Raw genomic sequence first — 115,343 nt, 5'->3', positions numbered from 1 at the left:
GAATTGAAGGTAATGAAAGTAGTAAAATGCAATTGCAATAAAGTCATTTCAAAAACTTCAACCACCTAAAACTAAAGAATAATTTAATAAGTTGAAATTAAAATTTTATTAGCCATCTGGATATATGGTCAATAGAAATAATTTGGAACAGATGTAGTTGCTAGTTGAGGAGGTATTTGTAACGAGAAAATATGATGAGCAAATATCCGTCTTGGATTTATTGAAATTGTCACCCTTGCGTATAAATAAGGGTTGAATCAAAAACACAGCCTCTCTATATTGATTTTCATGGGGCTTATAAGCGAAATAAAAATCGTATTCAGAGCCTTTTTGAGGAAAAATGAAACATAATATTTCTGTCAATTTTTGAAATCTTATTTTCTTTCACTTAATTAAATTTTAGATTTATCAAAAGTAAATTCAGCACAAATTTTTATTTGACTATTTATTGGGGTAAAGCATATAATAATTATCAGGGTAAAGTAAAAAATTTCGATCAATATCAGCAAGAAACCCTCTTTCCGTGAGAAAATCAATTAGATCCTCCTTAACTAATTGTATCCTGTAAAAAAGAAATAAACTTTCATCAGCACTTATTGACCCTTCTAAAACGGACAAATAATCCCCCATATTATTTGATCTTAGAAAGGTGATTATAGCCTCAAAAATCTTCAAATAACTATCTATGCCCCAAATTTTTTCATAATTATCAAAAATAAATTTTAGATGCTCTCTTTTCAAAAATTCTGGTTCAGCAATTTGCAGCTTAGGACCTTTTTGACCCGGATCTTTAATTATTATGAAAGGCTTAGTGTTTTTCGGCAATTCATTTGAATTTAAATAACAAATTCCGTATCGTAAGTACCTTCTTATATAGTAAGATAATGCATGGTCACCATATTCAGCTTTATGATTTCCTTCAGTATCGGGTTCCAATCTAGTCATGACCAAACTATTTTTAATTAGCGTGAGTCTATTTAAAAGCTCAAAAAAATATTGATTATTGATGGTTCTAGTATTAAACTGATTCTGATTTCTAATATCCTGCTGTTGAATAAGAATTTGTTGCTGTTGACCCAAAAAAGCTGCATACAAAAACAACACTCCAGAAATTGCTCCAAAAACTTGTGCTAAAGAAGTAACATAATCAGAGGCTGGATTTGGGAAAGTAAAATTATTGGTAGTCCATGGGTACCTCCAAGCAAAAAAGAAAACTGATAAGGAAAGAAATGCTAAAATAACTCCCGCAGTCAAGCAAATTCGAAGTATCACCAAATTGAATTTGAATTTTCTCTTCAGGTCAGCATCTAATTCTCTCATATTTCCTCTAGTTTTAGGCAACTTTAATTTAAACCCATAAATCTTCCTTCGACCAATTCGGTTTCATACCTAGTGCGTTTGGATCCACGCTTGGGTATTTTTCAAATAAATGAATCAATTTTTTGGTGAAATGGTTTCCCGGAACCACTACATTCAATAAATATTTCATTAGACAAAGATGGACATAAAGCTTGAGAAACTCATGTTGCTTTGGAACATCTTGAACCCAAGCATACGGTGGATTAGATAGCAACTTGGGAGCTCCAGGAAGGTTTTTGTTCCATAGTCTGGAATGATGGGCGCAATAGTTCCTGATTTGTGCAATGGACTGTAACCAGCTCGGCAGAAACGTATGGTTTACCGTACCATATTCTTCTGCGATGGTGTTTTTTGATTTAATGGTATTTTTGAGATTCCCGTATAATTTAGATAATGCCCCAAAACTTGTTTGCTCCAATGTTTTCCAGGCAGGAGGAAAACGTTTATCATCCTTATGCTTTTTAAAATGGTTTTTAAGGATTGGATCTTTTGACCTGCTTATCTCCTCCTCCAATCCTGAAAGTGTTTTAACTAAAGCTCTGCTATCTGTGAAAATTTCAAAATTCTGAAACCACCATGGATCGTATTCATGGCTTAAATGATATATTAGTTTGGTTCTTAAACTTATCTCCAATTTTTCAATCACATCAAATAAAAGAGACCTTAACTCCCTGTCAAAACAATACAATGCAATTACATCCGAAAATTTGCTGGTAGGCTTAAAAATATGCTTCTCTTTATCTTCTTGCATAGAATGCCAATATTCACCCAAGCGATAGTAGCTGATATGGGATAAATAGTGACTGGCATCAGATTCCGATTCAATCGTTAGTCCTCGGGATTTAAGAATTTCAATTTGTTCATCTATAGTAGTGGGGCTCTTATCAAACATGATCAAAAATTAAGATAAAACCCTTATAAAAGCAAAAGACACACCCTGGGACGCTGTTCTACGGGTAGCGTGGTGTGTACTGTTGTTACAAATGTATAGATAAAAATTCTATATTCCAATTCTATCGCAAATTGAAAGCTCTTTCGCACCTTACCCCACCCGTTTCATCATATCCAAAAAAAGCCGGGCATTTTCATCCCTATCCTTTGGTTTATTGATGTAGACCAAAAATGTACTTTCTTTGGTATGGCCTGTGATTCCCATTAAAATTGTTGTTGGGATAATTTTATAGTAATTGGTAGCAAAAGAGCGTCTACATGCATGAGAGGTAATCAATTCGTGCTTTGGGAAATTGCCCAGGACCTTCCGTTTACTACTTTTATCATATTTTTTACCCTTCACCAATTCATTCAATTTAGCCTCTTCGGCAATGTCTTTGATGTAATCATTGAAATTTTGATCTGCAATCCTATAAGGAAATCCTTCGTTTAAAACTTCCATGGCACGGTCATTTACAGGAATGGTTACATCTTTTTTAGTTTTATTCTGTTTGAGGTCAATAAAAGTTCCTTGAGCTGTTTTCCTCAGATTTGCTTCAGTAATTTTCAACAGATCCTCCACTCTTTGTCCAATCTCACAACCTAACAAAAGCCACTTTCTCGCATTAATTAGGGCTTCCCTCTTCAGGTCTGTATTTTTAATTTGATCTAATTCACCGAAGGTTAAAGTAATAATATACCTGTCTTCATTGGCCTCTGAAAAAGCTTCAATCTTGTTTACAAAAGGGTTTACAGAAACGCCATGTTTTTCTGCATCAATTGAAATAGATTTTATAAAGGCCAGAGATTTTCCAGAACTATTGACCGAATATTTCTGGTCATTGATAAGCCAATTTTTAAATCCTTCAATAAAATTAAAGTCAATATCCAAAAAGTGAATGGGTTTACCTAAATGCTTCTCATAGTTCAGGACTACTTTCAAGAAAGTATTGTAATTTTTTACTGTATTCTCAGATAATCCGATTTTATTTTTACCCTTAATTTTCCTGGTTGCTGCAGTCTCGATGATATGCTTAATATGGTTGCTAAGCATAGTTTTGTTTGTGGGCTTAACCCTGTTGAAGCATTCATCAACCTGTCTTTCAAAAAAACTTTTGTCAATATTGATTCCTTTGGCCTGCGCTTCATTCACCTTTTCCATTAAAAAGGATTCAAGTGATTTCAACCGTTCCATAAGTCGTTTATTTTCTTCGTCATTGGGTTTAGGAAACCCTTTAACTGAACTCCAGTTTTTAGGAAGAATATTGAATCCTGTTTTCATACGAAAAAAACTCCCTCTGCCCAGGGAAACATAAAAGTAAATGGGTACATGTCTATTCGCTTGGCTGCGAATCAAATATTTAATTGTTGCCATGGAACATTGTCTTTGTGTTTTTTCGAAGTTAGCCAATTTCCTACTTTTGGCAAACCATTGGCAAACATTTATTGGATTTAAATGGATTACATACTATTCTATGCTAGGGGTACATCAAGGTTAAAACCTTTAAAATAGTCCATTAAAGACTTAAATAGGGTATTTGTAGGAAATAGAGACAGAAAATAAAAAACACAAAACACATAGGGTTAGACTCCGGCCCTGGGTACACAAAACCCCTTTAGATGCAAATCTGAAGGGGTTTTTGCGTTTTTTGGCAAAGCATCCTATAACAAAATAGGTCAACAACACACCTTCTGGTTTACAGGAATACTTTCAAAAAGCCACCCCTTGTATTCGAAAGGAAATTCCATGTTCTCTAAATAAGCATAGTCAAATTCTCTGTGGACCTGACAAAGTAGAAAAACATTTGCCCAAATCTCTTTTTTAACAAAAACTGAATCTCTTATTTCGTAAGTCATTACTATCAATTCTCCTCTATCCTCCATATACTTAAAATTTAAGTATGCACTAAATAATTAAAACTGACGATCAAATAGAATGTATTAATTAAATTTTAGTTATCTATGAATTTTTAACACTTTTAATATTGACCTCATTTTAAAATGACTAGATATAATTTATAGGCAAAAAACGCCAATATTAACCGATAACCCTCCTGAATCCACAATAAACGCTATAACCCGGAATCTAACTTTCAATCATTCTAAATGAAAAAACACTGTACTAAATTACAATTACTTCTTTTTTCCTCAATTATCTTGCCATGAATCCCTTGCTTTCCTTTCAACCACATTCACCAACCGTTCTAGCTTCTAAAAATATAAATTTTTAGGGTGGCTGCTATTTTCCCAACCAGGTTCGAAAATGACCGGCATCCTTACTCAAAAGTAATTATTTGTGTTTTGTCAAACTGATCCAGTTCTTCTTTTACCTTAATGGTCATCAAGGTGTGTATATAATATCTTATTTGTTCAAGAGTACCAAATCAGTACAAGACTAAAAGGTATCGCCATTATTATGCTCCGCTTTGAGGATTATTTTTGAAGGCTAAGCAATGATTGAGCCATACAAACAATATCAATATTGAATTGACTTTGCTTAAATTCAATTCCTCAAATAGGTCAAAGCTCAATATAAATTTCGCCTTTTATCCTCCTAATAAAGAAGTTTGGAGCGTTTCCATTGGATAAAATTCACCTACTAATTACAAATAGATTTTTAGCTATTCGCATATGCCATTCTTTGGTCGTCCCCATAAAAAAATAAATGTCTTTATTTGCTAGAAAGTCGGCTTCATATCTCATTCTCACTTTTTCCTTGGCTATCTCTGGGTCACCATTAGCATCTCTTAGACAGTTCCAATACAGCTGTCCAATCTCCCAGTCTTCAATCATAAGCTTGGAAACTTTACCCTCATCATCTTCAAATTCATATTTGAATTTCCAGGGCACTTTGGGAAACATTTCTTTGGCCTCTTCATTCAGTTCGTTAAATAGATCCATCTGATCTTGTAGGGCTTTCCAAATAGGCTTCCAATCTGCCTCATCTTTTTCTATAATTAATCGTCTTATTTTAGTGGGTTTAAAAGTAGCTAAGGAAAGGTTTTTAGGAGCTTTAGATTCTTCTATCAACTGGTTTAGATTCGTATAGACATTTTTTAAACAAATGGCCTTTCTTTTAGCCCAATTAAGCTTTGAATCAAGCGAATCTCCGACTTTCAAGTCCTTAAACCCATAATCTGTAGGCGAATGGCTTTCCGGGCGAAAATCATCCGATCTTATGTCCAAATTCAGTTCTATCCAGGTATATTTTCTTGATTTTACTTTTCCTGTGCTTTTAAGTCCTTTGAGAAAACTCAAGGGCATAGGATAAACCCTGATCCAAGAGCCATCTTCTCGTAATCAAGCTGTGCACACTAGTTCATCATAGCTTTTAGAGGGAAGTGGATAGGTAGTGACTGTTAATAAAATCCGTTCCCTAGGCATGTCGAAAAATATTAAATATGAAAAAGATCAAAATCTACTTCAGGTCTCGCCATCACTGCATTTGCCAAGTGCAATCTATGGCATTGGCATATATCTGCCTCAAAACACGTTATTGCTACTCGTTGGTTTTTATGAATCAGATCAATTAAAAATTCTTGCTGATCAAACGTTTCTTGAATGACAGTTTGATTATATTCTTCAAAAAGAGCATCATAATCAGCCTGAACATGAAGTTCTTTTCGTTTTTCAGAATTAATACCAACCTCCGGAATATGTATAAACTGAATCCCCAACCCTTCACAAGCTGATTTTAATTGATTTTTGCTAAAACCAAACTTCATGCTTCTGGAATTTTTACGAACATCACAAAGCATCTTTACATCTTCAATCAAGAGTTTATTGAGGTATTCCTCCAAAGATATACCTTCATAACCGATAGTGAAAAGGCCCTTTATATTCGAAGTGGGTTTTAAGGAATTTACAATTGATACTTCATCAAGATTTAAGCGTGTCCCAGCTACTTGACTCTTGGTAGCGAAATAAGGAAAATTCAAATAAGTATAACGTATCAGTTCACTTGAGCTTTTACCTTCAAACTCTTTCTTTAATTTAAAAAGCTTTACATAATCTTCTTTTTTGAGTTCATTCAAATAACTTTTGGCAGACGTATTCTTCCAATTTCTCTCTGTTTCGGTGACCAACCCATATTTTTTCAAAGTGCCTAAATCGGCATTTGCTTGAAACGAAAAGCACCCAAACTTATAAGGGACGAAGTAATAACTTGGCTCATTTTGTTTTTGGGACAAAATAAATAGCAACTTTTGTAACTGAAGCTTCTCCAGTTGATCCCCAAATAGTTCGAGAATTGAAAGCACTATTTTTCTTCTATAATACATATTACAAAAATAAAGTCAAATATTAAGTCGTTAACACTTGGTTCATTTTATTAATTGCACCTTCCATATCGTCCCAAACATTTCTCACATCTTCCTTTTTCTTCCTTGTGCATCAAAAGGGGTGTAATCTAAATCATCCATTCCTAAATGAAAGCTGGAAGCAATATGGTCTTTTATTATTCATAGGCAAGCCAGATGTTCTTCTATAGTGTAGTGGGCCATTTGTTTCTTCTTACCGAAAATCACAACCGATGACCCATCAATTTTTAACCCCACATAAAGGATGTTTTGTAATTTTCTTCCAATATTGCAAAGGGAATGAATTCTTCCTCAATTAAATAAAAATCAAGCATGAAGCTACTAACGCAATTTTCCTTTCTTCTAATATTCTTTGCAACAATGGGTTGCAACGGTCCGATTGGGGTATCTTCAGAGCAATTGGAAAGTTTTGAATCCAAATTAACAGCATCAGATTTTTTCTGGCAAAGCAGGTATGGAAGCTATATTGATTTTCAATTCAAGCCGGACGGAATCGTAAACGCGCTTATCAATGGGAAAGCCGATTCTAAAGTGAGTGGGAAATGGTCATTTGACGTTGATAGCGGTGAATTACAAATTGCCTGGGAAGGAGGTAGGCAATACGCTTCCACAATAAAGCATATTGATGCCAACTGGGGTAAAATTACTTTTGCATCTAAAATTCACGAATTTGGAGACAAAACTTTAACAAGATTAAAGCTTTTGGATGACAGGTTTAATGCGGAAAAATGAAAGGCTATTTGAGTGGCTCATAGTCAAAAGCATTTCGTGTTGACTTCATTTCTAACATAGTCTAAAAAAAAGGAAGCCAAGTAAAGAAACCCCATTTATACAGGATCTTTTACTTGGCTTGCCAAAATACGATTAAGAGTAAATTACTTACGCTTATTCTCCAGCGCTATCCTGCGCAGCAAATACACGTTTCAATAATGCTGAAGTTCTTTCTGCAGGATTTTCACGTATGGCTTTTTCTTCCTGGGCTACAAGTTGGAAAAGACCATTTATCGCCATCTGCGTAACATAAGCATTCAAATCCGGGTCTAGCTTACGCGAAGTAGTTGGGAAAGAATTGTACCTACCTACCAGGTCACCATAATATTTAGTGGCACCCACCTGATTCAAGGACTCCTGAACGTGGGGTTGAAACAAGGCTGTTAATTTCTCGGTAGTTGTTCTTTGTAGGTATTGGGTTGCAGCATCATCCTGCCCCTTCAATATATTCCAGGCATCCGTAATGGTCATTTGCTTGATCGCTGCAATAAAAATAGGCTTAGCCTCTTTGGCTGCACTCTCTGCTCCCCTGTTTATGGTCATGATTACCTTATCTACTTCAGACCCTAGGCCAATATTTCTCAATGTAGACTCTACTCGCTGAACATCTTCAGGAAGTGCTATTCTTATCAAGTCATTTTTAAAAAAGCCATCTTCGGTTGACGCAAGATTTGCTCCCTCGGTCACTCCTTTGATCAAGGCTTCTTTGAGCCCATTTCCTACTTCATTTTCTGTAAGTGCCGATTCACTGGCCGCAGCCAAAAATTTATTCACATCTGCTGTAGTACATCCTACCAATGAAAAGATAACTAATGCAAAAAGTATATTGGATAAACGCTTCATTTTTGTTTTTTTAATTGAAAGTATTTTCAAGAATTCAGAAAGTCAATTACTATGCCAGATTTCCCCCATTTAAAACGTTAACGATAACTCTTGGAAACCTTTAAGCTAAACGTTATAAAGACCTTTTATTATTTAATCTGGTCCATTTTAACTTCAATCTCCTGAATTAAAATCTCTTGTCCCTTGAGACTTAAATGTCCATGATCAATATAATTGGACACATCCTTTGAAAATTCAGAAAATTCAGGCCTATTGAAATTATAAGTGCGCAATAAGTCACTCTTTTTCACATTTGTTCCAGACAAAATATCCTCCCAATAATGATCCATTTCATCACTGTGAGCTTGATAAATCGGATAGGGCACTGGATGAAAATAAATGAAAGTTTGAATATTATTGCTTTGCAGTAAAGTCAATAACTTCTTAAAATCCCTTCGATGATTGCTTCCGATTTTAAATTCATTTACCCTAACATTGTTCACTTCTTCGGCTATTCTTCCTGCCACATCCTCCACTCTAAAGAGCGTTTCAAACGCATTGCTCCCATTTGTTCTGTACTGATTTTTAGGGTATTTGCTGGGCCATAAGTCAAAATTTCTAATAAGCCCCAGTCCATAAACCCTAAGAAGATTAACGGATCCGTATGCTTTCCAGTAAGTGTCTGGATTCATAAAATCCGTCTCCTCGGGGCCCGTATCAGTCGTCACGTAAGGGTGGATACAAACGATTGCTTCTTTTATTGTCCCATTATTCTGTAATATATTTGTTGCCAAAGACAAAAGATTATTCATCCTTGCCCCCATAATACTGACATTAAAATAATTTTTATCAGGAATGGATTCCGGATTAAGATTGGCAGAAAGGGAAGGACCGAGAATCATCCCATCAAAATGCTGTGGGACATGGTTAAAAGTCATAAGGTATTTTGAAAACCGCTCTTCTCCGTAAACCCTAACCTTGTCTTTATCTCTGATTCCATACAAGCCAAAAACATCCAAGAAAATATTTAGAAAGCCAAAAACCAATAAGGCCCCGACACAACTAAGAAGTAAAATCAGAAGATATTTTTTGAATTGTTTTTCCATAGACTTAAAAATCAAAGTATAAAAAGTCATTTTTAACAATGGAATTAAGGTAAATCACATTGAGCAAAAACAACAAGACATTTAATATCAAATAGGTAACGGAAGGCTTAAGTCTTCTACCCATTTCAATGGCATTCGGCACAAAAAGCAACACTACACCCGCAATCCAAACTGGGAGGTCATAGTAATTGCTTACCAAATAAAAATCCTTCAAGCCAGGTACTTTACTAAACATTCTGTGCAGCATTTCTAAGGAACTGCCCCAGGAATCCGCCCTAAAAAACACCCAAGTAATGTTTACAAAAAAGAAGGTCAATAAGAGTGCAGGGATTTTCGGCAAAGCCAATCCCAATTTCGACCATTCCCGGTGAATCACAAGCGCAATACCATGTAAAAACCCCCAGAACATAAAAGTCCAACCGGCCCCATGCCATATCCCCCCAAGGAGAAATGTAGCCATAAGGTTTAAGCTGGTTCTAAAATTTCCTTTCTGATTTCCTCCCAATGGGATATAGACATAATCCCTAAGAAACCTGCTTAAGGTCATGTGCCAATTTCTCCAAAAATCCTTAATACTAAGGGATTTATAAGGAGAGTTGAAATTTTGGGGGAGTTTTATGTTGAATAAAAGTCCAAGCCCAATAGCCATGGCTGAATAACCACTAAAATCAAAATAAAGTTGTAATGAATAGGCCAGGGAGGAAGCCCAGGCTTCCACGGACCCCAATGAGGTAATATTGGCATATCCTTTGTTAGCTATTTGAGCAAAACTATCAGCTATTACTATTTTCTTAGCCAACCCCATCATGAAAATGAATATTCCTCTGGAAAGGTTGTCGTAATTTAAATAGGTCAGGCGAGGATTCCTGAACTGCCCCATCATTTCAGTATGATGAACAATGGGTCCAGCTATCAACTGAGGGAAAAAAGAAACGAATAAACCATAAGAAAATAGGTTTTTTTCCTTCTTGGTACCCTTATAACAATCTACCAAGTAAGCGATTTGCTGAAAAGTATAAAAAGAAATGCCTAGAGGTAATACCAAATTGAGGTAACCTAGAGAAAGGTCAGGGATAAAATTTAGGTTATAGATTAAAAAATCGGTGTATTTAAAGAATATTAATGCCAATAAATTTACAGAAATGCCAAATACAAGCGTTTTTTTACTTCCTGGGAAAATTCTTTTTGAAATTAAATAATTGAATGCTATGGAAATAAAAATTAAAACGAGGTAGGCTGGGTTCCACCAGCCATAAAAGAACAAGGAGCAAAGTAAAAGCCACAGACCTATAAAAGGTGATTTAAGCTTTGGACCGAAAAAATAAAAAACGAATATAGTTATAGGTAAAAATCCTAAAAGAAATTCAAAAGAGTTAAATAACATTTTATTTGAAGTTCAGCAAAAAAGTCTGGAAAATATTAAAACGTCGAACATTATCAATGTCAAGAAGTTAATAAAAGTCTTAACTTGAATAGGGATACTTAACCTTGAATAGAAGCCTTTTAGGGGTCAACCAAATTAATCTTGCCATTCAGTTCAATTTAACTGTTTCCATATGATCAAGCATTTTGACCATTAATTAACGATAGAAGTAAATCTAACTAAATGTGGTGATTTCTTGAAATAAAACAACCAAAAAAATAAATTCTCAGTTTTAAATTTTATTTCAATACAAATATAAACTATTTAATTCTAAATTGTAATAAAGATACTTATGCATCTCTCCTTTCAAAAAGCCTTCTATGCGCTTGCTTTTGTATTCCTTCTTTTATTTGCCATGGTTTTGGCAAAAAGTGTTTTAATATCTTTATGTTTTGCCCTTTTGCTTTCCTTTATTCTTCATCCATTGCATAACATGCTTATGCGTAAAGGAGTCCCCATCATAGTCGCTGCATTTCTGGTCTTAATCACTTTTTTTCTGGTAATAATTGGCGTATTTACCTTTTTCTCGGCAGAGATCATTTCACTCTCAGATGAATTGAGCAATTTCGGAGATAAATTGATGAATTTATTTACTGATTCAATAGGTTACCTAAATGAAAATGTAAGTTTTTTAGGTAATCTGGAAAAAGAAAAAATACTTAATGATGCCAAAGCTTGGGCAAAGGATGGCGCATCTGAAATGTTGGGCACCACTTTTAGTAGCACGACCAGTTTTTTCACAGGCCTTTTCACCACTATTATCTACACCTTTTTATTTCTGATTTACAAAGAAGGACTGGTATCTGCCTTTAAGCGTTTTGCACCCGAAAACCATAAATCAGAATACCTCAACATGCTCAAAAAGATCCAGTTGGTTGGTCAAAAGTATTTATCTGGCATGCTCACCTTGATTATTATCCTCGGGTTTGCCAATAGCACTGGCCTGTGGATCATAGGTCTTGATAATCCTTTCCTTTTTGGTTTTCTAGCTGCCTCACTCTCCATTATTCCATACGTAGGCACCACTATAGGAGCCAGTATTCCTGTATTGTATGCCTTTATGTCCAAAGATGAACTATGGGTCCCTCTTGCTGTAGCGATTATGTTTTGGCTTATTCAGGTTATTGAAAGTAACTTTCTAAGTCCAAAAGTAGTTGGGAACAGTGTTAATATTAATGCCTTGGCAGCTATTTTGAGCTTAATTATAGGGGCTTCAGTTTGGGGTGTGGCAGGTATGATCTTGTTTCTTCCTTTCGCAGCCATGCTCAAGGTAGTTTGCGATCATTATAAACCGCTCCAACCTTTGGGTATGTTATTGGGAGATGATCAATTCAACGATAAGAGCAATAAATCGCCTTCCTGGTTCTCAAAGATTAAGGATAAATTTTAATTCGCAGTTTTCTCCTTAATTTACTCCTCTTCAAAAAAAACCTTAAAATTTAACCCAATCAAAAGCCTGAAATTTTAGTCAGTTTTTCGATTGGGTTTATTTTGTTTTAGCTTATGGGTAAGCCTTATTTTTGTTCAGAAAGATAGGTAATCAAAGAAGCGAACTCTTCATAAGACAGGGCATTGGCCAATCCCACTGGCATCATAGAATTCTCAAGCTCCTTCCGCTCCTTAATATTCTCCGTTAAAATAGTGAACGCTTGCCCTGCAATATTTCGGATAACAATACGCGCTGCACTTTCTGCAGTTACGAAGCCTACATAAGATTTATCATCTTTGGTGGAAACCATTACCGTCGCAAATCCTTGAGAAATTGAAGCGTTGGGTTTTAAAATGGATTCAGCAATTTGCTCTCTGCTCATGATGCTACCAATTTGACCCATAAAGGGTCCTTTCATTTGCTCATCAGAAGAAATACTGTGACAAGCCTTGCAACCTTGTTGTTGAAATATTGCTTTTCCCTTAACCGCTTCTCCTTTCACTTCCTGCATCGCCAAAAGAATGTCTTCTATGGAAGAGGCTCCCACCTGACCTTTTTGATTTTTTATCTTTTCTAAATCAACGTCTGGTTCCTCTATAATTTCAGTGACAGCGAAATCACCTCCAAATTCAGTGATTCCCATTCTGTTTTTTTCGTTGAGCATTGCGATCAAATCTTTTTCACTTTGAGAACCATTGTCCCAAAGCTTCTTGAATAGTTCTTTGATTTGTGCCGATTCAGACCACAACACGGATTTGTAATAAGGGCCATGCGTATCAGGTCGGGTTCCCCACCACCAAGAGCCATTATAGGGTGCTTCTTTGGTATACAGTCTTGCCAAAGTGGTCAATATACCTTGCTTCAATTCAAGGTCCTCTGTACCTGCTCCATTGAATTTAGCAATCAAACCAGCCACAGCTGCTTTAGAATGCATATACCGCAAGGCCCATAGCCCCAATTTAGAATTCGCAGAACCTACAGCAGCTACGCTTTCCTCATCCGCATCCAATTTAACCAGTGCTCTTACGGCCAAATGAGGCAATATTATGTCAGCGTTGGGTGTTGCATGAGGCCCTTCTTCTCCATAGGTTGGCGCATGGAAGGAGTCAGGAACTTGGGTGGTTAACAATTGAGGAATGGCAGCCTTATCCCCAATGCGCCCCAAAGCAATTATAGCAGCGGCTTTTACTCTCACAGATGGATCATCCAATGCCTCTACAAATGGCGCTATGGTTAACTTTGCTATAAAATCTTTGCGATCAGTGATTGCTCGGATTACATATTCTTTAAGCTGAACATCATTCATTAAAGTCAACAACTGAGGTACCGCATCTACCCCTTTAATCTGGGTATAGGCATACATGGCCGCTACTCTGGAATAATCAGGAGCATCTTCATCAGTGGCCAGATCCCAAATCTCCTCTGTTTCTTTTTCAGTCCCTCTATTAATCAGTTCTTGTTGTGAATAAATCCTTATGGTGGCACTATTTTCTTTGAGCAAATCCACTAAATCATCAGTACCTAAAGAAGGAAGGTCAGGTACTTCACTGAATTCCAATACTTTTGGAACTACTCTGATCACATATCCTTTACTGTCATTTCCTGAATAACCAGCCCCATCCCAGGCAGCCATAAACATCCTTCCAGATCCATCAATGTCCAGGTCAGTAACTTGAGGTAGTTTGAAAAATGGTTCTTCCGCCTGTGTATAAGAAGGACCGTCTTCGGTCACTTTGTGAATAAACACCTGACTTCTACCCCAATCTGCCATCAGTGGGTTATTGTTGTATTTTGAAGGCCAGTGATCATCCTGCAGGTATAAGGCTCCCGTACCCGATCCACCTCCAACATCAATAAGTGCCGGAATGATCTCTTCTGTAAAGTTTTTAAACAAAACAGGGTAGCCATATTCACCTGACTGAATTTGATGAATAAAACGAATGTTCCATCCCCCTCCATCATTGGTATTACCCCGGGTAAACATATTCATGTAGGGATCGATGGCAACATCGTATATGTTCCTTAGTCCATGGGTATATACTTCCATTTCGGTACCATCAGGGCGAACCCTTAAAACACCACCACCAAGCATGGTTAATTCAGTCCCTTCTCTATCTACTGCCCCATGAAAACCGAAATCACCAACTGCTATATAAATCCATCCATCTATCCCAAGGCGAATTCCGTTGGTGGCATGATCTGTTCCTCTACTTTGTAGAAATTTAGGTGAGCTAATGTGCTGTATAATTGGCTTTGACGGACCATCTGCAATTCCGTCGCCATCTTTATCCTCAAACACTACCAAATCCATACCAGTAGCCAAACTGTCTTCCATTGAAAACACCGTATGAAGAACAAATAATTTATCTCCGAGAGAAATAATCCCCCTTGGATTGTCCACGGCTGCAAAAACGGTATGTGTATCTGCCTGCCCATCGTTGTCATTGTCGATTAATTTAACAATTCTTCCTTTGCCTGGCGTTTTCCCTAAGGAACCAATGGCATCCACCCCTACGTAGACTTCCCCATAAGGAGATACTGCGAGACAGGCGGGACTTGGCGTTATATCCGGACCTGAAAAAAACTGGATGGCTAAATCTTCAGGCCAATCTAAGGCTTGGCTCAGAGAGTCTAAGGATGGGGAAGTTTGTGATTCTATTATTTCAACCTTCTTTTCCGGCTTACAGGCCAAAAAAACTACCAGTAGGGAAAATAGGAATAGGGATTTTTTCATTGGGTTTAAGTTTTTTGTAAAACCAAAATTATACAAAAAGCAAAGCCCATCCAAAAGTTGGAATGGGCTTTGCTTTAAAAAACACATTTATTAATAGCACACAGAAGCGATTAAAGCTCCGATACTTATAGGTGAAGTCCACATTCAGTCTTCGGGCTGTTGTTCCATCGCCCACTTCTGTCTGCTCCCGGAACGGTACAATGCTTACACCCGATAGAGTGATATCCAAAAGCGATTAGGGGATGAAAGGGTAGTTCATGTTTCTTGATATAAGCATCTCTCTCTTCCTCGGTGACATCCAATAATGGATAAAACTTGAGAATCCCTCCTCGTTCTTCAAAGATATCCAACGTGGACCGGTGATCACTTTGCCAACTCATTAAACCTGAAACCCAGACTGAAAATCTACTTTTAATTAACTCAAGTGGTTTCACTTTATTGATAGAGCAGCACAATTCCGGATCAGTCTTCCAGGTGGTATTCTTACTCGTATATTCATGATCTTCTTTACCGGCACTGACAGATTCCACATTCAAACCGTACAACTCTGTCAATTTTTTCCGATACTCAAGTGTTTCAGGAAAGTGATAACCCGTATCAATGAAATAAATCTTTTGCTGTGAATTTCCTTTAGAAAACACGCTCAACAATAAAGCTGAAGTTGCCGCAAAAGAACTGGTTAGCATCACATCGCCTGCATCAAAGTCATTGTATAGCTGTTTCACACGCTCCTCTACCGATAATTCCCGGTACTTTTCATTGAGGACTTTTATCTCTTCTTTTGAATAAACTTTTTTTGAAATCAAGGATTCCTGCATGCCAGGTGTTTTTTATTATTCTACAAAACCTACCAACTTGGTATGGTATTAAATTTTTGTAAAAATAGCAATTAAATTCTAATATGCAATAGCCTAAATTTTAAATATGAGTGAATTCCGTCAGGCAGTTTTAGGAGTAAAACTTTTTTTACTTATATAAACCAAAATTGAAACCATCAAGCCTACCAAAGACATTAAAGCAAAGGAAGCCTTTAAACCCGTCCACTCGGCAATGAAACCAATCAGAGGTGGGCCTAACAAAAATCCAAAAAAGGAAATGGTAGAAACCATTGCTATGGCAATTCCAGTTGGTAAGGATGTAGAATTTGCGGCAAGGCTAAAACAAAGAGGTACGATGGCAGCTGTTCCTAGCCCAACCATCAAAAAGCCAATAATGACCGTATAGACATATGGATAGGCTATAGACAAAATTAAACCAGCAAAAATCAAGATTCCAGAACCTTGCAATACAACAATCATCCCAAAACGATGTGCCAATTTATCCGCAGCAAACCTACCGATGGCCATAGACCCCATGTAAGCAATGTACCCAGTAGGAACCAAATAGGCTGGGGCTAGTACTACCTTGTTCATATAGACGCCAGACCAGTCAAACATACACCCTTCACACATCATCCCACAAAACCCGACCATACCTAATTTAAGAAGTGTTTTATCAGGTTTTCTCCAAACTAGTCCCCTCACTGAATTTGTTTTGTCTTGAACTTCAGTTACAAACCCGTTTCGAAAGGTGAAGATTACAAAAATACCCACCAATGAAACAATTGAATAATGTTGAAAAGGGGATAATTGCAAATAGACCATTAGGCCACCGATCCCTGCTCCGGCAAAACCGGCCAAACTCCATAAACCGTGTAAGGAACCTAAAATATTTCTACCATAATCCTTTTCTAAGTTTAGTGCTTGGGTATTTAATGAAATATTCATCATATTCCCTATCATACCAAAAATGAACACCATCACAGTCAGGAAAAAGGCATCCATTGAAAACCCAATTCCAACCAGTACCAAAATATACAAGGACAAGCCGACCATCACCACCGACCTGCTACCAAATTTCACTACCGCCCAGGTAGCAAGAGGCAAGGCAAGTAAGGAACCAAGTGGAAGGCCCAATAGAACAGAACCAAGTTGTCCTTCACTCAAAGAAAATTTTTGCTGAAAATCGGGAATCCTGGACGCCCAGGATGAAAAACACAAACCTGTAAGGAAAAAGAAAGCGCCTGCTGATATCCTTCTTGTTTTTAATTGCACCATGAATCTTAAATAATTCACAAAGGTAATAGAGAAAACCAATGAATAGCAAAGGTCAATTTTAACTTTTTGTGAACCTTTAAATAAACCATAATTGCTACTTTAGAGTTACTTAATTAGTTAATCGGTTATTAATTGAATTCCTGAGACTTTTCTCACTCATTTCAATGGCTACCACATCATTTACCAAAGAACCAAAATCCATAATGGAATTCGTAATTGCAGGCACCACCATCGCTCTAGCCATAATCTTAATAAGAATCATTATTAAAAAAGTTTTTGATTGATACGTATGGATATGCAATACCGCATGATTATACTTGTAGTAATTAATACAGTATCGAATTAATTCGACCTCTATGCCATGAATGCATCAAAGGAAATCGTTTCCATTACTTTTTTTCAATATCCAAAAAAAAATCGCTGGTGGGCATTTAATCAAATGCAATTGGCCCTCTCTCCATTAAAAAAAGCCAAGGGTAAAAAATTCTTCAAACTAATGGGAACAGGTGGTGGTTATGGATTTTCGCTAAAGCCAGACCTTTCAACCTATGCTTTACTGATGGTATGGGAAGACCTGGAGGCAGCGAAAAACTTCAGCTTGTCCGAAAGTTACCTAAGATTTAACCAACAATGTGTAAGTAATTTCACTTATTGGATGCGTTGCATTCAAAGCCATGGCACCTGGCAAGGATCAAATCCATTTACTCCCTCAAATGAAAAAATAGATGGGGCCATGATGGTGATAACCAGGGCTCGGGTTAGAATCCAGAAAGTATTTCGATTCTTAAAGTCTGTCCCTAAAACAAGTCTCGCTATTGAAAAAGCCAAAGGTTTGATCTACACAAAGGGTATAGGAGAATGGCCGATAATAGAACAGGCCACTTTCAGTTATTGGAACAGTCGTGAGCAAATGGAAAATTACGCCTACAACTCCGATCATAGAGAGGTTGTTAAAAAAGTAAAAGAGGAAGGCTGGTATAAAGAAGAACTATTTGCGAGATTTATCCCTATTAAATTAAACGAAACCCCTGAATAAGGATCTAATGGATTTCAATAAAACCAGATTGGCTCCTACCCCTAGTGGTTATCTTCATTTGGGAAATGTCATTTCTTTTATCATTACAGTAAGCCTGGCCAAAAAGCATGGGGCAAAAATACTACTTCGGATTGATGACTTAGATCAGAAAAGGGTTAAATCGGAGTACATACAAGATATTTTTGACACCATCGATTTTTTAGAAATATCTTATGATGAGGGGCCACGAAATATAAAGGAATTTAAACAAGACTATTCTCAAGTTCATAGACAGGAATTGTACAGCGCCGTTATCGAAGAATTAAAGGAGGAGAACTTGGTTTTTGCCTGTGATTGTTCCCGAAAAACCTTGTTAAAAAAACACCCAAAGAGATGGTGTACAGGAAGCTGTCTTCACCGCAACTTACCCTTTTGGAATAACCAAACTTCACTAAGATTGGTTACCCAAAAGGAAGTACCAATTCCTATAAACCTTTATTCAAAAGGACAGACGATTTATCAACTACCTGGTGCACTGGAATTTTTTATGCTTCAAAAAAAAGACCGCTTCGCAAGCTATCAATTGGCCTCCATGACCGATGATTTAAGCTATGGAGTGGATCTTATTGTCCGGGGGATGGATCTTTTGCCATCTACTATAGCACAGGTATACCTCTCCAATCAGTTAAAAAACAAGCGTTTCAGTGCCAATTCATTTTATCATCACCAGTTATTTAAAGAAGAAGGAAAAAAACTATCAAAATCCAATGGCAGCTATTCCATTCAGCAAATGCGTAAAGCAGGAATGAATAAAGAAGCCATTTACCAATTGGCAGGAAAACACCTGGGATTGGAATATCCGGTTACAAATATTGAGGAGTTTTCAAGTCATTTCCTTCTCCCTATCAATCAATCATCAAAGTCGGGAATCGTTAATAATTCTCCACCATTCAAAGAGGATTGATGGGCAACAATTCCAGGAACAGTATAGGCAAGCGCTTCATAAATATTCACTTTAGGCATCCTTTCCTCGACTATTGATTGGATAAATTCATGGGTAATAAAAGTATGGGATCCATCATGCCCACTATTATGCCTCATCGATTCTGGTAGCATATCCGTTTTCCACCATTCAGGGATCTCGTAAGGTTCAACTTTATTTCTCGTATGTTCAAAGCCAGCATCATCTTTTCCCATTTCTGATGCATTGGTCACTAAAGTCGGCTCATTAGAATGTCCTGTAGGAAGATAGAAACTCATTTTCTCACCCCGCCATTCTCCTCTTTCAGCATTTCTTAATGCCCCTTTCCAGTTGACTTCTACCCTAAAAGGATGCCCCTGATCTGTTTGAAAAAAAGCTGTTTCATTCCAAAATGGATTGTTGTAAGGATTACCTTTCAACAAACCATCCCCTTTGCCATACCCTAGGCAGCTTACTTTTTTTAGCCTTTCCCCTGTAACACTGATTAGCAAAGCCGTGCAATGCGTGGGATAATTCATTGGAGCCAGACCATGCCTCCATGTGGGTTTCCCATCCTCAAACCAAAGCACTTCTAAACCTGGATGGTTGTATTCTGCTGCTGCGCTAAAGATCTCACCAAAACGGCCCTCTTCATAAAACTTCCTGGCTGAGATTGTCCCCTGCATGTAGACACTGGTTTCTGCCATCATAAAGTTTTTACCAGTTTTCAATACTGTTTCCTTTATTTCCTGACATTCCTCAATTGACATACCCAGTGGAACGGCACACAATACATGTTTCCCCGCTTTCAAGCTTGCGATGGTATGCCTTGCATGGTCCGGGGCAGGTGTTGCCAGAAAAACGGCATCTATTTTCGGATCTTTTAATAACTCGTCAAGGGAATTATAGCTTTTTTCACATTTGTAGGTTTTCATAAGGTGATTTCTCCGGTCCTCCCTAAGGTCACTAACGGCCTCTACGATACAGTTAGGCTGCTCATGAAAAAAGAACGAAGCACCGAATCTTCCACCGATTATTCCTATTCGTACTTTTTTAGTAGCTAAAAAATCATTAGAAAAAGCATGAATTGGTGCGATTCCGGCCAATCCCGTGATAACACCTGCTTGTTGAATAAATTTTCTTCTTTTCACAGTGAAATGGGTAAAATGATAATTGATTAAAACATGGCTCTCTAATTCAAGAAACCGAATATTTACTTTAAATATAAACTTTTTATAAAGGCTGCAACCTTCTTGATCAGCAGAAATCAATCCGAAATAGGCGAAATATAAACCCTAATGGGATAAAATTACTTCCTGAAAAAGCTCAGGCTAGGCTATTGCGAACCCAATGTATAATGCGACTTTAAAAATAACAAAGACAATTGAAAACCAAACAACGTTTTGTGTAAGTGGTAAACCAACTTCAAAAAAATTACTTTAATTATTGGGTAAATAATGTAATTTTCTTTTTATTAAAAGATTATAATTAACAATAGACAATCCCACTTCAATAATGATAGCCAAAAATCTCCAAATAAAATCATTAGGGCTGATTCTGTTCCTCATATTGGGGATTTCCTGTAAGGAAAACAAAAAAGAACCAGAATCAGTGACCGCTTTTGATCAGTTATCAGAAGAAGAAAAACGAAATCCTGAGAATGCACTGCTGGGCATTACAGTGAACGAAAAATTACAGGCCTCCCTGTTTGCTGCTGAACCTACACTTACGAACCCTACAAATATTGACATTGACCATAAAGGTCGGGTGTGGGTTTGTGAGGCGTACAATTACAGGCCGGCACTAACAGGAAATGAAACCAAACCAGAAGGGGATCGAATATTGATCTTGGAAGATACTGATGGAGACGGCACTTCAGACAAAAGCACTGTTTTCTACCAATCACCCGATTTAAACGCCCCTTTAGGCATCTGGGTCATGGGAAATCAGGTGATAGTCTCTCAAAGTCCATATGTATGGCTACTCACTGATACGGACGGGGATGACAAAGCAGATAAAAAGGAAGTGATTTTTAAGGGGATTGGAGGCGAACAACATGACCATGGCATGCATGCATTTGTATTTGGTCCAGACGGAAAATTTTACTTTAATTTTGGCAATGCGGGAGGAACTATCACTGACAAAAATGGTGACGTTTTAAAAGACAAGAAGGGCAAGGCCATAAATACTGAGAATTATAAACAAGGACTTGTCTTCAGGAGTAACCCTGATTTTTCAGAAATAGAAGTTCTTGGACAGAATTTCAGGAATAATTTTGAAGTAGCAGTGGACTCTTATGGCACCATGTGGCAGTCAGACAACGATGATGATGGCAATAAAGGTGTACGGATCAATTACGTAATGGAATATGGAAATTACGGCTATAAGGATGAGATGACCAATGCAGGCTGGCAAGCAAATAGAACCAATATGGAAAAAGAAATCCCATTGCAGCATTGGCATTTAAATGACCCTGGTGTAGTGCCAAACCTTTTACAAACTGGTGCAGGTTCCCCTACAGGTATGGTTGTTTATGAAGGCAGGACTTTACCAGAGGTGTTTTGGGACCAAATGATCCATACTGATGCAGGGCCTAATGTAGTAAGGGCCTACCCTGTGCAAAATGATGGCGCCGGATACAAAGCCAGTATAGAAAATATCATGGAAGGTGACAAGGACCAATGGTTTAGACCTTCAGATGTTTGTGTTGCCCCCGATGGATCAATAATGGTATCGGATTGGTATGACCCGGGAGTTGGAGGACATCAGGCGGGTGATTTAAACAGGGGTAGAATATTTAGAATCTCCAGTCCTGGAGAGGCTTATATAGTACCTACTAATGATCTCACTACATTAGAGGGAGCCATCGAAGCACTTTTAAACCCCAACCTTTCCATGCGTTATCAAGGTTGGAAAAACTTAAAAGCCATGGGTAATGACGCTTCACCAGCCTTAGAGAAAGTATTCAATGAGAACCAAAATCCAAGATTCAAGGCCAGAGCCTTATGGTTGCTTTCTAAATTAGAGGGTACCAATATGAAGTACATAGAAAAAGCCTTGGAAAGTGAAAACCCAAACCTTAGAATTACAGCATTCAGAGCAGCTAGGCAAACTAGTATTGACCTTGGGCCTATAATGCAAAAATTAGTGACTGATAAAGATCCACAAGTAAGAAGAGAGGTCGCCATTGCTTTGAGAGATTATGATACTGATCAGGCAGCCGAATTGTGGACAACCTTAGCCTTGCAACATGATGGTAAAGACCGGTGGTACTTAGAAGCTTTAGGAATAGGTGCTTCAGGCAATTGGGATAAATGCTATACAACCTGGCTAAATAAAGCTGGAAAGGAATTAATTAATAGTAAAAACGGGCAAGACATCATTTGGAGGTCCAGAACTGGAGAAGCCATTCCTGAACTTGCCATTTTGGCTTCAGATGCCAAAACACCACTGGAAGACAGGTTGAGGTACTTTAGGGCTTTTGACTTTAATCCTGACCAAAAAAGAAAATCAAGTGCTTTATTAAAAATGCTTGAAAAAGATCAATTGGCTAAAGAAGGTCAGGAGACGAACAAGGAGCTAATAAAGCTTGTCCTGACCCATCTTTCCCCTTCCTATTTGCAAGGATCCCTTCTTGCTCAAGAAGCCCTAACAAACGTCTTAAATGAAACCTATGGCACAGAGGATTACCTGGAATTGGTTCAAAAATTCCACGTCTCTTCAGAGAATCCACGTATTTTGGAAATGGCAATCCTGGAAAATGATAATAATACAGGAAAAACGGCTGCGACCTTATTACTTGGCCAAGGTGGAAAAAAAATAATTCTTAAGGAGCTTTATAGCGGAGATGAAAAGAGGATTTATCCGACATTGACGGCTTTAAGCGGAATCGGAAACAATGAATCAATTGCTATTATAGAAGAAATTACATTTAATTCTGATTTACCCATTGTCGTAAGAAAAGAAGCTGTTTCTGCTATTGGAGGAAGCTATGGCGGGGAAGATCGAGTACTGGAATTGCTAAAAGGGGGAGAAATCCCAGAAAATCTTATTGCATCGGCTGTTTCGGGAGTAAGCCGTGCATGGAGAAGAAACATCAGATCGGAAGCAGCAAGTTATCTGGACAACTCAAAAGATGAGGACAACCCGCTTCCTTCAATGAGTGAGTTGATGGCCATGAAAGGTAGTGTAGAAAAAGGATTAGTTGTTTTCAAAAAGAATTGTGCTGTTTGTCACCAGGTTGGCAAAACAGGAATGGATTTCGGTCCAAAACTTTCAGAAATTGGTAGTAAACTCTCTAAGGAGGCTCAATTTATTTCTATCCTCCATCCTGATGCTGGAATTAGTTTTGGCTATGAGGGATACCTTATCCACATGAAAGACGGAAGCACTTTAGGGGGTATCATTACCAGTCAAACCGAAACTGATATCGATTTAAAATTACCTGGAGGCAACACCATGTCCATTAAAACAAGTGATATGTCTTCGATGAAACAAATGGAAAACTCAATGATGCCATCTGGATTAGAGAAATCGATGAATCCACAGGAACTGGTAGACTTGGTAGCCTATTTAATGTCCTTAAAAAAAGAAAGCTAAGGAGTAAAATAAACCCTGAATAAAAAAGGGAGCAATTGTACAAAGACAACCCTAACCAAAAGAACTAAGGTTGTTTATTCTTAAAAAGATCAAAAAAATGAAAAATCTAAACAATAGACGAAAAGTGTTGAAAAAAATTGCCGGAACAGGGCTAGCAAGTATGCTTGTACCTTCATTGTCACACAGGCTATCAGCAGCTGAATCGAACCTCCCTATAGGCTTAAAAGGTAAAGTTAATCATTCGGTATGCAGATGGTGTTACAATGACATTGAATTTGAAGACTTGTGCAAGGGTGCAGTGGAGATTGGTTTGAAGTCCATTGAACTGGCAGGACCTGAAGAATGGCCAATTCTATCCAAATATGGTCTTTATTGTGCAATGCCATGGGGGGCAGGATTAGGCATAGAGAAAGGATGGAATAATCCGGAACTACATGATGAATTGATCAAAAGTTACACAGAAGTAATTCCAAAAGTTGCCGCTGCTGGTTACAAGCAAATTATTTGTTTTTCAGGCAATAGAAATGGTTTGGATGATGATATAGGCATAACCAACTGCGCAATGGGGTTGAAAAAGATTATGCCTATAGCAGAGGAGCATGGTATCATAATGAGTATGGAACTGCTCAACAGTAAAGTAAATCATAAAGATTACCAGGCTGATCACACTGCTTGGGGCGTGGCATTATGTAAGGAAGTCGGGTCTGACAACATGAAATTATTATATGACATCTACCATATGCAAATTATGGAAGGCGATGTAATAGCAACAATAAATGAATACCATCCCTATATCTCCCATTACCATACAGGAGGAGTACCAGGTCGAAATGAAATAGATGAAACCCAGGAATTATATTATCCAGCTATTGTCAAGGCGATTATGGACACCGGTTATAATGGCTACATTGGACAGGAATTTATTCCCAAAAGACCGGATAAATTGGCTTCTTTAAAACAAGGTGTAGAGATCTGTGATATTTAATTCCGAAATAATCCTTATAATCGAAAAGATCTCAAGTTCGGCAAGCAGAATGGTATGCAAAAAAAAGAGGCGTTGTGAATACAACGCCTCTTTTTTATACTATCGAAAAACAGAAACAATTCCAGATTATGCAATGGCTTCTTTATTGCATAATCTGGACTCAATTCATATTGATTTGGTTGTTGGAAAACATATTCTTTGCAATAGAAGGTTTTCTTTTGCTTTGCCGTCTTTTGACCCTATTTGCATTTTTACCAGAAACTGAAGGGGAATTTTTACAATTGATTTTGACTTTCTCCAAGGTCTTCCTATCCATCCAAATACCGAGCACAGTGGCAATAATTGCGAGGGTAGGCAGCAAAACATGATCACTTAGCGAGTATCCGAAGAACACGATGGAAATAAACATTAATTTGACAACCACCAACACCAAGGATACCTGGTCATGCTGTAAACCCATTCTGATTAGAAAGTGATGCACATGACTTTTATCTGGCTTAAGGGGTGATTTGCCATTCATTGTCCTTTTAATAAATATTCTAACGGTGTCATATATGGGAACGATTAAAAAAGCAAGCCCTGCAGAAAAGGGAGCATTTAATTTTAACCCTTCCCAGGGAGCCATAAGACCGGTTTTATCAACAAATAAGATTACTAAAACGGAAAGACTAAATCCTACGCTAAGGGATCCAGTATCTCCCATAAATATTTTAGCCGGATGCCAATTAAATACTAAAAAAGCTAAAATTCCACCGACCAATGTAAAAGAAATAAGGCTATATGAAATCATCCCTGCTGTATAAAACCAAAAACCAAGGATACTCAAGGTAGCCAAACTTAAGGAACCAGCTAAGCCATCTGCGCCATCTATAAGATTAAATGAATTGGTAAGCACTAATATTGCAAAGAAAGTAATCGCAACACTAATAAAATAAGGAATTTCATAAATCCCCATAAAACCATACAGACTTGAGATCCTTATATCAGCCATTACAATAACGAAAAAAGCTGGAATTGACTGTCCAACCAACTTTTGTATGGCCGTCAATTCGATAAGGTCATCTCTTACACCAACTGAAAACATGATCGCAAGACCGACTAAGAAATAGCGTGTTTCAACTATTTGATCAAAACTAAGCCAAGCAAATAACCCAACGAAGGTTGCGAAAACAATCGCAATCCCCCCCATTGACGGGATACTACCTGCATGGATCCTCCTTCCTCCTGGTGCTTCGGTAAATTTGATTTTTTTAAGAATCAAAATCAACACTGGCGTTATTAAAAAACCAAAGAAAAATGAAGTAACTGTTGCCAGAAAAATATTCATAGGAAAAGAATTTTGACAAAAATACAAATAAGGATCTTACAATATTAAAATTTTGTGAAAAAATTTCATAAACTCTGTAAAATCTTAAACTTTATAATAGCTTCTATACCATTCTATAAATTGCCCAACGCCATAACTTAATGGCGTATTCGGCTTATAACCAAGCTCTTCTTCGAGAGGAGATGTGTCTGCGTAAGTAGCAGGCACATCTCCTGGCTGCATTGGAAGCATATTAAGATTGGCCTTCAACCCCAAACAATCCTCTATTTCCTTAATAAAATCCATTAAGCGGACAGGATTGGAGTTACCAATATTATAAACTGCATAAGGGGCTTTAGATTTACTAACATCACCTGTTTCTAAAGTCCAATTCAAATTTGGCTTTGGAGGATTGTCCAATACCTTCACTACTCCTTCTACTATGTCTCCAACGTAGGTGAAGTCCCTTTTCATCTCTCCATAATTAAAAACCTGAATGGGTTTCCCTTCAATTATAGCTTTAGTAAACAGAAATAGTGCCATATCTGGCCTTCCCCAAGGACCATATACCGTGAAAAAACGTAACCCGGTGGTAGCCAGACCAAAAAGATGACTATAAGTATGACCCATTAGCTCATTTGACTTCTTGGATGCTGCATAAACAGATACCGGGTGGTCTACATTTTGGCTGGTAGAAAAAGGCATTTCAGTATTCAGTCCATATACTGAACTGGAGGAGGCATAGGTAAGGTGCTCGACCTCATGATGCCTGCAAGCTTCTAAAATATTCCCAAAGCCGACTATATTGGATTGAATGTAAACGTCTGGGTTTGTCAAAGAATACCTCACACCAGCCTGTGCCGCTAAATTGACTACCCTATCAATTTTACGATCTTTAAATAGCTTGAATAAGCCTTCTTTATCTTCAAGTTTTAGTTGAACAAAAGTATAATTTGGATATTTTATACTTATAAGAGGTTTACCATAACTCATATTGTTTGGCTCTATACCAGTCTCTCTTAACCGATCGTTTTTTAGCCCAACATGGTAATAATCATTAATACTATCTATTCCTACAACCTCGTCACCCCTCTCCAAAAGCTTTTTCGCCAAATGCATGCCTATAAAACCTGCAGTGCCAGTAACCAAAATTCTCATATACTTCTCTTTATTAAAATTAAGAAAAGGATGTTTACTTATTAACACCCATTAAATATACCAAATTAATTGTTCCATGAAAAGACAACAAGTCTTTTCCTATTGGAAATGAAGCAGTACTTGCGGGATCGCTTTGCCACTGGTAATTTGTCCCGTTCACAAATTGAAACTGGGACCCTACTAAAAAGTTCTTCCATTGCCTGTTTGCCACCACTCCGGCAGTAAGATCTACCCAGGGTAACATTTTTTCATCCTGCCCAAATGCCCTGTAATAAAAATCCTGATGGTTGGCGATCCGTTCTACCATAATACCCAATTTGTTGAAACCTTCAACAACAGCAACTTCAAAAGTCTGGCTGTTACTTCCTGTACCGATACCTGATCCCAGCGCTTTCCCTCTGTTGGTAAAACCTCTCACTTGGTAATGTGTCGCCCAAGACGTTCTCCCTCCCAGTTCTTCATAACGAATATATCTGTTTACGGATTCCTGTTGATGGAGAATTTCACTTCGAATTTGGAGGTAGGTATTTTTCTTCGCTAAAGGAATTAGTTTTTGAAAACCCATTAAATAGGCCCGAGAATGCTCTGGATTTAAAATTGCATCCCGCCAATTCAAGGCATGGTCTCTTCTTCCGTATTCTGCATAAATTTCGAACTTTGCTTTTTTATTAAGAAACCTAAGAAAAAGCGTAGCCTGCTGGTCTCTTGCTTCACTATCAAATGCCACTGAGTTTCCGTCTTCGAAATACTCTATTTTCTGAAAAGCATCAAAAATGGGTAAATAATCTCTGAACTGAGTTCCTCTTTTCGCACTGTATTGCTGAAAAGTTCGAATAAAACCTAAATATAAACCAGGGACCCACTTGGGTTGATAATTTATGGTAATGGCATTTAGATACCTCCAATCCTCATCCAAGGGAAGAAAATATTTTTCATTGAGGGCATCATTTTGAGAGGCATTCATCCCTGAACTTTCTAGTCTACCTACAATCAGTTGGCCTTCAAAATGTCCCAAAAAAGTTTTTAATGGACGATGAGAGTTTAATGTAAGATGGGGAAAGCTTTCTGCATTTCCTGAGAAAGTCAGGGAGTTCCACTGACCAGGCCCCCACCAGATGGTGCGCGTAGAAACGCCTGTTTCAAAACCTCCAAACTTGGCTGTAAGACTCGATTGTCCCCACCAAACCCTACTGGAATTACCATTCCCAAGCAATTCAGGTCTATCATTATTATTCCAATAGTGAAACCTGTCTTCTAAAACCTTATTGGAGTAATCACTCCCAAAACCTTGGTAACTTTTGTTTTGAGCAAAAACATATTCTGGCTGAAGTTGTATATGAAGAAAACCCACACGCCCATATATCCCAGTGCTAAGGTATTGCTCGTATCCTCTTCCATTGTGCATGCCATAACCTCCATAGCCATATGGTCTTTTGCTATTGTAGCCCATATTAAATTGCACAGGTAAAAGCGATATTTCATAGCTCTTTTTTGAGCTATCATCAGGGTTAGCAAATAAGCTTTTGACAGAGAGATCTGGCCTTAAGCCTGCTTGTTTCAAGGAATCAATGTCATTAGAAAGCAATTGTTTCCTTCTTCCAAATTCCTCCAGTACAGGGCTCCCAGGTGCTAAATTCTGGGAGAAAGAATGCTCTATGCCCAAAAACATAAACACGAAAATCAGCCCGAAAGAGTATTGGTATTTCATTGTCATTTATTAATCCTGGATTAATTAGTTTTCAAGTTCCCCTAGACTAAACAACATAATTTCCCTGGTTTTATCAAAATCATGTTTTTCAAAAGAAATTAATGCTGTTTCAGTAACTTTTTTAATTGCTTCAGCCAATAAAGAGAAATCAGTCACTGTTATAGCGTATCCATGAGACCCCATATATTCAGCTATATCCAATTGATGGTTATCAATCCTTTCAGTATTAGGAACAATAATAACTTTCTTCCTGATTTCCAGCAACTTATAAATGGTCCCCGCCCCGGCATGACATATCACAATATCACTCTCATTATAATGCTTATCGATGTCTGGCACAAAAGTAAAAAATGGGAAATTTATAGGTTCATATTTTCCATCAGCTATTTGAAAAGTGAATTCAATACCTGAGGCCGAAAATGTTTCATCCATATACTTAATTAAGGAATCAAACCTCGTCGTCCCTACTGTGACCAATACTTTCATAACAATCCTGAATAAATCGCGTTAGGATAAAATTTTACTAAAGATTTATTTTGAATATAGAATTTATCAGCTATCCTATACATTACTTTTCCTGCATAAGATTGTGTTTCAAACCGAGACCAGGTTTCAATAAATATAATTTTTGAATTTTCCCTCTTAAATAACATCGAAAATGGAATAGCCAGCCCGGGTCCGGTAGAGATGACGGAAAGCACATTGTATTTCTTCCTGATTTTAAGAAAACAGGAAATGAAATTATAGTACTTTTTAGGTAATCTTACCAGGTTCATTAAAGAAAAGTATTTATTTCTAAATGGTGGTTGCTCAAAGGATTCTATAATCTTGGAATTATTTATGGATACACCACTTTCTGTAATTCCGATAAACTTAACATTTAAATCCAAATCTTCCATAGAAATGCTACCTAAAAACTTCTCCATTTGAGTCCTATGCCCTCCTGAACCGTAAATCAATAGTATCACTTTAGGTTTCATTATTTACCCATAATTTTATAAAAAAACCTATTTTTGAAATATTTAATGGCCAAAGGATCTTCTATTCTATCGATTTTTTGCTTCGCTGAGTCATTGTATCCATTGATATATTGTCTGGCATCCTCTTTTTTACCTGAAAGGTACATTCTTGCTGCCCCTGCCAATACATAAAAGTAAGGTACATGCCTCATGTAAGCAGACTTTCCATAGTACTCATAGCCAAATTTTGCTCCACGTTGCCTTAAACTCACTTCCAATTCTCTAAAAGATTGCACCTTCCAACCCATCATTATTGCTTTTGCTGCAGATACTGAATCCTGGGAAACAGAAATTGTATAGTCTGTTTGATCTAAACATGCTCTTCGCCATACCCTAAATCCACTGGGTGCAAAACTTTTATTGACATAACTTGTGATGATTTCAGTACCATAATCCTCCAACTGTTTAGCAGCTGAGGCGATACCTAATTTGGGATTTTCCTGAAATTTATCAAGAATGGTTTTGTAGTAGGCAAGTTCTGGAACAACATCACTATCCAGTATTCCTATATAATCGAATTTCTCCTCTTTTTCATGTTGATAAATCTTGTTTAGGCCGAATTTAATAATTCTACTGTACTTGGGGCCAAGTGCATAGGACTTGTCCTCGTCCTCATAATCTACCAAGAGAATTTCCGTATCAACAAAGTCTGTTTCATACTTTAGCCTTTCTTCTTTGAAAACTCGGACAGTATCATCGGTACTCCCATCATTAATAAATACCCAAAGATCAGGTTTTCTGGTTTGTCCGGCCATTCCTTTTACCAAATTGGGGATATTTTTGGCTTCATTCTTTGCCGGCGTCACTATTGCAAGTTTACTTTTCATTTTAATCTAACACTTTTGATTCCTTCAGCTTATCTTCTTTGTGCATTATGGCAATAATAGACAATAATAACCACCATAGTGTATTTAGGGTAACAATATTACCAACAATCATACCTAAAAATATAGCTGCCAAGGCAGCATAAATGGCATAATAGGCAGATGAATTCTGTTTTAAAGCATTTTTTCTCAGCTTATACAAGGCATAATACATGGAATTTAAAAACAGAATAAATCCAAACAAGCCAAACTCTAATAGTATTCTTAAATAATCGTTGTGAGGCTCTCTAATACTACTTTCCAAAAAATAAGGACTAACCAAGGAGGCATACTCTAAGCCCATTCCAGTGTAAAGGCCATCTTTTTCTAAAAGCTCATCATACATTAACTTCCAGGTCACAATCCTCCACACCAATGAACTGCCTCCTCCAGCTTGATTCTCTGCCAATCTTTCTGAAATGGCTGTTACATCCGTTAATTCTTTTACCCTATTTTGCATTAAAAACCCAGCTCCAGCGATAAAAATAGGAAACATGAATATGGCCATTAACTTTTGCCACCGTTTGGCATAATGAGATAAATATAGAAAGAGTACCAATAGTAAACTTATAACCCCTCCCATTCCTCCCAAGAAAGCAGATAAAAGAAAAACAAAGAATGCTGGCAGGTACTTTTTATAGACAATCAGTAAAATAGAAAAGTAAGGGACTAGAAAATAACTGAAATGATTTGAGTTGATAAATGTCCCACTCGGTCTTTCCATTCCCAAAAACAAAAATTGGATTACTGCCAGAGCCGTCTGAATTAATACAATCAGCGTATAGAGTATGAAAATTTGCTTAAAAGAAATCTTACTGTAGTAGGCCAATATAAAAACTGCGAAGTAAGAAAAATACCGAATTAATCCTCGGATTGTAAAAAATGGTTCACCATGTAAGACGACTGCGTTTACAAATGCATATCCGATCAAAAGAAAAAATAGAGATGAATATAATAATAGGTATTTAGGTAGCTTGAGCTTAAAAACAAAAAGAAAGAAAAACCCTCCAAGTAAGGCAATGCCCACGATGGCACCCAGCCCGGACCTGTCAATAAGAACCCTCATAAAAAGCAGTACTATTAAAAGCACAGAAAAGAAATCCCATTGTTGGATTTCTTTCAATTGGATTTTATCAGGAAGAGAAAATTTCAATAGGTTGCCAATTAATCGTATTTACCTTTGCTTGCCAATCGGTAAAGCTGCTTGGCTATACTGGACGGAAGGATTGAAAATAACGTTATTATTACTCCTTTTTTGGTCAGGAATTTCCATTTTACCTTGCCCCACAAAGACTCTGGTTGCTGTCCAACTCTTAAAGTTTGCAACCACCTACTAACCACCCTGGCATTCAAAAACTGAAATAAAAGTTTGACAACTTTCTTGTCTTTAGACATTTCAGCTAGCATCTGTACGGTCGTGAATTCACAACCTAATTCAAATCCCTGAATTTTGGTGACCATATTCACAGAATCTCGATGATAGACTACGGTTAATGCTGGTGACCAAATCGCCAGTTTCCCAAAGAATACAGCTCTCAACCAGGTATCTACATCACCTCCTCTTTTACACCTTCCTTCAGGAAACCCTTCAATCTCCCGGAGAAGTTCCGTACGAAATCCTACTGCTCCTGTCCAAAATGGTGGTGCTCCGTTAATGCTGTTTTTCAAAAAACCAGTGAGTTCTATTTGGTGAATTCCTTTTGCATTGTGCTTTTTATGATAAGCATTTGGGAAAAACCTATCTTCCTTTTTGTCTTCAAAATTATCTGTCCACGAAGTAGAAACGATTTTAGCAGCAGGCTGTATACCAATCAATTCCACAAAGGTTGATAAATGATTGTCCATCCATTCATCATCCGCATCCAAGAAAGCAACCCACTCGTATTTCGCTTTTTCAATGCCCAAATTTCTAGCAGCATAACCTCCCGGTCCGGCTTCCTTTCTTTGAAACACCTGTATTCTTTTATCTGAATAGGATTTCGCCTTTTCATAGCTACCATCAGTGGACCCATCATCAACCAATATGAGCTCCCATTCTCCAAATTTTTGATTCAAAACTGAAGTTATGGACCGATCTAAATGAGGGAATTTATTGTAAATAGGGATTATAACACTAAACATGCGAAAAATGGATTACTAGCATTCTTAATACCAAAAGCCCAAAAAAGAACAAAACACCAATGATCCCACCTAAAATAATAAAGACGATGCTTAGTAATAAAAACTTAGGTTCACTTGGAGTCGTTGGTAATTGAGGTTTTTGGAAAACTGTCATTAAAGGTGTAGCATTTTGCACTTTAATCCTTGATTGCTCCATTTGCTGCGCCAAGGAATTATAAAGACTAAACTCCAGGTTAAAATCTGCCAAAAGCCTGTCTTCTTCTGTCTTTAACAACTGAGAATTTATCCCTCTATTGCCATCCCTGAAATTCGCTAATTTTTTCTGAGTTTGTTCAACCCTATTTTTTGCTTCCTGGGTCCTTTCTTCTATGAACTCAAAATTCTTAACATCCTTATCCAATATTATTTTAGTTAAATATTCTTTAAGGAATCGACTTAAAATTTCATTAAGCTGAGCACTAGCCAATGGTTCGGGCATCTTTGTTTTAATAACCAATAAGCGCTCTTCTTTTTCTACCTCAATCCTTTGCTTAAGTTGTGCTATGGTTTTTCTTTCCCTCTTATCAAATGCTAAAATAGCTTCATCTTCCTGAGAAATTGGCTTATCAATATTTTCAACTTCTACTTGGGTATTGGAGGAAAAAATCGATTTCAATTTGCTTGGAAACCTTACCAAGTGATAGTAAAAATTATGTTTTTCATATTCGTTAACGAAATGAACCAAGGAAATGCTGTCATTTACCTCTTCCAGGTAAACTTTTTCATACAGAAGCTGTTTTAAAAAGTCACTTTCCATCACAAGCTCTGGGATCAAATCAGGAGGCAAAGCTTCAGTATTCTGATTTCCTATTCCCAGATTTCCCAAACCAGTTATAGAAGCCAACCCTCCCAGTGCTTTAGAATTTATCCCATTTGACTGCTCCATTAACAATTTGGAAGTTGTTGTATATTCATCCGAGGAGGTCAGGATATAAATCAAACCTAAAGAGAACACAGACAAGGCCACAACAATAATCCACTTTTTAAAAGCAATGATTTCATTGATCAAATCCTTTAATAGGATTTCTTCTTCATGGAGAGACTTCTTGATAAATCGGTCCATGTGGGAAATATTTTTTTTCATTAGACGCAATTATGATTGGTTTTAGTTTTTTTATCCTCCCACTGCAATTCAATTAAATGTTTGACCCCTACCAATTCCACATACCATCGAATCATCAGCACCTGAAAATAATCTGAAGTAGATTCAAACTTAATATAACTTATCCTAAATATAGGAGGCATTAATCGTTTTAAAATCACAAGCAACTGCTTTTCATATTTCAATTTTGAATAGGTTTCTTTGTAATAGCCTGTAATTGTTCTCTTCTTCTTACTTGAAATCATAGCAATACTATCTCTTGAGGGGTGATTGATAATAGCCAATTCGGCAAAACCAATTTTCTCTCCTCTCTCACTCACCTTCAAATTCCAGAAAAAATCTCCTCCAGACATTAATCCTTCATCAAAACTTCCATATTTATCAAAAAGATACTTTTTAGCAAAAAAATTACCCGTTACTGATTTCTTAAACACCTTGACATTTCGCTCCTGCTGGAAAGCAAAATATTTCTCATAAATAAATGCTGATTTGCTTCCTTTCTTTGGTTGAAACAAATCTATTTTGCCTCCAACTCTAGAAAAACCTGTACTTTCCAATTTCCGAACCCCCTCTAGAAGCCAATCTTGATCTGGTATACAATCAGAGTCTGTAAAAGCAAGAATACTGCCTTTCGCCTTCATTATACCTGCATTTCTTGCAGCATAGGACCCTGGTTTACTTTCTACTATAATTTCATAACCATTGATATCCAGATCACCTGGTACGAAATCATTAGGGTCATTATTTACGATTATAACCTCAAAGTTGTTCGAAGGAAAACTTTGTTTTTCCAGTGCTTTCAAACAAAGACGCAACCTATCCCAGTCCCTGAAAGTGGGGATAATTACTGAAACTAGTATTTCGTGACCTACACTTTCTTCTAAAACTCCGCCTATCATCTTTCTTTCCTACTCTGTTTAAAAAATAATTTTTTAAGAAACAATGAACTGAGAAGAATGGAAGATTTCAGAAAAAACTCAACCGATTTTTTTCTATAGAAGGACACAATAAGGTGGGAAATTAATTCCCTATAAGCATTAAAAATCAAGCCAGCATATTGTGGCCCAGCATTTTTGGATAGTTTACTATAAAATAAATAAGAGGACTTTTTTTGTTCTAAATCTGAAAGTTCTTCATGCTGGTTTTTAATCGAAGAATCATGAATTCTTCTAAGGGACAAAACATCATTGATCGCCAAATATTCCGGACCGGTAAGCATTATTCTTGTATAAAACTCACGTTCTTGTCTTCTATCAAGACTTGTGTCAAATTTTAATTCAAAACCATCCAGAAATTCCTTACGAAACAATGGTCCAGGCGTAAGGAAAAAAATCCTATACCTCATAAAATTCCAAAGATTATCCTTTGGCAATTTTAAATTATACTCAGGAGTTGGTAAACTTCCAGTACTATTGAATTCTCCCATTTTTGCTACTACAAAGGTAGCTTCCTTGTTTTCTTCGAGAACACGAACTTTTCGTTGAAGCATATCGCTCAACATCAAATCATCAGAGTCAAAAAACTGTATGTATTCTCCTATTGACAAACTAACCCCATAATTCCTGCAGGTGGGCGCTCCTTTTTTTAATGTTTCAGGTCTGGAATAAACCTTTATTCGTGGATCTGAAGAAGCGATAGATTTAATGATATGGAGACTATTATCCGTAGATCCATCATCCACCAAGATGCATTCCCAATCACGAAAAGTCTGATTTAATATACTCTCCAGAGTTTCAATTATCAGTTTTTCTCTATTAAAAACTGGGATAATGATGGAAACCTTAGGCATCATTTAGTGGGCTTTAAATAAAAAGGTTGTACTTCCATCGGTTTTTAATTCTCCTAATCAAGTGGTGTATTAATAATTAGTGATCCTTTACACTCATTGGTAAAGATCAGCATGTATCTACTCGATTTTGTTGCGCTCCAAATTGAAATTAACGGGAAAGTCTATCTATCAAAATACCCAATGTAGCGAGACTTGAGGCGATCCCTATCCAGGCTTGTACAGACATGGGCTCTCGTTTAGGCTTTTGCGGAACAATGATTTCTGCTCCAGGTTCTATTTTCGGGAAAAAGTTAAAAAACAAAAACTTGTTTGTCCGGTGAACATCTCCATTTGCATAGACAACATAGGACCGGGATTTTCTAGCTTGCTCTGTAAATCCTCCTGACCTTGAAATGTAATTTCTAAAACCTCTAGATACATCAAATCTTGCTGTTGTAGGATACAAGACTTCACCTCTCATCCTTACCGTTTGTAGCTCCTTAGGTATACTAATAACATCCCCATCTTGAAGTATCAAATCATACTTAGAACCAGGTTGTGAAAGAATTTTTCCCAATTCTATACCTATCAATTCTTTGTCTCTCGTGGCTACCTCCATTACAGTGCTGTCTGCCTCCTCAAGAAACTGGTACCGATCTTCAGAAAAACTTTCCGCTTTAGTGGCGTTTTCATTCCTCTTCATTTCCTCTTGATTAAGCAATTTCATCCTATCATCAAGTCTTTCCAAAAGCTTGCCTTCTGCTTCCGCATTTTCAATTTCGCCCTCTCGGATTGTGTTTTTATACAATGACTCTAGCTGGTCAAGTTTTATATTTTCTTCCGTTTTGGTTTTATAAAACTCCGTTCGTCTAATCAAAGTCGCTCCTTTCGGATAAGCATAATTGTTTAAACCTCCAGCTCTTTTAAGCACATCTGAAATTCTCTCATCTCTTTTTTCAAGTGTAAACCCTCCAGGATAAAAAACCTCTCCCTCAACATATGCAACTTTTTCCTGCTGAAATCCGGGACTTTTCCTTACGAATACATGATCAAATGGCGCTAAAATAATTTCTTTTTCCTCCTCACTTATTCTCAGATTTTCATCAATAGAAATGGTTAAAATTTCAGCAATTTGACCCCCTACTTCGCCCTTTACTCTTCTAGCTATTTCTATATTGGCGTTGGATGCAGATTCTTTAAACCCTTTGGCCTTGGTAATCAAATCAGCCACGGTCATATTTCTGGCAAACTGAAAAACTCCAGTTCTATTTACTTCACCAGATACCTGTACATAATATTCCTCTTTGAGGTCGTATTTACTGGGAACATTAAGAATGTCTTCTCGCATCAGCACTACGTCTTCCGCCTGCCCAGAAAGAATAGCTCCCAAATCAAGAGTAAGCACTTCCATTGTGAAATCTGGATTGGTTCTATACAAGGTTACCCTTTCAGAAAAAGCATCTCCTCTTAATCCTCCTGCTATTTCAACAAGTGCCTTAACAGTCATCCCCTCAGAAATAGCGAATTCCCCAGGCCTGAAGACAGCACCTGAAACTTGAGCACGATTGTCATAACGCTCAAGAATCCCTCCTACCACGAATAGATCTCCATCTTTAACGGCGAAAGTTTCAAAATCCTTGCTATAAACATTGTCTACTCTTAAGTCTCTATCTGTAGTTCTCTTTACAACCAAAAGTTCCTTGTAAGCATCGCTTTTAAAACCTCCCGCAAAACTGATAAGGTCCTGAATACTCTCATTGCTTTTTATTTCAAATAGACCAGGTCGGCGTACGGAACCTTCGAGTTCCACCCTGACTTGAACAGGTGGAACTATCACCACGTCATTATCTTGCAAAATAATATTGCCTTTTTCATTTCCTCTAGTTAAGAATTCGTAAATATCGGCTTGTCCTACCAATTTACTCTCTCTATATACCTGGATGTTTCTAAAAGAGCCTGTTTCGTTGGGCCCTCCTGCCAAATAAAGTGCGTTAAATACGTTCGCAAAAGAGGGTAAAGTATAGGTACCTGGCTGGTTCAATTCTCCAGCCATCGTAACCTGGATACTCCGAATATTACCCACCCTCAACTGCAAAAATGTGTTAGGGTTTGAACCATTTAATCCAGAATATATTTGCCCTAATGCTGATTTAATCCTAGATCTGGCACTTTCAACAGTAGCCCCACCGATATTTACTGGACCTACATTGGGCACCAAAACCTTACCTTCAGGAGAAACTGTCAAATCAAATGCTGCTTGAGAAGCACCATAAACGTCTACCAAGACCTGATCACCTGTACCCAAAACATAACTTTCCGGAGTGGGGAGATTTAAATTTGGATTAAAATTTAATTCACGGTTATGAAACAAGGTATACCCATATATTTTCTTTTGCTGTGGACTGAGATTATAGTAGGGGTCTGAATTCCTTAAGCTGTCAAAAACATCACTTTGCATCCTTTCACCTACAACTTCCCTCTGGTTCATTCTACCTGTGCCATTCTTACCAGCCTCCTCACTGTTTCCTGATTTCAAGGCCGCAATTCGTAATCTCAACTTATTGATTTCTGAGGCAGGCATGCCCTTTTCTCTAGCCATGGCTTCCAGTTGAAGTTCATTCATACCGGAGGACTCTGCTCGCGTAATCAATTGCTCGATTTGAGCATCAGACAGTTCATCTACTTTGAGGTTTTGAATATTTTGAATGGACTGGCTGAAACCTATTGAACCAATAAAAAAGCAAAATACTATTGGTGCAAATTTTAAATTTTGGATGAATTTTCTGATCATCTTTCGGATTCTTTTTTTTAAAAACGAGGTGTTTAGCTGAAAATACTAGTGGTAATTATTACTAAAAATCTACAGCTTCGCCACCTCAGTTACATGTAGTAATAGAGCATTCAATCAATGACATTGCCTGGTTGAACAATAATTAGGCATATTCAATTTATACCACAAAAGTAAGCAATACCTATGGAATTAACATAACAAGCAATTTTTAAATCAATAGTCGCATAAACTGAATATAAACCATGAATTTTGACCTGTACTTTAAAAAAACATAACGCTAAGAATGCAATATCTCACTACCTATTCTGCTCTATTTTAACGCTGAGAGCACTTTTATTTGGATCGATACTGGCTAGATTCGAGCCTTTCTCCTAAAGACCAAGCATCATGAAATAAGATGCCAATTTCGGATTCATGGATAGTTGATAAACTACACTACTGAAATTTCAAAAAAAATGAGCAAAACAATAAATGCTTTGCTCATTAAAATTCAAATAAATTCAGTGCGGTATAAGACTATTCAGCTTGATTCAATACTTTATGACCACCTTTCATTAGGTGAAGATCTCTCTTGAATAAGCCAACATCTGAAAGCACCATGTCTTCCACCAACATTTTCAAGTCATACTTTGGTTTCCAGTTTAGTTTTGTCATTGCTTTGTTGGGATCGCCAATTAGCAAATCCACCTCAGTAGGTCTAAAGTAAGCAGGATCAACATTAACTATAACATCACCTATTTTCACTTTAAAATCTGAAGTACCTAAAACATCAAAAGCTTTTTCTTTATCGATAGACTCCAAAATTCCTTTTTCTTCTATACCTTCTCCCTGAAACTTTAAGGTAAAACCTACTAGGTCGAAAGCCATTTTTATAAAATCCCTCACTTTGGTAGTTACACCAGTAGCAATCACATAATCTTCTGGCTCCTCTTGTTGGAGAATTCTCCACATGGCATCAACATAATCTTTGGCATGCCCCCAATCCCTTTTAGCATCTAAATTCCCCATGAATAGGTCTTTCTGAAAACCTAGTGCTATTTTAGCTACTGCTCTTGTGATTTTTCTAGTAACAAAAGTTTCTCCTCTTAGAGGGGATTCATGATTAAAAAGAATGCCATTACAAGCATACATGCCATAAGCCTCTCTGTAGTTTACTGTAATCCAATAGCCATACAATTTCGCTACTGCGTAAGGCGATCTTGGATAGAATGGTGTCGTCTCGGATTGAGGAACCGCCTGCACCAAACCATAAAGCTCAGACGTAGAAGCCTGATAGATTTTGGTGGTTTTTTCCATCCCTAATAGTCTCACAGCTTCCAAAATCCTTAAAGTACCAATCCCATCGGCATTTGCGGTATATTCCGGAGTGTCAAAACTTACCTTTACGTGACTCATCGCCGCCAAATTATATATTTCGTCAGGCTTGGTTTCCTGTATAATCCTTGTCAAATTCATCGAATCTGTCAGGTCGCCATAGTGAAGAAATAAACGTTTGTTTTCTTCATGAGGATCTTGATACAAGTGATCAATCCTAGCGGTGTTGAATAAAGAGGCTCTCCTTTTTATTCCGTGAACAATATACCCTTTTGACAATAATAGTTCCGCAAGATAAGCTCCATCTTGTCCTGTAATACCTGTAATTAACGCCGTTTTCATAGCCATCTAAATTAATTAGCTGTTAAAAATAAAATTTCATAGTTATAGTTTGACCTGTTTGTACTGGCCAATATTCTTTAAAAACCATTCATAGGTTTCCCTGATACCTTCTTCGAGTCCAATTTTAGCCTGCCAACCTGCGGTGGCCATCTTACTTACGTCCATAAGTTTACGAGGCGTTCCATCAGGCTTGTCGCTATCCCAATTAATCTCACCTTTATGACCAGTGATTTTTTGGATCAATTCCGCAAGGGATTTGATGGTCATATCTTTTCCTGTACCCACATTGTACAGGTTATCTTTAAAACTGTTCTCGACTGCAAAAACTACAGCTTCCGCCATATCATTTACATGTAAAAACTCTCGCATTGGAGAACCAGTACCCCAAAGGGTAACTGGGGCATTCCCATTCTCTTTGGCTTCATGAAATTTCCTGATCATTGCAGGCATTACATGAGAAGTCTCCAAGTCAAAGTTATCAGATGGCCCATAAAGATTGGTAGGCATAAGACTAATGAAATCCTTACCAAATTGCTTTCTGATAGCATCACAGGCTTTTACACCAGTAATTTTAGCCAAGGCATACCATTCATTTGTAGGCTCTAAGGATGAGGTAAGCAAGCTTTCTTCTTTTAATGGCTGGGGTGCGAGCTTAGGATAAATACAAGAACTTCCCAAGAAAATAAATTTCTCAACACCAAATTGATGCGAATAATTAATTAGATTGTTCTGAATCAACATATTGTCCATAAGAAATGTATATGGATAATCATTATTGGCCAAAATACCACCTACCCTAGCTGCTGCATCAATTACAATTTGAGGTTTTTCCTTTTCAAAAAATTCCTTTACAGATAACTGATTGGTTAAATCCAAATCCTTGCTACTGTAACCTATCAAATTTTTATAGCCTTTGCTTTCAAGAGACCTTTGGATAGCAGAACCTACCATACCTCGGTGGCCAGCAATATAAATTTTAGCATTCTTATCAACCATATTCTTAATTAAGTAAGCTTGGATTTTCTTTTTCTAATCGTTCATAAACCTTTTTAACGTCCTGGGCATTACTCCGGTTCAATACGAGAATAGCATCTTTGGTTTCTACCAAGACAACATCTTCCATTCCTATGAATTCAACGTGTTTATCAGAACCCAAAACCAGGTTTTCTCCTACCCTCTCTTTACTCCCTATGGGATAATAATCAAATAGTGCTTCAAAAGAACCCATATCTGACCATGAAAAACTTGAAGGTACAACTTTAATCTTGTCAGAACGCTCCATCACAGCATAATCTACACTTATAGAAGGTATTTCCATACTTAAATCAAGTGGTAGAAAGCCATTTTCAGCATGCTCCACTGCCGCCTTCGAAGCTTTCAGAACATCCGGTTCATATTTTTCCAATTCACTTAAGTAGGTTCCTGCTGAAAAGCAAAACATCCCACTGTTCCATAGAAAATTACCTTGTGCTAAATATGCTTGGGCTTGCTCCAATTCAGGTTTTTCTCTGAAGCCAAGCACATTATTTCCTTCATGCTCTATATAGCCAAAACCTGTTTCAGGCTTACTTGGAATTAAACCGAATGTTACCAAAAATCCATTTTTAGCCATATTCACAGCCTGCCTAAGCGAATCATTGTATTTTTCTTGATCTCCAATTAGATGATCCGAAGGCGTTACCAACATGATTGCATCTTTAGGAAGAGACAAGGCTGCAAAAGCAATTGCTGCTGCCGTATTTCTAGGAGCAGCTTCCACAAGCTCAATAAAATCGGAAATACCAGCCTTTTTTAAAATTTCTCGAGAAAGCTGATAATTGTCTACTCCTCCTACAACCATTACCTGATTACAAACATCTGAATTTCTAACAACAGTTTTCTCAAAAAGGGATTGCCCTTCAAAAATTGGTAAATACTGCTTTGGTCTACTTTTTCGGGATAGCGGCCATAACCTACTGCCTACTCCTCCTGATAAAACCACATTAACGACTTTCATGTATATGTATTTATTGCTGTTATTGGCAGGACATGACCTATTCCTATGTCAGACCACAAAATATAATCAATTAAAACTTATATATAGGTGCTTAAATATTTTTCAAAAATAGATGGCAACAATAAAAAAAACCAATATAACTGGTTGCTCTTTAATTTGTTAACCTACAAAACAATATACTTTTAAAGTATGCCACAAAAGTAAATAAAAAAATCAACAGTGTAAAGAATATTTTAAAATACATTTTTTAATATTCAAAAATCATTTTAAAGAATTTAAAATTTATACCCTTGTTGTTTTTTTCAAAAATCGATATTTTTATAATCGTATATTTGAACTATGCCCGATAATTTCGGTACTTTCGAATTTTAACCCTCAAAGTATGACCGAAAAGCTTAATTGGTATGTTATGTATACCGCCCCTAGAGCAGAAAAAAAAGTTGCGCTCAGGCTCAAAGAAAATGGTACCGAAGTATACCTGCCCCTGATTGAGGAGATCAGGCAATGGAGTGATAGAAAGAAAAAAATCCAAAGACCCTTATTTAATGGCTATATTTTTGTACACACCAGTAAAGAAAGATTGTGGGAATCCTTACAAGTAACAGGGGCGGTAAAGTTCATCAACTTTTCAGGAGAACATTCCTTCATTCATCAGGAGGAAATTGAAACCATTCAGCGAATTATTGAAACTGGCGTTTCGGTGGAAGTCGACACTGATACTATTGAGAAGGGTGAAATGGTAAAAATACTTGGGGGTCCTTTACAAGGTTTTAAGGGAGAATGTATAAAAAAGTCCAATCAGGATTATTTTATCATCCGCATTCCAAGCATAAATCAAAGTGTGCTCGTAAATGTCCCAAGGAAATATTTAGAAATCATCTAACAATATATTACCACATCATTAAAAAAAACACATTATTTTTAATAACTTAGCCCGTCTAACGGGGTTTTTGATTTCATTTTGTTAAAAATTCGTTAACCCGATCATTTTAAAACATACCGCATTTTTATGGAAAAGCATACATACGGCACCGGACTTATTGGCAATTGCAGTTACATCGCCCATATTGAAAAAAACACGAATATAAGCTGGCTGTGCATGCCCAGGTTTGACAGTGATTTTTTGTTTGGTAGTATGCTCGATAAAAAGCGAGGAGGAGAATTCACGGTATTGCCCCCTCATGAAAACTATACCTCAAGACAGGAATACCAAGAGAATTCAAATGTACTGGACACTTATATAGAGACTGCTGAAGGGGAAGCTTACAAAGTCACTGATTTTGCCCCTCGGTTTTTTAACTATGACAGGTACTTCAAACCTTCAATGTTAATCAGGAAAATTCAACCCCTGAAGGGAGAGCCTAAAATAAAAATCAATTGCCAACCCGTATCCGATTATGGTAAAAATAAATTAAAAGCCATCCCGGAAAGCAATCACATACAATTTTCAGGAAGAGATCAAGACATAAGACTTACCTCAAACTGCTCCATAACTTATATTATGGAGGAACAGGCTTTTCACTTACAAAAAACAATCTATTTGGTACTTACCTACGGGAGCCCCTTGGAAGCACCTATAGAGAGCACCGTAGAAAACTTTTTAATCTCCACCCTTAAATATTGGAGAAACTGGGTTAAATCCACCAGTATTCCAAATTTCCACCAGAGATTGGTCGTCCGCTCTTCATTGGTTTTGAAAATCCATCAGTATGAAGACACGGGAGGAATCATAGCCTCCTCAACCTCCAGCCTCCCAGAGTCTCCCGGTTCAACAAGGAACTGGGATTACAGGTATTGCTGGATGAGAGATGCTTATTACACCCTGAATGTATTTAATCATCTTGGACACTTTGAGGAATTGGAAAGGTATTTTGAATACTTACAAAATCTCCCAACGGACAAAAGGGGAAGGTACCAACCATTGTATGCCATCTCAGGTTCAGCCAAACTTATTGAGGTTATTTCTGACCTTGATGGATATAGAGGAGAAAAGCCTGTCCGATTTGGCAACGATGCCTATACCCATATTCAGAATGATTTATATGGTCAAGTCTTGGTGAGCCTACTTCCACTTTATGCCGACAAAAGATTTGTTGAATCCGAAAAAAGCCATTCCAAACCATTTATCCATAACCTCCTTAGCAAAATAGAGGAAACAATGGATGAAAAAGATGCTGGATTATGGGAATTTAGAAATTTGAAGCAGGAGCATTGCTACACTTTTCTATTTCACTGGGCAGGATCTTGTGCCGCCATCAAGATAGCAGAGAGAATGGGTGACACAGAAATGAAAGAAAAAGCATTGGTGCTAAAAAATAAAGCCATTCAAAAAATCGAGGCCTGTTACATTCCTGAAAGAAAAGCATACGCACAAGCTATAGGGACCACCCATATGGACGCCAGTACTTTACAACTGATTACTATGGGTTACTTCGGTGATGATATTGAAAAGGCAAACAACCACCTCAAAGCTTTAGAAGAAGATTTATTGGCAAAAAACTTCTTATTTTACAGGTACAAGCATCAGGATGATTTTGGTGAACCAGAGACAACTTTCTTGATTTGTGCATTCTGGTATATAGAAGCATTGGCTTGTGTCAATAGACTTGACGAGGCAATGGAAGGCTTTGAAACATTAAGCAAATATTGCAACCATTTACAACTCTTTTCAGAGGATGTAGACCAGCATACCGGTAGTCAATGGGGCAATTTTCCTCAAACGTACAGTCACGTAGGCCTACTTAATGCAGCCTACAGAATAGACAAAAAATTGGACAAACCGAATTTTATCCTTTGATAAAATTCGGTTTGTCCAAAGGGTCACTTTTTAATCTTACCACCAAAATTACATCTTGATCTAATTTCAAATAACCATAATCATAGCAATAAATATAAACGTTCCCTTTTTTATTGGTATAGGAATGTGTTCCGTACTTAAATAAAAATCCGCTTCCCAAAAGTTTCTCTCTTGAAACTTTTGCAGTATCGTCCTCTTTATTGAGAATGCCTGCAAGTATATTCCTATTTTTTTTCAAGGCATTGTTAATGTTGCGAATCAGGTTGTTACTACCTGACTTCATTTTATTATTGTAATGATTCCGACAATAATCATCGCAAAAGCGCTTGTCTGATCGCCCACTTAGTGGTGCTCCACAGTCAAGGCAATTCTGGTTTTGGTTAGACATCCTTTTTAAATATGCTTAAACAAGTATAATATAAGTATAAAAAGGATTAAAAAAAACGTTTGTAATCATTTACAAACGTTTACAAACGGATATAAACGAATACCATCGGACTAAATTTAAACGCATTCCTCAAATTTGTACTGTTCCAAAACGGAATATATTTTATCTATAACGCTAAATAATAAAATCATGAACAGTATTAGAAACAACGTACAATTGATTGGTAGATTAGGTGCAAAAGCAGACTACAAAACAGTAAAAGGAGACACCCCAATGGTGAAATTAAATCTTGCGACCAATGAGGTATATAAAAACAGTAAAGGAGAAAAAATTGAAGACACCTATTGGCACAACTTAGTGGCTTTCGGAAAACCTGCTGAAATCATCCATAAATACACCGACAAGGGGTCAGAAATATGCATACAGGGCAAACTCGTCCACCGCTCCTATGAGGACAAAGAAGGCCAAAAAAAATACATTACAGAAGTACAGATCAATGATGTATTATTAATGGGGGACAAACCCCAATCCTGAAAAGTTATTAAACCCCAAATTTGCATTAAACCTTCTAATGTAAATTTGGGGTTTCATTATTTGATTGGATTATTAAAGTTGAATACAAGAATTCTTTTCTTGTATTCAACTTTACCATTGCGCATGAACCTCAGACCTGAGGTACATGTCATAAATTGCTTTTACTCCCTCCATTTCCTTCAGCGTGAATTCTGGTAAAGCAGGAGCCGAAACATTTGACCTGACTTGATCTATCCTTGATGCCCCAGGAATAACGGTGGAAATGGCATCGAACATTAAAATCCACCTTATGGCCAATGACGCTAAATTCCTATTGGCTCCTAATAGCGCCCTTAATTCCTCAACGACTTCAAGACCTTTGTGTAATGGAACACCGGAAAAGGTCTCCCCTTTATCAAAAGCCTCTCCAGCTCTGTTAAAAGTCCTATGATCTTGCGGGTGAAACACCGTATCGGAAGTAATTTTTCCTGACAATAAACCACTTGCCAAAGGCACCCTTGCGATAATCCCACAATTTCTTTGAAGGGCCAGGTCAAATAATTCTTCAGCGGGTTTTAACCTAAACATATTAAAGATTACTTGTATTGTTGCTACATTGGAATATTCCATTGCTTTTATGGCTTCAGCAACCTTTTCTACGCTTACTCCAAAGTGCTTTATTTTTCCTTCCGTTTTCAAGTCCTCAAAAAGACCGAAAATTTCTGGCCTCTCAAAAACCATTGTAGGTGGGCAGTGCAATTGGATCAGGTCAAGACCCTCTAATTCCAGATTTCGTAAGCTTGTCTCTACAAATGTTCTTAAAACTTCTGGAGTATAACCCTCATTGGTGTGGGGTTGAATTTGACGTCCACATTTTGTTGCTACAAAAACATTCTCAGTTCTTTCTTTCACCACCTTCCCTACCGCCTGTTCACTTAGACCGCCATCATATACATCCGCAGTATCTATGAAATTAACCCCTTGGTCAATTGCCTCATTGAGAATTTTATACGCCTGATTATGATCAAATCGACCACCCCATCCCCCACCTACCTGCCAGGTTCCAAGTGAAACTTCAGACACTTCCATTTCTGTTTTACCAAGTTTTCTGTATTTCATAATTCCTCAGTTGCTGTATTTTTTAAACTTATATATTTATCTTTATTAATATTATTGAAGGTCATGAATAATCGCATGTAACTATCTTGAAATCAATGAAATATTTACATCTAGCTTCATGACCTTGTACAACCCTTTACAAACAAAAAAAATATTATGATTGTACACCAAGTATATTTCTGGCTACACCAGCCAGAAAAAGATTTGAATGCGGTAATAGACGGCTGCAAAAAAATAGCGCTAACCCAAAGTGTAAAAAGCCATTTGATAGGCAAACCTGCAGCCACAGAGAAGCGTGAAGTAATAGATGACAGTTACCATATCGCCTTAATGGTTAATTTTGATACCATTGAAGACCATGATCTTTACCAAGTGGATCCTATCCATCTCCAATTCATCGAGGATCACAAAGACAAATGGGCATCTGTTAAAATCTACGATTTCGAAGTCTAAAAGAAGGGAGGATTTCTTTATTTTAGAAGACCTCCCATTTTTTTTAATTTGTCACTTTTTCAATCACCAAATTGTGGTTGGTGTAAATACAAATATCAGCAGCTATTGTTAAGCTTTCCTTAACCATTTCCTCTGCTGTTAAATTTGGCGCAAATTTCTTTAATGCCCTTGCTGATGACTGTGCATACATGCTTCCTGATCCGATTGTAGCTATTCCCATATCCGGTTCTAAAACATCTCCTGTACCTGAAATGATAAGGATATCCTCAGCATCTGCCACAATCATCATGGCTTCCAATTTGCTTAGCATTCTATCGGTACGCCATTCCTTAGCCAACTCCACAGCAGCTCTTTTCATATTATTACTGTATGCGCCTAACTTTTCTTCAAACTTTTCTAACAAGGTAAATGCATCTGCAGTAGATCCAGCAAATCCAGTGACAATTTTGCCTCCCTGTAATTTCCTGATTTTATTGACACTGCTCTTTGCAATTGTGTTCCCCATCGTGGCTTGACCGTCAGCTCCTATAGCCACTTTACCATTGTGCTTTATTGCGACCACCGTGGTCGATTTTATATTTCCCATTTTAGTTTTTAAAGTATTTCTCAATAACCGTACTAAAAACAAAAAGTCCTATTTCTAGGACTTTTTGACATATTTTATTACTCAGAAATGTCAGATTAACAATCTAACTGGCTCTTCAAGTAAACTTTTTAACGTTTTGAGGAAAGAAGATCCAACAACACCATCCACAACTCTGTGATCACACGAAAGGGTAACTTTCATCACATTGCCTATTTTGATTTCACCGTCTTTCACTATTGGAGTTTGTTTGATTCCTCCAATTGCTAAAATACATGCATCAGGTGGATTAATAATGGCAGTAAACTCCTCTATTCCAAACATACCGAGATTAGAAACGGTAAAGGTATTACCTTCCCAATCCTTAGGTTGCAGTTCTTTGTTCTTGGCTTTTCCAGCCAAGGATTTGGCCTCTGTTGAAATCTGAGAAAGCGATTTGCTGTCTGTAAAGCGAATTACTGGAACCAATAATCCATCATCTATTGCAACAGCCATACCAATATGAACATGATCATTGTACCTGATCTTGTCTCCCATCCATGCAGAATTCACAGCAGGATGTTGTTTGAGTGACGCTGCCGCTGCTTTTATAACCATATCATTGAATGAAATTTTGACCGGAGCCACTTCATTCATGCTTTTCCTAGCCTCAATTGCACTGTCCATGTTGATTTCCATGGTCAAGTAGAAATGCGGTGCAGTAAATTTACTTTCAGCAAGCCTCTTAGCAATAACCTTTCTCATTTGAGAGACTTTCACATCTGTGTAAGACTCTTGGCCAATGGCCACTCCACTACCTGCATCACTACCTGAAGCAGTTGCAGGGATCGCTTTTGAAGGATCAAAATTCTCTATATCCTTTTTAATGATTCTTCCACTATCACCTGATCCTTGAACCAGTGAAATATCTATACCCTTTTCGCTCGCCATCTTTTTAGCAAGTGGCGAAGCTTTTATTCTGCCATTCTCGGTAGAATGAGCATTTGTATTAGCCGAAGCACCTTCTTTCTTTACTTCTTCTACTTTTGGTGCAGCTTTGTCTTCTTTAGATGCATCAGATGCTTCTGCTACTTCACTAGGAGCTGATTTTTGTTGATGGGCTTTCAGTAATGTTTCATAATCAGCATCTTTTTCGCCAATTATGGCGATTACGCCATTCACCTCAACGGCATCTCCTTCAGCAACACCTATATAAAGTAACGTACCATCGTCATAGGACTCTAATTCCATGGTGGCTTTATCGGTTTCAACCTCGGCCAATACATCTCCAGATTTAACCACATCCCCAACTTTCTTCAACCAGCTGGAGATAGTACCTTCCTGCATGGTATCACTCATTTTAGGCATAGTGATTACGGTAGCAGCAATTCCTGAAACGTCTATATCAACTTCAGCATCTTTAGGTTTCTCTTCGGACTTAGCCTTGGTTTCCCCTTTGGATTCATCCTCATTTTTTTCATTTGGAGCACTTTCCGCACCTCCACTTGAGTCTATATCCTTTATAAGCGCATCTATATTTTCGCCTTCTTCACCCAATATAGCAATGACTCCATTGACAGGTACGGCATCTTTCTCCTTAACGCCTATAAAGAGCAAGGTACCTTCATCGTAAGATTCTAGTTCCATGGTCGCCTTATCAGTCTCCACTTCCGCTAGAATATCTCCTGGTTTCACTTTATCACCTACCTTTTTCAACCATTGTGCGATTACCCCTTCTTCCATGGTATCGCTCATTTTGGGCATTCGTATTATTTCGGCCATAAGTTAAATTATTCGAATTCATATTTTCAGCAATCCAAAAATAGTTCTTAAAATATGTTTATTCAAATTTAATAATAGTATTTTCACGTAAGATAGATTTTTGAATCGAGTAAAACCTTATAATGCCAGTAGTTAAAACATCAAATTACGTCCGTAACCAGCTCCTTTTCAATGGTCATCTACAAACCATTTACCCAGCCATCTTTAGAAAAAAAGTTGATTTACCGTTTGAAAGAGAAAGAATTAAAACTCCAGACGGCGACTTTTTGGATCTTGACTGGCTTAAACAGAACAGCAAAAGTTTAGTCATCATAAGTCATGGACTGGAAGGCAATAGCAAAAGGCCCTATATGACAGGGATGGCAAAAGTTTTTTTTGATTCAGGATATGATGTCCTTAATTGGAACTTTAGGGGCTGTAGTGAATCCATGAACACAAAGCCTATTTTTTATCATTCAGGAGCCACGTATGATTTAGACCTTGTCATTTCTCACGCATCTGAATTGTATGCTTCTATTCACCTTGTGGGATTTAGCCTGGGAGCCAATATTATGCTGAAATACATGGGTGAGCCATTTTGGAAAAGTAAAAAAAATATTAAAAAAGCAATAGCAATTTCCGTACCTATGGACTTAGGTGGATCATCTGACAAGATAGATGGAATAAGCAATAAATTGTACGCCCTTAACTTCCTACTTTCCTTAAAGCAAAAAATAAAACAAAAAGCGTTGGTTTTTCCTGATAAATTTTCCACTGATAAACTTTCTCATATTAAGACAATCAGGGCTTTCGACAATGAGTTTACAGCTCCACTACACGGTTTTGTAGATGCAGACGACTATTATAGTCAATGCTCATCCCTTCAATTTTTATCAGATATTAGCCACCCTACCTTGGTTTTGAACGCTCAAAATGACCCATTTTTGAGCAATTCTTGTTTCCCTATAATTAAGGAAGAGAATTCAAAATACCTATTTATGGAATACCCGAAACATGGCGGGCACGTAGGTTTTAGCCCGAGGTCAGGGAAAGATAGGTTCTGGTCCGAAACCAGAGCATTAGAGTTTATCCAAAGTAAAAATATAAATTAAGATTTTGAAATAATTATTATGTGTGGAAGATATTCGCTCGCAAAATCAAAAATCGAACTTGAAGACAGATTTCAGGCAGAAATGCTGGAAGAATTCAAGCCAAGGTACAATATAGCCCCTTCACAACTAGTGCCGGTAATTACTTCAGATAGCCCGAAAGGTTTTTCTCATTTCTATTGGGGAATAACACCGGCTTTTGCAAAAAACAAACCGGTTGCTGGCAAACTCATTAATGCTCGATCAGAAAGTATAACAGAAAAAATATCCTTCAAAAATGCTTTCAAAAGGCATCGATGCCTAGTGCCTGCAGACGGCTTCTATGAATGGAAAAAGGTGGGTAAAAAAACCAAGGTCCCCTACAGATTTGTCTTTCTCAATGAGTCATTGTTTTCATTTGCTGGGATTTGGGAAGAATTTGAAACTGAAAAAGGAGAAATAGCGCACACCTTTACCATACTAACGACGCGTCCTAATCTTTTGACTTCTGAAATACACGATAGAATGCCAGTGATACTTGCCAAAGAAAATGAGGAAAAATGGCTAAATCTAAACAGCAGTGAAGAGGAACTTTTGAGCATGCTCTTACCGTATCCCGACGATCAAATGACCAAATACACCGTCTCCCCAATGGTTAACCAAGTGAGTAATGACAGTCCTTTTGTCATCAGAAAAACTTTACCTATGGATCAATTTGGCAACTATACTCTTTTTGGATAATGTATTCTATTGAAATTATTGACTTGAAGTTTCAGCAAGCTGAAAAAACAATTGCAAGCTTTCTTATCAGAGGAAAAGGGAAACCAGTTTTGATAGAAACAGGTCCTCACAGTACCTGGGATAAATTAAAAGATAGCCTGGATAAATTTGGCATCAAGCCTGGTGATCTAGGTGCAGTGCTTCTTACCCATATACATTTTGACCATGCTGGTGCAGCCTGGGAATTTGCTAAAGAAGGCGTGAAAATCTATCTCCACCCCATGGGACAACCTCATTTGGCGAACCCAGAAAGGCTCTGGAAATCAGCAGCTAAAATATACGGGGATGACCAAATGGACAAACTATGGGGACCAATGGAAACGATTGAGGAAGGCTTGCTGGTTCCTGTTGGTGATGCGGAGGCAGTAAAAATTGGGGACTTGACTTTTACAGCCATACATAGTCCAGGCCATGCGATTCATCACATTGCCTGGCAATTGGGAGAAACTATATTTACTGGTGACGTGGGTGGCGTTAAAATAGACAATGGGCCTGTTGTTCCTCCTTGCCCACCTCCAGACATCAACATAGAGGCCTGGAAATCCTCCATTAAAAAAATTTTAGACTATCATCCAAAGGAATTGTACCTAACTCATTTTGGTAAAATCACCAATCCAAAGGAACATTTAGCTCAACTTATTGATATACTTGATGATTGGGCAAATTGGATGAAGGTGCAATTTGATAATGGCAGGAATGCTACAGAAATTACCCCTGATTTCATGCATTATACCAAACAACTGATGAACCATCAAGGTGCACATAAAGAGCTCCAATCGCTATATGAATACGCTAACCCTAGCTGGATGTCAGTAAGCGGTTTGATGAGGTATTGGAAATTAAAATCTGAGAGTAGGATTTAGTTTCAAATAGATACCCTCCAATAACTCCCATTAAAAAAAGAGAAAGCCTTATATTTTTTCTCAAAATAAAGCTACTGGTTAGGCAAGGAGTAACCAATACGCTCATTCGAAAATATCAGGTCTATTTTCAAAAACTTAATCAATGAGAAAGGCAGAATGATTTTTACAGCTGCATGCATTTTACTAAAAGCGCAGAAATAACCGATTTCCCCAACTGCCCATGGTCTGCTATCTCAAATTTAATGCATCCCGATATTTCAAAAGTTAAATTACATCCATCCAGTAATGTTTTAGCGAATTTAACATATTCAATGCCCTGTACTATTCGCTGTCCCATAAAATCACCCAGATCCGAAGACCTTAACAATCAATATAAATTCGCTAACCGGCATCGTGATTTTGTCAAAATTGATAAAGAAAAATGGAAACTTTAACGTCAAAAATTGAGTCCCATATTTTTTCTCAATTAAAGGGTTAAGACCTTATGGCTATTGATTTATGAGCGAATTAAACTAATTCTATAAGACAAATTCACGATTCTTTATTCCCTATTGTATAAGGAAGGATAAAATCACTTGATTTTCAAACCTTTGAAGACTGAAGCCTAGTACCGCAATGATGATGAAAAAAAGCAGAGATAAGGTATTTTATAGTATTTTTATCACGCAATATATTTTCAATTACATATTTTAGAATAATTATATTAAAAATAAACACAAAAACGATATCAGAATTTTGATAATTTATATATGTGAAATCATTGAGACCCTAGTAAGTTATGTTTTTTTATAGATAAGGAAATTTTCAAGCATAAATATTTTATGAAATTCAAAAATTTTGATTCAAAATTGATTTTAATGTATTTTACTTGTTTTCGTGTTTTTAATTTTATAATTTTAAAGAGCCTAATTTTACTGTACAAACCCTGTCAAATTCTTCTTGTATGAGGATAATTTTATGATGTTATACATAAGATTATCCATAATAAAAATATTTAGATCTATTCCACAGCATGGTTCTACTAACGCTTTAACAGATTTTGTATTAATGGAACGAATACCTTTCTCACCTCCCAGAATCAAACCTATATTAACCAATAATAGACCTCTTTGGTCGGTAATGATTCCTGTTTTTAATTGTTCTGAATACATGGTGGAAGCTTTGCGAAGTGTGTTGATGCAGGATATGGGTGAAGAAAAAATGCAAATTGAGGTAATTGATGATTGTAGTACGGATGCGGATGTAGAAGCAATTGTCAAAGAAATAGGGGGCGGTAGGGTTAAATATTACAGACAACAAAAAAATGTGGGAAGCTTGAGGAATTTTGAAACCTGCCTCAACAAATCAAAAGGGCAATTGATACACCTTCTTCATGGCGATGACCGGGTTAAAGAAGGATTTTATAATAAATTCTCAAAATTGTTTCAAACCTATCCACAAGCCGGAGCTTCTTTTTCTCGCTATCATTTTATTGATGAAACCAGTAATATAAAAAAGGAGGGCAAATTCAACAATAATCATGAAGGAATATTAAAAGATGGATTATACATAATGGCCGCTGAACAACCTACCCAATATGTAGCAACTGTTGTAAAACGTGAAGTTTACGAAAGATTAGGTGGTTTCTATGGGGTTGTTTTTGGGGAGGATTGGGAAATGTGGGTCAGGATCGCAAAAAATTATCCAATAGCCTATACGCCTGATCTGTTGGCAGAATACAGAATACACAAAGGATCTATTTCCTGTCCTGAAATGGAAACGGGACAAAATGCAAGGGATCTTGCATCCACCATTATCAATATTGAAAAGCACCTTCCTGAAAACATGAAACACATTATGGAGGAGCAAAAAATAGCCTCTAGGAAAAAATTCATTAAAAGTGCTAACATTATATGGCAGCAAATGAACGATAGAAAAAAAGCGGAGAAATTGATTAAAATTGCCTTAAGCATAAAAACCAATGATCCTCATTTTTATTATTTGTTGATGAAATTTTATGTCAAGGTTATTTTCAACATAAAAACTACCCGCCTGAATTTCTTTGGATATCCACTAGGGAAATTGCCCCCCCCTCCCAATAAAACAGCTTAATTATCGAACTAATTTTAGAATATTCTAACCAAAAAAGCAATACACCAATAGAAGCATAAGCAGCAATGAAAAAATGGACATTAATTATAAAACCTAAAACTTCATGGTTTGATCTCCATCTAAATGACATATGGACTTACAGGGATTTATTATTGATGTTTGTAAAAAGGGATTTCATTGCAGTCTATAAGCAGACGATTCTTGGTCCACTATGGTTTGTCATTCAACCCTTACTTACCACCTTAATGTTCATACTGGTCTTTGATAAGGTAGCTAATATCCCGACAGACAGTGCGCCCCCAGCTTTGTTTTATTTATCTGGCCTGGTAATCTGGAACTATTTCTCTACTTGCTTAAATAAAACTTCCGTAACCTTTACCGCCAATGCTGGAATATTCGGAAAGGTTTATTTCCCAAGATTGATTTTACCTTTATCCAATGTCGTTTCTGCTTTAATTGGATTTGGAATTCAATTAATGCTTCTTCTATTACTCATTGGTTATTTTAATTTGTTTTTAGATAGTAATATTCAAATGAATGCCTATCTAATTTTCATTCCATTTTTGTTGTTATTGGTGGCTGCCTTGGGATTGGGTTTTGGAATTATCATATCTTCTTTGACCACTAAATACAGGGACATGGTTCATCTCGTCACTTTTGGGACTCAACTATTAATGTATGCTACTCCAGTCATCTATCCCCTTTCTTTTTTTGAAGGAAAATACAGGCTATTTATACTGGCCAATCCATTAACGCCAATTATTGAAGTATTTCGTTATTCACTGTTGGGTGTCGGTGAGTTAAACCTCTGGTATTTCCTTTATAGCGCTGTATTTACCGTTCTATCTCTTTTTGTAGGGGTTTTAGTGTTTAACAGGGTTGAAAAAAGTTTTATGGATGTCGTTTAAGTCAATTGTATGTCGGAAACAGTAATAAGTGTTGAAGGTTTAGGCAAAAAATACAGACTGGGAGTAATCGGAACAGGAAGATTAAGCCAGGATTTAACCCAATGGTGGGCAAAAATGAGGGGAAAAGAAGATCCTTTTAAAACCGTAGAACAGGATGATTTCAAGCCTACGAAGTATGGGGATTTTTGGGCATTGCAGGATTTGAATTTTACCGTAAAAGAGGGAGAAGTTCTCGGGATAATCGGTAAAAATGGGGCTGGGAAATCCACGCTGCTTAAGATTCTTTCCAGGGTAACCAACCCCACTTCAGGAATGGTAAAGGTAAGGGGTAGAATAGCCAGTTTATTGGAGGTAGGAACAGGTTTTCATCCGGAACTAACTGGTAGGGAAAATATATTCCTCAATGGGGCAATATTGGGAATGACTAAAGCAGAAATCAGAAAAAAAATCGATGAGATTATTAGCTTTTCTGGAGTTGAAAAACACATTGACACCCCTGTCAAACGCTATAGCAGTGGAATGTATGTTCGTTTAGCATTTGCCGTTGCAGCCCATTTGGAACCTGAAATTCTGATTGTGGATGAAGTATTGGCGGTTGGGGATGCAGAGTTTCAGAAAAAGTGTTTGGGAAAGTTAGGCCAGGTAAGCAGGGAAGGAAGAACCATCCTCTTCGTCAGCCATAATATGGGAGCGGTACAAGCGCTATGCAATAGGGCCATTTTATTGCAAGCAGGAAAATTATTCACAGATGGCCCCACGAATGAAACCATCTCGGCTTACAGTAAAATGGCCTTTAATAAATCTAAGGCAGAGTTACTATGTGGGTATAAGGATGGACAGACTGAAAAATATGGTGTCAAAATAACAGCGGTGAGGGTTTTGGATCAATTTTACGAGGTTTGTAATATTTTGAATGATAACGATGACTTTTATATTGAAATAGAATTTCAGACCAATCAAAGAGGAAATCAACTAACCAGTAATATTCAGCTGTATACCGAAAGTGGCATTTTGATTTTGTCCACAGGAAACTGGCCATCAACCACAATCAATAGCGATTTTTATTCAGATATTCAGCTTGAAGTAGGAACGTACCGATCTAGGGTCAAGTTTCCGCGATTTTTTTTAAACGAAGGAGGTTATTTCATCAATGCATTGATCAATCGGGAAGCATCCACCAGTATTGCCTTTATTGAGGACGCAGTTACTTTCACTATTGTGGATTCAGGAAATATGAGAAAAGAATATACCGATTATATAGGAGGTGTGGTTCGGCCCAAATTCGAATGGAACACAGAAGCAATAGGCCCAATTAAAATCAATAGGTATTAAACTGATATAAAAGATGTTAACTGGAGAAACCCAAGAATTGGAGAGGGATAGTGAGGAACTTGTAAATGGCTCCAAAAAGGTATCTGTGATTACCTGTTTTTTAAATGAAGAGAAATATCTGGCCGAAGCTATAGAAAGTGTTTTAAGACAAAAATATACTCATTGGGAATTGATTTTAATTGACGATGGGTCATCTGATAAAAGCACAGAAATAGCGAAATCATTTGCTTCGAAAAATTCAAACATTAAATATTTTGACCATAATAAACATGCTAATAAAGGCTTAAGTGCGAGCAGAAATTTAGGGATTGGCCTTGCCGAGGGGGAAATTATCGCTTTTTTGGATGGTGATGATGTTTGGTTACCTGATTTTTTGGCCACTGGTATTTATACCATGTCAAATCATTCATCTCCTATGTATTGCGAATCCACCTTTTACTGGAACAGTTGGAATGATTTAGAGGCTGAAGATTATGTGATTTCTATAGGGACCGATTATGATCAATTACATGAGCATCCAAATTTGATTTTTAAATTGTACCCTTTGGGAGCAAGACCTGCTCCTTGTCTGTGTGGGGTATTGGTAGATAAAAAAACATTACAAAAACATGGTTGTTTCGATGAAGAATTTAAAGGAATGTATGAGGACCAGGTGTTTTTGTGCAAGTTTTACCTAAATGAAACCATATATATATCTTCAAACTGCAACAACTTATACCGCCAAAGAGAAGGCTCTTTGGTACATACTTCCCATGCTCAAGGATCCTATAATAAGGACAGGAGATCTTTTTTGGAATGGATGGATAGGTACCTAAAGTTAAATGCAATTGAAAATAAAGAATTAAGGGTTTTAATGAGACGCGCTCAATTCCCATTAAAGTATCCCACTTTTCACAGTATAAAAAGTCATTACCGCAATCTTAAAAGAAGGACATCCAAATTTTTTAATAAAACTGGTTAAGAAAACTCTAGTAAAAGCCGTACAAAAGTACGATAGCCTAGAATTGCTTTTAACTAATTTCAACATGGATATAAATGACCACTTCTCGGATTTGAACTCTGCACTTGTTTCCATCATTATTCCGTGCTTTAATCATGGGAAATACCTTGCAGAGGCAATTGAAAGCGGGTTAAACCAAACCTATTCAGCTATAGAAATAATAATTGTAGATGATGGATCTACCGACATTACACATGAGGTAGCGAAACGTTTTCCTGAAGTAACGTACATTTATCAGAAGAATCAAGGCTTGTCTTCTGCCAGAAATACTGGAATTAGGCACTGTAAAGGAGCGTATTTGGTATTTTTGGATGCAGATGATTTATTATTTGAAGATGCCATTGCCTATAATATTGGACAAATGATCAAAGAGCCTGATTTAGCCTTTATTTCAGGAGCTCATCAGGTGAGTACCATTGACAACATCAAGATAAAAGTGGTAAAGGAATTTGTAAATTCGAATCATTTTTTAACACTTTTAAAAAGGAACTACATTGGGATGCATGCTACTGTAATGTTCAGAAAAAATATTTTTGATGATTTATTGTTTGATACCTCACTAAAAGCCTGCGAGGACTATGATATTTATCTGAAAATAGCCCGAAGGCACCCAATAGCTCATCACACGAAGATTTTAACAGTCTATAGAATGCATGGTGAGAACATGTCCAATGATATTCCTAAGATGTTGTCAACGGTTTTGAAAGTTTTGGACAGACAAAAAAACAACTTGTCTTCTAAGGAGGAGGTATTGGCCTTGAAAGAAGGGAAGGAGAATTTTAAAAAATATTATACCAAGCTACTTTACCATCAACTAAAAAATTCGCCTAAGCCTTCAATGGTTATTTTGGGTTTTTCGAATCCTCATTTCTACAAATTAGTATATAAAAAATTCAATAAGAAATTTATGTTTAAGATTAAAAACTCAAAGTACTTAAAAAAAATAATTCCTCCTTCAGTAAGGCGATTATTATTTAATTTGGGGCTTCTAAAGGGATTTCTCCCTCCTATAAAACATGTCAATTCAGGTGATTTTAAACGCTTAACCCCCTTTAGCAAAAACTTTGGCTATGAGAGAGGTGGGCCAATCGATCGCTATTATATTGCGATTTTTTTAGATGAAGCCTCAGATAGTATCCATGGGAGAACTCTAGAAATTGGAGACAATGAATACACCCTTCGCTATGGTAAAGGAAAGGTTACAGTCAGTGAAATCCTTCATGTGAATGACAATAACCCAATGGCTACTATTATTGGAGACCTAAGCAATGCCCCTCACATCTTGGACAATAGTTTTGATTGTATCATATTAACACAAACCCTCCATTTGGTGTACGATTATCAGGCTGTGATCGAAACCTGTTATAGAATATTAAAACCTGGAGGAACCTTATTGTTGACTGTTCCGGGAATCACTCCAATAGATTATGGCGAATGGGGTAACACTTGGTATTGGTCTTTTACAGGCCTGGCCATGGGGAAATTGATGGCTGAGCATTTCCCACAAGAACTTTCTGAAATTAAAACATATGGGAATGTGTATGTGGCTTCTGCTTTTCTTTATGGCATGGGCCTTCCTGAGATCAAAAAGGAAATGTTAGATTTTAATGATCCAAAAATGCAGGTGATCGTATCTGTGAAGGCCCAAAAAAGAGAATAACTATGAATATTAAAAGATGGATAAGAAAGCAATGGAAAAACATTAATCCAACCCCTCCCATCTTGGTTCTAATGTACCATAGAGTGATCGATTCAACATTAGACCCTTGGGAATTAGCTGTAAGTCCTCAAAATTTTGAGCAACATTTAAAAATTCTAAAATCCAGCCAATTGGTTGTACCCTTGTCTCAAATTAAGGAAACGGTACAAAAAAAGAAGCATTTAAAGCCTTCAATTTTAATTACTTTTGATGATGGCTATAGGGATAATTTCCTATATGCCAAGCCAATTTTGGAAGCCTTTGATTTACAAGCAACATTTTTTATTTCCACCAAACATATTGGCACCAAGAAAGCATTCTGGTGGGATGAACTTGGTCAAATAGTATTGGAAAGCCCTATCCTTCCCAAAATATTGGTCTTGCAAATTACTGGTTCGGTTTTTTCTTTTGACTTGAAAAATGAAATCGCCCTGACTGACAAAATTAGGCAATTACATACGATTTGGAATGCTTCCATGACCCCTCCCAGCCTGAGGGCTCAGCTATATTTGGAACTTTGGCAAATCTTGGGTGATAAAAATTACATGGAACAACAGGCTTTATTGTCAACACTGCGAGATTGGGCTGGAATTAACACAGGCCATTGGAACGAAAAAGACATTTCCATGTCCAGATCCCAACTTCAATCACTATCAGCCAGTCCTTTATTTACCATCGGCGGTCATACAGTAAGTCATCCTCAATTGTCCTCATTGCCTAAGGAGGAACAAAGAATTGAAATTTATGAAAACAAACAATACCTGGAATCAATTGTAAAGTATCCAATTGATACATTTGCCTACCCTTCTGGGAAATTCAATAATATCACAAAGGATGAACTGAAATCACAAGGCTTTAATTTAGCATTTACCACTAACCAAAAACCTATTGAACCAGGCATGAATCCATTTCAAATAGGAAGGTTTCAGATTAAAAATTGGACAGGTCAGGAATTCAAACATAAATTGGCCGAATGGATGGGTTGATTCCATCTGATTAGGAACAATGAATTAATTTTTATAATCCTTGAAATAAAAAAATAAACCAGCTACGGCACCGTTGATTTCGATCCAAACAGATTTAAAACCTCTCCCAAAACTTTTCCAATTTTTAATGACCTTATTTAAATAATACCGAGGCAATTTATAGTAAATGTATTTTGTATAACCGGCTTTTCTATTTTGTTTTTGTTGGACAAAGGCAGCTACTACATGTCCTTTCATGTACTGAAATATTTGCGATCTTAATTCATGCATATTATGGCGGTGCTTGTGATGCACAACAGCCTGGGGACAGTATGCCATTTCATAATGTTGGTTTAAAATTCTAAACCACATTTCGGAATCTTCGCTACAACCAGAAGCACCGGCTCCCAATTTAACATCAAAAAGACCTATCAATTCAAAAACTTCTTTTCTAAAGGCCATATTTGCACCCGCTCCAATTTGCCAAACTGGAGGACCTATTGAAAGGTTTTTTTTCCAATAGACAGCATCATATTCTATATTTTTATACCCTCTGTTAAAGGTCCATAATTTTTCAAAAAGCACTTGAGCAGGTGTTTTAAGCTCTATAGGCAGGACGAGGCCAGTGACGGCGAATAAATTTTTATTGGATCCAAACGACTCCCAAATTCTATATGCCCAATGGCTATGCACTTCAACATCATCATCGGTAAATGAAATTATTGATTGAGTACTTTCCAATACTCCTCGGTTCCGCGCATAAGACAAACCGGGACTATTTTCTTTAAAATATTTTACTTTTTCATAGTTTTTGACTAGCTCTGCGGTACTTTCATCCTTTGGCGCGTTATCAATGACAATGATTTCTGCTGGAAGGCTAGCCATTTTCATAATAGAATCCAGACATCGCTTTAGATCATTTGATCTGTTTCGGGTACAGATTACTACAGAAATCGGAACCTCATCTGGAAATACCACATTGGTCCATGAAGCAAAAACCTTTTCAAAATAAACCTTCCATTCATCGATTCTTCCTTCTAGGATAAATGATCTCCAGTCATCGGTATTTAGTGAAATTTGATTCTTTAAATAAAATTCAAGGGTGGTTTTGATGGATTCAATTATCCCTTTGTTAAAATCAATTTCGGAAACTTGGGATTTTGGTTCGAATACCCCGTGACCTAATGGTATATCCTTCCACCAAATCATGAGATAGATACCCTGATTTTCCGTATTAGACAGAATGTTAGTATTAGTAAAAAAGTTATCAAGGGACAGATGTTTGACCTCGTATAGAAATTGTTCATTCATCTTGATATTTTTTAACACCTGAATTTCCATCCAGAATTTTTTCATTCATTTGCCCCAAGGATTCATACTTTATTCTGATTTTCAGGTACATTCTTTTGAGTGTATAACCTGAACAGTTCTTTGTTCAATTCACTTAAAGGAACGGTGAGGTGTTTCTCACATTGTTTGAAATTGTGTTCAACTATCTGTAAGTCATAAATAAATGATTTCGGATCTTGATCCGCAGTATAAAATTTATAAGGTTCATAACAGGCTGATTTAGATTCTACTATAGGAATGGCCCCACAAAGCATCGCCTCAAAAAACCGATAGGTCCATGGACAGCCCACATCACCCGAAGGGCATATGATAAACTCTGCCTGGGCATGCATTCGAAAATATTCATCATCCCAGGCTTTTCCGGGAAACTCCCTTCCCCTTCGGGAATTGGCAACTATAAGTCGGTCAAAATTTCTAAAAACCTTGCTTAATACCTTGAAAACCTGATAATCGATTAAAACCTTCCCTGAAAGGCCCATATACCCCTTAACCTTAGAAGTTAAAAAAGATTGCATCCATATTTTCCTAGCTTTGGTAATTTTACCTACAAATGCATATCTGTATTTTCTTTTTTCCGGCCACAGTTTTTTGCAATAGGCAAGCATACCATGTGGAAAAATCAACGGTCTTGAAAGTTCTCCAATTCTGGTTGTAGGCGTAACCGTCCGGTGGGCAATTTGAATATCTGAAATTTCAGTAACGGTATCCCCTGGTTGAATCAGTTCATATTTGCAGGGGAAATATTCTTTAAGGCGCTGAAGCCGAATATCCTGTTCTGGCCGAATACATAGGGTATAGTCAGACTCCATTACTGCCTGGGCCATTCTAATTTCCTGCAGGTATTCATAAGTCAAGTCGAAAGAAATTTTTTTCATAACAATAATTGAATTAAGGCGCCATCTTAGTGGATGCTGGTTTGACTTTTTTTTAAAAATAGAAATGCAGTTATTCTTCTGACATGTAATGGGTCAACATTAAGTGGGGCTCAGTACTGCTTTAAATATAAACTGCTACAATCATCCTAATAACAAATAATATTTAAATATTGAATTAAACCTTATTGAGAAAATTTCCAAATGAAGTTTATTGGTTCTTAAATTATTTAAAAAAAACCCTGCCAAGGAATTTTCGTGCTTAAACCAACCCCTTAACTTTTCTTTCAGAAAAGAGGAGGCGGATCAATTGTCGAAATTCTGAAGTTGTACCATTTTTTTAAAATTTGGAGACTGATTCGTGAGGGATGCAAAATCGCCATGATTTAGGATCTGTCCATCTTTGAGCAGGTAAATTATGTCTGCATTTTTGATGGTTGAGAGCCTGTGAGCGATGACGATGATGGTATATTTCCCTCTGAGCTGGTCAAAATATTCCTGTATTTCCTTTTCTGTCTCTGAATCCAAGGCCGAAGTAGCCTCATCCAGGACGAGCAGGTCTACCTCCTTATAAAGTTCCCTTGCTATAGCGATCCGTTGCTTCTGCCCACCTGAAATGAGCACCCCTGCATTGCCAAGCGGAGCGTCCTCCTTTTCTGGAAGGTCTTCCAGAAACTGTAATAGGGAGGCCTTTTTAAGTGCTTTTCTAAATTTTTCGAGGTTTTCCGGGTTCTTTTCGGCCCAGGAAGTCACGTTATTGAACAGGGTATCGTTAAAGATAACAGGCTCCTGTGTGATGTATCCGATTTTGGATTGGTAACGGCCGATATTAATTTCACTTAGATCGATCCCATTAATCTGAAAGGTTCCCTTCTCTATTGGCAATAGTCCGGTAATGATATTGATCAGTGTCGTCTTTCCGCTTCCACTTGGACCAACCAGGGCCACAGTTTTGTTTTTTGGAATTTCCAAGTTGATATGCCTGAGTAGTGGGCTATCTCCGTAGGAAAATCCTACTTCCCGGAGCTGTACCCGCTCGATGTTTTCTATAACCAGTCCGGTATTGTATTCTGCCCTATTGCTGTTCATGTCATTAAGGAATCCCTGGAAATTCTCCAAAGAACCGGACACGTTCAAAAAGGTGTTCCAGTAATTTTGGTAGACAATAATGGCATTCAGCGCCCTGTAAAAGAAGAGTAGACTGAGGATAATGGGGCCTATATTGGTGCTGAAATAGAAAATCTGGATGAAAATAATGGCCACCACCACAAATATAGACATGGGCTCTTTGGTGGCGATCAGCAAGGAGTTGAAGAAGCCAATACGCCTGTTTCCATTGGCTAGGGTGATGATCGTCTGTTTGAGTTTCTCCCCATACTTTGCTGCCTGTCCGGTGGCACGGAGGTATTTAAAATTGTTGATCTGTTGCATGACTAAGCCATGGAAGATGTGGCCGTCCGCGGTGATTTTCCGGGAAGTCTGCTTGGTTTTTTTGTAGAGTTTGGTATAAAAGAAGTTTGAAACACCTCCTCCGATTCCAACCAGAAGTGCAAACTGAGGATTGGAGAGAAAAGCCAGGGTAATGTAAACAGATATCGTCATAAGCGCTTGCACACCGGCCATATAGTTTCTGTAGGCCCAGGTGACCCGGTCGACTTCCCCGCTCAGTGTATTCTGGATCTTACCAGAATCTACTTTCACGAAATACTTGTAATTGACACTTGATATGCTTTCCACTCCTGCAAACCTGATTTTCTTGATAAAGGTGGTCATCAGGATGACACCAAAATAGGATTCTGCAAAACGAAACAAACCTTTCATGCCGAAGAAAAAGAGGATCATCAGCAAAACAGTGGTCAGGTTAAGTGGCAGCCCCACGGAATTGAAGGCATCAAGCAGGTATTTAAGATTGCCGATGCTCTGTTCATCAGGTTGAAATGCGGTGGTCCCATCCACCATCTGCAGAAGGGGGATAAACATGGCCAGCCCAAGACCATCCATCAGCCCCACAGTGAAGCTAAGTATCAGGGCGATGAAAATCCTGTTTCCCAGATAGGAATGGAAAAAACGGAAATCAGAAAACGACTTGTTAAAGTAACTCTTTACCTTCGTGGCGATCATCATTTGTACTGTTTTAAACGTAAATCAAAGAATAAACAAAGTTGATTTTGGGCATGAAGCATTTAAAGTCAAATAAATCAAGGTCATGGGTTAGAATTATAGCGCAATCAGTTAAGACATATAAAATTTTAATTTGTAAGAGCATTATTGCATCCTATTCATTCTTAAAGTGATGCTTGCCATCCCTGGAATAATATAGTCTCCTTCAATCCTATAATTTCGGAATAATCATTTTTTATTATATTTTAGATTAGGCATACAAGCCCTTGTACAAATAACACCTACCTCTAGGTCCGTAAATCACTTGGTTTTGCCATCTCATATTTATTTCTCTAAAAAGTGAATTTATGGGTTTTGGAACTGAATAAGGTCAGGAAGATAATTTTCACATCCAACCAAAAAGACCAATTTTCCAAGTACCAAAGGTCGTGTTTTGTTCTTTCATTTTTCTGCTCGGAAGTTTCTAACGGACCCCTCCATCCATTTACCTGAGCCCAGCCAGTGATGCCAGGTTTATAATAATGCCTCACCATGTATTTATCTTCACTTTCCTGCATCATCTGGTTCAGACGAATTCTATGTGGTCTAGGCCCTACAACACTCATGTCTCCGATGAGAACATTGATAAATTGAGGCAATTCATCAAGGCTATATTTCCTTAGGATTTTTCCTATTCGCGTTATTCTTGGATCATTTACTGTAGTCGATTTGGTGCCGTTCTTAGGATCATCACAGGTATTCATAGTTCTGAATTTATGCAAACGGAAGGGTTTACTATTTTTACCGATTCTTTCAGGCAAATAAAACACAGGACCTGGAGAATCCAGTTTAACTAAAATACCTATAATCAGAAAAAGCGGGCTCAGCACAATCAAGATCCCCATGGAAAAAACTATGTCGAAGAAATTTTTCAAAAAACTATAGTAGAGATTATCCAAAGGCAATTGTCTGGTATTTACAACTTCAAGATTACCGATTTGAAATGTCTTGTAATTTTCACCGAACACATCTTTGTAATCAGGTATGAAACGCACCCTTGCTCCATGATAATCAGCAATTTTCACAATAGATTTGATGGAATTTACCTCCTGGAAAGGAAGAGCTATAATGATTTCTCTTACGTAATTATCACTTAAATAAGAATTTAGGTTGTCAATATTTGTTACAGCCTTATCCGATTGGTTTCCTTCAGTCATAACCGGGTTACAGTCAATAAATCCTTGTAAGGAATACTTGGTAATTGTATTGGACGCCAGAAAGGATTCTGCTTTTTTAGCCTGATTTCCAAAACCGGCTACCAAAACAGAATTTACCCTACCTTTCCTATCCTGATTCATTCTAAAGCCACGGATTAGTAAAAGGTTGGTGAAAATGCCCAAAGTAGGGATACCTAGTAAAATAGATAAATAAAGATTTCTCACATCCACTGGGAAGGAGAATATAAGGAAAATAAGGCCAACAAACCCAGTAAGAAACAGATAGGTTTTCAGATAATTCCCAATTCTAACGTTTAAAAACTGGCCATTGTCCCAGTTTGCATAGAGTTTATTGTAATTTCCGAATACCATCCACAATAAAACCAGGGTTGGTAAAATAAATAATTGCATTTCCTGAAAAAAAGCATCATTAATCTCTACGTAATATAGAGATATGAAAAAGGCCAATGATAAATTAACTAAGTCACCAAAAACTAAAATGGGGACATTTGTTTTTTGAAAGTGTGTCATTGCTTAAAAGGGTATAACTATTATAAAATAACACTGTAATAAATGAAGAAAAAGGAAGTCTCGCCATCGCTTGACATTCCTAAACAATAATCAATCTGTATTAAATTTTGGTAGAATTTTTGAAAGATTAGAGATGTTTTTTTGGTAGATTTTTGGTAGATTTTTTCATTTCTTTTTTCCTAGTTAGGGTTTTAGGGTTATAGGGTTTTTATTAAACCATAAACAACAAACTTACAGGACGCTAATTAAACCCAATGTAAATAAATGGAATTCAATAAAAAAATAAAATGCAGTAAAAATATATTAAAAAACATAAAAGTGCTTGTAAAAGTGTTTTTTTTTGAAAAATTCCTAGGTTTTTATTTTTAATTTGGTTTTGTTAATTCCGGAGAAAGTCTCAACCTTTTCGAAAGCACTGGCATTAAAACTGTCTTAGAGAAATACTTTGACCCTACTGTAATTAAAGAAAAATAACCAAAAAAATGAATAGTATTGGTACTACCAAAATCTGGTTTCCAAATAGGATAATTTTAATATTCCTAATAGTTTAGGATTTATTAAAAGGAATTTAGTGATTTAAGGATAGACCTTCCTTCATGGCTGTAAATAAAGTTTCCATAGCACCTGAACAAAGAGTACTATAAATAACAATGCTATTTGGCGCCTTATTCATGCATCAATCAATAGTATTTTCTTAGCATAATTATATCTTTAAGCGACAACATTTTTATCTTTATTAGTCAACAATAGCATTGCATGACTATAAATGCCATCCATAGTCATGTAATTCTTTAAGCGCCGGTAAAAACATCTTTCTCCAAAGAAAAAAATCACAAGCAGAAAAAATTTAGTTGCTGATAAATCAAGCGTTTGTATAGATAGGTTTTACGCCAGTAGATATTGGGGACATCTTTCGCTGTCCGACTCGCAGCACTTGTCACAATCCTAATCATACCGCACCACCGTCCTTTGGTCAACGCCGATCAAATCATCCTTATCTATATAGACCTTCCATTTCATAGGTCATTTCCACTATTCCATCTTGCTAGGGCCCAATATAACCTGTACAGCCAGAAAGCTTTACACATTACTTCTCCCTTAAATCTCTCTCCAGTGCCAACAATCATGTTTTTTCTAGTGGAGAAGCAGAGGACAAAATAGGGGCTCCTCAAATACAGATTTTACATGGGTAAAAAGACATCTCTGAACAATGGTTTTAAAGCGATCACTCTTCTTTCAGAGTCTAACTGCTTTCCCAATAACAAGTAAAATGTAAACTTAGGTTACCTTTATCGACCATATTTCATCCTATCTCTTCGGGAATGACAGGAAATGGATACAGCTATTCCATTGCCATGCTCGAAATTAAAAAAATATCGTGTTATGTAGGAATAGAAAAACCAATCTTAGTATTTAGAAGCGCTCCCCAAAATTAATATCCGCGTGTAACTTAAACTAAGAAAGTACCCCACTGAAAATTTAGCAAATTCTAAAATAACTGTTAACACCCAAATGCTTTTACCTTTTTAATGGCTGCGAACGCATATTAAGAGTGAAAACGATAAAGGAAATCAACCTTTACTCCTTAATGGAATATTATTAAAAAAATAGTTATAATAGAAAAATTACCTACTGGATTAGATTTCAAAACGAGCTAAATATAAAGGAGAAAATAAATGCTTTAGATTTTTATTCGCAAATGAGTTAAATACACTGCCATTGTCTGTACCCAAAGTATCTAACACTATTATAAAGAACGTCCAATGCAGAGAACATAATAATCTCCCGCTTTAGTATACAATTTCATCTGCCTTACCGAATTAAATCATCATTAGTTAATAAAATAGAAAAATCGATAATTTTAACTTCAAACAAATCTTTGTTTTAATAGCCAATTGAAATTTTCAATAGACTGAAATCATCAAAGAAAAATAGGACTATTACTATTTAAAAACCTTCAATTATACATAAAACCAATATTATATATAGCGAAATATTTAAATTTTATCGAATAAGTAAATAAATGCGAGAATTGAATAATTTATCTAATAAACCTAATACTCCAACCCAATGGGACCTAATTATTTTTTAATAGTTAATCGAACGAAGGGTATTCAATTTGCTTTTTAAAGGACATATTGAATTCACAAAGTTAATCAAAAATCAGGGATAAAGGGGGGATTTTAATCATGAAGTTCTAAACTAACAGGGTATTGATTTGAAATTCAATAAAAAATACACCAAATACGTTTTATTATTTATAAAATGCTTTATCTTAGTCTTTCATTTACAAATGAGCCCATAGCGCCTGGCATTCGAAAGGCTAAGATTTTATCTTCGTTTTAGAAATGGCTCAGCGAGAAAGTTATAATAGTATTTTTGACACTTGTCTAAATTAACTTTATTTAAAGAAGGCATTGTGCATTAAACAGCATCAGGAACAAAAAACACGATTATGAAATCCGTCCAAAATAATAACGAAATTTTATACATGGAAGAAAAGAATCAATCTGATCCAATCAAGTTCATTAAAAAGGTTCTTAAATTTTGGCCATTTATATTGGCATTCATGATTTTAACCATCGGATTGGCCATTTACTACAACAAGTCTACCCCCCCGGTATACCAAGTAGCAGGAAAATTCATGATTACGGACTATAAGAACTCTAATTTAATAGATCTTACAGGCATGCCTCAGGGACCTGGTTATCAACCTCCGGGACAGTCCATTTCCAATCAATCCATCTTGATAAAATCCAAGCCTGTGGCGGAGAAAGTTCTGGAGGTCATGGATTTGAGTGTGGATTACTTCGAACCTGGTATGCTGGTGGATAAGGAGTTGTATAAAGACTCCCCGATTTTTGTTCAAGTAGATTGGAACCATCCTCAGATTCTTGGAGATAAAATAAAGATTTCATGGACGAATCAAGAATCTTATTCTATAGATTTTCCAGGAGAATCCTACTATAAGTTCCTTCCAGACTTGTCCAGCGAAAAAATCGACCTAACAAATTATAAAACCAAGCAATTTAAATTTGGTGAATGGATTGATTTCCCATTGGCTAAAATTCAGGTTGGATTAATTCAAAATGCCCCCGAAGGAGAGATTCTAATTCGATTGAACACTAAAAGCAGCCTTCTGGGACGCTATACAGGTGACAACTTACAAATATGGCCAATAGACCAAACCTCTTCTATATTAGGCCTAACTTTAAATACTTCTCATCCTGTAAAAGATGCCGAGTACCTTAATAATTTAATGGAGGTATACATGGAGATGGAATTGGAAGAGAAAAACAGGGTTTCAAAAAACACTGTTGACTTTATTGATAAACAAATTTCAGGTGTGGCGGATTCTTTAAATTATTTTGAATCCAGTTTAGAATCTTTCAGAAGCAAAAACAAAACCTATAATATTGAAGAGGAAGGGAGTTCTGTCTATAATGAAATCACAGATTTAGAAAAACAACTTTCCCAGGAAAAATGGAAGAGACAGTATTTTTTGAATTTACAAACCTACCTGGTCAGAGAGAGCTATGATCAGATCATAATTCCTTCAGGAATTGGGATTGAAGACATGGTCTTGAATGGCCTTATCCAAAAACTAATCACTTTACAAACAGAAAGGTCCTATTACCTGAATACCTCGACTGAAGCTTCACCATTGGTTAAGGAAGTTACTCGAAAAATTGAAGCTACCAACGCTTTGTTATTGGAAGCATTGAGGAATGCCAATAACAACACTCAAAATTTGATTGAAGACCTGGAAAATAGGATCAAGACGGTGGAAAATCAATTCACCCGCTTGCCAACTACACAACAGGATTTAATAAAGATTGAAAGAGCTTTTACCTTAAATGAGAGCATTTATACCTTCTTACTACAAAGAAGGGCTGAATCAGCTCTTGCTATGGCATCAAATACTTCATCAAGCAGAATCGTAGAGTATTCCCAACCATCTGATAAACCCATAAAAGTAAAAGAAATAGCTGTTTATATAGTGGCCTTGTTCATAGGTTTTGCATTCCCTGTAGCGTTTTTCAGTACCATAGTCTTTATGGAGAAAAAAATAAAAGATCCTGTTGAGCTAGAAGAGGATTTGGCCGTGCCGCTTTTAGGTAAAATAGGTAAAAGCAAGCTAAAGACTCCCTTAGTGGTATTAAAACAACCTCGATCAGTGGTTTCAGAAACTTTCAGATCTTTGAAAACCAATATCAGTTTTGTTATTCCTAAGGACAATCAAATGACCATGGCCATTTCATCCACCTTATCTGATGAAGGAAAAACTTTTACAGCAATTAATCTGGCATCAATTTATTCGCTAAACCATAAAAACACAATTTTGGTAAGCTGTGATATGTTCAAGCCAAGTACACTTAAGGATTTTGAGTTAAAAAGTAAAATTGGTCTTTCAAATTTTCTGAGTGAACAAGTGAATAACGTTTCTGATATCGTTCAGACGACCAAATTCCCACTATTAAGTATTATTACTTCAGGGGAAACCCCTCCTAATCCATCCGACCTATTGGCTTCAGAAAGATTTGGAATCATGATGCAGGAATTAAAAGAAAATTATGACGTCATCATTCTTGATACTCCCCCGGTAGGATTGATAAGTCAATCCTTTGAATTATTGAAACACGTGGATTTGACCCTATATGTATTAAGGTATAATTTTAGTAAAAAAGAATTTATCGACAATGTCAATGAAATTAAAATGAAAAAAGGGGTCAAGAATGTTTTTGCAGTTCTTAATGATGTAGCCGCTTCAGAATTGACATATAAAGGATTGAATTATGGTTATTATGACGAGCCAGGAGGAAAAAAATCTGGCATTAAAGGGATATTTGGAAGGAATAAAGCCGCATTGTAAATATTTACATTTTGGTTGAATCTGGTGTTTTTTATTGATTGGAATTTCAGATGCTCATCTTTATGAAAAAGAACCATCAAAATTTTGTTAGCCGATGAAAATTTTCTTTCTTTTAATTGAACTTTCCATTCCTCTTTTTTTGGGCTTCATTATATGGAAGAAAGGTCAGCTTTCTATTCTTTATATGCCTGTTATATTTTTTTGCTATGCATTAATAGAAAGGAGCTTGTCTGCCGCTATCAGTTATTCGATATTCCTCTTTATAATTGGTTTTTATTCGATAAACAACCTTTCCTTTATTAAACGCAATGTATTTGCTATCCTTTTGATACCGTATTTTCTTTTTTTACTGCCCTATTCAAGGAATTTAGTTGAAATCAGGCCGATTTTTTTTGGGGCCATATTATTGTTCTTTTTTATCCCACTACTATCTGAAATTTCAAGAAATTATTCCAGGCATCAACTTTTTGAGGAACTAAGTAAATCAGCCTTAATCATATTGGTTATTTTTATTATTAACGTCATTTTATCCACCCTTTTCAAACACATGCCTACGGGCACAGGTTATTATGGTACTACTTCAGGTCTTCTTTATGGAGCTCTTTCATTGGACAGTCTTAATATTTTGCCTTTTGCCATCTATATCGTTGTAAGAAAAGGGATTAAAGACAAAAACTTAATATACCTATTGGTCTTTTTAGTAGCTGCCTTTTTAATTCTTCTTACATTTAGGAGAACAGTGATGGTTTTAACGGTATTGGCTCCAATGATTGTAATGGTGGAGTTATTGAATTTCCGTCAAATTTTTGATTTCATGAAATATGGATTCATCATTGCTTTGGTAAGTATAGTGGTTGTTTATCAAACGGGGTTTTTAAATGCTTTTTGGGATGGGTATGAAAACCGAAAACTAGATGAAAGAGGACTGGAAAATGAACCCCGGCTCAGGGAATTTCAAATGATTTATAATGACATGTTCCTTTATTACGATTATAGTCCATGGTTTGGGTATGAGCTTTTTGCTTATGCGGGGAATTATGGCAAAGGTAAATTGGGTCAGCGAAGTCTGCACACTGATTTTGGAACACTCTTGCATTCCAGTGGAATATTAGGATTTTCCTTGTATATGTTAATGGTTTTTGTGGCATTTTTATCAGCATGGAAAAAAACTGAATCCAGGGAGGACTATCTTCGTTTTTTATTTATAGCCTTGGCATTTGTAGTTTTTTTTATGTCAGGAAGGTGGCATACCATTTCATCAATGGCCCTCATGTATAGTTTACTATTTATTTCTTTGGGTAATAAAACCAAAAAACCACCTGGTAATAAAAAACTTTTTAAAACACTGCCCTTAAGTTTAGCGCCTGAAAAAAATGTACTTGTTCAATGACAATGGCATGAATTATAATTGATTTATTTGATCTATATTTTAATAAACCCAAATTTAACTTTTCTAAATTATTAATAGATTATACAATATTTATATGAAACCCATTATTTTGCTCGGAATGCCTAGAAGTGGAACAAAACTTTTGCGTTCCTTTTTAAATCAACATCCCAAAGTCAATATTCCTGGAAATGAAAGTTATTTGATTCATAATTCCATAAGAAAATTCGGTGAGGGCTATGATTTCAGCGTATTAAATAATAGGGTTAAATACTTTGAATTTTTATCTTCAACTAAATTTTACAGAAAATGTAAAGCTGATGGTGTTAATTTTTCTTTTGAAGAATTTGATAGTTTACTGACTGTATATGACTGGCAACATGTTTTTAAACTGCTTTTTAATTTTTACGGGCCAAAAGGGGTAAAGCATCCGTTTTTATGGGGTGATAAATCTCCGGGGGCCTTTTCACAACTGAAGTATATTCACCTAATATTCCCTGATGCTTATATTGTCCACATCGTAAGAGATCCAAGAGATTATTGCTTGTCTGCAAAAAAAGCTTGGGGAAAAAATATTTTCAGGTCAATGCATAGATGGAATCTTGAAATCAAATACTATTCAAATTTAGTTCGTGAAACTCCATTTAATTATATCAACATTAAATACGAAAATCTTATTGATTCCCCAATCCAACAACTAAAAAACATTTGTTTATTTCTAAACATAGAATATCCACCCGGTTTGGAAAAGCTCAACAAAAATGTGGAAAATTTGGGATCAGCAAAAGGTGAATCGACCGTTCTCAAGAACAATAAAGAAAAATATCTTCAAGCTTTTGACAAAAAGGCAATCAGCAAACTAGAAGCTATAGGTAAAGAAGGAATGACCTTGATGGACTATCCCATAAGCTATCAAGGCCGAAATAAAAAATTGAGCCCATTTTACCTTATATACGTCTCAATAATGGATGGATTGCATTCCCTTCAATTTCATATTCGAAACAAGGGTATTGTAAAGGGTGCGTCCTATTTTAGGAAACTGTATCTCAATAAAAGATGAATTTTGTGTTTTAATAAATTAAATTTTACTTTTTATTTTATAAAGGCTTACTATTTAAATGACCATTATGAATATTTTAATTGATATCAAACATCCCGCTCAGCTCAATTTATTTAAGGGTTTGGCAAAGGAGCTTGTTGTCTTAGGGTGGAAAGTAATTATCTGTTACCTTGATCGCGGCAAACTACCTAAAATTATTGACAAAGAATATTCTGAATTTACCCGTATAAAAGTGGGCAGTAGTAAAGGAACAAAATGGTCCATATTTTGGAATGGGAATGTGATGAGAACAACCTCATTTATACAAATTATTAAAAAAGAAAAAATTGACATCTGCGTAGCTGCTAGTAGTGCCCCATTGGCCTTGGCATGTAGACTTTCAGGAGTTCCGATCCTTCAATTTTATGATGACCCGGAAAGGAAACGGATTAATAGGATCAATGCCAAACTTTCTACAAAAATATTTTTCCCTCCAATCGTAAAGCCTGGTAAGGAGGTAGAGATTTTTAATTGTCTCAAGGAGTGGAGTTACCTAAGTCCAGCCTATTTTAAACCAGATAAAGCTATTTTAAAAAATTACGGGCTAAAGCCAAATGAATATGTATTTGTCAGAGAGGTAAGTAATAAATCATTTAACTATTATGATCAGGCAGACGCCATCATTTGCAGTTTTTCCAATCAAATTGATAAAAGTATTCCAGTTCTACTGTCATTGGAGGACAAAGCCATAAAGGATAAGTTCCCCGATAATTGGACCATATTAGAAGAACCAATTGCTGACATCCATTCTCTAATCTATTTTTCTAAATTGATGGTTTCTTCCGGAGACAGCATGGCAAGAGAAGGAGCAATGCTGGGGGTCCCGAGTATCTATTGCGGTATCAGGGAAATGAAGGCCAATGAATTGTTAATTGACAAAGGTATTCTGGAGCATAGGCCTGGAAACATGGCTGTGGAACCATTTAATAAGTACATTACAGCAGAATTTCATCAACTAAAGCAAATACAAACCAGAGAAAATCTGCTGAAGGAATGGGATGATATGAATCAGTTCATGATCACTCAAATTTTAAAATATAAAAAATAATAAATATGAAAATTTCAGTTTTCGGATTGGGCTATGTAGGATGCGTTAGCCTCGGTTGTCTGGCAAAAAATGGACATGAAGTAGTTGGCGTGGATATAAACCCTTTAAAGGTAGAACTGATTAATAGTGGTTTACCCACTATTGTTGAAAAGGACATCGATCAAATCATCAGGGAAGAATTTAATAAGGGCAAAATTTCTGCCACGGTCACCGCCTTTGATGCAGTCAAATCTACCTCATTAAGTATTATCTGCGTGGGTACGCCATCTTCCCCACACGGTCATCTTAACCTTAATTACATCTATAAAACGGCGGAACAAATTGGAGAAGCTTTAAAGGAAAAAGATGACTTTCATGTGATTGTAATCAGAAGTACCGTTTTGCCTGGGACAAACCGTAAAATAGGAGAAATAATTGAATCCTTTTCAGGTAAAAAGAGAGGAGAAAGTTTTTCAGTTGTGTCAAATCCCGAATTTTTAAGGGAAGGGTCTGCAGTGAAAGATTATTATGCTCCTGCGGTGACAGTCATTGGAGGTGACCATCCGGAAGCAATTGAAATGGTTTCCTCTTTGTATAAAGAACTGGGTGGACCAATAGAAATAACAGGTATAGAAGAAGCAGAGATAATCAAATACGTAAATAATTCTTTCCATGCGTTGAAAATCTCTTTCGCCAATGAAGTGGGAAACATCTGCAAATCTTTGAAAATTGATTCTCATAAAGTAATGGACATCTTTTGTAAGGATACCCACCTCAATATTTCCCCTGTATACTTCAAGCCTGGATTCGCCTATGGTGGTTCCTGTTTACCTAAAGACCTAAAAGGCATCGTAACCCTAGCCCATGATCAATACCTTTCTACACCGGTACTTAATGCCATTCATGAATCCAATGAAAATCAAAAGAGAATTGCATTTGAATTGATAAACAGGACAGGTAAAAGAAATATTGCGCTGATGGGATTATCCTTTAAAGAAGGTACCGATGATTTAAGGTACAGCCCTTCGGTAGATATTTCAGAAAAATTGATTGGGAAAGGATTTAATCTTTCTATCTATGATAAAAATGTACATATTTCAAAATTGGTAGGTGCCAACAAACAGTTTATTGACCAACACCTTCCACACTTATCGGATCTGATCACCAGCGATCCCAAAGTAGCCTTGGAAAATGCAGATATCGTCCTATTAAACCACAAAAACTTTGACCCAAAACCTTATATGGATTTGCTTTCTAAAAAAGAAGTCTTGATTGATTTGGTGAGAATTCCAGAATTGGAAAATTTGCCCAATTATGTCGGTTTGTGTTGGTAAATGGAATGGGAGATTGCAATAAATCTCCCATCCTATTTAATTTATTTGTTACTTAAGTAATATACGCAACACCTCTTAGCACAAAAAAATATTATAAGTTATAGTATTAATTCAAAATAAAGCCTACGCAAGAGAAGACAGATAAATTTCTTTTAATTTTTCTGCAACCAAGGGAATATCTAATTTAAGGTCGATAAGCCTGTCCCTTCCATTACAGTTATTCATGGCTATCACTTTTCTGATATTTTCAGCTAGTTCCTTAGAATCAAATCCAGTTATCGCATATCCTTCTGTATCTTCAAGAAGATACTTTACATCACCTACATCAGTAAATACACCTTTACAATTACAAGCCATCCCTTCTTTCACAACATTGGGTGACCCCTCTTCATAAGAGCACATCACTAGAACATCGACTGAATTGAGGTATTCAAAGACCTGATGATGGGGAATGGGATAAGGAGCAATTATTTCAATATTTGAACTTGCCAAATCTTGCCTCGTTTTATCCAATAATTGATAATTTTTTCTAGGATCATTATGATTTCCCAAAAACAATGCATACTTCTTGTCTTCACTCAAACCAAGTCTTTTCCTAAAGTTTCTCTCAACGGGATAAAATTTCTTAAAATCTACTCCATTTGGTAGCACATTGGATTTCTTTTTTTGCCAAACAAATTTTTCGATATTCGGAGATTTAGAAAGGATTTTTTTTGCAAAGGGCTGAATCAATAAGGTTAATAGGGTAAAGTAATTTAGATAAAGCCGATTTTTTTTATAACTATGGATCCTTCCGTAGGCATCGGTACCCATCAAAGATAAAATTATTGGGATTCCTGGAAAGGATAGTACAGCTACCCAGGCAGATAGGGTGAAATGGGCATGAATTAAATCAAAATTGGAATCCTTTAAAAATTGCTTAAGTGGACCTATATTGGAAATATATCCTTTCAATCCCTTACCCGATATTTTAAAATATTCAACCTCAACATCTTCGTTGTATAAAGAATCTCCCTGTACTTTGATAAAAGGCGCAACATCAAAATTTTTGAGGTTACCTGAGGAAACAAACAATACTTTTAGTTTTTTGTCCAGAGTCGAATTTTTATTTTTTGACAATACCATTCTTTATAGGGTTCAAATAACACACATATCGTTAGAAATAATATTATATATATTATAAATAACTTATAATAAATATAATACTATATCGTTAAAGTGTGCTTTTATTTCTACTATATTTAACCTTTAATTTCATGGTATACTGTTGCGCTATGAAATGTATCAATAAAAAAACAATTCCAAAAGGGAGCTTATTTAGTGTTAAAATTCTCAGTTTGAATATTTTATAATCCAGTTATTAACCATTCAATATTAACAGACCAAATTATTGCTTTAATACACTTGTATAAATGGATCTTAACCTTTTGGCTATTTGGTTTGAATCCAAGCCCAATTCTTTAATTTTTTCCCTTCCGTCACAGTGATCCATGGCCAATACTCTATAAATTGCTTCTTCTAATTCTTTAGCATCCGCATTTATAATGGCATATCCTCTGGTACCACTAACAATTTCTCTAACATCACCAGCATCGGTAAAAACACCTTTACAATTGGATGCCATAGCTTCTTTTACCACATTTGGAGACCCTTCTTTGAAAGAACACATCACTAAAACGTCAACTGTTGATAGTAATTTCTTTACTCTAGTATGACTAATTGGATAAGGGTTGATGATTTCAATTCCTGACTTTTTCAACTTTTCTTTTAAACCTTCTAAAAGTTGAAAATTCTTATTAACATCGATGGGATTACCTAAAAACAAAACGTTTTTTTTGTTGGTGTTTAACCCCAGTTCCTTAGCAAAACTAACCCTCTTGCCATCAATTTTTTCCAGGTCCACGCCATTGGGCAGCACTGTACTTTTATTTTTTAGCCAAACATGGCGATCAATATTATGGGATTTTGATATAATAAATGAAACAAATGGCTGGATCAACATGGTCATTAAAGTAAGGTATCTATTATAAAATCTAATCTTACTGTATTTCTTCAGCCTACCAAAAGCATCCGTCCCCATAATTGATAAAACCAAAGGTAGTTTTGGAAAGGACAAGACAACTACCCAAGCAGAGAGAGTAAAATGTACATGAATAAGGTCAAATTTTTTGTTATGTAGAAAATTTCGAAATTCTGAAATGCTGGTTAAATACCCTAAAACACCTTTACCTCTAATTTTAAAATAGGTAACTTTAATATTTTCTGATTCCAAAGAATCTCCTTGCATTCTAATACATGGAGCAATATCAAAACTTTTCATGTTCCCGGAAGACACAAAAAGCACCTTAAGAGTCTTCTTTTTGTTGCCGAAATTACTGGTATTATGGATTTTTTCGATTACAGGAAAATCGATTTGAACACCAAGATCTTGTGAAAATTGTTCCATTAGGATAATATATTATTTACCGTTCAACAATTGTTTTTCTTCACCTACCAACACTAAGGTTTAATACTCCTATTTTGAATTCAAATTTACCTCTACTAATTATTCGTATTGAACAGCTATAAATTTGGGGTACATAGAATAATGAAGGAGGGAATATTGATTGCATATTATCTCTCATCTCTTTTAGGAAAAAGACCAATAGCATTTCTATACTCCAGTTATGGCTCAGCCCACTACATCTCAAGCCTTAATTACAGGTGATAACATAAAACCCCATAAGAATCGGGTATTTACAATATTCCAAATGGATATGAGCAGTTGGGGATTAAGTTCGACCGCATTTGTAATATTGTTATGATAAATTCATAAATTACTTAAACCTAGTGAGTTTCGCCACACTTAACTCAAAACAAACATTATTCCAATTTATATCTGCTTTTAATTATTAAATGCTCCATCGATTGCAAACCTTTCAAATATTTGAATATTTAGAATCTCTTGAACTTTTACTCAATAAGTTCTAATCCAAATAACCATATATTCCTATTCATATCCTTGGAAAAGACGATATTTATTTAAAAATTTTTTCTGACTTCAATTTACACACCATGATTCATGTGAGGACATGGGAGAAATTAATGTAAAATTTCAGCAAATGAACCCTTATTATAGTATACAATCCAATATTTATGCGTTCTTGCCTTCAATTGGATTATAATCAAATTGCAAAACACAGCAGGTATTTTATTTTAAGAGTTAATCCCTTTATTTTCTGAAAGTTCTACAAGTGCTTTTATGGACCCCCCCCACTGTAAGAAAAATTGGGCGGTAATTACCATCTTGTGGAAAATTACCGCAATGCAAATAAAAAGGGGCTGTCACAGAACATTTAAGATAGCAGGAAAAATAGAGGAGATCAGTGCTAATTCCCAAAATAAGCTAAGGGAAAGAAATAAACACATTCACCTAACCTACTGAAGGATCTCACTTGTTATAAAATTATTTAAAAACTCCTGAAACATTTTCCCTTCTCACATATTCGATTTACCCTAAAATATGCAATAGAAAATCTAATACCTGCTGAAAACGCTTCAAAATACCCAATCGTTACTGTTTTAAATTTTACCTGACGGTAGCCAGGTTCACCATAGCGGTGCTATGCTAAAATATCCAAACAGACTGACTTTCTTTCGATTACAACACTTCCCGTAAGCACGGGAAATCCTATTACATAATGCGGGTTTAATCTTTCCATTACAAAAAAGAAAACCAAAAAAAACTAGTCAACTCCACGCAATTGGTTGTAATATGTCTTTATTATTTTATTTTTCAGGTTGAATAATTTCACACGAATTCGAATGAAACGATATGCGGCTGAATGCGATGGGACGTTTGAATTTTCGATTTCTTGGGATGATATCAACCCAATTGATGCTATAAAATTTATAGTGGATTAGTATTGAAAGCGATAGGTAGGATAAAGTAAAAGCAGTTTCCTATTGCAAAGGGAAAGTGGTTTGACCCTTACAAGAACAGGTTTCTATATATTAATCTAAAACAGCTTATAGGTATTTTTATGCCAGACCCCTACCAGTCGGCAAATGTTTTCTGCATTTGAAGCTCCTTCTAAAATGCCAATCCTTGGTAATTCAAATTTTGATTTAAGTGCGTGAGGATTTATATAATTTGGCTTATTGGTAAACCCAAATTGAAAACCTTCCTTTTTTAATGCATTTATTTCCCGAATACCAAAATCTCCATTGGGATACGCAAAGGTGTCAATTGAATAGTCAATCCAATCTTTCAATTTTCTTTTATTCAAAGAAATTTCTGATTTCAATTCTTCTGCACTGCAATTTGGTAAAATCGGATGGCTATGGCTATGTCCACCAAATGTAATCCACCGGGATTGGGCGATTTCCTGAATTTCTGAAACAGTCATCGCTTCTCTTGGTAAATTTATTTTTCTTTCAATTTCCGATAAAATGACCCTCCTCTCCTCGTTCGGGACCTTTTTTAATGCTTCGGAAGTAGGATAATCCATCCCTAATCTACTGGCTTTCTTTGCATAATTAAACCAATAATTACCCATTTCGATTGACTCAGAAGGAACAAATATGGTGAGGGGAATTTTATTTTGAATAGCAACTTCTGCTAAATTAGCAACATTGGAGGCCCAGGCATCATCTGCGGTAATTAAAACTGCTCCTTTTGGAAATGACTGATCCCCAGTCACTATCTTTTTAAGGTCTTCCATACCTATAAATTTGAAGCCATTTTTGGTAAACCAATTAATGGTGAATTCAAATTCTTTTTTTGACGGATTATGACAATATATTGACAAAATATGATCACCGTTTAAAGCCTTCTTTTTTGCACGATTGACCAAGCCCATCAAAATGAAAGTTTGCGCTACAAAATAGGACACAATATTTCTTGCATTAAATTTCATATACCAGCAATTATAATAAAACTATTTTATATGTTACGACTTAGGTGTTTTTTTAACATTTTCTGCTGCGAAGAAAACTGAATTTGAATTGGTAATGGCACATTGATTTTTTTCAAAACCGTATTTAATAATCCATGGATTTCCTGAAGAAAGGTGACTTGGTAATAGGAAAAAGCTAGGGTATTGTATTCAAAGTTATTTTTTTTCGATGTAGTAGGCTCTCCTGAATTCACTTCGGTAGGAATGTACCAGAGAACGGCACATAAGGAATTTTCTGCCATTAGACAATAGAAGTGATGCCCTGTTTCAATTCTTTTCATACAATCAAATAGAAATTCTTTTCTGGAAATAATCCCCACTGATTCATCAAAACACATTAAATCATTTATTCTATTTCCCCGAACCTGAAATCGATTGGGAAGCTCATCCCTTTCTATAGCGTTGATGGTAATATAGGTTTTAAGCTGATTGGAAAATATTTTATTGATCCCATCATAGTTAAAGACATCCAGACCTTTTTCCAAAAGTAAAGATGATTTTTTCTTAAAGTATTGAATTCGATTGACTACCACACTGGGCTGAACATTGTATTTCGGCAAACCATCGAAAGCATCTTTAATTATAATTTTCAAAATCTCTTTATTTTTTTCTATAAGACTTTTAAATGGTGTAGAAACTTTAAGTTCATAAGCTTCCTGAAAGGTATTGGCCAACATTTCTTTATATCCTTTTGCTCCCCCAGGAGTTAGGTCAAAAAATTCTTTTTCAGTGTTTTTCAGTTCGATTCCTAGCATAAGGAAATGTAGTATTCCTGGAGAGTATTTGGCATAAAATGGTGAATGTGAATTAATACCTTGTAAATGCACCATTTTAACCCCGACAATACCTGCATTGGAGGCAATAATTTCCTCATTCAATTTTAGTATACTTACATGTAGTAGTCCCAATTCGAATAAACGAATCATAAAATCTTTCCTATGAGCTTCTTGTTTAAAAGCTACTTTGTCATACATCGCCCCTTTCCTGAAATCACTTTGAATAATCAGTTCATCTATAATATTTCTAAAAGACTCAATTTTGGAAATAACTTCAAATTTAAGGTCCCCCTTTCTTTTAAGTCTATTGATTTTTTCTTTGCGGTTTTTCTTTTTTAACTCATGGATCAACAATTGCTCATTGCTGGCCATCAATGGTTGCAGATGGGATTTTAAAAATACATGATTTCCCCATCTATCCTTTCTTCCAAAATTTTTGACGGGGGTATTTGGAGGTAAATATTTCAAAATGATCGTTTTCCCGAGAAAAAATGACTTCAAAAGTCCAATCGAATCCTCTATAAAGGCATTGCTTTCATCCGCGGTTGAAAGCCAAACCTGATACTCTGCCAGATTGGTCCCTGCAGCTGTAATTGTCCCCTTTCTATCAATGGTAAGTGTAAATATTCCTTTAAGATTTTGTCCGTCCCAATCCGCTAAAATTATAGGAATGAATTCCGTATAAATTCCATACCATGCCAAAACAAAATCTTTACCTTGAAAAACAGTAGCCCAGGGGCAAAGCCTAAAAAGTTGATCCCAGGCATCTAAAAATTTTTCATCCTTCAACAAATTTATTGCTTCCTCTTTTTGAAAAATTTTCATTCTCAATTAAATTTTATTTTCAAGATTTTAGATAATTTGATTTCAGTCCAGTAATCACCTCACATTAAGTTTTTCCAATCCAAAACATGCCTCCTTTTAAAGGAACAATTATAGTTGAGGGACAATAACTGTTATTTATAACAATGGCAAGATAGATGAAAGGTCTTTATGCCAAAATAAAATGAATCATCATTCGTATAAAGGTCCTAAGATTGATGAGGCAGTTTCCATTAATTTATCTTTCATAAAATGTGCACTTGGGTGAATATAGGCTTCGTCCTTAACAACAATGGACTGGTCTTCCACTTCACCGGATTCCATTTTATTTTCTTGAAACCAAAGACAAAACATAAGCCTATGTTCGTCAGCCCAAGAAAGAAAAACCTCTCCATCCTCTACTCGTTTAAAGGCATCAGAAAGATAATCCCATCGAGAAATGCCCAAGTCATCATCATATGCCAATAAATGCCTGATATTATTTTTCTCTATCTGAAATGATACCATCGGATTTTCTAATGGTTTCACTTTGGAGTGGGTAATCCTATTTTTTAAGTAATGAAATTTAGATTTGAGTAAGTGCTTTGAGCGTTGAACTTTAACATTGAAAGTCATGGATCGGATACCCTTTGATAATAAAAAAGCATGGAATTTTTTCCGAGCTTCTATTTTAAGTTTAAAAATTGGATCCTGACTCACGGTTAGTTCATATACTTCATCGGCATTTGATGCAAATCTTTCTTTGTAACCATCATCACCTGGAGAAAGATCGAAATAAGCAAAACCCTGCTCTCCCAAATATTGTCCCAACATATATAAATGTACAAGTCCTGGTGAATGTTTGGAATAAAAGGGAGAATAGGTAACCATACCTGACAAATGCATCCATAATTTAGATTTCATACCTATAATGCATGAAGTGATCTCATCATCCAATTTCAATACAGATACATGAAGTATATTTTGTTCAAAAAGAGAAATAAAAAGGGGGCGCCTTAGTGGATTTGCAGCTGAAGGAATTTTATTAAACAAAGCCCCTTGCCTGAAATCATACATAATCATTACCGAATCATACACTTCAGTAAATCGGTTGATTTCTGTTATTTCTTCAAAGTCCATTTTCCCAGCCCTTACAAATCGATTGTACTTTGCCTTTAAATGCCTTTTTTTAAACACCTTCCTATAGTTGGGATGCGACATCTGCATTAAAGGTCTATGGAAAGGCTGTATCACACTGTTTTTTTTCCATTTTGGATTTTGGTCTAACCAAGCTATACTTTTTGAAGAAGGAATAAACCGAAAGACAAGTTTACAATTGGGATGTTTCCGAAAGATAAGAGTGAATGCCTTGGACAAAAAACGTTCTTCATTCCCTTCCCTTACCAGCCAGGTTTGGTACTCTGCATCGTATTCCCCCAAACCGATAATCTTAGCCTGGTTCTTTTTAATTTGACCATTAGATTCTCTTTTAATCGCTAAAAAAACTGCCGCATTTAGGCCATTCTCAAAATAATCAGTTGCGATAAGTGGAACATATTCAGAAATCTTAATTTGGCACCATGTTTTAATGAATACAGGATTTTGGAAAATAGTTGTCCCTGCGCTTTCCTCATATAACTTATTCAAGCTTTCAAAAAAACTAGGGTCTTCTAATAATTGTAAAACCGCTTCCCCCTCAACAAGTCTGATATTTTCTTGATTCATTATCTAGATTTAGGGCATTAAGGAAAATTGATATCCATGATTTCACGTAATAGATTTATAATCTCCATTTTTCACGTTGTAAACACCTCTGATTTAGTGAATTATTTCATCATTTGAAATTAACTAATAAATTTTTTCCTGGTTTTGATGAAAAGCAGTTGTAGGGCTACCTAAAACATCCCCGTATAGTTTTATGAAATGTTCTCCCATTTTTTTAATGGTAAAATTTTGCTCAATAAGTTGTTTACCGGCACTACCAAATTTTAGTTTTGATTCCGGTTGATCCAATAATTCAGAAATAATTTGGGCTATTTCATCATTGGTTTCTTCAGTAATCAACCTACCGTTTTCTCCTGGCTTAATTAATTCCCTTGTTCCACCTGCATCATTAGCAATTACGGGTAATCCCAAAGCCATATATTCCAATATTGCATTGGAAATACCTTCCCCATGAACCTTTTCATTGGAAATCAATACCCCAATATCACAAGCATTCACTAAGGCTTCAACGTCATAGATTAACCCAGTCATAATTAAATTTGGATGACCATTTGTGATCTCTAAACACTTTTGATAGAGAGAGTTTTTTCCCTTATGAAAGTGGCCTACGCCTAAAAAGCTAACGTCCTGTCGGATAGATAAAACTTTTTTTGCTATTTTAAAAAACCTTATATAATCTTTATTTTTTGAAAAGGTAGCCACCATCACTACCGCAAACGGAGTATTGATTTGGTATTTTTCTTTTATAGCTGATTGACTCGCTAAATTTTCAAAACGACCCAAGTTTACCCCATTATAAATCACTCTGTATTTTTCTTTTGGTGGCTTGTACGCTTGTATCCCAGCAAAAGAATTGGATAAAATAATATCTGATTTCTGAAAGTTTAATTTGTCGATGAATCTATTTCTAAAGGAGATGTTTGGCGAGGCATTGGTGATTTGACCGTTGATTAAAGGGATGTTTTTTAATAACTTGGTAGGCAATACATATAAGGTTTGCATACGCCCCCAGGTATGTATTATGTCGGGTTTAAATTCACTTGTAATACGAAAAAAAGAATAAGGAACGCTACTGCTTCCAAAATACCTGTTCTTTTTTATGATTTTTAGTGGTATTTCAAGTTGGTTAAAAATTGGGAAATCAACAACCTTACCAGTTGTGACAATCATCATTTCAAATTCACCTGTGTTTTTCATAAAAGAAAGAAGTTCCATAAACCTTCTTTCCTTTCCCCCTGCAACCAATCCTCCTATAAAAAATAAAATTCTTTTCATAAAATGTTTGCCCTTTTTGGTATAAGTGTAAATTAAAAACTAATGATTTTTTACTTTAAAATATTTTCAAATAAATATCTATTCTTTGCTTCATACTTGCTGAACAACCGGATAGATGGTTTCCTTTTTACAACCTCCTTATATTATGCCAAATATGTGAAGAAAATTCCAATTTCACTCTTCCCCTTTTCCTTAATATGAATTACAAATTAGATGCCTCCTTTCCTTTGCTCTATTTGGATGAGTATGGGTCGAATTAGGTCGGTTGTTCTGAAACTTAAACCCTGATTATGAAATGGGTTTCCCATTCTTCCGGGAAGGGGTGTAATCCGAAGAAAATCTGGCTATTTGGGGATGGATCAATAGTGAATAAACATTTGATTTTGAGATGATTACACAAATCAACAGAAAATCTATAGCCTATTTCTGGATAAATCTAATAAAAACCGCCCCTTTTTTAACTTTAAGGGGCGGTTTTTTTTCAACCTAATAAATATTTAAATCATGAAATACCTATCATTGTTTAATGAATTTTAGCATTTCTTGTCGGCCATTTCTGTTGACCAAAAGAACGTAAATCCCTTGAGATAGATTATGATCTGAAATATCAATGGCAAGTTTACCCCATTTAATCTCAAAGTCTCCCTCCATCATTTTCACACCCTTCATGTCAAAGATATGGATATGAACTATATCTTCCATCACACCTGACAATTCAAGGTTTATCACATCATCAACGGGGTTAGGATAAATGCGCGTTGCCAATGCTGGCTCCTCTTGATCAGCATTTATTCCCGAATTATCCTCATTTACATAAACGGAATTCAAATCTGTCATAATCCGAAGTCCAAGACTTGGGTTGAAAAGATTGGCTATTTCACTTCCACTTAGCGCTCTATTGTAGAGCTTGATTTCATCGAGGTCACCATCCCACCTATTGTTACCGTATTTGGCTCCAATTTGCAATTCAGTGGTATTCGATTTGATCTCCACAGGAGCGTAAGTGGCTGAATTGTCCTCCACTCCATTGATGTAAACCTTGGAGGTAGTCCCATTAAATGTGGCTGCTACATGTGTCCAGGTTTGCCCATCAGCAGGATAATTCGCATTGGAGAAAATCCTATATCCAGTTCCACTGCTTTCCCTATTAAATCTAAATTCCAGCTTCCCGTTTTCATAGATACTGAATTCATATCCGTCCGGTCCAGACTTGGAAAGGATTTGCTTCCTTTTTACTGCGTCAGGTCGGATCCATGCAGCAATTGTGATCTCTTCATTGATATCCAAACTCGCATTATGAGGAACGGAGGCATACCTATTTATAGATCCCGTCAATCTCAATGCAACCCCTACTTTACCTGGCACCAAACTTACACCTGATGTATTTTGGATGGTTGCATCATTACCATTTCCGGAATAGTCTATCAAGGTATTCCCACTGCCATTTTCCATCGACCAGTAACCTACCAAATCTTCTGAAATGGTTTCAGGTTCAGTGGTGAAATCCCAGGTCTGAGACCATGGAGAATCTCCTACGGAGTTGGTTGCAGCTACCCTCCAAAAATAAGTCGTGTTGTACTGCAAGCTTGGCATAGGATAAGAAGTTTCTTCTAACCCGGACATGGTAATATCACCAATTGTAAAGCCAGGGTCCTCAGCAAATTGAATGGTATAATCGTCTGCCATATCAACTGAATCCCAATCCAGAATCAATCCTGTGCGTGCCAGTCCGGTTTCACCACTGGTAGGACTGCTTAATTGAGGAGCAACTGGTGCCTCAGGCGGTCCTCCATTGAAGACATCAAAGACCTCCACATTATCCAGAGCTATATTATAAAGTCTGATTTCATCAAGTTCTCCTTCCCATCTGTCGTTACCGGATTCTGCCGCGATCTGCAATTCAGAGCTATTTGAGATGATCTGCACTGGAGAATAGGTAGCGGAATTGTCCTCGATTCCATTTATATAGATTTTTGAAGTTGTTCCATCAAAAGTGGCAGCAACATGCATCCAGGTAAGCCCATCAGTTGGATAATCCGTATTGGAATAAATCACATAACTCTCTCCGTTACTTCCTCTGTTAAAACTAAATTCCACCTTGCCGTTTTCAAAAATGCTGAGCTCATATCCATCAACCCCTGACTTAGAAAGAATTCGTTTTCTGTTTATTCCATCTGGTTTTATCCAGGCAGCTATGGTGATGGCCTCATTAATGTCTAAGGTAGAATTATGAGGTACAGTAGCATAGTTGTTGACAGCACCCGTTAGACTTAAGGCAAGCCCTTCTACTCCAGAAACCCATGTGATACCGGAATTATCCTGAATAGTGGCATCATTGCCTACACCGGACTGATCTAGTAGCACGGTGCCTGAGCCTTCTTCCATTGTCCAGTAGCCTACCAAATCATAAAGTTCTGACAAGTCTTCTTCCGTGGTAAAGCTCCACACTTGAGACCAGGGTGAAACCCCTTCTTCATTGGAAGCATTCACCCTCCAGAAATAAGTAGAATTTGACTCAAGATCAGGCAAAGTAAAGGAAGTGCTAGTAATGCCCGTTTGCTCTATCAAGGATCCTGAGAAATCTGGGTATTCAGAAACTTGAATCCAATATTCATCTGCAGATGCCGGAGCTTCCCAGACTAAATTAATACTTAATTCGGATACATTGGTGGAGAAGTTTTCAGGAGATGAAAGGAGTGGTGCTGTAGGTTTATTTGGAACACTAGAAGTACCATTATAGAGATCATTGATTTCCTGATTGTTCAAGGCACCGCTGTAAAGTCGGACTTCATCAAGTTCCCCTTTCCATCTGTTGTTACCATACTTTGCCCCAATTTGTAATTCCGTGGTGTTGGATTTGATCAGTGTAGGCGAATAGGTAGCGGAGTTATCTTCTACTCCGTTGACATAGATTTTTGAGGTGGTTCCATCAAAGGTAGCTGCGACATGCATCCAGGTCTGACCATCGGTAGGATAATCTGCATTGGAATAAATCCTATATTCAGTTCCATTGCTCTCCCTATTAAATCTAAATTCAAGTTTACCATTTTCAAATATGCTGAACTCGTATCCATCAGGCCCTGACTTGGAAAGGATTCGCTTTCTGCTAAGCCCATCTGGTCTGATCCATGCAGCAATTGTAATGGCCTCATTGATGTCCAAAGTAGCATTGTGTGGTACTGAAGCATACCTATTTGAAGAACCTGTCAAACTTAGCGCAAGCCCATCGATTCCAGTCACCCATGAAACGCCTGAATTATTTTTGATATTGGCATTGTTCCCGTTTCCAGAGTGATCAATTAAAGTACTTCCACTACCTTCCTCCATTTTCCAATGACCTACCAAGTCAGAATTGCCGGATATTACTTCGGCAGTGTTGAAACTCCAGATTTCAGACCAAGGTGAATCTCCTTCTTGGTTCGATGCAGCCACCCTCCAGTAATAGTCTGTGTTGGGTTGAAGTTCAGCAACGGTATAAGAGGTATTTGTAATCCCTTCTTCTTCAATCAATGTGCCCGTGAAAAGAGTATTTTGGGCAACCTGAATTTTGTAATCATTTGCGGATTCTGAAGCATTCCAACTAAGATTCAAATTCAAGTTAGATAAATCACTTGAATTATCATTTGGTAATGCTAGTAAAGGAGCTGCAGGCTCTTCAGTAACAACTGTCTCTCCATTGTATAAAGTAAGAATTTCCTGATTGTTTAGTGCCCCCTTATAGAGCCTGACTTCGTCAAGTTCCCCTTTCCACCTGTTGTTTCCATATTTTGCTCCAATCTGTAAATCGGTGGTGTTGGATTTGATCATTACAGGAAAATAGGTTGCTGAATTGTCCTCTATCCCATTGACATAAATCTTTGAAGTGGTCCCATCGAATGTAGCAGCGACATGCATCCAGGTTTCACCATTAGTGGGATAATCAGTATTGGAATAAATCATATATTCAGTTCCGCTGCTTTCTCTGTTGAACCGGAATTCCAATTTGCCGTTTTCGAAAATAGTAAATTCATACCCGTCAGGGCCTGATTTCGACAGTATTTGTTTTCTGCTTAATCCATCAGGCTTGATCCATGCAGCGATGGTAATGGCTTGGGTAATGTCCAAAGTAGAATTATGTGCTACAGTGGCGAATCGGTCTAAAGAGCCTGTCAAACTTAGTGCAAGTCCTTCTACACCTGTAACCCAAGTGATTCCCGAATTTCTAACTATTGCAGCATTATTGTTCTTTCCAGAATAATCAATTAGTGTGCTGCCACTTCCTTCTTCCATCTTCCAATACCCCACCAAATCAGATGAAGTTGATTCGTCAGCAGCAGTAGTAAAGGACCATTCAATTGACCACGGTGAGTCTTCCCCTACTGTATTGGTAGCGGCTACTCTCCAATAATATTGAGTGTTTGCCAATAATGCAGATGTAGTAAAGGATGTACCTGATATATTCTGATCGTTAACTACGGTCGTTGTAAAATCAGAATCCAATGAAACCTGCACTTTATAGGTCGCTGCCAAAGGTTCTGCATCCCAACTCAACGTTACGGTCTTTAAAAGATCCGTGGCTTGATTTGCCGGACTGGTTGGCACTGGTGCGTTAGGCAACACTGTTTCGGTCTCTTTGGTTATAAAGCTCCGTACTTCTGACCAAAGTGAAACCCCATCCTCATTATAAGCTGCGACCCTCCAATAATAAGTGGTGAGATCCTGAAGTTCAGGTGTAGTGAAGGTAGTGCCGATTATTTCCTGAACATCTGCTGCAGTAGAAGAGAACTCAGTATTCTTTGATATCTGTACCCAATATTCAGTCGCCAAGGGTTCAGCTTCCCAAGTTAGATCAGAAACATTTTCTATTCCAGTGGCTTGATCAGCAGGTGAGATAATTGTGGGAGGGCTAGGTATTACTCCAGAAACATACCCTTGAATGGGTATTTCAAGTAAAATATTGTTACCATATTCCACAACCAGTTTAGCATCCAGATTGCTCTTTGTGCCATTATAGTTGAGTAAAACTGTATTAGAACTGTTGGCTGATAAAACTGAGTGATCAAATGATCCATCCACAAACTCAAAATCAGAAGCATCATCCCCCTCTATGTACATCGCTTCGATATATATGGCTTGATTACCACCAGAAACATTCAAATCAGCGACAAGTTGACTTTCACTGTCCACTTGTAGGTCTTCCAGAACAGATAAGGTACTTCCGGATAAGGACTGTCCTGTTGGATTATTTATTCCAAAATATTCCATATTCCGCTGTCGTCCTCCTCCTCTATTCGGAGAACCACCTGCTATAAATAAGCCGTTTCCTGAAAGGATAGCCTGCGTTCCATGTCTTGGGAAGTTCATATCCAATCCACTGGACCAAATTTGGGTGACAGGATCATACATTTCTGTGGTACCCAACGCATCATCGCTACTAAGATTTTCACCTCCGGCAATAAACAATTGTTCATTGAAATTAGCAGCAATTGCGGCAGCCCTTGGAGTAGGAATGTTGAGGTTACTTGGCAGGGTAGACCAGGTTTGAGTTTCAAAATCATATACATCCACTTCTGGTATTACCGGGGCAAACACGCCTTCAGCTCCACCTGTTAGCCTGCCGGCAGCGGCATATAATTTATTACCAATCACCACGGCATGGAAATGATCTCTTGGTCGAGGCGCATTTTCCAATGGTGTCCAAGTGCCTGTTGCAGGATCGAATTCATCGAAATAGGGAACATAACCTCCGCTATGGCCCATGGTATTCCCACCTATCACATAAAATTTATCTTTGTACATTACTAATCCTGCTGAGCCCCTTCTTCTATCTTCAGGTATTTCAGGTCCCATAATGTATTGTTCATTTACCGGATCAAATATCCAGACATTTGTAGCCGGGACTTCATTAGGATAAGCGTTGGTTTGGAAAGATCCTATTACCCAAATAAATCCTTTATAAGTCGTGGCCTGGAAATGGTTGAAACTTAAGGGGGCTACATTACTAAGCGCATTCCAGTTGTCAGTCTCAAAATCATATACATCAATAGTGGTGGAGTTTTCCCTTCCTCCCATGATATAAAAGTATTTTCCGGCTTGGACAAATGAATTTTCATGCCTCTCGGTATAGTTTTGGTCCTCATTACTAAGGTTCCAGCCTTGCTGTTCTATGGTCCAGGTGAAATTAAACGATTCCACATTTTGGACTGGATAATTGGAATCCTTGATTTGTATAGATATCAGGTAAGGGGAGCCGGCAACGGCGCTACCATCAACGGTGCCGTATATCCTACCATTCACCTCTTCGATATCAATTCCCGGAGGTAAGTTCGAAGCAGTATAATATAGGGCTCCTACTCCACCTTCAGCCATGGCCCTCAGTGTTCCATCCAGTACTTCGCCAACCCTACTGAGCTGGTCTTCTATTTCCTGTACAATAATTATCGGTTCGGATATCTGTGTGCCAAGAATTTCAATGCCATGGATTATTGGATTTCCTGTTTGCTTAACAAATTCAATATTCAAAACCCCGTCACTCACACTTACCGGTATTTTCTCCATACCTGCAACTCCATGTCCATATTGTGCAACAATGTCAAAATCATCCAGCACAATGTTATCCTCCAACTTGACATCAAAGATTCTTGCTCCGACGGAAGGAGTTTCATTGGCACCGTTTCCAAAATATAAATTGACATTATAATCACCATTGGTCACAGGAATGCTGTAAACCATGTTTTCTGCACCGAAATTTTCACGGACTTTTTCGAATATTCCTGTGAAAGTATTGTTATTAATGTAAGAAGGAATAGAGGGATGCCTGTTTTCAAAATTCAGAACAGTGGATTTAGATGATCCCAAATTCACAGAATATCCATCACCTTCAAAAGCCCCATCTATTATATTTTCTTTCCAGTTAGGTGAGACACCTTCTCCAGATACAGCTGCTCCCCCTGCATTTACCCGATACAAAATTTGCTCTGCAGGTACGACATATAGGGTAAAGCGCTGTTCGGCAAAATAACCATCCTGATCGGTAGCGCGAAGGGTAATATTCGTAGAATCAGGTTCGCTGGATAAAACCAAAGTCAATTCACTTCCGGAAATTGAAGCTCCAAAGGCTGAATTGCTATTCGTTACGGAGAAATTAAGATTTTCAACCCCGTTATTATCGTTGAAATATTCTGTCAAATCGTATTGTCTATCCCCAGAACCAACCTGTCTGGTTAGGTCTAAAAATTCATTAATGGGGTAAGGTTGGTCTGCTGTAACTTGGAAGTAATCATAAGTTGCCATGAACTCAACGCCATCCTGAAGGGATGATCCAAAAACTCCAATTGCCAATGGTAAAGAACTGTCCCGAACAATGTCCAGCAATGGAGAAGTTAAGGTTTTGGTTCCTAAACTTATCAAAGGTCGATCTCCGATTTGGACCATAGGCTCTACTATCCCAAACACTGAAGAAACCCTTAAAATAAATTCGACTTTTTCACTGGAATTTGGCCTATCCCCCACTGGAATAGGAATCATCAGAGGATTATTATCAGGAACATCATTGGTTTCCAAAGCGGCTACCAGATGGGTTTTTGTAAACACGAATTTCAAAAAGTTCTCTTGGGTGCCATCACCTATCTGAATGCCCAACTCTCCATCGTGATCAATATTGTAAAACATTTGGGGCCCATCCAATCCAAGCAAAGCACCTCTGATCAAAAATTCACCCGTTTCTAAACTTACATTCGCCCCTAGCTGGAACCCTTTATCCTGGTCGTTGGCAGTACCGTTGGCAGTTCCTCCTGTCATGGCAATTTGAATAGCGCCTGCTGCTCCCCCATAAATATCATTGGGCAATGGACCGTCACCCAGTACATCCAGCCAGTTAAGCCAATTGGGATTGGGATCCCCATTGTTCATCAAGCCTGTCATTCCTAGCCCTAAATAACCAAAAGGTCTTCCCAATTCATCTGTATTGTCAGAAAACAATTCATTATCGATGGGCATGTTTGTGGGGTTTCCCAATTGAAAGGGATCGGCACCATCCAATATACCATCACCATCATCGTCCAAATCATTCAAATCAGAAATCAGATCCCCATCAAAATCAGAAGGGTTAGACCCCCCAGAACAGTAATCTGTATCATTGTCAATTTCATCCTGATTGGTAAATCCATCATTGTCATAATCCGCATCCGGATCAAATAAAGGATCATCGGGCTCGGGACAAAAAGCCAAATCTGCAGGTGTGAAAATGCTGATGCGATCATCAAAAGTAGCTACCCATATGGTTCCGGGAAATACCTCACTATCTCCATTTGAAGTAATTCCCAGGGCATTTCCTCCATTTAAATTCCATTTATTCTCGAAAAGGTCTTTTAAGGATCCATCTGGATTAAGGGTAACCAGGTGAAGTCTACCCCCATTCCTTCCAGCAATTAATGCGCCTTTTATGGCTCCTCCAAATGCAGAAGAAGTATATTCCTCCAGTGCATTGGTGTTGATGGCCCACATGGTCACTATTTCAGGCTGTGGACCATTTGGGTTATTCAAATCAGGAGCCCTATAATCTGCATGATTAGGATTGGCCATGATCAAAGGAACCGGAGGCCAGTTGGCAGGCAAGGTAGTAGCCGCATAGTCTAAAAACCCAGGTTGATTGGGCGCGATCGGTTCTAAAATTTGAGTCCTAAAAACTTCATTTTCCGTGTAAGAAGGATAGACATATTCCCAGCTATATGCATCATCAACACTTTTGGTGTAGAGTCCTGCTCCTCCGGGATTAAAAGGAAATGGGGCTCCTAATGTATAGGGAATACCAGGATTAGCGCGAATAGGTGAAGGATGTCCTCCATAATACGCTCCAGATTGATAATTATTGATATCATTGGCCACCATCATCAGATGGTCCCGATTGGTAACATATTCCCCGGACGGAGCGGTATTGGTAGAGTTATTGCCTAATTCACCAACAACATAATTATTGGTTACACTATTTGGATCTCCTTCATTTTCAGGTAATCCCCCCCAATTGGCATTGGGACCATTATCTGTCACGAAAACTTTTCCAGTTTCGGTAACTACCAGATCATAGGTATTCCTGTACCCTCCAGAAAAAACCTGTACCGGTCCTCCCAAAACCTGCATTCCCATATTCAAGCCGTCATTTCCTCCAAACGGGTCCCCAACATCAATTCCGTTGTAATTGGGGTCATTAGGATCATAAATTCCATTCACATTTACCCTAAATGGATCATCCAGCGTGGGAATATCATATTTAAATTTTCTTCCGGAGTTTACGTCTGTCTGCGTAGGTAAGGCATTAATCGCATTTAAGTCAATAGAAAGTATGGCAGATGCTAGGGCATATTCATTTGTCCAGGCAAAATTAGTACTTGGAGACCCCGCATTGGTATTGCCACCACTGGTAACCAGCAGGTAAGGTTTTCCGTTAATTTCTGTCAATACCAATCCATTGGTAGAATGATTTTCTTCGGATCTTGGCAAACCCCTAACCAAATCAATCACATCCCAGGTAGATCCAGTCCAGGTAAGCCTGGTAATGATACCGGAATTGGTATCCAATACCCGGTCTCCGGATGGTCCACCCCACTTCGGATCACTTGATCCTACATAAATGATCGGATTAGAAGCCGTACCCACAACGGTAATTCCCGTCGATTGCCGAACACTCCTTCCATCCCTTGCTGGAACACCGAGATCATCATGGTTGGGGATATTCTGAACCCCTAACAAGGTTTCATACCCGGTTACGGAGTAAATGTTTTGCCCCGTTTTTTCAATGGTGTAAATCTTAATATCACCCTTTAAATCCGTAAGGTATAACCTTCCATCTGGCCCAAATTCGAGGGCTGTCCCCCGTTCCGGTTTAGGAAACCCCTCAAATTGAAGGGTTGAAATATCAAATGGCACATCCTGAGCATACAAGAGTTGGCCAACAAACATAAAAAGTGCAAAGAACAGTACAGACTTTGCCTTGTTGAGGGAATTTGGTATAAATAACATACCTGAATTGTTTATTATAAAAACTAGTAAAAACTTATTTTCTCAAAATATTATTTTGAGATTTAATAAAAGGCTGGTTTGGTATTATAAATATAGTGAAGTAGATAATAAATACAAAAAAAATATTCACAAATGCATAATCATGTATATATTATGGAATGATAATAAATTAGCAAATAAAGTATCTATTGCTTAAACAGTGTGTTTTAAAGGCCTTAATTGACCTTTAAACCTGATTAAAGTCATTAAAAAATATACAATAAATTATCAATTGTTGGTTAAAAAAAATTTCAATAGGATTGAATATAAGAAAGAGAATAAAAAAAGCTTTGGATCGACTTATCGATCCAAAGCTCTATAGTAGTAACAAGTTTACCACCTTAATATAATACAATTTATCTTTAATTATATATATTTTTTATTTCTGAAGAAGTTAAAGCATTCCTATATAACCTTACATCATCCATTGTTCCCGTCCATCTATTATTGCCGTGCTTTGCTCCTATTTGAACAGCTGTCTTGTTGGAATTGATTTTAGTAGTTCTATAAGAAGTTGAATTGTCCTCCACTCCATTAATATAGATGGTAGACTTTTTGCCATCAAAAGTGGCGGCGACATGCATCCAGGTTTTTCCATCTGTAGGATAGCTCTTTCTGGACTGTACCATGTAATCTTTGGCATTTGAATCCCTGTTAACTCTGAATTCAACTTTCCCATTTTCGAATATGCTTAGTTCATAGACATCCCCTTTAGAAAGAATCTGTTTTCTAGCCTTTCCGGAGGGCCTAATCCATGCAGCTATGGTGATAGCCTCCTTTATGTCCAAGCTGGAATTGTGAGGGATTGAGGAAAATCTTTTTGTTTTGCCATTCGTTTTTAATGCCTTTCCATTAATTCCTGAAACCCAGGAGACACCGGAGGTATTTTCTATTTTTGCATGGTTACCATTTCCAGAATCATCCTTAAGTGTTCGTCCACTACCTTCATTCATTTTCCAATGACCAACTAGGCTGGAACTCGAACTTACGTCGCCGTTGATGTTATCAGAACCTGAATTGTTTGAATCATCCGATATATTAATCAAATCATTGACCGAAACCTTTTCAATTACCTCCTTCTCTAATAATTCATTGGATAATCCTTGAATGATATCGCCACTTTTTAAATCATCCACCTTAAAGTTGAAAACAACCGTTTCTCCAACTTTTCCACTTTTATTGTGTCCTATATAAGGAGTTGCTGTGAGTTTATAGGTTCCTTCTGGCGTTCCACCTCCATTATGATAATTACCACGATCATAGCCATATATACAGTACTCAGCTTCATTTCTGGTCACAGTAAAACTCTTGGGGCCTTCTAATTCAAACTCAACACTCCCTTCAAAATCTTCTTCAAAATTCGCTTGTAAGGATATCCTGTTGTCGTCTAATGGTCCTATATTAATTACACCATTGTTTGGGACCAAACCCAATACTTTGTCTCCTATAGTATTGATCAATGAAAAGGACTCTATTTTGGGAACATACGGCCCCCATCCTTTATCATTATCCTCATTTGGATCCATTTCCTTCAATGATGCATTCTCATTGCCCATTCTTATATTATCATAGTATAAAACCCTGGTATCCGTGTCTGTAGATTTTTTTTCCCAGGCGTCTTTATAGATACCCAATTTCCATCTAGGCATTCGCTCCCCTTTGTATTTATTCGGGCCAGTATGGGTAAGTATTTTGTTTCCATTTCGCCATACTTCCACCAACCCATTGCTATACTCAGAGTGAACAATATGAAAAACAAAAGTAATCCATTCGTTTTTAGGTATTTTACCAAAATTATAATGGTCCCATAGGGAAGTTTTTAATTTGGAATTGTGACCTACCCTAAATACGAAATCATCCTCTATTACTCTTAAGGATAATGTTGGTGTACTGGCGTTGTGCCATTGGGAAATGACCTCATCATCTCTGTCCTTCCTAAATCCACTTGAAGGAAGATAAATGGCAAAACTATACCAGTTTTCTATATCAGAAGGGGCTTCTACAAGAATTTCAGCTCTTTTGCCCGTTCTAGTTGCCTGGTCATCCGTTTTGCGCAATTCAAATCTTCCAACACCATCTCCTTTAAAAGAGGGAGAGCTGGCTACCTTAAATGAATGATTTTCGGAAAATTGTTGGGTGACATAAGCATAAAAAGGATTTTCATCTTCAAAAGTTTCTTCATAAATAATGTTCCAATTGCCCAATTCAGAATGGGAAGCGTAAGCTTGAAGTAATTGTAACTCGTCAATATCAGCTCCTAATAATTTTTCGTCTGGGCCTTCTAAATCTCCGTCCATTTGACATGAAAAACATAGCAAGGTCAACGAAGTGGCTAAAAGCCAACTAAAAGGTTTTCGCAAAATGATCATAATTAATAATTTAATTGGTGATTGAATTTATTCAATTATTTTTCTGATTAATTTTGGGTGATTTGATGTTCTGATTAGGTATAAGAATATTTGGATGATTAAATACCTTTAGAACAACCCCTTGTCAATTTCTGCGTATAAGACAATTTTTATACCAAGCCATTTTTCAATTCCCACCCTTCAAAAAAGTAATGACTGGGATATGAAATGGAAAAAGTTATTTTAACGTTAACTAAAAAATAATCTCCTTGGTGATTAAAATGTCTTAAAAAAATCAACTAATCATTTAAAAATTAAAAATTTGTTTAATACCAAATAATAATTTGGTGTAAAAAAACGATTTTCACTAGTCTTTACCCATAGATTTAATTTTAATTTGAGAATTCGATTATTTAAAATTTAAATTGTACCCACTCCATGATTCAGTACTTGAATTGAAATAGGTTTTACTATTTCCGCATAACAATTGAACTAGTTTACCTTCGGTTTTAAATTTATAAAATTCAACTGGTGATTTCAATATTTTGAGCAGAATGAAGGACAATTTATTTTTCACTTTGAACAAGATTCGTATTTCATAATTGATCACAACCCTATAGTTTATGCAGTTTTCAACTTATTTTTCTGTTATAAAGCGTCAATTAAGCACTATAATACCCTATAAGAAGTGGGCTGGAGAATAAATTCGATTATTGCTGTGTTAAATTTACCATTGTTTGCTCCTTTTAAAAGTTGCTTTCCAATATACACTTGACTATTTTAATAAAGGAATTGAAGCAGCCCTTTTTCAATTCTCATACCTATTCCCAAGCATTTTCAAGTAATTACTGAATTGAAAACCTCCATCGCTTTCAATTGTCATTTTCAAAGCTAATTCTAACATCAGAAGGCCAATTATCCAATCAACAGGCTTTTTAAAAATGTCTTTAACAAAATGATTGAGATATTACAGCTACCCACTACATTTCTCCACTATTAAAGCTTTTATAAGAGTGGATTGGAAGCTTTTTCTTAATGTAATTCTGATTTTTCAAATATTTTTTGACCATTATTTTATAGATTTTGGTTTCAAAACAAGTTCAACTATATAAGCGGTTATAAATTGTACATATGGGAGAAACAACTTAATTAAAATGAAAAAAAATGAAAAATTAAATAAGTAAATTAATATAAATTCAAAATTGATGTGTTAATAAAAAATAATTAAATTGAATTGTTATATTTAAAAAAAATTATAAGTTTTTATAAGTTTTTAAAAAAATAACTGTTTACTAATTGGTAAGTTAATTCTTTTCGAGAAAAACCACCACGTTCTGTGAAAGATTACCTCACTTTTTTTCCTTAGTCTTAATTACTCAATTTTTATTTACCTATTGAAGTTTATAGAATTAAGTACTCATTTCCTAAACAGAAAATCCATAATTATAACACAAACTGAATCAATGAGTTAAAAATAAAGGCTGAAAAAATTTAAGTGGCTAATAATCCCAAATCAACAAGAATGACACCCTTTTGACATGAGCTCTTGGGATTATTAAACCTTGTACATTTAGCAGCAGCTGTAAAAAAATCACGCTTACCAATGGCTATTCTCCAACTTATCCCTGGCATTTGGTCTTTGTTCTACTGAGGCAATGGTTTAATCCGGATCCTAAGAATTGAAAAGTGGATTTCATATCAATATTGTCACTATAAAAGGCTCCATTATTGCTAAAATCTTGTGTTATATATTTTCTTAATGTATGGGAAGGAATTCGTTCATTTTATTATTCCTCAACATTCAAACAGAGTCAGATGGAATCGTTTAACAAGGTCTCCTTACTTTCTTAGCCTGCCCTGAACTTTCCAAGGAGAAGTAATTAAATCACAAGAAAAATCTGGCCATTTGAAAAATGAGTCATAACACCATACTATTCATTAGATTTAAAAATCACATCGATTGACTAATTTTATAGTCAATCTATCTCGCAATAGAAGGTTTATTGCACATATCGGGAGGATTGTATTCAAATGCTTTTTAAAAGTGCTTAAAACTAAACTTTAAATATTTTGCCCATAGTTTGTAAGGATACCTTCTTGAAAAAGCATAATGCAGAACTTCAAATGGAAAAAGGTATACCCACTTGAAAAGGAAGAATCTATTTCCAAGTTGTGGAATCAATTTTTTAATCGCCTGCTGGTTTTCTTTCAAGCGGTAAGTCGGTGACAAACGCAGACAAATCCATTTGACTCTAAATTTTTCAAAAGCTAGTGAATCAGTATTGTTTACTAGTTCACTTAATGGAAAATAATTTGATGAAATGATTTTAGGAATCAGTGTTTGTTCCAGCAGGTAATTTTTTTTAGTGGCAGCTGAAAAATCTTCTCGACTGTAATAAACTAATTTTTCTTGCAAAAAAAACAACTCTTTATAATACAATATGGCCCTAAACCAAACATCCAAATCTTCACCTAAACGCAATAAAGGATCAAACCCGGCATTGCTTAAAAAAAACTCCTTTTTTATAACTATGGCTGAGGTAAAGGTTAAGGACTGGTGAATGGCTTGATCGAAATAAGCAGCAATAGAATAAGCCTGTATGACGGCCTCGGATTTCTCAAACTTTTTATCCAATTCCTCTTTGGCCAACCTTTTATATGAGTTGAACCTTTTGAAATCAGTCCCCAATATCCCCGGATATTCCTTAGAGATGATTGCCTTTTGGACGAGTGACAGGTAATTGGGATGCCAAATATCATCCGCATCCAAAAATGCAATATAATCATGTTTAGCAAGATGAATCCCATTATTCCGAGCGGCAGATACCCCTTGGTTTTTTTGATGAACCAATTTAACTCTTGCCCCATATTTTCTTTCAACAATTTTCTCACTTCCATCAGTTGAGCCATCATTGATCACAATGATTTCAAAATCAGTAAAAGTTTGACTGACTACAGAATCCAAAGCTCTGGAGATGAACTCAGATTTATTATAAAGAGGTATAATGATTGAAAACAAAACCGTAATATTTAATTTAAATAAGCATTTATCTCAAAGTAGATCATTAAAAATAATGATGAAGTAGGTTTAGGTCTATTCCTATAAATAATAAAATTAGTTAAAAAGAATTGAAAGACATTAGTTGTCTTAATTGTGCATTTTCACTGGCCATTCTAATATTGTCAAAAAAGATAACCCTTAAATCAACATTTGTTTTCCGTTTTTTCCAACCGGATTTATACAAACCTACTTTCCATCTTGGGTAATTGCTATTCGCATACCAATTTGGTCCATGGTGGGTTACCAATTTTTCCCCATTCCTCCAAACTTCTACCAATCCATCTTCTTTCTGGGAATGCACCACATGGAAAACAAATTCATTCCACTCATCCTTGGGTACAGCTCCAAATTCATAAAAATTCCACTGGGACGTAGGTATTTGAGGATTATGACCGATTCTTAATTTTAAATTCCCATTACTTACTCTCAGAGAAAGGGTAGGAGTTCCTTTTCCACTATGCCATTGAGAAATCAATTCATCATCTTGATCGTCTTTCCATCCATAGGAAGGAAAAAACACAGCAAAAGAATACCACATTTCGTGATAGCTTTGTTTTGGAAAGAGAACTTCTGCTCTTGGCCCGCCTCTTTTGTCAGCCATATCTCCATACCTTAGTTCAAATTTCCCTGATTTATTACCAGAAAACACAGGGTGATTGACCACTTCAAATGAATAATCTTCATAAAATTGTTGATAAGCATAAGCATTTCCATCCCAACAAGTTTCATTTTCGAAATTTTCCTCCAGGATCAAACTATCTTCTTCTATTAATAAACCATCAAGATGAAATTTAGAATTCAACTCAAATGGATCAGGGGATTGAAATGTAAAAGTGCCAGTTAGAAGTAATATAAATACAATACAGTAATTTAAAATCATCGGAATGAGCATCAGCAACTTAAATTTACGTCTATTTATTTTTTACGTTTAAATTTTAACTCAAATCTAATTTATATTTTCTTAAAATTAATCAAAGTTACAATTATCACCTGATTTGATTTTTCTGGTGAAAGCTAGAATCCAAGCCCCAATTTTTGCCATGATTAAACAATAAGAATACAGATATTTCATTGCAATCGTAATAAAATCAGGCTATTGGGAGGCAAAACTCTAATATCAAACCAAAGTAAAACCTAATGCAAGCGAAGAGATTAAACAGGCAATTTCTCCTTTCGGGATAAGCCACCGTCTCACAGGTAGACTCTATTTTTCACCCTTTAACCTTCCTAATTTATTATAACCACCTTTTCCATTTTTAAAATATGGACTCAACTCCAGCTCCACTAGGGTGAAATCGAAAATAATAACCAAATCTTTGAATTAAAATCAATTTAATCACCTAACACATTGGGTCATCTATCTTTTGGTTAAATTTACTCTGTTAGTTGGCTCTGAATTTCAAGATTTAAATAGTAACCATTGTTGGTAGGATTCAATTTTATTACAGCCTTAAATGTTAAGGTGTTAAACAAATTTCATAATTTGTATTAATAACCAAAAAACCTTAAAATTGACATCTATTAGGATGAATTTTCCGCTTAACTAAATATAATTCTCAATAAGAAGGAAAGGTTTTTACTAATAAAAAAATTTATCCTAAACTTTAAATACAAAATAAATACCATGGCGAAATTTTTATTTACCCAGTTTCAAAATGTTGAATTAATTGTTGAAAATGGGAATCCAATAGGTGGAGCGGTGGTAGAGACAATGGTGTGGATAAAATCTCTTCATGAAATTGGCCATGAAATTGACCAGTTTAAATTTGAAAATGATGAGAGAATTCGGCTTCCTGAGTTTAACTACATTCAACTTTTACCAGTTTATCACCCTTCTAAAGGCATCCGATGGTTAAGATGGGTTTTCTATCGTTTTCCCAAAATATTCCACTCACTAAAAAAAAGTAATCCTGATTTTTTATACGCTTCAATTCCAGGATGGTCCACTTTTTATATTGCGCAATTTTGTAAAATCCTTGGCATTAAAATGATCCTGAGAGTGGCCAGTGATGTTATGTTGGATGATAGAATTAAAACCTCTCATTCAAGATTTGACCGGATATTTATTTCTAAGGCTTTTAAGTCGGCTGATTATATTTCCGTACAGAATGAATTCCAATACCAGACCTTAAAGGAGCGATTTCCGAACAAAAAGATTTTTAAAATTTACAATCCAATTGTGATTGATAAGAAAATCCAATCTAAAAAAATGGAAATGAATGGGTATATCGCATGGATAGCCAATTTCAGATATCCCAAAAATCTGAAGCTGTTATTCCAAGTGGCCAATGAATTTCCAGATGAGGAATTTAAAATTGCTGGTACGGCTTTAAGTAAAATGGACAATGAAACAAAGGAATATTTAGGTAAACTCGAATTGTTACCTAATGTAGTTTTTGCCGGAAAAGTATCAAGAGAAGAGATCTTCAACTTTTTATCCAAAGCGAAATTCCTTTTAAGTACCTCCAGGTATGAAGGTTTTAGCAATACTTTCCTGGAAGCAATGGTAGTAGGCACTCCCATTTTGACTCCATCTGCGGTTAATCCTGACGGTATTATCACTCGATTCGATTTGGGATTAACCTATGAAAATGTTTCTGATCTGAAAAGTAAATTAGATGGGTTAACTTTACAAGGTTATTTAAATAAATCGATCAATTGTAATCAATACCTTAATAATAACCATGACCACTTGGCTTTAAGCAAAAAGTTGGTAGAATTACTAAAGGAATAGAATATTGTTATACATAGACATTTCCTGAAAAATACAAGAATTGAATATTGGCCTTTCCCCCTATATATTATGCTATATTTGGTGAGATCGACTTAGATATTTAGCCCAAAAAAACCAACTGATTGCCAAGAATACGAGAACTACCTAATGAAAATTTTATGAAAATTGGAATACTGACTTTATCCTTACATACCAATTATGGTGGTATACTTCAAGCTTATGCCCTCAAAACAGTCCTGGAAAAGATGGGACATGATGTTTGGTTAATAGATACCCAACTGAATCAGGTTTCCTTGCCTAGACAAATTTGGAGGTTGGCTAAAGAATCTGTGTCTTACCTAAAGGGAGAGATTACCATGATCAATCCCAAAAGACTAAGGCATAAAGCTTATTTGAATTACACCAAACCATTTATTGACCAACATATCCCAAAGATTACAAAAACCTTTACCTCGGTGGATGAACTGAAGAAAGCAACGGAAAAATATGGATTTCAGGCATATGTTGTTGGCTCAGATCAGATTTGGAATGCTAGGTACTTTAAAAGTATTGAGGCAGCATTTTTTTCGTTTTTAAAAGGTGAAAAAACAATTAAGATAGCTTATGCCCCATCATTTGGGGGAGATGTCTGGAGGTATACCGAAAATCAAACCAGGAATTGCAAAGAATTGATCCAAGATTTTGATGGGATTTCTGTCAGAGAAGACGTAGGAATTGATTTCTGTAAAGAACACTTGGATTGCAAGGCGTCTATGGCTTTGGATCCAACCATGTTATTAAAGCCTGAAGATTATTTGAAATTGTTATCCACAAATAACAAAAGTAAAAAAGGAGACATGTTTTTATACGTTTTGGATGCCTCTCAAGAAAAGAAAAAATTGATAGAAGCCGTAGCGAGAAAGAAAAAACTAATCCCTTTCCAATTGGACATCATAGATGGATATGAATCATGCCCCCTGGAATGGCGTACTAAAGCCAAGGTAGAGGATTGGATCCGTAGTTTTCATGAAGCAGATTTTATCATTACAGACTCTTTCCACGGTACTGTTTTTTCCATTGTCTTCAATAAACCCTTTTTTGTACTCATCAATTATGACAGGGGTGCTGCACGATTTAAATCCATTCTAAACATTTTTAATTTGTCAGATAGGGTTATCTCCTCTCAGGAGGATATTAATAATAAGAAATTGGAAAAAGAAATAGATTGGAATGCCGTAAATAAAATTTTAGAAGAAAAAAAGGAGCTATCAATGTCATTTTTAAAAAAACATCTGGTGAAAACAAACCCAATCGAATAGTGCAGGAGTAATCTCATAATTATCGCATGCAGCTATTAGGAATGGATCAGCTGTCAAAATTCTGGAGTTCAACCATTTTTTTAAAATCTGGAGACTGGTTCGTGAGGGATTCAAAATCACCATGATTTAGGATCTGTCCATCTTTGAGCAGGTAAATTACGTCTGCATTTTTGATGGTTGAGAGCCTGTGAGCGATGACGATGATGGTATATTTCCCTCTGAGCTGGTCAAAATATTCCTGTATTTCCTTTTCTGTCTCTGAATCCAAGGCCGAAGTAGCCTCATCCAGGACGAGCAGGTCTACCTCCTTATAAAGTTCCCTTGCTATAGCGATCCGTTGCTTCTGCCCACCTGAAATGAGCACCCCTGCATTGCCAAGCGGAGCGTCCTCCTTTTCTGGAAGGTCTTCCAGAAACTGTAATAGGGAGGCCTTTTTAAGTGCTTTTCTAAATTTTTCGAGGTTTTCCGGGTTCTTTTCGGCCCAGGAAGTCACGTTATTGAACAGGGTATCGCTAAAGATAACAGGCTCCTGTGTGATGTATCCGATTTTGGATTGGTAACGGCCGATATTAATTTCACTTAGATCGATCCCATTAATCTGAAAGGTTCCCTTCTCTATTGGCAATAGTCCGGTAATGATATTGATCAGTGTCGTCTTTCCGCTTCCACTTGGACCAACCAGGGCCACAGTTTTGTTTTTTGGAATTTCCAAGTTGATATGCCTGAGTAGTGGGCTATCTCCGTAGGAAAATCCTACTTCCCGGAGCTGTACCCGCTCGATGTTTTCTATAACCAGTCCGGTATTGTATTCTGCCCTATTGCTGTTCATGTCATTAAGGAATCCCTGGAAATTCTCCAAAGAACCGGACACGTTCAAAAAGGTGTTCCAGTAATTTTGGTAGACAATAATGGCATTCAGCGCCCTGTAAAAGAAGAGTAGACTGAGGATAATGGGGCCTATATTGGTGCTGAAATAGAAAATCTGGATGAAAATAATGGCCACCACCACAAATATAGACATGGGCTCTTTGGTGGCGATCAGCAAGGAGTTGAAGAAGCCAATACGCCTGTTTCCATTGGCTAGGGTGATGATCGTCTGTTTGAGTTTCTCCCCATACTTTGCTGCCTGTCCGGTGGCACGGAGGTATTTAAAATTGTTGATCTGTTGCATGACTAAGCCATGGAAGATGTGGCCGTCCGCGGTGATTTTCCGGGAAGTCTGCTTGGTTTTTTTGTAGAGTTTGGTATAAAAGAAGTTTGAAACACCTCCTCCGATTCCAACCAGAAGTGCAAACTGAGGATTGGAGAGAAAAGCCAGGGTAATGTAAACAGATATCGTCATAAGCGCTTGCACACCGGCCATATAGTTTCTGTAGGCCCAGGTGACCCGGTCGACTTCCCCGCTCAGTGTATTCTGGATCTTACCAGAATCTACTTTCACGAAATACTTGTAATTGACACTTGATATGCTTTCCACTCCTGCAAACCTGATTTTCTTGATAAAGGTGGTCATCAGGATGACACCAAAATAGGATTCTGCAAAACGAAACAAACCTTTCATGCCGAAGAAAAAGAGGATCATCAGCAAAACAGTGGTCAGGTTAAGTGGCAGCCCCATGGAATTGAAGGCATCAAGCAGGTATTTAAGATTGCCGATGCTCTGTTCATCAGGTTGAAATGCGGTGGTCCCATCCACCATCTGCAGAAGGGGGATAAACATGGCCAGTCCAAGACCATCCATCAGCCCCACAGTGAAGCTAAGTATCAGGGCGATAAAAATCCTGTTTCCCAGATAAGAATGAAAAAAACGGAAATCGGAAAACGACTTGTTAAAGTAACTCTTTACCTTCGTGGCGATCATCATTGTACTGTTTTAAACGTAAAGCAAAGATTAAATGGAATTGATTATTCGGTTGAAAACCCATTTCCAGTGCCTACTCGAATAGAAGTCCTAACTCAAAAAGAATAAACCAATAGCCAAAAAACCCAATGGACTAAATAAATAAGCCTGTTACCTGGAAGTGGGTGATACACTTCCTGATAACAGGCCAAATTTAAATGAAAGTTTTTACAATATCACTTTTTAATTAATTTCATAACTTTTCGTTGTCTATTTGCAAGCACAGATACCAAATAAATCCCTGGTTTGATATCTGAAAGGTTCAAAGTAACCAGACCATCATTATTTTCCATCAATTCTGAAAATAAGGTGTTTCCATTCAACTCTGTAAGGGTGACCTGAATTAAATCTTCAGTTCCATTTTCAAATTTCAGATTGACGATGTCTTGAGAAGGGTTTGGGAACATAGAAACTGAAAGTTTAGCTTCTTCATTTCGTATACCTGAAGTCATTTCTACCGCCGCAGTTAGTTGCGTTGTATCCTCTATCCTAAGACTCTCTATGGGTTGATCCTCGGTTTGAAATTTCCATACGCTAGAATAATTACCCCATACGCCATCTTTCTTGGCCTTTACTCTCCAATGATAATCCAATCCAAATTCCAATCCACTCAATTCAAATTGATTGTCCTTGATAGTAGCTGATTTAATCAAACCTTTTTCACTAAAATCTGGAGTACTTGAAACCTCGATTTCATAAAGATCAGCACTAGTATTGTCTATCCAGAAAAACTGAACTGCTTTTGAATCGACAGTATCCTTGTTACTTGGACTAACCAAATCTGGAGCATTGACCATTTGTCGAAGACTTTCACCTGAAACGGTGAATTGAATAGTATATGCACCTCCCTTTTGACCACCATTATCACGTTCTGTATAAGGAATGGCAGTTAAAGAATAGTTACCTGAGGGCAATGTTAGTCCTTTATTAGATAAAAGCTCATACTCAGAACCATTGTCAATTCTAGATGAATTGACCGGCCCTGTTAAAGAGAAAAACACACTTTTTATTTCAGGAGCAGAGGTGATGGCCCTGAAGTTAAGTTCTAAATCACTGGCTTGATTGATGTTAATTACCTCCCCGTCAGTAAGGGTATGGATTACACTGTTTTTAGCAACATCAATCATTTGAAGACTTTCGATACCCAAAGCCACTTCTTCTTCTTTTACAATAATCGTTATAGCACCACTTATTTCACCTTTCGAAGCTTTAGCTGTTATGATGGCTTTACCTGAATTTAATGCTGTGACTTTTCCTTCTGCGTTTACGGCAACAATTTGTTCATCTGATGAAGACCAAACTACTGATGAGTTGTTTGCGTCAGAACCTGTAACCATTGTCGAAAGAGACAATGAATTCCCTACTTCCAAGACAATGGATATGTGCATGGCCGCCTGTGGAATCTCTTCAGAAATAATACTTTCCGTCTCAAACATCCAATTGGCAGACCAATCGCTTTGACCAGGTAATGTTGTGGCCCTAACTCTCCAGAAATACTGAGTACCTTCCTGAAGTCCACTTGCCTGAAATTCATTGGCTTTAATGTTCTTCTGATCAACGATTGGGTTGATAAAGTCACTGTTGTCAGCCACTTGTACTTCATAAGACTCTACCGATCCCTCCTGTTTCCAGTTCAATACTACCTGTGTAGGAGTACCAATGCTATCTTTTGCAGGACTGATAAGTTGTGGTGAGGCTGGAAGCACCGGCTCAGGAGCGCTTACAGAAAATCGGATGGAAAGTGAAGTACCTTTATCTCCCTCTTTATTACTTAGAGAATAAGGAGTAGCAGTAAGGGTATATTCTCCTTCTAAAAGAGCAAGTCCCGACTTATTAAGTAAATCATATGCAAATCCGTTGTCTGTTCTTGAAGTGCTTACCGGACCTTCTAAAGAAAACTCAAGGCTTCCGATTGTTTCAGGCAAAGTAGTTGCCCTAAAATTGAGGCTCAAATCCTTGATCTGACTAAATTCAAGTTTGTCTCCGTCTGCAATTTTAGCTATTTCTTTGTTGGAAGCGGCATCCACTATAGAGAAGTACTGCACGGCCATTTCAACCTTTTTCGCAGTAACAGTTACATTGGATGCGGCTTTCAAACCTCCATCTTCAGTTGTTGCCGTGATGCTGGCTGTACCTTGTCCTTTAGCAGTTACAAGTCCATTTTCATCCACGCTAGCAATGCTTTCGTCTGAAGAAGACCAGGTGAAAGATTTGTTTTGAGCATTTGAAGGCAAAATGGTTGCCATCAATTGTGAAGTACTTCCTTCTACCAAACTAAGGGAAGAATGGTCAATGCTTATCTCAGTCACCGAAACAGGTGCTGTTATTGTGAAGCTTATAGAAAGTGAAGTGCCTTTATCACCCCCTTTATCCCTAAGAGAATAAGGAGTGGCAGTAAGCGTATATTCTCCTTCAATAAGATTAAGTCCTGTCTTATTAAGCAAATCGTAAGCAAATCCATTGTCTGTTCTTGAAGAGCTAACCGGACCTTCTAAAGAAAATTCCAGGCTTCCGATTGTTTCCGGCAAAGTAGACGCCCTGAAATTTACACTTAAATCTTTGATTTTACTGTATTCAAATTGATCTCCGTCCTTAATTTCAGCTATTACTTTGCTGGAAGCGCCATCCAATACATAGAATTGTTGCACAGCTATTTCAACCTCTTTGGCTGTAACCGTTACTTTGGATATGGCCTTTAAACCTCCATCTTCAGTTGTTGCGGTGATGTTGGCTGTACCTTGCCCAATAGCTTTTACCATTCCATTTTCATCTACGCTTGCAACGCTTGCATTTGAGGAAGACCAGGTAAAGGTTTTGTTTTGAGCGTTGGAAGGTGAAATAGTTGCCTTCAATAATGAAGAACTTCCTTCTTCCAAGCTAAGTGAAGAATGATCAATGCTTATCTCAGTCACAGCAATTGGTTGGACTACGGAGAAATGAATGGAAAGAGGAGTACCTTTTTCACCACCTTTTTCTCTTATTGAATAAGGAGTGGCAGTAAGCGTGTATTCTCCTACCGTAAGGTCAAGCCCTGTTTTATTAAGTAAATCATAAGCAAATCCGTTGTCTGTTCTTGAAGAGCTTACCGGACCTTCTAAAGAAAAATCAACGCTTCCGATGGTTTCAGAAAGCGTATTTGCCCTGAAATTGATGCTCAAGTCCTTGATCTGATCAAAATCGAGTCGGTCTCCGTCTTTGATTTCAGCGATTACTTTATTGGAAGCAGCATCCAACATTGAGAAATTTTGCAGGTCCATCTCGGCAACCTCTTCCTCTTCTATAACTTCTTTATTGGTTAAAAATGACCATGCTTCAGAAAAAGTACTTGATCCTGTATTGTTGATGGCTTTTACTCTCCAATAATACGTTTTCCCAGCATTCAGTTGGTCGATTTCAGTATTGATGGTGGATACATCCTCCAAAACAACATGCTTTACAGTAAACTCCTCGTCTTCGGCAACTTGTATTTCATATTTTTCTGTGTTTTCAGATGGACTCCATTGAAGCTTTACAGTAGATATGACTCCATTTGATCCATTCTCAGGACTAATAGGAGTTGGACTAGTAGGAATAGCTATTTCCTTTGTATCTGTAAGTTCAAATTGAATAGAAAGGGCAGCACCTTCAGTACCTGACTTGTCCCTTTCCGAATAAGGAACAGCTTTTAGGGTATATTTACCAGCAGTAAGTTGCAGACCATCATTGTTTAGTAGGTCATAAGCAGCTCCATTATCTGTTCTGGAAGAATTCACTGGACCCGATAAAGAAATCGATACACTACCAAGCGTAGATGGATTGGTAAAGGCACGAAAATTCAGGCTCATATCTTTGAACTGATTGTAATCCAATTGGTCTCCATCCGAAATGCTTTGAATAGTTTTGTTGGTGCTCGCATTGAGAAGGTCAAAACTTGCAATACTCAATGGCTGACTTTCTGAAGTTACCGTAATAGAAGTTTTGGAAGTGAAATTACCATCCTGTGTTTTGGCAGTAATAATTGCGGTACCACTTTTCACTCCAGTTACAATCCCATCGTTGTCTACTTTGGCGACACTAGAATTGGAGGTTGTATAGGTTACGCTTTTATTATCGGCATTAGAAGGTGAAATTTCTGTTTTAATTTGTATTTTTCTGTCTATTTCTAATGAAACAGCTGGAGTAGAAGAAATACCTGTAACCGCGATTGGAGTAGAAAGCGTTTTCCCAGAAGAAACCATGTCTTCAAGGGAGGAGTTTTTCCCTCCTATTCTTACATTATCGAAATAGGTTACTCTCAGATTGACATTGGTCGCTCTTTTTTTCCAATTGGATTTATAAATCCCGATTTTCCAACGTGTGGGGTTAGCATTGCTGTAAAGATTAGGGCCTTTATGTGTAGCTATTTTTTTCTCATTTTTCCAAACCTCCACTAAACCATCAGAGTTTTCTGAGTGAATAACGTGAAAAACAAATTCATTCCATTCGTCCTTAGGTACCTCACCAAATTCCAAATAATCGAATTTAATGGAGGATCCTTCCGTATGTCCGATCCTTAATCTCAAATTTCCATTTTTCACCCTTAATGCTAAAGGAGGGGTACCATCACTGGTATGCCACTGTGATACAATTTCATCATCATTGTCTAATTTCCAGCCATAAGAAGGAAAGTATACAGCAAACGAATACCATAACTCCATGTCATGCTGTTCACCAAAAAGCACTTCTGCTCTTGGACCACCATTTTTGGTAACCATTGGATCTCCATAACGCAATTCAAATTTCCCACTGAATTTATCCTTAAATACTAGATTATCACTGGAATTGAAAGAATGGCTACCAGCAAATTGTTGACTGGCATACGAATCTCCTTTCCATGCATCTCCATTTTCAAAAGTTTCTTCGTAGGTAAGATTTTTTGAACTGAAGCCATCCTGAAAAGCAAATGTTTCGTTGGCTCCTAAAAAGCAGGAAATGCCTGCCAAAAGTAAAAATAAGCTGAAAGCTCTTGTCGTTTTAAGTATCACATTTTTCATGTTCACAACCCTTTAAAATGTTTGAAAAGTGGCCCGAAACAGTAGAATGAAAAGATCTGATTGTTAAAAACTTTAGACATAGCGATTCCGTTGACCGATATCTTGGATATTGGCCTAAATCTTTAGGAATAAGCTAGGTTACTGAAACCCACCTTATTTTAAAAAAGAGAATTTAGGTAACTAAGTTTTTAATAACCAGGAATAAATATGTCTTTATCTTTTGTTTCGGACAGTAATTATATCACTGATATGAAACAAATATTATAGATAATTTTTACAATAAAAAATTTTTAATGTACAAAGCAAATTGATTAATTTAAAATACAATTTTTAAACTCAATTCAATAATAACTTTCAAAATTCCAGACTGTTACGCGTGAATAATCATTAAAATTAAAAGGGTATATAGACTATAAATTTTTATATTAATTTCTATATAACCAACACATTATAACCTTATAAATATGTATTGCATTATAGTAGTTAAGTAATACACTTTGGGAATTATTTCTGGTTTCTAAGCCCATTTCCATTCACAATTTTTAATTTTCATGTACCATTTAGGATGTCTGAACGCTCCTCTTCGGATCAAAAAGAAGCTGTACTCAAACAAAGGTGTTAAATCAAAATACGGCTCAATTTGCCATAATTAAGCATTTAATGTGCTTTTTTCAATCTAAAATTAGAATTGAGATGGATAAAATTCAATCAGTTTTACCTACCTAGAATCACCAATTGCAAACTACATTTGCTCTCAAGCGTACAGGAACCCCTAACAGAAAACCCACCTTTTACACTGACTAATTAAGATTTTTAATTCATAAATTGAGTTATAAAATACAAATTCAAATAGTATAATATAATACTAAACATAGAAATGTATTTCCTCAATGAAATTTAGATGTATAATAATTTATTAAAAATATATTTTAATTATATAAAAATTATATGTTGGTAAAATTTAAAGGTATTATCATCCTAATTTATATATCGTTTTAGTTTTTTTATGCATTATATAATGCAGTTAATATTTTCATGTTCAGTTTTTTGATTTATATGTAAACAAAAATGTTTCAAATATTAAATTGTCTATTTGATTTTTTTGATGCTGAAATGCATTAAAATGAAATTCGATTTGAACAGATGAAATCGTTCCTTTAAAATTTGAATTAAAAAGTATCCTATAAGCCATTGGTGTAGAACCAATAAGTAAAGTCAACAAGATGCTTGCGAAGCATTCGTTAAGTATTTCATTATTAAACCTCATAAAAGAATAAGGGCATTTTGAAACAGATTATTTTTTTTAAATGTGGAAAATATTGAAACTCACGATAGAAGCTATCCATTAAAATAAGCTAGAGATCAAGCCACGCCTTTTGGGCAATCTGATCAGTTTGAGTAACCAAGGCATCTAGCTGAAGGCAGTCTGACCACCTGTGCTCAACCTTAGGGCTCTGATCGAACAGACACCAACAGGATATTGCTCAATTTGTGTGATTGGATAACTTCCCATGAACTTGCATGAGGCCCCCGTTCTCAGTTCGCCTACAATCGTAAAGCGATGTAATCCCGAAAAGTGATCCTTTCAGGAAGCTGGAATAAGTATCAGACAATATTTTACTTAACACACTCAGGTAGCTTTGAACTTTCGCTTCAAGCCAGAATACCTCTAGATTAGTACCTACTTCAAATTTCCGCCCTTAGCCTACCCATAATCAACTTGCTTCTTTTTCCACATTAAACTTTAGCTCAGAAGTTTAAATGCGAATTAATAATAGTATCGATTGACTTATTTTCAGGTGCTACCTATACTTGACAGGCGTTTTAATTCAAATTTTGCTTTAAATCTGGCAACAGCACCGATAATGTTTGAATCCAGCATTTAATAAGTTCTGTTTAAAGCCAATGTTTTTTTGATAAAACACTTGACCTGCTGTATTTGCCCGTTTAACCTCGATTCTTGATCATAATCGATACCATAATTGACTTTTCAATTTTATTTAACATATTTGCTTTCCAACTAATATTATTTGCAAAATGCCGAAGTCAATTATAACAGGTGCCGGACATTACTTACCAGAGAGGATTGTTACCAATAATGACCTTTCCCAGATGATGAATACCAATGACGAATGGATTGTTGAAAGGACTGGAATTCACGAGAGAAGGTGGTTTACACCTGGGGTTGATACTGTAACAAGTATGGCTAAGAACGCCTCCATTATGGCAATTAAAAATGCCGGAATAGACACCAATGCTATTGATTTTATCATTTTCGCCACCATTACTCCTGATTATTTCATCCCTGGAAATGGCGTATTGCTTCAAAGAGAGCTTGGACTTCAAGGAATTGGCGCTTTGGATGTTAGGAATGCCTGCTCAGGATTCTTATATGCTTTATCAATAGCTGATCAATATATAAAAACCGGCATGTACAAAAACATACTGGTTGTAGGTGCTGAAATCCAGTCTTCCGCCTTAAACAAGAATGATGAGGGAAGATCAAGCGCCGTTATTTTCGCCGACGGAGCAGGGGCTGTGGTTTGTAGCGCTTCTGAAGATGAGAATAGAGGAATCCTCTCTACACATTTACATGCTGATGGAGATTTTGCAGAAGAACTTTACGTGAAGGATCCCGGAAGCAGTAGAGAAGTAAGACTTTCTCAAGAATTAATCGACAGTGGGTCTTTCAATTTGTCAATGAATGGCAATACTGTTTTTAAACACGCTATTTTAAGGTTTAAGGAAGCAATAGAGGAAGCGTTGGTTGCCAATAATTTTGAAACCAAGGACATAGATTTGCTTATACCTCATCAAGCCAATTTAAGGATAAGCCAATATATCCAAAATAAAATGGGGCTCAATGATGACCAAGTATTTAACAATATTATGTATTATGGGAACACTACTGCCGCAACCATTCCAATTGCCATAAGCGAATCGCTTCAACAAAAGAGAATTAAAAAAGGAGACCTAGTTTGTCTGGCAGCTTTTGGAAGTGGATTTTCATGGGCCTCAGCACTTATCAGGTGGTAGCGAACAATAAAAATAAAACTCCTTTTGACCAACTATTAAAAGTTACTCAGGATAGGGAACTATTCCAAAACGTAAGCCAGGCCAAAAAAGAATTTGTCACCCTCTTATCTTGGGTAGGCAATGCGGTTTCTTACGATAAACTTGATGGTATTCACAAAAACCATAAAGGAATAAAAATCAGCCAAGGCAATGAATTGCAGAATTGCCCTTATCAGGTACT

The 115,343-nt window shown here is 36.7% G+C and carries 77 protein-coding genes (1 of these 77 only partly in view); 28 read left to right on the top strand and 49 right to left on the bottom strand.

The window, feature by feature from the left end; all coding sequences use genetic code 11:
* Window positions 1-441 precede the first annotated feature (441 nt).
* The 6 genes from AC0L7T_RS07090 to AC0L7T_RS07065 all read right to left on the bottom strand — a co-directional run bounded on the left by AC0L7T_RS07090 (window position 442) and on the right by AC0L7T_RS07065 (window position 6,479).
* The gene (locus tag AC0L7T_RS07090) at window positions 442-1,320 is read right to left on the bottom strand and encodes a hypothetical protein (RefSeq protein ID WP_473341819.1); all 879 of its coding nucleotides are present in this window, start codon (window positions 1,318-1,320) and stop codon (window positions 442-444) included.
* Window positions 1,321-1,348: 28 nt separating this feature from the next.
* Window positions 1,349-2,251 carry an Abi family protein gene (locus AC0L7T_RS07085; protein ID WP_473341818.1) on the bottom strand — a complete coding sequence of 301 codons (903 nt, stop codon included), beginning with the start codon at window positions 2,249-2,251 and terminating at the stop codon, window positions 1,349-1,351.
* A gap of 150 nt (window positions 2,252-2,401) precedes the next feature.
* Window positions 2,402-3,664, bottom strand: coding sequence for a tyrosine-type recombinase/integrase (locus AC0L7T_RS07080; RefSeq protein ID WP_473341817.1), 1,263 nt, complete (start codon window positions 3,662-3,664; stop codon window positions 2,402-2,404).
* 302 nt (window positions 3,665-3,966) lie between these two features.
* Window positions 3,967-4,173, bottom strand: coding sequence for a hypothetical protein (locus tag AC0L7T_RS07075; protein WP_473341816.1), 207 nt, complete (start codon window positions 4,171-4,173; stop codon window positions 3,967-3,969).
* Window positions 4,174-4,881: 708 nt separating this feature from the next.
* Window positions 4,882-5,547, bottom strand: coding sequence for a hypothetical protein (locus AC0L7T_RS07070; RefSeq protein WP_473341815.1), 666 nt, complete (start codon window positions 5,545-5,547; stop codon window positions 4,882-4,884).
* Between the two features lie 137 nt (window positions 5,548-5,684).
* Window positions 5,685-6,479 carry a DUF488 domain-containing protein gene (locus AC0L7T_RS07065; protein WP_473341814.1) on the bottom strand — a complete coding sequence of 265 codons (795 nt, stop codon included), beginning with the start codon at window positions 6,477-6,479 and terminating at the stop codon, window positions 5,685-5,687.
* Window positions 6,480-6,920: 441 nt separating this feature from the next.
* On the opposite strand from AC0L7T_RS07065, the gene AC0L7T_RS07060 reads away from it, so the two are divergent.
* Complete coding sequence (locus tag AC0L7T_RS07060; protein WP_473341813.1) at window positions 6,921-7,340, top strand: hypothetical protein; 420 nt, start codon at window positions 6,921-6,923, stop codon at window positions 7,338-7,340.
* A 153-nt stretch (window positions 7,341-7,493) separates the two neighbouring features.
* Here AC0L7T_RS07060 and AC0L7T_RS07055 read toward each other — a convergent pair whose 3' ends face one another.
* The 3 genes from AC0L7T_RS07055 to AC0L7T_RS07045 form a co-directional block, all read right to left on the bottom strand.
* A complete protein-coding gene (locus AC0L7T_RS07055; protein ID WP_473341812.1) occupies window positions 7,494-8,222 on the bottom strand; it encodes a DUF4197 domain-containing protein in 729 nt (242 codons plus the stop codon).
* A 128-nt stretch (window positions 8,223-8,350) separates the two neighbouring features.
* Entirely contained in the window at window positions 8,351-9,307 is a 957-nt protein-coding gene (locus AC0L7T_RS07050) for a hypothetical protein (RefSeq protein WP_473341811.1), read from the bottom strand.
* 4 nt (window positions 9,308-9,311) lie between these two features.
* Window positions 9,312-10,691 carry an MBOAT family O-acyltransferase gene (locus tag AC0L7T_RS07045; protein WP_473341810.1) on the bottom strand — a complete coding sequence of 460 codons (1,380 nt, stop codon included), beginning with the start codon at window positions 10,689-10,691 and terminating at the stop codon, window positions 9,312-9,314.
* A gap of 331 nt (window positions 10,692-11,022) precedes the next feature.
* Between AC0L7T_RS07045 and AC0L7T_RS07040 the strand changes: the two genes are divergently transcribed.
* On the top strand, window positions 11,023-12,120 hold the full coding sequence (locus tag AC0L7T_RS07040; protein WP_473341809.1) for an AI-2E family transporter: 1,098 nt from the start codon (window positions 11,023-11,025) through the stop codon (window positions 12,118-12,120).
* A gap of 124 nt (window positions 12,121-12,244) precedes the next feature.
* Here AC0L7T_RS07040 and AC0L7T_RS07035 read toward each other — a convergent pair whose 3' ends face one another.
* The 4 genes from AC0L7T_RS07035 to AC0L7T_RS07020 all read right to left on the bottom strand — a co-directional run bounded on the left by AC0L7T_RS07035 (window position 12,245) and on the right by AC0L7T_RS07020 (window position 17,251).
* Window positions 12,245-14,893: a DUF7133 domain-containing protein gene (locus AC0L7T_RS07035; protein ID WP_473341808.1), complete on the bottom strand. Its 2,649-nt coding sequence runs from the start codon at window positions 14,891-14,893 to the stop codon at window positions 12,245-12,247.
* A gap of 125 nt (window positions 14,894-15,018) precedes the next feature.
* Window positions 15,019-15,711 (bottom strand): phosphoadenylyl-sulfate reductase, encoded by a 693-nt coding sequence (locus tag AC0L7T_RS07030; protein ID WP_473341807.1) that lies wholly within the window; start codon window positions 15,709-15,711, stop codon window positions 15,019-15,021.
* Window positions 15,712-15,831: 120 nt separating this feature from the next.
* The gene (locus AC0L7T_RS07025; RefSeq protein WP_473341806.1) at window positions 15,832-16,989 is read right to left on the bottom strand and encodes an MFS transporter; all 1,158 of its coding nucleotides are present in this window, start codon (window positions 16,987-16,989) and stop codon (window positions 15,832-15,834) included.
* A gap of 109 nt (window positions 16,990-17,098) precedes the next feature.
* A complete protein-coding gene (locus AC0L7T_RS07020) occupies window positions 17,099-17,251 on the bottom strand; it encodes a hypothetical protein (RefSeq protein WP_473341805.1) in 153 nt (50 codons plus the stop codon).
* A 99-nt stretch (window positions 17,252-17,350) separates the two neighbouring features.
* On the opposite strand from AC0L7T_RS07020, the gene AC0L7T_RS07015 reads away from it, so the two are divergent.
* A complete protein-coding gene (locus AC0L7T_RS07015) occupies window positions 17,351-18,025 on the top strand; it encodes a spheroidene monooxygenase (RefSeq protein ID WP_473341804.1) in 675 nt (224 codons plus the stop codon).
* Between the two features lie 7 nt (window positions 18,026-18,032).
* Window positions 18,033-18,968, top strand: a complete 936-nt coding sequence (locus AC0L7T_RS07010) for a glutamate--tRNA ligase family protein (protein WP_473341803.1) — start codon at window positions 18,033-18,035, stop codon at window positions 18,966-18,968.
* Here AC0L7T_RS07010 and AC0L7T_RS07005 read toward each other — a convergent pair.
* Entirely contained in the window at window positions 18,914-20,116 is a 1,203-nt protein-coding gene (locus AC0L7T_RS07005; RefSeq protein WP_473341802.1) for a Gfo/Idh/MocA family protein, read from the bottom strand. The genes AC0L7T_RS07010 and AC0L7T_RS07005 overlap by 55 nt on opposite strands.
* Window positions 20,117-20,480: 364 nt before the next feature.
* Here AC0L7T_RS07005 and AC0L7T_RS07000 point away from each other — a divergent pair, with 364 nt between their 5' ends.
* Both AC0L7T_RS07000 and AC0L7T_RS06995 read left to right on the top strand, forming a co-directional pair.
* The gene (locus AC0L7T_RS07000) at window positions 20,481-23,564 is read left to right on the top strand and encodes a PVC-type heme-binding CxxCH protein (RefSeq protein WP_473341801.1); all 3,084 of its coding nucleotides are present in this window, start codon (window positions 20,481-20,483) and stop codon (window positions 23,562-23,564) included.
* Between the two features lie 97 nt (window positions 23,565-23,661).
* Window positions 23,662-24,549: a hydroxypyruvate isomerase family protein gene (locus AC0L7T_RS06995; RefSeq protein WP_473341800.1), complete on the top strand. Its 888-nt coding sequence runs from the start codon at window positions 23,662-23,664 to the stop codon at window positions 24,547-24,549.
* A gap of 160 nt (window positions 24,550-24,709) precedes the next feature.
* On the opposite strand, the gene AC0L7T_RS06990 is transcribed toward AC0L7T_RS06995, so the two are convergent.
* From AC0L7T_RS06990 to AC0L7T_RS06920, 15 genes are all read right to left on the bottom strand, one after another.
* Entirely contained in the window at window positions 24,710-25,876 is a 1,167-nt protein-coding gene (locus tag AC0L7T_RS06990) for a glycosyltransferase family 4 protein (RefSeq protein ID WP_473341799.1), read from the bottom strand.
* An 84-nt stretch (window positions 25,877-25,960) separates the two neighbouring features.
* Entirely contained in the window at window positions 25,961-27,013 is a 1,053-nt protein-coding gene (locus AC0L7T_RS06985) for an NAD-dependent epimerase (RefSeq protein WP_473341798.1), read from the bottom strand.
* A 34-nt stretch (window positions 27,014-27,047) separates the two neighbouring features.
* Entirely contained in the window at window positions 27,048-28,721 is a 1,674-nt protein-coding gene (locus tag AC0L7T_RS06980) for a capsule assembly Wzi family protein (protein WP_473341797.1), read from the bottom strand.
* Window positions 28,722-28,745: 24 nt separating this feature from the next.
* A complete protein-coding gene (gene pssE, locus AC0L7T_RS06975; RefSeq protein WP_473341796.1) occupies window positions 28,746-29,207 on the bottom strand; it encodes a PssE/Cps14G family polysaccharide biosynthesis glycosyltransferase in 462 nt (153 codons plus the stop codon).
* Window positions 29,204-29,701 (bottom strand): PssD/Cps14F family polysaccharide biosynthesis glycosyltransferase, encoded by a 498-nt coding sequence (gene pssD, locus AC0L7T_RS06970; protein ID WP_473341794.1) that lies wholly within the window; start codon window positions 29,699-29,701, stop codon window positions 29,204-29,206. Before pssD ends, pssE begins: the two co-directional genes overlap by 4 nt.
* Window positions 29,701-30,567, bottom strand: coding sequence for a glycosyltransferase family 2 protein (locus AC0L7T_RS06965; RefSeq protein WP_473341792.1), 867 nt, complete (start codon window positions 30,565-30,567; stop codon window positions 29,701-29,703). The genes pssD and AC0L7T_RS06965 overlap by 1 nt, the downstream gene beginning before the upstream one ends.
* Before the next feature lies 1 nt (window position 30,568).
* On the bottom strand, window positions 30,569-31,756 hold the full coding sequence (locus AC0L7T_RS06960) for an O-antigen ligase family protein (protein ID WP_473341791.1): 1,188 nt from the start codon (window positions 31,754-31,756) through the stop codon (window positions 30,569-30,571).
* Between the two features lie 11 nt (window positions 31,757-31,767).
* Entirely contained in the window at window positions 31,768-32,724 is a 957-nt protein-coding gene (locus AC0L7T_RS06955) for a glycosyltransferase family 2 protein (protein ID WP_473341790.1), read from the bottom strand.
* The gene (locus tag AC0L7T_RS06950) at window positions 32,717-33,847 is read right to left on the bottom strand and encodes a Wzz/FepE/Etk N-terminal domain-containing protein (RefSeq protein WP_473341789.1); all 1,131 of its coding nucleotides are present in this window, start codon (window positions 33,845-33,847) and stop codon (window positions 32,717-32,719) included. The genes AC0L7T_RS06955 and AC0L7T_RS06950 overlap by 8 nt, the downstream gene beginning before the upstream one ends.
* On the bottom strand, window positions 33,847-34,764 hold the full coding sequence (locus AC0L7T_RS06945) for a glycosyltransferase family 2 protein (protein WP_473341788.1): 918 nt from the start codon (window positions 34,762-34,764) through the stop codon (window positions 33,847-33,849). Before AC0L7T_RS06945 ends, AC0L7T_RS06950 begins: the two co-directional genes overlap by 1 nt.
* The gene (locus AC0L7T_RS06940) at window positions 34,761-35,657 is read right to left on the bottom strand and encodes a glycosyltransferase family 2 protein (protein WP_473341787.1); all 897 of its coding nucleotides are present in this window, start codon (window positions 35,655-35,657) and stop codon (window positions 34,761-34,763) included. Before AC0L7T_RS06940 ends, AC0L7T_RS06945 begins: the two co-directional genes overlap by 4 nt.
* A gap of 145 nt (window positions 35,658-35,802) precedes the next feature.
* Window positions 35,803-38,424 (bottom strand): SLBB domain-containing protein, encoded by a 2,622-nt coding sequence (locus AC0L7T_RS06935; RefSeq protein ID WP_473341786.1) that lies wholly within the window; start codon window positions 38,422-38,424, stop codon window positions 35,803-35,805.
* A gap of 516 nt (window positions 38,425-38,940) precedes the next feature.
* A complete protein-coding gene (gene gmd, locus AC0L7T_RS06930) occupies window positions 38,941-40,080 on the bottom strand; it encodes a GDP-mannose 4,6-dehydratase (RefSeq protein ID WP_473341785.1) in 1,140 nt (379 codons plus the stop codon).
* Between the two features lie 42 nt (window positions 40,081-40,122).
* A complete protein-coding gene (locus AC0L7T_RS06925; protein WP_473341784.1) occupies window positions 40,123-41,076 on the bottom strand; it encodes a GDP-L-fucose synthase family protein in 954 nt (317 codons plus the stop codon).
* 4 nt (window positions 41,077-41,080) lie between these two features.
* On the bottom strand, window positions 41,081-42,076 hold the full coding sequence (locus tag AC0L7T_RS06920) for a mannose-1-phosphate guanylyltransferase (RefSeq protein WP_473341783.1): 996 nt from the start codon (window positions 42,074-42,076) through the stop codon (window positions 41,081-41,083).
* Window positions 42,077-42,458: 382 nt separating this feature from the next.
* Between AC0L7T_RS06920 and AC0L7T_RS06915 the strand changes: the two genes are divergently transcribed.
* Window positions 42,459-42,959 (top strand): UpxY family transcription antiterminator, encoded by a 501-nt coding sequence (locus AC0L7T_RS06915; RefSeq protein WP_473341781.1) that lies wholly within the window; start codon window positions 42,459-42,461, stop codon window positions 42,957-42,959.
* 126 nt (window positions 42,960-43,085) lie between these two features.
* Complete coding sequence (locus tag AC0L7T_RS06910; RefSeq protein WP_473341780.1) at window positions 43,086-44,873, top strand: glycoside hydrolase family 15 protein; 1,788 nt, start codon at window positions 43,086-43,088, stop codon at window positions 44,871-44,873.
* On the opposite strand, the gene AC0L7T_RS06905 is transcribed toward AC0L7T_RS06910, so the two are convergent.
* Window positions 44,863-45,261, bottom strand: a complete 399-nt coding sequence (locus tag AC0L7T_RS06905; protein ID WP_473341779.1) for a hypothetical protein — start codon at window positions 45,259-45,261, stop codon at window positions 44,863-44,865. The genes AC0L7T_RS06910 and AC0L7T_RS06905 overlap by 11 nt on opposite strands.
* Window positions 45,262-45,450: 189 nt before the next feature.
* On the opposite strand from AC0L7T_RS06905, the gene AC0L7T_RS06900 reads away from it, so the two are divergent.
* Window positions 45,451-45,795, top strand: a complete 345-nt coding sequence (locus AC0L7T_RS06900; RefSeq protein WP_473341777.1) for a single-stranded DNA-binding protein — start codon at window positions 45,451-45,453, stop codon at window positions 45,793-45,795.
* A gap of 111 nt (window positions 45,796-45,906) precedes the next feature.
* Here the strand turns inward: AC0L7T_RS06900 and AC0L7T_RS06895 are convergent, their stop codons facing one another.
* Window positions 45,907-46,893, bottom strand: coding sequence for an aldo/keto reductase (locus AC0L7T_RS06895; protein WP_473341776.1), 987 nt, complete (start codon window positions 46,891-46,893; stop codon window positions 45,907-45,909).
* Window positions 46,894-47,049: 156 nt separating this feature from the next.
* On the opposite strand from AC0L7T_RS06895, the gene AC0L7T_RS06890 reads away from it, so the two are divergent.
* Window positions 47,050-47,346, top strand: a complete 297-nt coding sequence (locus AC0L7T_RS06890; protein WP_473341774.1) for a Dabb family protein — start codon at window positions 47,050-47,052, stop codon at window positions 47,344-47,346.
* A 43-nt stretch (window positions 47,347-47,389) separates the two neighbouring features.
* Here AC0L7T_RS06890 and hslV read toward each other — a convergent pair whose 3' ends face one another.
* Both hslV and AC0L7T_RS06880 read right to left on the bottom strand, forming a co-directional pair.
* On the bottom strand, window positions 47,390-47,932 hold the full coding sequence (gene hslV / locus AC0L7T_RS06885) for an ATP-dependent protease subunit HslV (protein WP_473341772.1): 543 nt from the start codon (window positions 47,930-47,932) through the stop codon (window positions 47,390-47,392).
* Window positions 47,933-48,022: 90 nt separating this feature from the next.
* A complete protein-coding gene (locus AC0L7T_RS06880) occupies window positions 48,023-49,690 on the bottom strand; it encodes a pyruvate dehydrogenase complex dihydrolipoamide acetyltransferase (protein ID WP_473341770.1) in 1,668 nt (555 codons plus the stop codon).
* A gap of 122 nt (window positions 49,691-49,812) precedes the next feature.
* On the opposite strand from AC0L7T_RS06880, the gene AC0L7T_RS06875 reads away from it, so the two are divergent.
* The 9 genes from AC0L7T_RS06875 to AC0L7T_RS06835 all read left to right on the top strand — a co-directional run bounded on the left by AC0L7T_RS06875 (window position 49,813) and on the right by AC0L7T_RS06835 (window position 60,416).
* On the top strand, window positions 49,813-50,781 hold the full coding sequence (locus AC0L7T_RS06875) for a YheT family hydrolase (protein WP_473341769.1): 969 nt from the start codon (window positions 49,813-49,815) through the stop codon (window positions 50,779-50,781).
* 18 nt (window positions 50,782-50,799) lie between these two features.
* A complete protein-coding gene (locus AC0L7T_RS06870) occupies window positions 50,800-51,498 on the top strand; it encodes an SOS response-associated peptidase (RefSeq protein WP_473341768.1) in 699 nt (232 codons plus the stop codon).
* On the top strand, window positions 51,498-52,400 hold the full coding sequence (locus AC0L7T_RS06865; protein WP_473341767.1) for an MBL fold metallo-hydrolase: 903 nt from the start codon (window positions 51,498-51,500) through the stop codon (window positions 52,398-52,400). Before AC0L7T_RS06870 ends, AC0L7T_RS06865 begins: the two co-directional genes overlap by 1 nt.
* Before the next feature lie 1,047 nt (window positions 52,401-53,447).
* Window positions 53,448-54,491, top strand: coding sequence for a glycosyltransferase family 2 protein (locus tag AC0L7T_RS06860; protein ID WP_473341766.1), 1,044 nt, complete (start codon window positions 53,448-53,450; stop codon window positions 54,489-54,491).
* Window positions 54,492-54,556: 65 nt separating this feature from the next.
* On the top strand, window positions 54,557-55,399 hold the full coding sequence (locus tag AC0L7T_RS06855) for an ABC transporter permease (protein ID WP_473341765.1): 843 nt from the start codon (window positions 54,557-54,559) through the stop codon (window positions 55,397-55,399).
* Window positions 55,400-55,408: 9 nt separating this feature from the next.
* Complete coding sequence (locus AC0L7T_RS06850; protein ID WP_473341763.1) at window positions 55,409-56,731, top strand: ABC transporter ATP-binding protein; 1,323 nt, start codon at window positions 55,409-55,411, stop codon at window positions 56,729-56,731.
* Between the two features lie 13 nt (window positions 56,732-56,744).
* Entirely contained in the window at window positions 56,745-57,692 is a 948-nt protein-coding gene (locus AC0L7T_RS06845; protein ID WP_473341762.1) for a glycosyltransferase family 2 protein, read from the top strand.
* A gap of 64 nt (window positions 57,693-57,756) precedes the next feature.
* On the top strand, window positions 57,757-59,391 hold the full coding sequence (locus AC0L7T_RS06840) for a glycosyltransferase (protein ID WP_473341761.1): 1,635 nt from the start codon (window positions 57,757-57,759) through the stop codon (window positions 59,389-59,391).
* 2 nt (window positions 59,392-59,393) lie between these two features.
* Complete coding sequence (locus AC0L7T_RS06835) at window positions 59,394-60,416, top strand: polysaccharide deacetylase family protein (protein ID WP_473341760.1); 1,023 nt, start codon at window positions 59,394-59,396, stop codon at window positions 60,414-60,416.
* Window positions 60,417-60,440: 24 nt separating this feature from the next.
* Here AC0L7T_RS06835 and AC0L7T_RS06830 read toward each other — a convergent pair whose 3' ends face one another.
* The 4 genes from AC0L7T_RS06830 to AC0L7T_RS06815 all read right to left on the bottom strand — a co-directional run bounded on the left by AC0L7T_RS06830 (window position 60,441) and on the right by AC0L7T_RS06815 (window position 66,465).
* The gene (locus tag AC0L7T_RS06830; RefSeq protein ID WP_473341758.1) at window positions 60,441-61,751 is read right to left on the bottom strand and encodes a glycosyltransferase family 2 protein; all 1,311 of its coding nucleotides are present in this window, start codon (window positions 61,749-61,751) and stop codon (window positions 60,441-60,443) included.
* A gap of 17 nt (window positions 61,752-61,768) precedes the next feature.
* Window positions 61,769-62,620, bottom strand: a complete 852-nt coding sequence (locus AC0L7T_RS06825; protein WP_473341757.1) for a hypothetical protein — start codon at window positions 62,618-62,620, stop codon at window positions 61,769-61,771.
* A 303-nt stretch (window positions 62,621-62,923) separates the two neighbouring features.
* Window positions 62,924-64,741: an ABC transporter ATP-binding protein gene (locus tag AC0L7T_RS06820; RefSeq protein ID WP_473341756.1), complete on the bottom strand. Its 1,818-nt coding sequence runs from the start codon at window positions 64,739-64,741 to the stop codon at window positions 62,924-62,926.
* A 329-nt stretch (window positions 64,742-65,070) separates the two neighbouring features.
* Window positions 65,071-66,465, bottom strand: coding sequence for an undecaprenyl-phosphate glucose phosphotransferase (locus AC0L7T_RS06815; protein ID WP_473341755.1), 1,395 nt, complete (start codon window positions 66,463-66,465; stop codon window positions 65,071-65,073).
* A gap of 2,455 nt (window positions 66,466-68,920) precedes the next feature.
* Between AC0L7T_RS06815 and AC0L7T_RS06810 the strand changes: the two genes are divergently transcribed.
* The 5 genes from AC0L7T_RS06810 to AC0L7T_RS06790 all read left to right on the top strand — a co-directional run bounded on the left by AC0L7T_RS06810 (window position 68,921) and on the right by AC0L7T_RS06790 (window position 76,185).
* Window positions 68,921-71,338 carry a GumC family protein gene (locus AC0L7T_RS06810; protein ID WP_473341754.1) on the top strand — a complete coding sequence of 806 codons (2,418 nt, stop codon included), beginning with the start codon at window positions 68,921-68,923 and terminating at the stop codon, window positions 71,336-71,338.
* A 547-nt stretch (window positions 71,339-71,885) separates the two neighbouring features.
* Window positions 71,886-72,728 carry a hypothetical protein gene (locus tag AC0L7T_RS06805; RefSeq protein ID WP_473341753.1) on the top strand — a complete coding sequence of 281 codons (843 nt, stop codon included), beginning with the start codon at window positions 71,886-71,888 and terminating at the stop codon, window positions 72,726-72,728.
* A gap of 94 nt (window positions 72,729-72,822) precedes the next feature.
* The gene (locus tag AC0L7T_RS06800; RefSeq protein ID WP_473341752.1) at window positions 72,823-73,785 is read left to right on the top strand and encodes a sulfotransferase family protein; all 963 of its coding nucleotides are present in this window, start codon (window positions 72,823-72,825) and stop codon (window positions 73,783-73,785) included.
* Between the two features lie 67 nt (window positions 73,786-73,852).
* On the top strand, window positions 73,853-74,872 hold the full coding sequence (locus AC0L7T_RS06795; protein WP_473341751.1) for a DUF354 domain-containing protein: 1,020 nt from the start codon (window positions 73,853-73,855) through the stop codon (window positions 74,870-74,872).
* 5 nt (window positions 74,873-74,877) lie between these two features.
* On the top strand, window positions 74,878-76,185 hold the full coding sequence (locus tag AC0L7T_RS06790) for a UDP-glucose dehydrogenase family protein (RefSeq protein ID WP_473341749.1): 1,308 nt from the start codon (window positions 74,878-74,880) through the stop codon (window positions 76,183-76,185).
* Window positions 76,186-76,308: 123 nt separating this feature from the next.
* Here AC0L7T_RS06790 and AC0L7T_RS06785 read toward each other — a convergent pair whose 3' ends face one another.
* The 10 genes from AC0L7T_RS06785 to AC0L7T_RS06740 all read right to left on the bottom strand — a co-directional run bounded on the left by AC0L7T_RS06785 (window position 76,309) and on the right by AC0L7T_RS06740 (window position 101,945).
* Window positions 76,309-77,310, bottom strand: a complete 1,002-nt coding sequence (locus AC0L7T_RS06785; protein ID WP_473341748.1) for a glycosyltransferase — start codon at window positions 77,308-77,310, stop codon at window positions 76,309-76,311.
* A 262-nt stretch (window positions 77,311-77,572) separates the two neighbouring features.
* Window positions 77,573-78,631, bottom strand: a complete 1,059-nt coding sequence (locus tag AC0L7T_RS06780) for a glycosyltransferase family 4 protein (RefSeq protein WP_473341747.1) — start codon at window positions 78,629-78,631, stop codon at window positions 77,573-77,575.
* A gap of 1,552 nt (window positions 78,632-80,183) precedes the next feature.
* Window positions 80,184-81,083 carry a polysaccharide deacetylase family protein gene (locus AC0L7T_RS06775; protein WP_473341746.1) on the bottom strand — a complete coding sequence of 300 codons (900 nt, stop codon included), beginning with the start codon at window positions 81,081-81,083 and terminating at the stop codon, window positions 80,184-80,186.
* 26 nt (window positions 81,084-81,109) lie between these two features.
* On the bottom strand, window positions 81,110-82,723 hold the full coding sequence (locus tag AC0L7T_RS06770) for a GNAT family N-acetyltransferase (RefSeq protein ID WP_473341745.1): 1,614 nt from the start codon (window positions 82,721-82,723) through the stop codon (window positions 81,110-81,112).
* A 189-nt stretch (window positions 82,724-82,912) separates the two neighbouring features.
* On the bottom strand, window positions 82,913-84,424 hold the full coding sequence (locus AC0L7T_RS06765) for a GNAT family N-acetyltransferase (RefSeq protein ID WP_473341743.1): 1,512 nt from the start codon (window positions 84,422-84,424) through the stop codon (window positions 82,913-82,915).
* A 123-nt stretch (window positions 84,425-84,547) separates the two neighbouring features.
* Window positions 84,548-85,699, bottom strand: coding sequence for a glycosyltransferase (locus AC0L7T_RS06760; protein ID WP_473341742.1), 1,152 nt, complete (start codon window positions 85,697-85,699; stop codon window positions 84,548-84,550).
* A gap of 516 nt (window positions 85,700-86,215) precedes the next feature.
* Complete coding sequence (locus AC0L7T_RS06755) at window positions 86,216-95,695, bottom strand: LamG-like jellyroll fold domain-containing protein (RefSeq protein WP_473341741.1); 9,480 nt, start codon at window positions 95,693-95,695, stop codon at window positions 86,216-86,218.
* Window positions 95,696-96,096: 401 nt separating this feature from the next.
* Complete coding sequence (locus tag AC0L7T_RS06750) at window positions 96,097-98,103, bottom strand: heparin lyase I family protein (protein ID WP_473341740.1); 2,007 nt, start codon at window positions 98,101-98,103, stop codon at window positions 96,097-96,099.
* A gap of 2,017 nt (window positions 98,104-100,120) precedes the next feature.
* The gene (locus AC0L7T_RS06745; RefSeq protein WP_473341739.1) at window positions 100,121-101,101 is read right to left on the bottom strand and encodes a glycosyltransferase family 2 protein; all 981 of its coding nucleotides are present in this window, start codon (window positions 101,099-101,101) and stop codon (window positions 100,121-100,123) included.
* Window positions 101,102-101,201: 100 nt separating this feature from the next.
* Entirely contained in the window at window positions 101,202-101,945 is a 744-nt protein-coding gene (locus AC0L7T_RS06740) for a polysaccharide lyase family 20 protein (RefSeq protein WP_473341738.1), read from the bottom strand.
* 822 nt (window positions 101,946-102,767) lie between these two features.
* On the opposite strand from AC0L7T_RS06740, the gene AC0L7T_RS06735 reads away from it, so the two are divergent.
* On the top strand, window positions 102,768-103,877 hold the full coding sequence (locus AC0L7T_RS06735) for a glycosyltransferase (protein WP_473341737.1): 1,110 nt from the start codon (window positions 102,768-102,770) through the stop codon (window positions 103,875-103,877).
* 158 nt (window positions 103,878-104,035) lie between these two features.
* Window positions 104,036-105,175: a polysaccharide pyruvyl transferase family protein gene (locus AC0L7T_RS06730; RefSeq protein WP_473341735.1), complete on the top strand. Its 1,140-nt coding sequence runs from the start codon at window positions 104,036-104,038 to the stop codon at window positions 105,173-105,175.
* Between the two features lie 46 nt (window positions 105,176-105,221).
* On the opposite strand, the gene AC0L7T_RS06725 is transcribed toward AC0L7T_RS06730, so the two are convergent.
* Both AC0L7T_RS06725 and AC0L7T_RS06720 read right to left on the bottom strand, forming a co-directional pair.
* Window positions 105,222-107,039 (bottom strand): ABC transporter ATP-binding protein, encoded by a 1,818-nt coding sequence (locus AC0L7T_RS06725; protein ID WP_473341734.1) that lies wholly within the window; start codon window positions 107,037-107,039, stop codon window positions 105,222-105,224.
* 212 nt (window positions 107,040-107,251) lie between these two features.
* On the bottom strand, window positions 107,252-112,087 hold the full coding sequence (locus tag AC0L7T_RS06720) for an Ig-like domain-containing protein (protein ID WP_473341732.1): 4,836 nt from the start codon (window positions 112,085-112,087) through the stop codon (window positions 107,252-107,254).
* A 2,037-nt stretch (window positions 112,088-114,124) separates the two neighbouring features.
* Here AC0L7T_RS06720 and AC0L7T_RS06715 point away from each other — a divergent pair.
* Both AC0L7T_RS06715 and AC0L7T_RS06710 read left to right on the top strand, forming a co-directional pair.
* The gene (locus tag AC0L7T_RS06715; protein ID WP_473341730.1) at window positions 114,125-115,123 is read left to right on the top strand and encodes a 3-oxoacyl-ACP synthase III family protein; all 999 of its coding nucleotides are present in this window, start codon (window positions 114,125-114,127) and stop codon (window positions 115,121-115,123) included.
* On the top strand, window positions 115,096-115,343 hold the 5' portion of the coding sequence (locus AC0L7T_RS06710; protein ID WP_473341729.1) for a hypothetical protein. It continues 382 nt past the right edge of the window; 248 of the gene's 630 nt are visible here — the first part of the coding sequence; its start codon is at window positions 115,096-115,098; its stop codon lies beyond the right edge, outside the window. The genes AC0L7T_RS06715 and AC0L7T_RS06710 overlap by 28 nt, the downstream gene beginning before the upstream one ends.

The sequence above is a fragment of the Cyclobacterium sp. 10D3-21 genome, from assembly GCF_055809755.1.
Note: the sequence above shows the minus strand (reverse complement) of the source record. Positions and strands in the feature narration are given on the sequence as shown.

What these genes read in the sequence shown, in the direction of transcription:
- AC0L7T_RS06825 (WP_473341757.1), bottom strand. Translation starts at nt 62,620, where the DNA reads ATGAAAAAAATTTCTTTCGACTTGACTTATGAATACCTGCAGGAAATT.
- AC0L7T_RS06895 (WP_473341776.1), bottom strand. Translation starts at nt 46,893, where the DNA reads ATGAAATACAGAAAACTTGGTAAAACAGAAATGGAAGTGTCTGAAGTT.
- AC0L7T_RS07035 (WP_473341808.1), bottom strand. Translation starts at nt 14,893, where the DNA reads ATGAAAAAATCCCTATTCCTATTTTCCCTACTGGTAGTTTTTTTGGCC.
- AC0L7T_RS06955 (WP_473341790.1), bottom strand. Translation starts at nt 32,724, where the DNA reads ATGTTTAGTGTTATAATCCCTATTTACAATAAATTCCCTCATTTAGAT.
- AC0L7T_RS06800 (WP_473341752.1), top strand. Translation starts at nt 72,823, where the DNA reads ATGAAACCCATTATTTTGCTCGGAATGCCTAGAAGTGGAACAAAACTT.
- AC0L7T_RS06720 (WP_473341732.1), bottom strand. Translation starts at nt 112,087, where the DNA reads ATGAAAAATGTGATACTTAAAACGACAAGAGCTTTCAGCTTATTTTTA.
- AC0L7T_RS06765 (WP_473341743.1), bottom strand. Translation starts at nt 84,424, where the DNA reads ATGAATCAAGAAAATATCAGACTTGTTGAGGGGGAAGCGGTTTTACAA.
- AC0L7T_RS06810 (WP_473341754.1), top strand. Translation starts at nt 68,921, where the DNA reads ATGAAATCCGTCCAAAATAATAACGAAATTTTATACATGGAAGAAAAG.
- AC0L7T_RS07075 (WP_473341816.1), bottom strand. Translation starts at nt 4,173, where the DNA reads ATGGAGGATAGAGGAGAATTGATAGTAATGACTTACGAAATAAGAGAT.
- AC0L7T_RS06785 (WP_473341748.1), bottom strand. Translation starts at nt 77,310, where the DNA reads ATGGTATTGTCAAAAAATAAAAATTCGACTCTGGACAAAAAACTAAAA.
- AC0L7T_RS06770 (WP_473341745.1), bottom strand. Translation starts at nt 82,723, where the DNA reads ATGAAAATTTTTCAAAAAGAGGAAGCAATAAATTTGTTGAAGGATGAA.
- AC0L7T_RS06795 (WP_473341751.1), top strand. Translation starts at nt 73,853, where the DNA reads ATGAATATTTTAATTGATATCAAACATCCCGCTCAGCTCAATTTATTT.
- AC0L7T_RS07045 (WP_473341810.1), bottom strand. Translation starts at nt 10,691, where the DNA reads ATGTTATTTAACTCTTTTGAATTTCTTTTAGGATTTTTACCTATAACT.
- pssD (WP_473341794.1), bottom strand. Translation starts at nt 29,701, where the DNA reads ATGAAACCTAAAGTGATACTATTGATTTACGGTTCAGGAGGGCATAGG.
- AC0L7T_RS06855 (WP_473341765.1), top strand. Translation starts at nt 54,557, where the DNA reads ATGAAAAAATGGACATTAATTATAAAACCTAAAACTTCATGGTTTGAT.
- AC0L7T_RS06985 (WP_473341798.1), bottom strand. Translation starts at nt 27,013, where the DNA reads ATGAGAATTTTGGTTACTGGCACTGCAGGTTTTATAGGCATGCATTTG.
- AC0L7T_RS07000 (WP_473341801.1), top strand. Translation starts at nt 20,481, where the DNA reads ATGATAGCCAAAAATCTCCAAATAAAATCATTAGGGCTGATTCTGTTC.
- AC0L7T_RS06950 (WP_473341789.1), bottom strand. Translation starts at nt 33,847, where the DNA reads ATGAAAAAAAATATTTCCCACATGGACCGATTTATCAAGAAGTCTCTC.
- pssE (WP_473341796.1), bottom strand. Translation starts at nt 29,207, where the DNA reads ATGAAAGTATTGGTCACAGTAGGGACGACGAGGTTTGATTCCTTAATT.
- AC0L7T_RS07085 (WP_473341818.1), bottom strand. Translation starts at nt 2,251, where the DNA reads ATGTTTGATAAGAGCCCCACTACTATAGATGAACAAATTGAAATTCTT.
- AC0L7T_RS06910 (WP_473341780.1), top strand. Translation starts at nt 43,086, where the DNA reads ATGGAAAAGCATACATACGGCACCGGACTTATTGGCAATTGCAGTTAC.
- AC0L7T_RS06935 (WP_473341786.1), bottom strand. Translation starts at nt 38,424, where the DNA reads ATGATCAGAAAATTCATCCAAAATTTAAAATTTGCACCAATAGTATTT.
- AC0L7T_RS06890 (WP_473341774.1), top strand. Translation starts at nt 47,050, where the DNA reads ATGATTGTACACCAAGTATATTTCTGGCTACACCAGCCAGAAAAAGAT.
- AC0L7T_RS07050 (WP_473341811.1), bottom strand. Translation starts at nt 9,307, where the DNA reads ATGGAAAAACAATTCAAAAAATATCTTCTGATTTTACTTCTTAGTTGT.
- AC0L7T_RS06875 (WP_473341769.1), top strand. Translation starts at nt 49,813, where the DNA reads ATGCCAGTAGTTAAAACATCAAATTACGTCCGTAACCAGCTCCTTTTC.
- AC0L7T_RS06750 (WP_473341740.1), bottom strand. Translation starts at nt 98,103, where the DNA reads ATGATCATTTTGCGAAAACCTTTTAGTTGGCTTTTAGCCACTTCGTTG.
- AC0L7T_RS07020 (WP_473341805.1), bottom strand. Translation starts at nt 17,251, where the DNA reads ATGATTCTTATTAAGATTATGGCTAGAGCGATGGTGGTGCCTGCAATT.
- AC0L7T_RS06780 (WP_473341747.1), bottom strand. Translation starts at nt 78,631, where the DNA reads ATGGAACAATTTTCACAAGATCTTGGTGTTCAAATCGATTTTCCTGTA.
- AC0L7T_RS06940 (WP_473341787.1), bottom strand. Translation starts at nt 35,657, where the DNA reads ATGATGCCTAAGGTTTCCATCATTATCCCAGTTTTTAATAGAGAAAAA.
- AC0L7T_RS06790 (WP_473341749.1), top strand. Translation starts at nt 74,878, where the DNA reads ATGAAAATTTCAGTTTTCGGATTGGGCTATGTAGGATGCGTTAGCCTC.
- AC0L7T_RS06995 (WP_473341800.1), top strand. Translation starts at nt 23,662, where the DNA reads ATGAAAAATCTAAACAATAGACGAAAAGTGTTGAAAAAAATTGCCGGA.
- AC0L7T_RS07040 (WP_473341809.1), top strand. Translation starts at nt 11,023, where the DNA reads ATGCATCTCTCCTTTCAAAAAGCCTTCTATGCGCTTGCTTTTGTATTC.
- AC0L7T_RS07080 (WP_473341817.1), bottom strand. Translation starts at nt 3,664, where the DNA reads ATGGCAACAATTAAATATTTGATTCGCAGCCAAGCGAATAGACATGTA.
- AC0L7T_RS06860 (WP_473341766.1), top strand. Translation starts at nt 53,448, where the DNA reads ATGGAACGAATACCTTTCTCACCTCCCAGAATCAAACCTATATTAACC.
- AC0L7T_RS06830 (WP_473341758.1), bottom strand. Translation starts at nt 61,751, where the DNA reads ATGAAAAAATTCTGGATGGAAATTCAGGTGTTAAAAAATATCAAGATG.
- AC0L7T_RS07025 (WP_473341806.1), bottom strand. Translation starts at nt 16,989, where the DNA reads ATGGTGCAATTAAAAACAAGAAGGATATCAGCAGGCGCTTTCTTTTTC.
- AC0L7T_RS06865 (WP_473341767.1), top strand. Translation starts at nt 51,498, where the DNA reads ATGTATTCTATTGAAATTATTGACTTGAAGTTTCAGCAAGCTGAAAAA.
- AC0L7T_RS06755 (WP_473341741.1), bottom strand. Translation starts at nt 95,695, where the DNA reads ATGTTATTTATACCAAATTCCCTCAACAAGGCAAAGTCTGTACTGTTC.
- AC0L7T_RS06845 (WP_473341762.1), top strand. Translation starts at nt 56,745, where the DNA reads ATGTTAACTGGAGAAACCCAAGAATTGGAGAGGGATAGTGAGGAACTT.
- AC0L7T_RS06820 (WP_473341756.1), bottom strand. Translation starts at nt 64,741, where the DNA reads ATGATGATCGCCACGAAGGTAAAGAGTTACTTTAACAAGTCGTTTTCT.
- AC0L7T_RS06965 (WP_473341792.1), bottom strand. Translation starts at nt 30,567, where the DNA reads ATGAAAAGTAAACTTGCAATAGTGACGCCGGCAAAGAATGAAGCCAAA.
- hslV (WP_473341772.1), bottom strand. Translation starts at nt 47,932, where the DNA reads ATGGGAAATATAAAATCGACCACGGTGGTCGCAATAAAGCACAATGGT.
- AC0L7T_RS07055 (WP_473341812.1), bottom strand. Translation starts at nt 8,222, where the DNA reads ATGAAGCGTTTATCCAATATACTTTTTGCATTAGTTATCTTTTCATTG.
- AC0L7T_RS06715 (WP_473341730.1), top strand. Translation starts at nt 114,125, where the DNA reads ATGCCGAAGTCAATTATAACAGGTGCCGGACATTACTTACCAGAGAGG.
- AC0L7T_RS06735 (WP_473341737.1), top strand. Translation starts at nt 102,768, where the DNA reads ATGGCGAAATTTTTATTTACCCAGTTTCAAAATGTTGAATTAATTGTT.
- AC0L7T_RS07010 (WP_473341803.1), top strand. Translation starts at nt 18,033, where the DNA reads ATGGATTTCAATAAAACCAGATTGGCTCCTACCCCTAGTGGTTATCTT.
- AC0L7T_RS06915 (WP_473341781.1), top strand. Translation starts at nt 42,459, where the DNA reads ATGACCGAAAAGCTTAATTGGTATGTTATGTATACCGCCCCTAGAGCA.
- AC0L7T_RS06990 (WP_473341799.1), bottom strand. Translation starts at nt 25,876, where the DNA reads ATGAATATTTTTCTGGCAACAGTTACTTCATTTTTCTTTGGTTTTTTA.
- AC0L7T_RS06900 (WP_473341777.1), top strand. Translation starts at nt 45,451, where the DNA reads ATGAACAGTATTAGAAACAACGTACAATTGATTGGTAGATTAGGTGCA.
- AC0L7T_RS06725 (WP_473341734.1), bottom strand. Translation starts at nt 107,039, where the DNA reads ATGATGATCGCCACGAAGGTAAAGAGTTACTTTAACAAGTCGTTTTCC.
- AC0L7T_RS06880 (WP_473341770.1), bottom strand. Translation starts at nt 49,690, where the DNA reads ATGGCCGAAATAATACGAATGCCCAAAATGAGCGATACCATGGAAGAA.
- AC0L7T_RS06980 (WP_473341797.1), bottom strand. Translation starts at nt 28,721, where the DNA reads ATGAAATACCAATACTCTTTCGGGCTGATTTTCGTGTTTATGTTTTTG.
- AC0L7T_RS07090 (WP_473341819.1), bottom strand. Translation starts at nt 1,320, where the DNA reads ATGAGAGAATTAGATGCTGACCTGAAGAGAAAATTCAAATTCAATTTG.
- AC0L7T_RS07060 (WP_473341813.1), top strand. Translation starts at nt 6,921, where the DNA reads ATGAAGCTACTAACGCAATTTTCCTTTCTTCTAATATTCTTTGCAACA.
- AC0L7T_RS06835 (WP_473341760.1), top strand. Translation starts at nt 59,394, where the DNA reads ATGAATATTAAAAGATGGATAAGAAAGCAATGGAAAAACATTAATCCA.
- AC0L7T_RS06815 (WP_473341755.1), bottom strand. Translation starts at nt 66,465, where the DNA reads ATGACACACTTTCAAAAAACAAATGTCCCCATTTTAGTTTTTGGTGAC.
- AC0L7T_RS07030 (WP_473341807.1), bottom strand. Translation starts at nt 15,711, where the DNA reads ATGCAGGAATCCTTGATTTCAAAAAAAGTTTATTCAAAAGAAGAGATA.
- AC0L7T_RS06775 (WP_473341746.1), bottom strand. Translation starts at nt 81,083, where the DNA reads ATGAAATTTAATGCAAGAAATATTGTGTCCTATTTTGTAGCGCAAACT.
- AC0L7T_RS06925 (WP_473341784.1), bottom strand. Translation starts at nt 41,076, where the DNA reads ATGGTTGATAAGAATGCTAAAATTTATATTGCTGGCCACCGAGGTATG.
- AC0L7T_RS06760 (WP_473341742.1), bottom strand. Translation starts at nt 85,699, where the DNA reads ATGAAAAGAATTTTATTTTTTATAGGAGGATTGGTTGCAGGGGGAAAG.
- gmd (WP_473341785.1), bottom strand. Translation starts at nt 40,080, where the DNA reads ATGAAAACGGCGTTAATTACAGGTATTACAGGACAAGATGGAGCTTAT.
- AC0L7T_RS06730 (WP_473341735.1), top strand. Translation starts at nt 104,036, where the DNA reads ATGAAAATTGGAATACTGACTTTATCCTTACATACCAATTATGGTGGT.
- AC0L7T_RS07015 (WP_473341804.1), top strand. Translation starts at nt 17,351, where the DNA reads ATGAATGCATCAAAGGAAATCGTTTCCATTACTTTTTTTCAATATCCA.
- AC0L7T_RS06850 (WP_473341763.1), top strand. Translation starts at nt 55,409, where the DNA reads ATGTCGGAAACAGTAATAAGTGTTGAAGGTTTAGGCAAAAAATACAGA.
- AC0L7T_RS06870 (WP_473341768.1), top strand. Translation starts at nt 50,800, where the DNA reads ATGTGTGGAAGATATTCGCTCGCAAAATCAAAAATCGAACTTGAAGAC.
- AC0L7T_RS06945 (WP_473341788.1), bottom strand. Translation starts at nt 34,764, where the DNA reads ATGATAGGCGGAGTTTTAGAAGAAAGTGTAGGTCACGAAATACTAGTT.
- AC0L7T_RS06840 (WP_473341761.1), top strand. Translation starts at nt 57,757, where the DNA reads ATGGATATAAATGACCACTTCTCGGATTTGAACTCTGCACTTGTTTCC.
- AC0L7T_RS06920 (WP_473341783.1), bottom strand. Translation starts at nt 42,076, where the DNA reads ATGAAAGTCGTTAATGTGGTTTTATCAGGAGGAGTAGGCAGTAGGTTA.
- AC0L7T_RS06805 (WP_473341753.1), top strand. Translation starts at nt 71,886, where the DNA reads ATGCCTACGGGCACAGGTTATTATGGTACTACTTCAGGTCTTCTTTAT.
- AC0L7T_RS06905 (WP_473341779.1), bottom strand. Translation starts at nt 45,261, where the DNA reads ATGTCTAACCAAAACCAGAATTGCCTTGACTGTGGAGCACCACTAAGT.